Origin of the sequence: Vibrio sp. L5-1 (assembly GCF_021728315.1) — a bacterium.
Lineage (GTDB): Bacteria > Pseudomonadota > Gammaproteobacteria > Enterobacterales > Vibrionaceae > Vibrio > Vibrio splendidus_K.
In genome coordinates this window covers 42,283-157,625 of the sequence record NZ_JAKKCQ010000006.1, presented here as the reverse complement: position 1 = coordinate 157,625, position 115,343 = coordinate 42,283, and the positions used below count along the sequence as shown (strand labels likewise).

At 41.9% G+C, this 115,343-nt stretch carries 110 protein-coding genes, 1 tRNA gene and 3 pseudogenes (1 of these 114 running past the window's edge); 68 read left to right on the top strand and 46 right to left on the bottom strand.

Annotation, left to right across the window (positions count from 1 at the left end):
- From L3V35_RS19700 to L3V35_RS19680, 5 genes are all read left to right on the top strand, one after another.
- A protein-coding gene (locus L3V35_RS19700) for a winged helix-turn-helix domain-containing protein (RefSeq protein ID WP_171328762.1) crosses the window boundary here: on the top strand, positions 1-41 show its 3' end. Its footprint begins 784 nt before the window's first position; only the last 41 of its 825 coding nucleotides appear in the window; the start codon falls outside the window, past its left edge; it ends in the stop codon at positions 39-41.
- Complete coding sequence (locus L3V35_RS19695; protein ID WP_237300523.1) at positions 32-526, top strand: hypothetical protein; 495 nt, start codon at positions 32-34, stop codon at positions 524-526. Before L3V35_RS19700 ends, L3V35_RS19695 begins: the two co-directional genes overlap by 10 nt.
- Positions 527-905: 379 nt before the next feature.
- Entirely contained in the window at positions 906-1,331 is a 426-nt protein-coding gene (locus L3V35_RS19690) for a phosphate-starvation-inducible PsiE family protein (RefSeq protein ID WP_017079068.1), read from the top strand.
- A gap of 212 nt (positions 1,332-1,543) precedes the next feature.
- The gene (locus L3V35_RS19685; RefSeq protein WP_237300522.1) at positions 1,544-2,176 is read left to right on the top strand and encodes an alternative oxidase; all 633 of its coding nucleotides are present in this window, start codon (positions 1,544-1,546) and stop codon (positions 2,174-2,176) included.
- Between the two features lie 470 nt (positions 2,177-2,646).
- Positions 2,647-2,859, top strand: a complete 213-nt coding sequence (locus L3V35_RS19680; RefSeq protein ID WP_004735656.1) for a cold-shock protein — start codon at positions 2,647-2,649, stop codon at positions 2,857-2,859.
- 319 nt (positions 2,860-3,178) lie between these two features.
- Here the strand turns inward: L3V35_RS19680 and L3V35_RS19675 are convergent, their stop codons facing one another.
- The gene (locus L3V35_RS19675) at positions 3,179-4,045 is read right to left on the bottom strand and encodes a YicC/YloC family endoribonuclease (RefSeq protein WP_004735725.1); all 867 of its coding nucleotides are present in this window, start codon (positions 4,043-4,045) and stop codon (positions 3,179-3,181) included.
- Positions 4,046-4,328: 283 nt separating this feature from the next.
- Between L3V35_RS19675 and rph the strand changes: the two genes are divergently transcribed.
- Together rph and pyrE are read left to right on the top strand one after the other, a co-directional pair.
- Positions 4,329-5,045, top strand: coding sequence for a ribonuclease PH (gene rph / locus L3V35_RS19670; protein ID WP_004735726.1), 717 nt, complete (start codon positions 4,329-4,331; stop codon positions 5,043-5,045).
- Positions 5,046-5,260: 215 nt separating this feature from the next.
- Entirely contained in the window at positions 5,261-5,902 is a 642-nt protein-coding gene (pyrE, locus tag L3V35_RS19665) for an orotate phosphoribosyltransferase (protein WP_004735727.1), read from the top strand.
- A 129-nt stretch (positions 5,903-6,031) separates the two neighbouring features.
- Here pyrE and lpxL read toward each other — a convergent pair whose 3' ends face one another.
- The 3 genes from lpxL to coaBC all read right to left on the bottom strand — a co-directional run bounded on the left by lpxL (position 6,032) and on the right by coaBC (position 9,023).
- Positions 6,032-7,012: an LpxL/LpxP family Kdo(2)-lipid IV(A) lauroyl/palmitoleoyl acyltransferase gene (gene lpxL / locus L3V35_RS19660; protein ID WP_237300521.1), complete on the bottom strand. Its 981-nt coding sequence runs from the start codon at positions 7,010-7,012 to the stop codon at positions 6,032-6,034.
- 39 nt (positions 7,013-7,051) lie between these two features.
- Entirely contained in the window at positions 7,052-7,642 is a 591-nt protein-coding gene (gene slmA, locus L3V35_RS19655; RefSeq protein ID WP_016768952.1) for a nucleoid occlusion factor SlmA, read from the bottom strand.
- A gap of 139 nt (positions 7,643-7,781) precedes the next feature.
- Complete coding sequence (gene coaBC, locus L3V35_RS19650) at positions 7,782-9,023, bottom strand: bifunctional phosphopantothenoylcysteine decarboxylase/phosphopantothenate--cysteine ligase CoaBC (RefSeq protein WP_237300520.1); 1,242 nt, start codon at positions 9,021-9,023, stop codon at positions 7,782-7,784.
- Between the two features lie 223 nt (positions 9,024-9,246).
- Between coaBC and radC the strand changes: the two are divergent.
- The 6 genes and pseudogenes from radC (at position 9,247) to L3V35_RS19620 (ending at position 13,413) form a co-directional block, all read left to right on the top strand.
- Positions 9,247-9,899 (top strand): annotated as a pseudogene (gene radC, locus L3V35_RS19645) (DNA repair protein RadC).
- A 292-nt stretch (positions 9,900-10,191) separates the two neighbouring features.
- Entirely contained in the window at positions 10,192-10,428 is a 237-nt protein-coding gene (rpmB, locus tag L3V35_RS19640; protein WP_004728407.1) for a 50S ribosomal protein L28, read from the top strand.
- Between the two features lie 13 nt (positions 10,429-10,441).
- Positions 10,442-10,609: a 50S ribosomal protein L33 gene (rpmG, locus tag L3V35_RS19635; RefSeq protein WP_002535344.1), complete on the top strand. Its 168-nt coding sequence runs from the start codon at positions 10,442-10,444 to the stop codon at positions 10,607-10,609.
- A 347-nt stretch (positions 10,610-10,956) separates the two neighbouring features.
- The gene (locus L3V35_RS19630; RefSeq protein WP_237300519.1) at positions 10,957-11,505 is read left to right on the top strand and encodes a hypothetical protein; all 549 of its coding nucleotides are present in this window, start codon (positions 10,957-10,959) and stop codon (positions 11,503-11,505) included.
- A 2-nt stretch (positions 11,506-11,507) separates the two neighbouring features.
- Positions 11,508-12,317 (top strand): bifunctional DNA-formamidopyrimidine glycosylase/DNA-(apurinic or apyrimidinic site) lyase, encoded by an 810-nt coding sequence (mutM, locus tag L3V35_RS19625; RefSeq protein WP_237300518.1) that lies wholly within the window; start codon positions 11,508-11,510, stop codon positions 12,315-12,317.
- A 91-nt stretch (positions 12,318-12,408) separates the two neighbouring features.
- Positions 12,409-13,413, top strand: coding sequence for an NAD-dependent epimerase (locus L3V35_RS19620; protein ID WP_237300517.1), 1,005 nt, complete (start codon positions 12,409-12,411; stop codon positions 13,411-13,413).
- Positions 13,414-13,482: 69 nt separating this feature from the next.
- Here the strand turns inward: L3V35_RS19620 and coaD are convergent, their stop codons facing one another.
- Positions 13,483-13,965, bottom strand: a complete 483-nt coding sequence (gene coaD, locus L3V35_RS19615; RefSeq protein WP_010433787.1) for a pantetheine-phosphate adenylyltransferase — start codon at positions 13,963-13,965, stop codon at positions 13,483-13,485.
- 1 nt (position 13,966) lies between these two features.
- Positions 13,967-15,049: a glycosyltransferase family 9 protein gene (locus L3V35_RS19610; protein ID WP_054547968.1), complete on the bottom strand. Its 1,083-nt coding sequence runs from the start codon at positions 15,047-15,049 to the stop codon at positions 13,967-13,969.
- A 96-nt stretch (positions 15,050-15,145) separates the two neighbouring features.
- Here L3V35_RS19610 and L3V35_RS19605 point away from each other — a divergent pair, with 96 nt between their 5' ends.
- Positions 15,146-15,865, top strand: coding sequence for a 3-deoxy-D-manno-octulosonic acid kinase (locus tag L3V35_RS19605; protein ID WP_054547967.1), 720 nt, complete (start codon positions 15,146-15,148; stop codon positions 15,863-15,865).
- Positions 15,866-15,867: 2 nt separating this feature from the next.
- On the opposite strand, the gene L3V35_RS19600 is transcribed toward L3V35_RS19605, so the two are convergent.
- Positions 15,868-16,347, bottom strand: coding sequence for an acyltransferase (locus L3V35_RS19600; protein WP_235451175.1), 480 nt, complete (start codon positions 16,345-16,347; stop codon positions 15,868-15,870).
- Between the two features lie 65 nt (positions 16,348-16,412).
- Positions 16,413-17,690, bottom strand: a complete 1,278-nt coding sequence (gene waaA / locus L3V35_RS19595; RefSeq protein ID WP_237300516.1) for a lipid IV(A) 3-deoxy-D-manno-octulosonic acid transferase — start codon at positions 17,688-17,690, stop codon at positions 16,413-16,415.
- A 132-nt stretch (positions 17,691-17,822) separates the two neighbouring features.
- Here waaA and L3V35_RS19590 point away from each other — a divergent pair, with 132 nt between their 5' ends.
- From L3V35_RS19590 to L3V35_RS19580, 3 genes are read left to right on the top strand one after another with little or no spacing between them, the layout of a single operon-like run.
- Positions 17,823-18,854: a UDP-N-acetylglucosamine 2-epimerase gene (locus L3V35_RS19590; RefSeq protein ID WP_237300515.1), complete on the top strand. Its 1,032-nt coding sequence runs from the start codon at positions 17,823-17,825 to the stop codon at positions 18,852-18,854.
- Positions 18,855-18,863: 9 nt separating this feature from the next.
- Complete coding sequence (locus L3V35_RS19585; RefSeq protein ID WP_054547963.1) at positions 18,864-19,655, top strand: glycosyltransferase family 2 protein; 792 nt, start codon at positions 18,864-18,866, stop codon at positions 19,653-19,655.
- Positions 19,656-19,665: 10 nt separating this feature from the next.
- Positions 19,666-20,742: a glycosyltransferase family 4 protein gene (locus L3V35_RS19580; protein WP_054547962.1), complete on the top strand. Its 1,077-nt coding sequence runs from the start codon at positions 19,666-19,668 to the stop codon at positions 20,740-20,742.
- A gap of 23 nt (positions 20,743-20,765) precedes the next feature.
- On the opposite strand, the gene L3V35_RS19575 is transcribed toward L3V35_RS19580, so the two are convergent.
- The 12 genes from L3V35_RS19575 to rfaD all read right to left on the bottom strand — a co-directional run bounded on the left by L3V35_RS19575 (position 20,766) and on the right by rfaD (position 33,030).
- A complete protein-coding gene (locus L3V35_RS19575; RefSeq protein WP_054547961.1) occupies positions 20,766-21,458 on the bottom strand; it encodes an acylneuraminate cytidylyltransferase family protein in 693 nt (230 codons plus the stop codon).
- Positions 21,458-22,519 (bottom strand): nucleotidyltransferase family protein, encoded by a 1,062-nt coding sequence (locus L3V35_RS19570; RefSeq protein ID WP_054547960.1) that lies wholly within the window; start codon positions 22,517-22,519, stop codon positions 21,458-21,460. The genes L3V35_RS19575 and L3V35_RS19570 overlap by 1 nt, the downstream gene beginning before the upstream one ends.
- Positions 22,512-23,171, bottom strand: coding sequence for an acetyltransferase (locus L3V35_RS19565; RefSeq protein WP_054547959.1), 660 nt, complete (start codon positions 23,169-23,171; stop codon positions 22,512-22,514). The genes L3V35_RS19570 and L3V35_RS19565 overlap by 8 nt, the downstream gene beginning before the upstream one ends.
- Positions 23,164-24,237 (bottom strand): N-acetylneuraminate synthase, encoded by a 1,074-nt coding sequence (gene neuB / locus L3V35_RS19560; RefSeq protein WP_054547958.1) that lies wholly within the window; start codon positions 24,235-24,237, stop codon positions 23,164-23,166. Before neuB ends, L3V35_RS19565 begins: the two co-directional genes overlap by 8 nt.
- 39 nt (positions 24,238-24,276) lie before the next feature.
- On the bottom strand, positions 24,277-25,449 hold the full coding sequence (neuC, locus tag L3V35_RS19555; protein WP_054547957.1) for a UDP-N-acetylglucosamine 2-epimerase: 1,173 nt from the start codon (positions 25,447-25,449) through the stop codon (positions 24,277-24,279).
- Positions 25,450-25,465: 16 nt separating this feature from the next.
- Positions 25,466-26,617: a LegC family aminotransferase gene (locus tag L3V35_RS19550; protein WP_054547956.1), complete on the bottom strand. Its 1,152-nt coding sequence runs from the start codon at positions 26,615-26,617 to the stop codon at positions 25,466-25,468.
- 12 nt (positions 26,618-26,629) lie between these two features.
- Positions 26,630-27,820, bottom strand: a complete 1,191-nt coding sequence (locus L3V35_RS19545) for a UDP-N-acetylglucosamine 4,6-dehydratase (RefSeq protein ID WP_054547955.1) — start codon at positions 27,818-27,820, stop codon at positions 26,630-26,632.
- A 46-nt stretch (positions 27,821-27,866) separates the two neighbouring features.
- Entirely contained in the window at positions 27,867-28,967 is a 1,101-nt protein-coding gene (locus tag L3V35_RS19540) for a glycosyltransferase family 52 (protein WP_054547954.1), read from the bottom strand.
- A 61-nt stretch (positions 28,968-29,028) separates the two neighbouring features.
- Positions 29,029-29,781, bottom strand: coding sequence for a glycosyltransferase family 25 protein (locus L3V35_RS19535; protein WP_054547953.1), 753 nt, complete (start codon positions 29,779-29,781; stop codon positions 29,029-29,031).
- Positions 29,774-30,973, bottom strand: a complete 1,200-nt coding sequence (locus tag L3V35_RS19530; RefSeq protein ID WP_054547952.1) for an O-antigen ligase family protein — start codon at positions 30,971-30,973, stop codon at positions 29,774-29,776. Before L3V35_RS19530 ends, L3V35_RS19535 begins: the two co-directional genes overlap by 8 nt.
- Before the next feature lie 16 nt (positions 30,974-30,989).
- Positions 30,990-31,946 (bottom strand): lauroyl-Kdo(2)-lipid IV(A) myristoyltransferase, encoded by a 957-nt coding sequence (gene lpxM, locus L3V35_RS19525; protein WP_054547951.1) that lies wholly within the window; start codon positions 31,944-31,946, stop codon positions 30,990-30,992.
- 142 nt (positions 31,947-32,088) lie between these two features.
- The gene (gene rfaD, locus L3V35_RS19520) at positions 32,089-33,030 is read right to left on the bottom strand and encodes an ADP-glyceromanno-heptose 6-epimerase (RefSeq protein ID WP_237300514.1); all 942 of its coding nucleotides are present in this window, start codon (positions 33,028-33,030) and stop codon (positions 32,089-32,091) included.
- A gap of 152 nt (positions 33,031-33,182) precedes the next feature.
- On the opposite strand from rfaD, the gene L3V35_RS19515 reads away from it, so the two are divergent.
- Entirely contained in the window at positions 33,183-34,346 is a 1,164-nt protein-coding gene (locus L3V35_RS19515; protein WP_054547949.1) for a nucleotide sugar dehydrogenase, read from the top strand.
- Positions 34,347-34,487: 141 nt separating this feature from the next.
- Complete coding sequence (locus tag L3V35_RS19510) at positions 34,488-35,126, top strand: TetR/AcrR family transcriptional regulator (protein ID WP_050644515.1); 639 nt, start codon at positions 34,488-34,490, stop codon at positions 35,124-35,126.
- 243 nt (positions 35,127-35,369) lie between these two features.
- Here L3V35_RS19510 and L3V35_RS19505 read toward each other — a convergent pair whose 3' ends face one another.
- The 5 genes from L3V35_RS19505 to L3V35_RS19485 all read right to left on the bottom strand — a co-directional run bounded on the left by L3V35_RS19505 (position 35,370) and on the right by L3V35_RS19485 (position 40,253).
- A complete protein-coding gene (locus L3V35_RS19505) occupies positions 35,370-36,521 on the bottom strand; it encodes a murein hydrolase activator EnvC (protein ID WP_237300513.1) in 1,152 nt (383 codons plus the stop codon).
- 362 nt (positions 36,522-36,883) lie between these two features.
- Entirely contained in the window at positions 36,884-37,705 is an 822-nt protein-coding gene (gene cysE, locus L3V35_RS19500; RefSeq protein WP_009847961.1) for a serine O-acetyltransferase, read from the bottom strand.
- A 223-nt stretch (positions 37,706-37,928) separates the two neighbouring features.
- A complete protein-coding gene (gene gpsA / locus L3V35_RS19495; protein WP_054547947.1) occupies positions 37,929-38,993 on the bottom strand; it encodes an NAD(P)H-dependent glycerol-3-phosphate dehydrogenase in 1,065 nt (354 codons plus the stop codon).
- Positions 38,994-39,242: 249 nt separating this feature from the next.
- On the bottom strand, positions 39,243-39,719 hold the full coding sequence (gene secB / locus L3V35_RS19490) for a protein-export chaperone SecB (protein ID WP_004733234.1): 477 nt from the start codon (positions 39,717-39,719) through the stop codon (positions 39,243-39,245).
- Positions 39,720-39,818: 99 nt separating this feature from the next.
- Complete coding sequence (locus L3V35_RS19485; protein ID WP_012603060.1) at positions 39,819-40,253, bottom strand: rhodanese-like domain-containing protein; 435 nt, start codon at positions 40,251-40,253, stop codon at positions 39,819-39,821.
- 594 nt (positions 40,254-40,847) lie between these two features.
- On the opposite strand from L3V35_RS19485, the gene L3V35_RS19480 reads away from it, so the two are divergent.
- The 25 genes from L3V35_RS19480 (at position 40,848) to L3V35_RS19360 (ending at position 69,616) form a co-directional block, all read left to right on the top strand.
- Entirely contained in the window at positions 40,848-42,143 is a 1,296-nt protein-coding gene (locus L3V35_RS19480; protein ID WP_160317340.1) for a flippase, read from the top strand.
- Entirely contained in the window at positions 42,136-43,155 is a 1,020-nt protein-coding gene (locus L3V35_RS19475) for a polysaccharide biosynthesis protein (RefSeq protein ID WP_054547945.1), read from the top strand. Before L3V35_RS19480 ends, L3V35_RS19475 begins: the two co-directional genes overlap by 8 nt.
- A 41-nt stretch (positions 43,156-43,196) precedes the next feature.
- Entirely contained in the window at positions 43,197-44,240 is a 1,044-nt protein-coding gene (locus L3V35_RS19470; protein WP_200909011.1) for a DegT/DnrJ/EryC1/StrS family aminotransferase, read from the top strand.
- A gap of 13 nt (positions 44,241-44,253) precedes the next feature.
- Positions 44,254-45,318, top strand: a complete 1,065-nt coding sequence (locus L3V35_RS19465) for an aminotransferase class V-fold PLP-dependent enzyme (RefSeq protein WP_237300512.1) — start codon at positions 44,254-44,256, stop codon at positions 45,316-45,318.
- Positions 45,319-45,456: 138 nt separating this feature from the next.
- Positions 45,457-45,693, top strand: coding sequence for a hypothetical protein (locus L3V35_RS19460; RefSeq protein ID WP_054547942.1), 237 nt, complete (start codon positions 45,457-45,459; stop codon positions 45,691-45,693).
- Positions 45,683-47,044 (top strand): class I adenylate-forming enzyme family protein, encoded by a 1,362-nt coding sequence (locus L3V35_RS19455; protein ID WP_237300511.1) that lies wholly within the window; start codon positions 45,683-45,685, stop codon positions 47,042-47,044. Before L3V35_RS19460 ends, L3V35_RS19455 begins: the two co-directional genes overlap by 11 nt.
- The gene (locus tag L3V35_RS19450; RefSeq protein WP_054547940.1) at positions 47,041-47,763 is read left to right on the top strand and encodes an SDR family oxidoreductase; all 723 of its coding nucleotides are present in this window, start codon (positions 47,041-47,043) and stop codon (positions 47,761-47,763) included. Before L3V35_RS19455 ends, L3V35_RS19450 begins: the two co-directional genes overlap by 4 nt.
- A 58-nt stretch (positions 47,764-47,821) precedes the next feature.
- On the top strand, positions 47,822-48,703 hold the full coding sequence (locus tag L3V35_RS19445) for a DapH/DapD/GlmU-related protein (protein WP_054547939.1): 882 nt from the start codon (positions 47,822-47,824) through the stop codon (positions 48,701-48,703).
- A gap of 113 nt (positions 48,704-48,816) precedes the next feature.
- Complete coding sequence (locus L3V35_RS19440; RefSeq protein ID WP_054547938.1) at positions 48,817-50,001, top strand: glycosyltransferase family 2 protein; 1,185 nt, start codon at positions 48,817-48,819, stop codon at positions 49,999-50,001.
- Between the two features lie 154 nt (positions 50,002-50,155).
- On the top strand, positions 50,156-51,064 hold the full coding sequence (locus L3V35_RS19435) for an ATP-grasp fold amidoligase family protein (protein ID WP_054547937.1): 909 nt from the start codon (positions 50,156-50,158) through the stop codon (positions 51,062-51,064).
- A gap of 54 nt (positions 51,065-51,118) precedes the next feature.
- Positions 51,119-52,354, top strand: a complete 1,236-nt coding sequence (locus L3V35_RS19430) for an EpsG family protein (protein WP_054547936.1) — start codon at positions 51,119-51,121, stop codon at positions 52,352-52,354.
- A complete protein-coding gene (locus L3V35_RS19425; protein ID WP_235451174.1) occupies positions 52,347-53,216 on the top strand; it encodes a glycosyltransferase family 2 protein in 870 nt (289 codons plus the stop codon). The genes L3V35_RS19430 and L3V35_RS19425 overlap by 8 nt, the downstream gene beginning before the upstream one ends.
- Positions 53,213-54,304, top strand: coding sequence for a glycosyltransferase family 4 protein (locus L3V35_RS19420; protein WP_054547935.1), 1,092 nt, complete (start codon positions 53,213-53,215; stop codon positions 54,302-54,304). Before L3V35_RS19425 ends, L3V35_RS19420 begins: the two co-directional genes overlap by 4 nt.
- The gene (gene pssD / locus L3V35_RS19415; RefSeq protein ID WP_054547934.1) at positions 54,301-54,768 is read left to right on the top strand and encodes a PssD/Cps14F family polysaccharide biosynthesis glycosyltransferase; all 468 of its coding nucleotides are present in this window, start codon (positions 54,301-54,303) and stop codon (positions 54,766-54,768) included. The genes L3V35_RS19420 and pssD overlap by 4 nt, the downstream gene beginning before the upstream one ends.
- A gap of 2 nt (positions 54,769-54,770) precedes the next feature.
- Complete coding sequence (gene pssE / locus L3V35_RS19410; RefSeq protein ID WP_054547933.1) at positions 54,771-55,223, top strand: PssE/Cps14G family polysaccharide biosynthesis glycosyltransferase; 453 nt, start codon at positions 54,771-54,773, stop codon at positions 55,221-55,223.
- Positions 55,220-56,170, top strand: coding sequence for an SDR family oxidoreductase (locus L3V35_RS19405; RefSeq protein WP_054547932.1), 951 nt, complete (start codon positions 55,220-55,222; stop codon positions 56,168-56,170). Before pssE ends, L3V35_RS19405 begins: the two co-directional genes overlap by 4 nt.
- Positions 56,171-56,175: 5 nt before the next feature.
- Complete coding sequence (locus tag L3V35_RS19400; RefSeq protein WP_054547931.1) at positions 56,176-56,730, top strand: sugar transferase; 555 nt, start codon at positions 56,176-56,178, stop codon at positions 56,728-56,730.
- A 506-nt stretch (positions 56,731-57,236) separates the two neighbouring features.
- Complete coding sequence (locus L3V35_RS19395; protein WP_054547930.1) at positions 57,237-59,153, top strand: nucleoside-diphosphate sugar epimerase/dehydratase; 1,917 nt, start codon at positions 57,237-57,239, stop codon at positions 59,151-59,153.
- A 196-nt stretch (positions 59,154-59,349) separates the two neighbouring features.
- Entirely contained in the window at positions 59,350-60,474 is a 1,125-nt protein-coding gene (locus L3V35_RS19390) for a Wzz/FepE/Etk N-terminal domain-containing protein (protein ID WP_054547929.1), read from the top strand.
- A 777-nt stretch (positions 60,475-61,251) separates the two neighbouring features.
- A complete protein-coding gene (locus L3V35_RS19385; RefSeq protein ID WP_237300510.1) occupies positions 61,252-61,794 on the top strand; it encodes an outer membrane beta-barrel protein in 543 nt (180 codons plus the stop codon).
- A gap of 19 nt (positions 61,795-61,813) precedes the next feature.
- Complete coding sequence (locus L3V35_RS19380) at positions 61,814-62,710, top strand: serine/threonine protein kinase (protein WP_237300509.1); 897 nt, start codon at positions 61,814-61,816, stop codon at positions 62,708-62,710.
- A gap of 165 nt (positions 62,711-62,875) precedes the next feature.
- Positions 62,876-64,993, top strand: coding sequence for a YjbH domain-containing protein (locus tag L3V35_RS19375; RefSeq protein WP_237300508.1), 2,118 nt, complete (start codon positions 62,876-62,878; stop codon positions 64,991-64,993).
- Positions 64,994-65,630: 637 nt separating this feature from the next.
- Positions 65,631-66,764 carry a polysaccharide export protein gene (locus tag L3V35_RS19370; protein ID WP_237300507.1) on the top strand — a complete coding sequence of 378 codons (1,134 nt, stop codon included), beginning with the start codon at positions 65,631-65,633 and terminating at the stop codon, positions 66,762-66,764.
- A gap of 83 nt (positions 66,765-66,847) precedes the next feature.
- Positions 66,848-67,288 carry a low molecular weight protein-tyrosine-phosphatase gene (locus L3V35_RS19365; RefSeq protein ID WP_237300506.1) on the top strand — a complete coding sequence of 147 codons (441 nt, stop codon included), beginning with the start codon at positions 66,848-66,850 and terminating at the stop codon, positions 67,286-67,288.
- A 156-nt stretch (positions 67,289-67,444) separates the two neighbouring features.
- Entirely contained in the window at positions 67,445-69,616 is a 2,172-nt protein-coding gene (locus L3V35_RS19360) for a polysaccharide biosynthesis tyrosine autokinase (protein WP_237300505.1), read from the top strand.
- A gap of 655 nt (positions 69,617-70,271) precedes the next feature.
- On the opposite strand, the gene L3V35_RS19355 is transcribed toward L3V35_RS19360, so the two are convergent.
- The 3 genes from L3V35_RS19355 to L3V35_RS19345 form a co-directional block, all read right to left on the bottom strand.
- On the bottom strand, positions 70,272-70,607 hold the full coding sequence (locus tag L3V35_RS19355) for a hypothetical protein (RefSeq protein ID WP_237300504.1): 336 nt from the start codon (positions 70,605-70,607) through the stop codon (positions 70,272-70,274).
- A gap of 213 nt (positions 70,608-70,820) precedes the next feature.
- Positions 70,821-71,411 (bottom strand): N-acetylmuramoyl-L-alanine amidase, encoded by a 591-nt coding sequence (locus L3V35_RS19350; protein ID WP_237300503.1) that lies wholly within the window; start codon positions 71,409-71,411, stop codon positions 70,821-70,823.
- Positions 71,363-71,836: a hypothetical protein gene (locus tag L3V35_RS19345; protein WP_237300502.1), complete on the bottom strand. Its 474-nt coding sequence runs from the start codon at positions 71,834-71,836 to the stop codon at positions 71,363-71,365. Before L3V35_RS19345 ends, L3V35_RS19350 begins: the two co-directional genes overlap by 49 nt.
- A gap of 286 nt (positions 71,837-72,122) precedes the next feature.
- Here L3V35_RS19345 and L3V35_RS19340 point away from each other — a divergent pair.
- The 15 genes and pseudogenes from L3V35_RS19340 (at position 72,123) to wecA (L3V35_RS19270) (ending at position 88,059) form a co-directional block, all read left to right on the top strand.
- A pseudogene (locus tag L3V35_RS19340) lies at positions 72,123-73,232 on the top strand (helix-turn-helix domain-containing protein).
- 83 nt (positions 73,233-73,315) lie between these two features.
- Positions 73,316-73,636 carry a hypothetical protein gene (locus L3V35_RS19335; RefSeq protein WP_237300501.1) on the top strand — a complete coding sequence of 107 codons (321 nt, stop codon included), beginning with the start codon at positions 73,316-73,318 and terminating at the stop codon, positions 73,634-73,636.
- A 390-nt stretch (positions 73,637-74,026) separates the two neighbouring features.
- A pseudogene (locus tag L3V35_RS19330) lies at positions 74,027-74,475 on the top strand (ISAs1 family transposase); the annotation flags it as partial.
- A 106-nt stretch (positions 74,476-74,581) separates the two neighbouring features.
- Positions 74,582-75,832 carry an oligosaccharide flippase family protein gene (locus L3V35_RS19325; RefSeq protein WP_237300500.1) on the top strand — a complete coding sequence of 417 codons (1,251 nt, stop codon included), beginning with the start codon at positions 74,582-74,584 and terminating at the stop codon, positions 75,830-75,832.
- Positions 75,825-76,814, top strand: coding sequence for a nitroreductase family protein (locus tag L3V35_RS19320; protein ID WP_237300499.1), 990 nt, complete (start codon positions 75,825-75,827; stop codon positions 76,812-76,814). The genes L3V35_RS19325 and L3V35_RS19320 overlap by 8 nt, the downstream gene beginning before the upstream one ends.
- Before the next feature lie 2 nt (positions 76,815-76,816).
- A complete protein-coding gene (locus L3V35_RS19315) occupies positions 76,817-77,929 on the top strand; it encodes a polysaccharide pyruvyl transferase family protein (protein ID WP_237300498.1) in 1,113 nt (370 codons plus the stop codon).
- Entirely contained in the window at positions 77,922-79,013 is a 1,092-nt protein-coding gene (locus tag L3V35_RS19310) for a glycosyltransferase (RefSeq protein ID WP_237300497.1), read from the top strand. The genes L3V35_RS19315 and L3V35_RS19310 overlap by 8 nt, the downstream gene beginning before the upstream one ends.
- Entirely contained in the window at positions 79,006-80,181 is a 1,176-nt protein-coding gene (locus L3V35_RS19305; protein ID WP_237300496.1) for a hypothetical protein, read from the top strand. The genes L3V35_RS19310 and L3V35_RS19305 overlap by 8 nt, the downstream gene beginning before the upstream one ends.
- 18 nt (positions 80,182-80,199) lie before the next feature.
- A complete protein-coding gene (locus L3V35_RS19300; protein ID WP_237300495.1) occupies positions 80,200-81,285 on the top strand; it encodes a glycosyltransferase in 1,086 nt (361 codons plus the stop codon).
- On the top strand, positions 81,278-82,573 hold the full coding sequence (locus L3V35_RS19295) for a glycosyl transferase (protein ID WP_237300494.1): 1,296 nt from the start codon (positions 81,278-81,280) through the stop codon (positions 82,571-82,573). The genes L3V35_RS19300 and L3V35_RS19295 overlap by 8 nt, the downstream gene beginning before the upstream one ends.
- Positions 82,560-83,387 carry a glycosyltransferase gene (locus L3V35_RS19290; RefSeq protein ID WP_237300493.1) on the top strand — a complete coding sequence of 276 codons (828 nt, stop codon included), beginning with the start codon at positions 82,560-82,562 and terminating at the stop codon, positions 83,385-83,387. The genes L3V35_RS19295 and L3V35_RS19290 overlap by 14 nt, the downstream gene beginning before the upstream one ends.
- Before the next feature lie 232 nt (positions 83,388-83,619).
- Positions 83,620-84,786, top strand: coding sequence for a nucleotide sugar dehydrogenase (locus L3V35_RS19285; protein WP_237300492.1), 1,167 nt, complete (start codon positions 83,620-83,622; stop codon positions 84,784-84,786).
- Between the two features lie 10 nt (positions 84,787-84,796).
- Positions 84,797-85,801, top strand: a complete 1,005-nt coding sequence (locus tag L3V35_RS19280; RefSeq protein WP_237300491.1) for an NAD-dependent epimerase — start codon at positions 84,797-84,799, stop codon at positions 85,799-85,801.
- A 185-nt stretch (positions 85,802-85,986) separates the two neighbouring features.
- Positions 85,987-86,853 carry a UTP--glucose-1-phosphate uridylyltransferase GalU gene (gene galU / locus L3V35_RS19275; RefSeq protein ID WP_237300490.1) on the top strand — a complete coding sequence of 289 codons (867 nt, stop codon included), beginning with the start codon at positions 85,987-85,989 and terminating at the stop codon, positions 86,851-86,853.
- Positions 86,854-86,955: 102 nt separating this feature from the next.
- Entirely contained in the window at positions 86,956-88,059 is a 1,104-nt protein-coding gene (gene wecA, locus L3V35_RS19270) for a UDP-N-acetylglucosamine--undecaprenyl-phosphate N-acetylglucosaminephosphotransferase (RefSeq protein WP_102496994.1), read from the top strand.
- 51 nt (positions 88,060-88,110) lie between these two features.
- Here wecA (L3V35_RS19270) and L3V35_RS19265 read toward each other — a convergent pair whose 3' ends face one another.
- Both L3V35_RS19265 and wecA (L3V35_RS19260) read right to left on the bottom strand, forming a co-directional pair.
- Complete coding sequence (locus L3V35_RS19265) at positions 88,111-88,290, bottom strand: hypothetical protein (protein WP_237300489.1); 180 nt, start codon at positions 88,288-88,290, stop codon at positions 88,111-88,113.
- 109 nt (positions 88,291-88,399) lie between these two features.
- On the bottom strand, positions 88,400-89,464 hold the full coding sequence (wecA, locus tag L3V35_RS19260; RefSeq protein ID WP_237300488.1) for a UDP-N-acetylglucosamine--undecaprenyl-phosphate N-acetylglucosaminephosphotransferase: 1,065 nt from the start codon (positions 89,462-89,464) through the stop codon (positions 88,400-88,402).
- A gap of 351 nt (positions 89,465-89,815) precedes the next feature.
- Here wecA (L3V35_RS19260) and gpmM point away from each other — a divergent pair, with 351 nt between their 5' ends.
- Positions 89,816-91,348 (top strand): 2,3-bisphosphoglycerate-independent phosphoglycerate mutase, encoded by a 1,533-nt coding sequence (gene gpmM / locus L3V35_RS19255; protein WP_237300487.1) that lies wholly within the window; start codon positions 89,816-89,818, stop codon positions 91,346-91,348.
- A 201-nt stretch (positions 91,349-91,549) separates the two neighbouring features.
- On the opposite strand, the gene L3V35_RS19250 is transcribed toward gpmM, so the two are convergent.
- The 4 genes from L3V35_RS19250 to L3V35_RS19235 all read right to left on the bottom strand — a co-directional run bounded on the left by L3V35_RS19250 (position 91,550) and on the right by L3V35_RS19235 (position 94,225).
- The gene (locus L3V35_RS19250) at positions 91,550-91,897 is read right to left on the bottom strand and encodes a type II toxin-antitoxin system RelE/ParE family toxin (protein ID WP_171315648.1); all 348 of its coding nucleotides are present in this window, start codon (positions 91,895-91,897) and stop codon (positions 91,550-91,552) included.
- A 1-nt stretch (position 91,898) separates the two neighbouring features.
- The gene (locus L3V35_RS19245; protein ID WP_102554070.1) at positions 91,899-92,150 is read right to left on the bottom strand and encodes a type II toxin-antitoxin system Phd/YefM family antitoxin; all 252 of its coding nucleotides are present in this window, start codon (positions 92,148-92,150) and stop codon (positions 91,899-91,901) included.
- A 93-nt stretch (positions 92,151-92,243) separates the two neighbouring features.
- A complete protein-coding gene (locus tag L3V35_RS19240; protein ID WP_237300486.1) occupies positions 92,244-92,741 on the bottom strand; it encodes a methylated-DNA--[protein]-cysteine S-methyltransferase in 498 nt (165 codons plus the stop codon).
- Positions 92,742-92,881: 140 nt separating this feature from the next.
- Positions 92,882-94,225 (bottom strand): MATE family efflux transporter, encoded by a 1,344-nt coding sequence (locus L3V35_RS19235; RefSeq protein ID WP_237300485.1) that lies wholly within the window; start codon positions 94,223-94,225, stop codon positions 92,882-92,884.
- 366 nt (positions 94,226-94,591) lie between these two features.
- Between L3V35_RS19235 and L3V35_RS19230 the strand changes: the two genes are divergently transcribed.
- From L3V35_RS19230 to L3V35_RS19215, 4 genes are all read left to right on the top strand, one after another.
- Complete coding sequence (locus L3V35_RS19230) at positions 94,592-94,882, top strand: co-chaperone GroES (protein WP_076667770.1); 291 nt, start codon at positions 94,592-94,594, stop codon at positions 94,880-94,882.
- A 51-nt stretch (positions 94,883-94,933) separates the two neighbouring features.
- Positions 94,934-96,580, top strand: a complete 1,647-nt coding sequence (gene groL, locus L3V35_RS19225) for a chaperonin GroEL (protein ID WP_017079119.1) — start codon at positions 94,934-94,936, stop codon at positions 96,578-96,580.
- A gap of 261 nt (positions 96,581-96,841) precedes the next feature.
- Positions 96,842-97,399, top strand: a complete 558-nt coding sequence (locus L3V35_RS19220) for a hypothetical protein (protein WP_054542846.1) — start codon at positions 96,842-96,844, stop codon at positions 97,397-97,399.
- Between the two features lie 302 nt (positions 97,400-97,701).
- Positions 97,702-99,180: a sensor domain-containing diguanylate cyclase gene (locus L3V35_RS19215; protein ID WP_237300484.1), complete on the top strand. Its 1,479-nt coding sequence runs from the start codon at positions 97,702-97,704 to the stop codon at positions 99,178-99,180.
- Positions 99,181-99,307: 127 nt separating this feature from the next.
- Here L3V35_RS19215 and L3V35_RS19210 read toward each other — a convergent pair whose 3' ends face one another.
- From L3V35_RS19210 to epmB, 3 genes are all read right to left on the bottom strand, one after another.
- Complete coding sequence (locus tag L3V35_RS19210; RefSeq protein WP_102558466.1) at positions 99,308-99,796, bottom strand: MgtC/SapB family protein; 489 nt, start codon at positions 99,794-99,796, stop codon at positions 99,308-99,310.
- A gap of 104 nt (positions 99,797-99,900) precedes the next feature.
- Positions 99,901-100,416, bottom strand: a complete 516-nt coding sequence (locus tag L3V35_RS19205) for a prepilin-type N-terminal cleavage/methylation domain-containing protein (protein WP_237300483.1) — start codon at positions 100,414-100,416, stop codon at positions 99,901-99,903.
- A gap of 13 nt (positions 100,417-100,429) precedes the next feature.
- Positions 100,430-101,452, bottom strand: a complete 1,023-nt coding sequence (gene epmB / locus L3V35_RS19200) for an EF-P beta-lysylation protein EpmB (protein WP_171328874.1) — start codon at positions 101,450-101,452, stop codon at positions 100,430-100,432.
- 33 nt (positions 101,453-101,485) lie between these two features.
- Between epmB and efp the strand changes: the two genes are divergently transcribed.
- Positions 101,486-102,052, top strand: coding sequence for an elongation factor P (efp, locus tag L3V35_RS19195; RefSeq protein ID WP_004733338.1), 567 nt, complete (start codon positions 101,486-101,488; stop codon positions 102,050-102,052).
- A 283-nt stretch (positions 102,053-102,335) separates the two neighbouring features.
- Here the strand turns inward: efp and frdD are convergent, their stop codons facing one another.
- From frdD to frdA, 4 genes are read right to left on the bottom strand one after another with little or no spacing between them, the layout of a single operon-like run.
- On the bottom strand, positions 102,336-102,722 hold the full coding sequence (gene frdD / locus L3V35_RS19190) for a fumarate reductase subunit FrdD (RefSeq protein ID WP_054547900.1): 387 nt from the start codon (positions 102,720-102,722) through the stop codon (positions 102,336-102,338).
- Positions 102,723-102,733: 11 nt separating this feature from the next.
- Positions 102,734-103,117 carry a fumarate reductase subunit FrdC gene (gene frdC / locus L3V35_RS19185; protein WP_017076351.1) on the bottom strand — a complete coding sequence of 128 codons (384 nt, stop codon included), beginning with the start codon at positions 103,115-103,117 and terminating at the stop codon, positions 102,734-102,736.
- 1 nt (position 103,118) lies between these two features.
- Positions 103,119-103,883, bottom strand: a complete 765-nt coding sequence (locus tag L3V35_RS19180; RefSeq protein ID WP_054547899.1) for a succinate dehydrogenase/fumarate reductase iron-sulfur subunit — start codon at positions 103,881-103,883, stop codon at positions 103,119-103,121.
- Positions 103,883-105,706, bottom strand: coding sequence for a fumarate reductase (quinol) flavoprotein subunit (frdA, locus tag L3V35_RS19175; protein ID WP_004733344.1), 1,824 nt, complete (start codon positions 105,704-105,706; stop codon positions 103,883-103,885). Before frdA ends, L3V35_RS19180 begins: the two co-directional genes overlap by 1 nt.
- Positions 105,707-106,207: 501 nt before the next feature.
- Between frdA and epmA the strand changes: the two genes are divergently transcribed.
- Positions 106,208-107,179 (top strand): elongation factor P--(R)-beta-lysine ligase, encoded by a 972-nt coding sequence (gene epmA / locus L3V35_RS19170; RefSeq protein ID WP_054547898.1) that lies wholly within the window; start codon positions 106,208-106,210, stop codon positions 107,177-107,179.
- Between the two features lie 102 nt (positions 107,180-107,281).
- Here the strand turns inward: epmA and L3V35_RS19165 are convergent, their stop codons facing one another.
- From L3V35_RS19165 to rsgA, 5 genes are all read right to left on the bottom strand, one after another.
- Positions 107,282-108,169: a DMT family transporter gene (locus tag L3V35_RS19165; protein WP_054547897.1), complete on the bottom strand. Its 888-nt coding sequence runs from the start codon at positions 108,167-108,169 to the stop codon at positions 107,282-107,284.
- Between the two features lie 176 nt (positions 108,170-108,345).
- The gene (locus tag L3V35_RS19160; RefSeq protein WP_237300482.1) at positions 108,346-110,226 is read right to left on the bottom strand and encodes a methyl-accepting chemotaxis protein; all 1,881 of its coding nucleotides are present in this window, start codon (positions 110,224-110,226) and stop codon (positions 108,346-108,348) included.
- Between the two features lie 294 nt (positions 110,227-110,520).
- Positions 110,521-111,936, bottom strand: coding sequence for an SLC13 family permease (locus L3V35_RS19155; RefSeq protein ID WP_237300481.1), 1,416 nt, complete (start codon positions 111,934-111,936; stop codon positions 110,521-110,523).
- A gap of 297 nt (positions 111,937-112,233) precedes the next feature.
- Complete coding sequence (asd, locus tag L3V35_RS19150) at positions 112,234-113,145, bottom strand: archaetidylserine decarboxylase (RefSeq protein ID WP_065207274.1); 912 nt, start codon at positions 113,143-113,145, stop codon at positions 112,234-112,236.
- Between the two features lie 125 nt (positions 113,146-113,270).
- Entirely contained in the window at positions 113,271-114,326 is a 1,056-nt protein-coding gene (gene rsgA / locus L3V35_RS19145; RefSeq protein ID WP_004733350.1) for a small ribosomal subunit biogenesis GTPase RsgA, read from the bottom strand.
- Positions 114,327-114,475: 149 nt separating this feature from the next.
- Here rsgA and orn point away from each other — a divergent pair, with 149 nt between their 5' ends.
- Positions 114,476-115,021: an oligoribonuclease gene (orn, locus tag L3V35_RS19140; RefSeq protein WP_065682092.1), complete on the top strand. Its 546-nt coding sequence runs from the start codon at positions 114,476-114,478 to the stop codon at positions 115,019-115,021.
- Between the two features lie 179 nt (positions 115,022-115,200).
- Positions 115,201-115,276 (top strand) — tRNA-Gly (locus tag L3V35_RS19135).
- The last annotated feature ends 67 nt before the right edge of the window (positions 115,277-115,343 follow it).

Genomic DNA, 115,343 nt, shown 5'->3' with positions numbered 1-115,343 from the left:
TGGTGAAAGCAATTAGGAGGGCTCGATCAATATGCGGATAAAATCGGTCATCGTTTTCAATATTGCGCTTGCTACCTGTGTCATCGGTGTGGCGTTGTATCAGTGGAAGTTTGAGCAACAACAGTTAGCGGGTAGTCGTTGGGCATGTGTTCAGCTTGATGAGGGGTTTGTTTCGCAAGGGTATCGTCACTATCAAGAGATCGCTGATCGCTCTATTTTAGAGTTTACCTCAAATGACAGTTTGCTGATTTTTCAGAAAGGTTATGTTCAGACACTTGTCGGAGAAACCAAGCCCTACGAAGTCTATTATGAAGCAAACTACATTGCTGAGAATGGTCTCCTATCGGTTGCCTATCAACATATCGACTGGAATCTAAAGCCAACTGGCAATGAGATCTTTGTTCGTGATATGGACGCTCTGGTAAGAGCTAAAATTGAACTGATGTATAAAGTGAAAGGTGACCAGTTGTTTTTGTTCAGTAAAGGGCATGCAGAAGAGAGGAATCATATCTGCTATTCCAAATGACGATTTTGAATCATAGTAACTCCGATATCAGCGTGTACTATTATGATACTTTCAAACCTAGGTACTTAATTTAATTGAGTTTATTTTTAGTGGTTTTGGTTTGTATAAAGAAGTGTATCCACTTATCTACGGCCTGTGTGTGGTGTTCTTAACTTACCTGATTCTGCTTTAAGGCTAATTAGCCACTAAAAAGCCGCTAAGTAAAAGACAAACAGATGGCTCTGCAGTGCATGTGGGGCCATTGCTTTATCTGCTGTTTCTTACCTTTGCTTCTTACTGGTGGTTACCGGTGAATTGATGGCGATGCTTTGACAGTACGCGACTTATATTGATGCATGCTATTGTAGAGACTGGATTAATTATTTTTTGAAGAGTGACTATGCCTTCTAACTTGCCTAAATCTTTTAGTAAGCCGTTTTTAAAAGTATTCCACATTATGGAAGCGGTATTGCTGGTGGCGATCACACTGGCGACCTTGTTTGCGATGGTCGAAGAGTTCATGCATGTCTTCGCTGAACGCCGAGTGCAATTGACCGACATTCTGCTGATGTTTATCTATTTAGAAGTGTTGGCGATGGTTCAGCAGTTTGTGATGAACGGTAAGATCCCAGTGCGATACCCCATCTACATCGCGATGATGGCAATTGCTCGTTATATCACTTTAGGCATGAAAGAACTCGATGCGGTATTGATCGTTTGGTTATCTTTAGCGGCATTTATCTTGGCCGCAGCAACACTCTTGATTCGTGTTGGGCATCATTATTGGCCATATGTCGATCTAAGAACCAAGCAGCCGGATGAGTAAATCAAGCAGGTTATAAGCTAATAAGAGCCCAGCCATGTTGCTGGGTTTTTTATTGCCCTCGACGTGTCTAAAAGACATAAAGATGTCTTTTTAATTACGGTAATTTTGCTGTCAATAAGACTCTAATTGTTTTTTTTACCTTGATGTACAAGGGTTTGTGTCTTGGCATGAATGTTGATTAGTAAGTAATAGACTCATATAAGGAACACGCTATGCATTTTGAAAGCACTCATTATAAACCTGAAATCTTCTCCGAAAAGGTTGCACTTCTTGTTACTCGACTTCTCAAAAAGACACTTAACTTGTTTTATGGAAAACACTTAGCTAAACGAGCCATGCTGTTAGAAACCATAGCGGCGGTGCCGGGCATGGTGGCGGGAGTGTTCAATCACCTCAAAGCTCTGCGCCGCATGAAAGACGATGGTGGTTGGATCAAAGAGCTACTGGACGAAGCGGATAATGAACGGATGCATTTGATGATTTTCCATACCGTTACCAACCCGTCCATTATAGAGCGCATTTTAGTGATGCTATTACAGTTCATCTTTCTACTCATCTATGGATTGATTTACTTAGTCTCATCTAAAACGGCACATAGGATTGTTGGGTATTTTGAAGAGGAAGCTTGTAATAGTTACTCCGAATATATCTCGAAAATTCAAGATGGCACGTTGCCCAATCATCCCGCGCCTGAAATTGCGATTAAATATTATCGCTTACCCGAGAATGCTACGTTTTTGGATGTGCTCTTCTGCATAAGGGAAGATGAAGCTAAACATAGAGATAAGAATCACGACATTGCCGATCTCTATAAAACCCAAGACTTACCCGATCATCAGTGCTAATCATCAAAAAGACATAATGATGACAAATAAAGCTCAACAACCAGAAAATAAGGTCGTCTTAATTACTGGTTCAAACCTGGGATGGGGTTGAGCTTTTCTATGCATACTAGAAATACGGACTTACCTGAGGGGGAGTGCTTAGAGAGTCGTACTATGAGTAAATTTCTTAAGATCAAAGCGTTATAAATGAGCTTAATGGCGTAGTAGGGCTGTAATTTAAGCCAACCGAACAAAAAAACATCAATTATTTTCAAATAAAGCTTTACAACCCGACCCAGATCACCAAGAATGGCCTCGCTCTGTTTTCAGAGTTATTAAATGAAACATCAGTTGTAAAGTAAAACCCTTAGTATTGCTTCATTGTTATTCTCAGTGTTTCCCTTGGCTTCATAGATACATTAAATAATTCAAGCTTTCAGCGCATCGCACTTTTGGCGATTAATTTTTTATTTTTATATAAGGGACACATCATGTCTAACAAAACAAACGGCGTAGTAAAATGGTTTAACGAAGAGAAAGGTTTCGGTTTCCTAACTCAAGACAACGGCGGCGCTGACGTATTCGTTCACTTCCGTGCTATCGCATCTGAAGGTTTCAAGACTCTTAAAGAAGGCCAACAAGTGTCTTTCGAAGTAGAGCAAGGCCAAAAAGGTCTTCAAGCTGCAAACGTTGTAGCTCTATAAGATTTTAAGTCGGCGCAGGTTGCATTAGCAACTTGCGTCACTTTCTCCCTTAAATCTTTCCCCTCTAGTTCCACCTGTAATACCCCCCTCAAAATATTCTAAAATCCTTTGCTACATCCGCTTCTCTGTTCTATCTGTAGCTGTGTCTATCTTTATCTCTTGCTCCAAACAAATCTCCTGCGTAACAACCTGCTCACTTACTCATCCTGATTGGCATTATTGTATCCATAAAAAAAGCCCCTAAAACTAGGAGCTTATCTTGATCTAATCAACACTGATTCAGCTAATGGCTTATTCACAGCGTGTTACTGACAAACTGTTATTCAATATTCTGGATCTGCTCACGCATCTGTTCGATAAGAACCTTAAGCTCTACGCCTGATGCTGTGATGTCTGTGCTGATAGACTTAGACGCTAGCGTGTTTGACTCACGGTTGAACTCTTGCATCATGAAGTCAAGCTTACGGCCACAAGCACCCCCCTTCTTCAAGACGACATTTGCTTCTTTCACGTGAGAGTCTAAACGGTCTAGCTCTTCTGCTACGTCTGACTTCTGAGCCAGTAGGATAAGCTCTTGCTCAACGCGAGAACCTTCAAGTTCAATTTTTGCATCTTCAAACTTGGTAAGAAGACGTTCACGTTGCCATTCTAGGATTTCAGGCATGCGTGCACGAACTTTAACAACTTCTTCAGTGATAGCATCTAAGCGCTGTACGATGAGCGCTTTCATGTTTTCGCCTTCACGAGCACGAGCGTCAATGAACTCTGCGATGGCATCGTTGAATGCTTCCAGTAGATCTTTGTTGATGGCATCCATGTCTTGCTCTGGCGTTTCCATCACGCCAGGCCAGTTCATAACTTGGAATGGGTTCAGACGGCTGTCTTCACCTGTCATGGTCATTACTTGGTTAGCAGCATTGATTACTTGCTGAGCCAAACCTTCGTTAATGCTTAGCTCGCCTTTCGCTGCTGGGTTAGCTTCAAAACGTAGGTTACATTCAACCTTGCCGCGCGCTAGACGCTTACGGAAACGCTCACGCAAGATCGGCTCTAAACCACGGAACTGTTCAGGCATACGGAAGTAAGTTTCAAGGTAGCGTTGGTTTACACTACGGATTTCCCATACTGCTGTACCCCAATCGCCTTTTACTTCTTTGCGTGCATACGCGGTCATACTATAAATCATCGAATTTTCCTGTCTTTTATCATTCTGAAAATAACGCGCACGCATAGTATCACGATACGGGGTGCACCCGAAGCTTGTCTCTTTTCCGCGATAAATAGCCTTTCACGGTAAGTACCTTTGAGTCGTAAGTCTCCTTAAGTCGCAAGTCGCTTTGAATGGTAAATAGATTTGAAAGATAAACTGCTATATAATCTTGCCCCAATCAAAACTGTCTCACCCCTTTCTTAGGTGATGCACTCTTTCGATAGTAAATCACTTCAGACTGTTAATAAGGTAGATACCAATGCGTCCAAATGACCGCGCTGTAGATCAAATTCGTCCAATTAAAATTACTCGTAACTACACAGCTTATGCTGAAGGTTCTGTATTAGTTGAGTTCGGCAACACTAAAGTTCTATGTAATGCGACGGTAGAAGAAAACGTGCCGCGTTGGTTAAAAGGCCAAGGAAAGGGTTGGGTAACCGCTGAATACGGTATGCTTCCACGAGCAACACACACTCGTAACCGTCGTGAAGCGGCGAGCGGTAAGCAAGGTGGTCGTACGATGGAAATCCAACGTCTGATCGCGCGTAGCCTACGTGCTGTTGTTGACCTGAAAGTAATGGGTGAAATCATGATCACTGTCGATTGTGATGTTATCCAAGCAGACGGCGGTACTCGTACTGCTTCTATCTCAGGTGCAAGCGTTGCAATGGCTGATGCTATCAACAGCCTACTAGCAAGCGGCAAACTGAAAAAGAACCCAATGAAAGGCCACGTAGCGGCAGTTTCAGTGGGCATCGTTGGTGCACAAGCACTGTGTGACCTTGAGTACGTTGAAGACTCAGCAGCTGATACCGACATGAACGTTGTAATGACGGAAGACGGTAAGATGATTGAGATTCAAGGCACCGCAGAAGGCGAACCGTTCAGCCACGAAGAGCTGATGCAGCTTTTAGCCCTGGCGAATAAGGGTATTACCGATATCGTCGAAGCGCAGAAAGCTGCGTTGGCCGACTAGTTTTTAGATAGCTCCCACATCGGGGGCTATTTTTTTATCTTCGTCGTATTCGCGCCCTCCGCGTTGTTAACTGCGCTTGCTCACCCGAATCACTTACTACTCGTAAGCTCACGAGGTTCGCAAGCTTGTTGCCTAGCGGAAAGCACGACTACTTAGAAGATACTAAGAAGAGTTTAAGTTAATTAAGTTTTATTGAATAAACGTAGAGGAAAAACATGAAAGCATATCAACGTGAATTTATTGAATTTGCACTAGAGAAAGAAGTACTTAAGTTTGGTGAGTTTACTTTAAAGTCTGGCCGTAAGAGCCCTTACTTCTTCAATGCTGGATTGTTTAATACAGGTCGTGACCTAGCACGCTTAGGTCGCTTCTACGCAGCAGCATTGGCAGATTCAGGTATTGAGTTCGACGTACTATTTGGCCCTGCGTACAAAGGTATCCCAATTGCAACGACAACAGCGGTTGCACTTGCTGATCACCACGATGTGGACACGCCTTACTGTTTCAACCGTAAAGAAGCGAAGAACCACGGTGAAGGTGGCAACCTAGTGGGTAGCGAACTTGAAGGTCGTATCATGCTAGTGGATGACGTGATCACTGCAGGTACAGCGATTCGTGAGTCGATGGAAATCATCCAAGCAAACGGCGCTGACTTAGCGGGTGTGCTTGTTGCTATCGACCGTCAAGAGAAAGGCAAAGGTGAGTTGTCTGCGATTCAAGAAGTAGAGCGTGACTTCGGTTGTGCGATTATCTCAATCGTTAGCCTGACTGACCTTGTGACTTTCCTTGAAGAGAAAGGCACAGACGCAGCACATCTAGAATCAGTAAAAGCGTACCGCGCTCAATATGGTATCTAATTCGTAAACTGAAGAAGTTGAACCTGATGGTTTAGCGCTCTAGGTTAAGAATCGAAAAAGCAAAAAGGCCCGAGAGAGATAACTCTTTCGGGCCTTTTACTTTTCTATTGAGATGAGCTGCTTTCTTATCTATTTATAACGAATGCCGCGCTCAATTTCTGGGTCTTCCATGGTTTTGAAGCGTTTGTGTAGCCACATCCATTGCTCTGGCGCTCGTAAGATAATTTTCTCAAGATAGCGGTTTAGATAAGCGGCCGCGGCTTTTTCATCTTTGCGTGGATAGTCATCTTCGATGGACTCATCCGCCATGATTTCATACTTACCATCGGCATTTCTAAAACCTGAACCTGGAACAAGTGCGCATCGGCTAGTGTAAGCTAGAATACTGGTGCCTGTAGTGGTACACGCATCTTCTACTGCGAAGAAAGGCACAAACACAGACTTGTTACGGCCGTAGTCATGATCCGGCAGATAGAAAAGGATCTCACCCTGACGCAGGATTCGAATCATACGCTTAACGTCTTTACGATGGATAAGGCGGTTGCCGTTCTGAGTACGACCACGGTATTGAATGAATTCGTAAGCTGGGTTGTTGTGCGGGCGATAAACACCTAAACCAGAAATACCAAGAACGGCCATTGCTCGCGCAGTGATCTCTAGGTTCAATGCATGCACACAGCACAACAAAACACCTTTACCGTTGGCTTTGTGAGTTCGTAGTGTTTGGGTGTCTTTATCTACTAGGATTCTTTTGAAGCGCCACGTCGGCCAAAACCAAGTAATGCCGGTTTCGATCAGCGCCATACCAGTATTCTTAAAATTCTCACTGACCATGGCAGCGACTTCGTCTGCTGGCTTATCTGGGAAGGCGAGTTCCAAGTTACGTGTTGCGACCGCTACACGCTTTTTACCATAGCGAGCCCCAAGAGAACCCAATGAACGACCTAGCAGTAATAATATACGGTAAGGGAGAACATTAACGATAAGCGCCAATAGCCCAAAACCGAACCACACTCCCCAATATTTAGGGTGGAGCAGTGCCAGAGTAAAAGGTGGCTTAGTAATAACGTGTTGTGCAGTGCTGTTTGTCGGAGAAGTTTTCGTCATCATAACCATCACTTAAGATTTGATTGCTACTTAATTTGATTGCTACTTAATCTGAGCGCTTAACAGAGCCCAGTAAGCATCAAAATTTTCGGTTGGTTGATATTTGAAGTCAGAACGTACAAATCGATTCAGACTGCCTTCAACCTGACCGAGCAGTTGAGCCGCTAAGATCTTCTCATCAACAGGGAACGATTTCCCTTCACGAAGCTTCCTTTCACGTAAGATCTGGCGAAGTTGAGTCTCAATACGCTCAAAAAGCTGATTGATGCGTTCACGCAGGCGCTCATTCTCAAACATTAGGGCATGGCCCGACAAAATACGAGTCAAACCAGGGTTGCGCTCAGAAAAGACTAAGATAAGTTGCATCACGAGGCGGATACGCTCAAGAGTGTCTTTTTCTTCATCGAGAATACGGTTGATTCGAGACATCAACGCTTCTTCAATGAACTCTATTAGGCCTTCAAACATGCGAGCTTTGCTTGGGAAGTGGCGGTAGAGCGCAGCTTCAGATACGCCGACTTGCTTGGCCAACTTTACCGTTGTGATACGAGAAGCACCTTCGGTCGATTCCAACATTTGTGCGAGAGCTTGTAGGATTTCTTCACGACGGTTTGATTTTCGAGTACCAGCCATCTATTTACTTCCTTTCCTAAAGATGAGGATTGAGTGAAGCAGGATTATAAACACCATTCAATTCTGTTTCCTAGTTTTGTGAGCCCTAGGTCAACAGAATCGAGAGGTGTCAGCAGATTGTCAGAGCAAATTTGTGCGTTTATGCACCAATAAGCTGTTGGATCTGATCGAGGATCTGGAAACCAAGTGTGTCTTTACTATCCAGTGGCAGAGATTTATCACCGTCTTTCCAATAAAGGTGCAATTCATTACTGCTGCTATTGAAGCCTTGGCCTTCGACAGAGACATCGTTAGCACAAATCATATCGAGGTTCTTTCTTTCCAGTTTGCCGCGCGCGTACTTCTCAACGTCTTGAGTTTCTGCAGCGAAGCCGACAGTAAATGGACGGCCTTCTGTCATTGAGGCAACAGAAGCGACAATGTCTGGGTTCTTAACCATTTGAATGGTCATGTCGTCTTTACCATCGACCTTTTTAAGCTTTTGGTCTGCAATGGACTGTGGACGATAGTCGGCTACTGCAGCGCAGCTAATGAATATATCGTGTTGAGCTGCATTGGTACTCACAGCATCAAACATCTGTTGTGCGCTGTCGACATCAATGCGATTAACCTTGTTTGGCGTCGCAAGTGAAACAGGGCCACTGATTAGAGTCACTGTTGCACCTTGTTTAGCGGCCGCTTCAGCCAGTGCATAGCCCATCTTGCCCGAACTGTGGTTAGTAATGTAACGCACAGGATCGATAGCTTCGCGAGTTGGACCTGCAGTAATCAACACAGAACGGCCAGCAAGAGGCTTAGGTTGGAAGAAGTCTTCGCAACGGTGCACGAGCTGCATTGGCTCTAGCATGCGCCCCATGCCGACATCGCCACACGCTTGTTCGCCTGCAGCAGGGCCCCAGATTTCACAGCCACGACGTTTTAGCGTCGCGATGTTTTCTTGAGTTGCAGGGTGGCTGTACATCTGTTGGTTCATTGCCGGAGATACCGCAACTGGCGCATCGGTTGCTAAAACCAAAGTGGTCAGTAGGTCGTTACCCATGCCTGCGGTCATGCGTGCAATAAGATCAGCGGTTGCGGGTGCTAATAAGACTAGGTCAGCCCATTTCGCCAGTTCGATGTGCCCCATGGAAGCTTCAGCAGCAGGATCAAGCAAACTATCAGACACTGGCCTTCCAGAGACGGCTTGCATGGTGAGAGGAGTGATGAACTCCTTGGCTGCATTCGTCATCACGACTTGTACTTGCGCCCCACGTTCAATTAAGCGTCGAGTCAGTTCGGCACATTTATACGCAGCGATACCACCACTAATGCCAAGTAGGATTTTTTTCCCAGCTAGGCCTTGTAGGTCAGCGTTATCCAGTTGATTAACCAATGTTTGCATGATTCTGTTCCTTAATTTCTCTGGGACTTACGATATCAGAACAAAGGATTAGTGCCTAGAAGCAGAATTGGAACAGATTTGATGCTCATCAAATTGGTGTTATCAAACTTATCAATTACACGGTTTTGCTAGCGACTCGTTTCCTTTTTTCTTTATCAAAGGATCTCTGGTGGCAAGCTCATTAAGCTGATGGATCGTATTCATGACCCTAAATAGCCTTTATATGCCTATAAGTAAGATGCCTGTTGAGTCGATGCCAAGAGAAAAGTTACTGAGTCGAGGGCCAGATTCTTTAAGTGATGCGGAGTTGTTAGCGATATTTCTTCGAACGGGCACACAAGGAATGAACGTTTTAGAGCTTTCTGACAAGTTGATCAAAGATTTTGGTTCGTTGCGCCAACTTTTTTCTGCAACCGAGACTGAGTTTTGTGCTCATAAAGGGATGGGGCAGGCGAAATATGTCCAGTTGCAGGCCGTTTTAGAGATGACGCAACGTTATTTGGGCGAAACTTTATCTCGAGGCGATGCACTCACTAGCCCAAGCCATACCAAGTTGTATCTTTCGAGTATATTTTCTATATCTTGTTCCTAGATAATCAAAACAGGGTAATAAAGGATGAAGTGATGTTTGAAGGAACCATCGATGCCGCATCAGTTTACCCTAGAGAAGTAGTGAAACGGGCACTTCATCATAATGCAGCAGCATTAATCCTAGCGCACAACCATCCTTCTGGTGTCGCGGAGCCAAGCCAAGCAGATAGGCGAATTACACGCAGATTAACCGACGCATTGGCGCTGGTGGACATCCGAATTCTCGACCATTTTGTGGTTGGAGATGGCGAAGTTATCTCTTTTGCAGAACGCGGATGGATTTGAATCACATTTTAGGTTGTTAGTTGCGTTAAATCTGCTATCATTCCGCCCACATTTTAGAACCTTAAATCAGCTCTGATTACTCAAATAGCTGCCCTGTTCAAAAAAAGATCACGAAATCCTTAAAAAGGATCTGTTCGGGTCTTGAGCAATGCATGTCAAGTTAGTATAATACGCGACCTTTGATAGCCTTGAATGGATTTTCCATTATGGTTTTTACCTCTATTTTCAGAATTGATAGAGAGGTTCGGCCACCAAGGTTGATATCGAGCTGAAACGATTTGGAGAGACATTCATGTCCCGAGTATGTCAAGTAACTGGTAAGCGTCCAGTAACGGGTAATAACCGTTCACACGCACGCAATGCTACCAAGCGTCGTTTTCTGCCGAACCTACAAACTCACCGTTTCTGGGTAGAGAGCGAAAAACGTTTTGTTAAACTACGTCTAACTGCTAAAGGCATGCGTATTATTGATAAGAAAGGCATCGATGCTGTTCTTGTTGATATCCGTGCACGTGGCGAAAACGTTTAAGAGGAATTAAGCAATGGCTAAAGGCATTCGTGAGAAAATCCGTCTAGTATCTTCTGCTGGAACTGGTCACTTCTACACAACTGACAAGAACAAGCGTAACATGCCAGGCAAATTTGAGATCAAAAAGTTTGATCCAGTAGTTCGCCAGCACGTTATGTACAAAGAAGCTAAAATCAAGTAATTGATAGCCCCTTTGTCTCTTCTTTTATAGAAGAATAAATTAAAAACCCAGCTTATAGCTGGGTTTTTTTATGCCCAAAATTTGGGAAGCCTTATTGTTTTGAGAGGTCTAAGGTTTTTTGAGAAGCTTAAGCTTTTTCGAGAAGACTAAGTGTTTTTGATAGACGTAAGTTTCATTGGCTCAATTTGGCACCTACCGCACAGACGTTACACTTGCCGATGGGCTTATGTGATAGAAAATAGCGCAACATAGAAAGTATCGCCTTTTTCACGATATACTGAACACTCAATAGGTTAGATGAGCAGAATCAGATGAGATATCGTGGACGCCGATGGAACAACATACTCATGTTCAGTGTGATTGCTTTTATTGGGGTGTTAAACCTTCCAACATTGATCAAAGCTTATTTGATCGAGCCCGAACCTGAAGTTACGGTCAGCAGTCCTTATCCTTCTCTTTTAAATCCAGCTGCTGAGCTTCAAGCTTTGCACTTTGCTAATTGGTCCGTTGTGCTGGAAGACGATCATTGGGTTTATCAATTTAAAGATATAGCACTTCCTCAAACTACCAATGCGCAAGAGTTGTCGCAGCGATGGCAGGAACTTGTGGGCACCGAAGTCGATTCTCAAACCTATACCGACCTCTCACCACAACTGAATACCCCGCACACCATCGAGGTGTGGTATCAAGATCAAGAAGAACCACAACGCATTACCTATTATCAACTGCCTCAGTTCTGGCTGCTAAAAAACTGGAATGATCAGTGGTTGGCGGTGTCTATTGAAGAGAGCTACTTGTTTCCAAGCTTTAGCTCAGAAGATTCATTTAAATCAGACCATATCTTTAACGCAGACAAGCTACCTATATCAGACAAACCACCTAAATCGGACGACTAACTATGCCTGAATTACCCGAAGTTGAAGTAAGCCGCATGGGGATCTCGCCTCATTTAGTCGGTGAGATGATTAAAACTCTTACTTTTCGCACGCCTAAGCTACGTTGGGATATCCCACAAGAACTTAAGCGATTAGAAGGGCAGGTGATTCGCTCAATCTCGCGTCGCGCAAAGTACTTATTGATTGAGACAGATACAGGCACAGCAATTGTTCACCTTGGTATGTCTGGCTCACTGCGCGTGTTAGACGCAGATTTCCCGCCAGCAAAACACGATCATGTTGATCTGAAGCTCACCAATGGCAAGATATTGCGTTACAACGATCCGCGTCGTTTTGGTGCTTGGCTATGGTCGGCGCCTGATGAGATACATACTGTACTACTTGGCTCTGGTCCTGAGCCGCTAACTGACGACTTCAACGCAGACTACATCGCTGAAAAAGCTGCAAAGCGAAAAGTGGCCGTCAAACAGTTCATCATGGACAACAAAGTAGTGGTCGGTGTGGGTAACATCTACGCCAACGAAGCATTATTTTCTTCACGAATTCATCCACTTCGCCCTGCTAACAAGATAACTCAAGCCGAGTGGATCTTGTTAACTCAAGAGATTAAAGAGGTACTTGCCACTGCTATCAAACAAGGTGGCACCACTTTAAAAGATTTCGCGCAAGCAGATGGTAAGCCGGGATATTTCGCCCAAGAGCTACAAGTCTATGGGAAAGCCGGTGAAAAGTGCCCTAACTGCGAAGCTCTAATCCAAGAGTTAAAAATAGGGCAGAGGAATACGTTCTTTTGTGAAGAGTGCCAAGTTTAAAAAAACTGAACTTACGTTCACTTTTTACTGCTAGTAGATATGCGGGCTAGTCGCTACAATTACATTAATGATACGAATTGAGAATAGTAGAATGAAATATTTAGTAACTGGCGTTGCCGGTTTTATCGGCTCCGCAGTGTCAGAGCGACTATGTGCGGCAGGACATGAGGTTATCGGTATTGATAACTTAAATGATTACTACGAAGTCTCTTTAAAACATGACCGACTAAAACGCATTGAACATGAAAACCTGACCTTTATCGAGTTAGATCTTGCTGATAGAGAAGGAATGGCTTCGCTGTTTGCTGAGCAAAAATTTGACCGTGTGATTCATTTAGCAGCGCAAGCTGGCGTTCGTTACTCAATTGATAACCCAATGGCATATGCTGACAGCAACCTTGTTGGCCACTTGGCAATTTTGGAAGGCTGTCGTCACAACAAGGTTGAACACCTAGTTTACGCTTCATCGAGCTCTGTTTATGGCCTGAACCAAAAAATGCCATTCCATACAGCAGACAGTGTTGATCACCCTATCTCACTATACGCCGCGACTAAGAAGTCGAATGAGTTGATGGCACATACCTATTCTCATTTATATGACGTACCAACGACAGGCCTTCGCTTCTTTACGGTTTACGGCCCCTGGAGCCGCCCTGATATGGCGATGTTTAAGTTTGCGAACTTAATCGTAGCGGGCAAACAGATCGACATCTACAACAATGGCGACATGATGCGTGATTTCACTTATATCGATGATATTGTTGAAGGCATTATTCGTGTTCAAGATCGTATTCCGGCTAAGCAGCCAGATTGGACTGTGGAGCAAGGCTCGCCAGCGACCAGTTCTGCTCCGTATCGCGTGTTTAACATCGGCCATGGCAGCCCAGTTAAACTAATGGACTACATCGAAGCATTAGAAAGTGCTCTAGGTATTGAAGCGAAAAAGAACTTCATGCCAATGCAACCGGGTGATGTGTACGCGACTTATGCTGATACGGAAGATCTGTTTGAAGCCGTTGGCTACAAGCCTCAAGTGAAGATCCAAGAAGGGGCGAAAGCTTTCGCGGATTGGTATAAGGCCTATCACTCGCTGTAGTAATTGATAAACTTTGAATAAAAAATAGCGCTCACTGAGCGCTATTTTTTTCGGTGTAGGTAAAGAGAATTACTTGGCAGTCTTCAGCTTTATCTCGGCTGCCACCTTTTGTGGCACAAACTGGCTAATGTCCCCACCATGAATGGCCACTTCTCGAACTATTGTCGAAGAGAGGAATGCATACTCCTCTGAAGGTGTTAAAAATACACTTTCAAGGCCTGGAAGTAGCTTTCTGTACATGCTGGTGAGTCCAAACTCGTACTCAAAATCCATAGTTGTTCTTAGTCCTCGCACCAACACATTCGCTTGCTGCTGTTTAGCAAAATCGACCAGTAACCCCGAAAATCCTTCGACAGACACGTTAGGCAAGTGAGATACCGCATCACGTAACAACTCTACACGTTCATCTAACTCAAACATGGTTTTTTTACTTGGGCTCGCTGCTACTCCAACAGTGATATGGTCAAACATGCTAGCGGCACGAACAATGATATCAAGGTGGCCATTGGTCACCGGATCAAAAGTTCCTGGATAAATAACGTGTGTGCTCATTTTAGCGGTCCTTGCTTAATGTAGTGTTCGAATTCGGTGCTTTACTAGAGTTTAAGGCCTTATCGAGTTGCTGCTTTACCATATCGAGAGTGATGTCTTTCATCAGGTCATCGCCTTTAGCACGGGTTCCCCATGGAAGGTCTGCGACTGGTTTACCTTGTTGTGCTTCTACGTGCTGTTGATAAACACTCACTACGATATCGAGATCGTTGTAAGGTCCTGTTCTACGAGGATCGCTGTGCGCGTACAAGCCGATTACAGGCGTTGACTGCGTAGTTGCCAAGTGGGCTGGGCCAGTATCAGGTGCCAATACCACCGTTGCATGTTTCAGTACGGCAGTCAGTTGCTTCAAATTCGTTTTGCCAATCAAGTTGATAACTGGCGACTGGCATAATTTTTCGATGTCGCTACCTAGGTTAACTTCTCTTGGTGCTGGAGAACCACATAACACAACTTGCATGCCTTGTTCGACAGCATAATCAGCAATAGCTGCATATCGCTCAGTTAACCAATTGCGTGAATCTTTGCTTGCAGCTGGGGAGATAACCAAGGTCGGTTTGTCTGCTATGGTACTGATTGCTAGTTGTTCATCTTCAGGTGTTAAAGGGATATCCCATTGAGGTTTGTCGAAGGGTACACCAATGTAGCGAGCAAATTCGGCAAAGTTATCCAATACATGAAACTTGTCCGAGATAGGTAGGTGGCGGTTGGTAAAGAGTGACTGCATTTCACGAGTACGGTTTTTGCCAAATCCCACTTTGCACTTCGCCTTGATCCCCCAAGATAGCACGCTGGCTCTGAGTGCGGCTTGCATATGCAGAAGTGCATCAAATTTACGATCAGATAGCTGACGCCATAATTCACGCATTCCTTTGAAGCCTTGTTTCTTATCGAAAACAATCACCTCAATACCGGGTAGATCGCCGATCAACATGGCTTCTATTTTGCCCGTTATCCAAGTGATTTTCGTTTCAGGCCACTGCTTCTGGATGGCTTGAACCACAGAGATAGCATGACAAACATCGCCAATCGCGGAGAGGCGAAGTATGCAAAGAGATTGAGGTGCAGTTGAGAACAGTGACATAAAGTGCCCGAAAAAAGTGAATAACATCAGAATTATGCAGATACTCGCATTAGTTGTAAAATAGCAATGACGAAAAGCGACCCAAAGGCCTCATAGATGGAAACGATTAGCACCAAGAACCAAACAATTTGGTACGACCCTGAACTTTTGGCTCAGGTACCAGAGGGCGATATCGCTCAGATTTTTGAGGCTGAATATTGGCAGCAACAAGACGCCATTTCCGGCAGTGCTCAAGGACGCGGTACCACATGGTTCATTCAGCTTGATGGAATACAGGCCGCATTGCGCCATTATCGCCGTGGCGGATTGTTTGGGAAGCTAGTCGAAGACCAATATCGTTTCTCTGATTGGGAAAGCACGCGCTGTGCGATGGAGCTTAATGTTCTCAAGGCATTGGCAAACGCAGGTGTGAATGTACCGAAGCCCGTTGCTGCTAGAGCCATTAAAAGCGGACTACTTTATCGAGCGGACTTAATGTCTGAACGAATTCCCAATGCTAAAGATCTGGTTGATGTCTTGGTCAATGGCCCGATAGATGCGGATATTTATCGTCGAATTGGCCAAGAGGTACGCAAGATGCACGATGCTGGGGTTAATCATACCGATCTCAACATTCATAATATCTTGCTTGATGACTCGCAAAACGTGTGGATTATTGATTTTGATAAGTGTGGTCATCAAGCGGGTGATGACTGGAAAGAAGGCAACTTGAATCGCTTAAAGCGCTCGTTCTTAAAAGAAGTGAACAAGCGCCAGATTCAATGGCAAGAGCCGGATTGGGAGGCCTTAGTTCAGGGCTACAAGGCAAATGAATAAAACTATTTATTCTTTATAAATCTTGCAGGTACACCACCATAAACAGTATTTGAAGGTATATCTTTTGTAACCACACTATTGGCACCGATGGCAACATTGCTGCCTATTGTTACGCCAGGGAGGATTACAGTATTAGCACCAATCCAGACCCCCTCGCCAATATCAATATTGCCAAAATAGCTTTTTAGAGGACGTTGCGTGAAATCTTGTTGAGTCTCTGTTGATGATGTGTACATTCTAACATTATGGCTAATACGAGTTCTTCTACCTATTTTAACGGTATACCCGAGCATTGCTTGTATAGCCGCGTTGTGACCAACATAGGACTCAGCACCACCAATAATGTCGCCTTTTCCATAAAACCTAACGTGGCTTCGTTTCAAATCAAAGGTACTATCAATAGAGTAGCGTCTTTTATATTTCGCTTCCTTCTCTTTTATATGTGCCTTCTCCAGTGCTCGAAATAGAGCTGAACCAATCATATAGAACATATAACCTCAGAATTTTAAAAACCCGCCCAAACTATAATCATTTTTTCCTTTAGGTGCTACTTAGTAACTTGGTTGATGGTTGTAATTTCCAAGGTTTTATCCAACGCCCCTCGGTTCTGCTCAACAACTTGATAAGCCGCTAAACCTTTAGTTTTACGCAGTTCTGATTGTTTGAACAGTTGTTGGAGTTGGCCTGCGATATCTTGGCTATCTTGACAAATAGTGACGGCTTGAGCTTCTAGTAGTTTGTCTGTGATCTCGCTGAAGTTAAAATAGCTAGGGCCATTGAGTAAAGGTAACTGCAGGGCCGCCGGTTCTAGAAGATTGTGGCCACCTACATTATCGCCCACAAGGCTTCCTCCCATAAAGCACACATCAGATCCGCCGAGTAATACCAACATTTCTCCCATCGTATCCGCAATATACACTTCAACATTAGAGGTGATTGGTTGCTGACTCGTTCGAGTGATGGTGTTGAATTGGTGTTGTTTAGCCAGTTCCGTCACTTGATTAAATCGCTCAGGATGACGAGGCACAATCATCAGTAAGGTATTCGGATTGTCTTTAAGGAGCTGTTTATGAGTGTCTAAGACAATTTCATCTTCGCCTTGATGAGTGCTGGCTGCTATCCACACACAGCGTTCAAAGCCAATTTGTTCACGTAACGCTTTGCCTTTTGATATTTGTTCCGCTGAAACTTCAATATCAAACTTGATCGACCCAGTCACATGCACAGATGTTTTATCTAACCCTAATCGTATAAAACGCTCAGCATCACTTGGGTATTGGCAAAGTACTTGAGAGAGATTTTTGGCTAAGAGATCAAAAACGGCTTGGAATTTAGCATAACGCTGGCACGAGCGTTCAGATAGGCGAGCGTTGAGTACCGAAATGGGGATTCCAGCTTTCGCGACGCAGTACAGTGTGTTTGGCCATAACTCGGTTTCCATGATTAACATCTGTTTAGGCTGAACAGTCTTCAAAAAACCTCGAATACACCAAGAAAAATCAATCGGCATGTAGCGATGCTCGACTAAATCACCGAGTTTTCCTATCTGCTCTGCACCCGTGCTGGTTGTCGTGGTAACGATAATGGCTTGGTTTGGATTGCGTCGCTTCAGTTGCTTGATGATCGGTACGGCGGCAATCGATTCACCAACCGATACTGCGTGAATCCAGATAGGATTCTTACCTTGAGTTTGCGGTGTGATCCCGAAATGTTCTTTCCAACGCTGACCAAAACTTGGCTTTCCAGGTTTGCTCTTATAAAGCCCATACAGCAGTAGCGGAGAAGCTAATGACAATATGAGAGTATAGATAAGTCGTATAAGCATAAGAACAGTGACACCAGAAGGTAAAATCAATATTCAGAAGAGTATTTTCTTCAATCTCGAAAGTAAAGAGCGTTATAATTAAATGCTTAGTTGCGCTTTCAAACGGACATGGTGAATTTTATCTCATCGCTTATGCAAACCGATCAAACCTATCGTTTCTTGCTCTACGTCGAGCAAAATTATTCATTTGCTATTCTTCGCCCATTCTATGATTACGCGAAGCAACTCGGCCATGAGGTTAAGTGGTTGCTTGTTGGTGAAGACGCTTCTGAACATCTTTTACTGGATCAAGAGCAGAACGTCTCTTTGACAGAAGCTATTGCCTTTAATCCTTCTGCCGTTCTAGTGCCCGGTGATCGTGTTCCAGCGTTTATTCCAGGGTTGAAGGTACAAGTATTTCATGGTTTGAACGAGAGTAAACGTGGGAACTTATACCCTGAACGTGGTCTATTTGATTTGTATTGCACCGAAGGCCATGAAAGAACAAGCTCGCTTGAGCCGCTAGCTAAGCAGCGCGGCTATTTTCAAGTTAAAGAGACCGGGTGGCTGAAGCTCGATAGCTTGTTTAATTATCAAGCTAGTGAGAATCGTCATGAGAGACCTCAAATTCTGTTCGCTTCCACTTTTTCGCCAAGCTTATCGTGTGCAGAGTTGGTTTATGAAGAGCTTAAGCGCCTCAGTCAACTGAGTCAGTGGCGATGGTTAGTGACTCTTCATCCGAAAATGAATCAAGAGACGAGAGCGAAATATCAAGCACTGGAAGGGGATAACCTTCTCTTTTTCGATAATGACCGAGTGATTGAAATGCAACATCGTGCTGATGTTATGGTGTGTGACAACTCATCGATATTTCAGGAATTCTTGTTGCTCAATAAGCCTGTTGTCACGGTAAATAATCGAGACCCTCAAGCAAGCTTTATTAACATTACTCAAGCCGAGCAATTAGAGTCAGCAATTAAGCAAGCAATGCTACCTGATGAAGAAAGAGATAACGCTATCGCTCATTACGGCCCGTCAATAACGCCATATTTAGATGGGCAATCCTCAGCGAGAGTTCTGAGTGCTATTACTGATGTGCTAGAAAGCGGCTGGCAAGATAACAAGCCAAAAAATTGGATTCGTAACTTTAAAATCCGTAAATCATTAAACTATTGGAAATTCTAGGGCTGAATAATGAGAAAACATACCCTGTCTGTCATTGTTATTACCAAGAATGAAGAAGACCGAATTGAAACTTGCCTTAAATCTGTTGTTGATATTGCCGATGAACTGATTGTTTTAGACAGTGGCTCAACAGATGCAACCGTTGAAATATGCCAAAAATATACAGATAACGTGACAATCACTGATTGGCCTGGCTTTGGTAAGCAAAAGCAGCGAGCGCTAGATAAAGCGACATGTGATTGGGTGCTATCAATCGATGCTGATGAAGCATTAGATGAAGAGATGAGCAAGGCTCTTGTTGAACTATTAAAACAAGATCAAATCAAACACACAGCGTATAAACTTCCTTGGGGAGTGACTTTGTATGGTACGACTCTAAAACATGGCCGCAGTGCTCGTGCAGTATTAAGACTGTTTAAGAGAGAAGGCTCTCGATATACGTTAGACGAGGTTCACGAGACCGTCGTTCCTGAGCAAGGCTCTACAGGAGTACTGAAGGGGTTTCTTCTTCATTACACTCATCGTGATTATGGCCACGGCCTAGATAAAGCAGCGCAGTACGCTTGGCTTGGCTCGCAAAAGTACCATCGCAAAGGTAAGAAATCACACGGCTTATTTTTAGCTTTGTTACGTGCAATATGGACGTTCTTCCTTGTGTATATCATTCGCCGTGGCTTTATGGATGGCAGTGTCGGCTTCATTATGGCGATGACTTACGCTCAAGTGAATTTCAATAAATACGTCGGTTTGTGGATTCTTGAAAACCGCTCAGATGACAGCTCAAACGACCAAGCCAAATAGGAACCGAGAGATGAAGATTTTAGTTTGTGCATCTTACTTACATGCATGGAATAGTTTGCGTCCAGAAGCTGCGATTTTTATAGAGCTTGCGCGTCAAGGTCACCAAGTCACTATCATGACCCAAGGTGAGTCTGAGCATGTATCAAAGCTAGAAGAGTGCGGTATTCGAGTCGTTGATGGTTACCCAAAGCGTAAAGTTTGTTTTGACACCATTAAAAAGATCCGCCACGAGCTGAAAACGCATGATTACGACATCTGCTATGCTTTCAACTCAAAAACGATACCTAATGCGGCGTTTGCCTGTATTGGCTTCAAGGTTAAATTAGTCGTTTATCGAGGCACTACTGGAGGTTTATATCGACATGACCCAAGTGCTTATCTAACACAGCTACATCCTCGTGTGGATGGCATAGTTTGTGTTTCTGAAGCGGTTCGACAAGATGTGGTGAAGCGTGTTTGGAAGAACAAAGATAACGTTGTTACCATATACAAAGGGCATGAATTGGATTGGTATAAAGTACCACCAACCGAGCGTTCTGAGTTTGGTTTGAATGAAGATGATGTCGTCGCGATTACTGCAGCGCACGTAAGGCCAAGTAAGGGCATCTCTGTCTTACTTGAGGCGACCAAATACATTACTGCACCGAACTTCCATTTGATCTTAGCGGGCAGCGGCTACGAGCCTCATTTTGATGAAATGAAAGCAAGTCCTATGAGTGAGCGCATTCACTACATTGGTCATCGTACTGACATCCCTTCAATCATGTGTATGGCTGACTTTCAAGTTCAGCCATCGATTAGCGGAGAAGGGCTACCACGCACGATTGTCGAAGCGATGGCAAATGGCACAACCTCAGTAGTGACAACTACCGGTGGAGCTCCTGAACTCGTTGTAGATGGCGAGACTGGTTATATTGTCCCGACTGGTGACGCCAAGGCGTTAGGGGAGGCTATGGACAAGCTCGCACAAGATAAGGCAAAGTGCACAACAATGAGTGAAGCGGCTAAGAAGCGCCTAGATGAAAGCTTTAGTTCACGAGTGACAGTGAAGAAGCATTTGGAGTTTTTTGAGAAGTTGCTTAAGTAGTAATATAAAGTGAAAAGGGCTGTTTAGCCCTTTTTGTTCATAAAAAACTCGGCAAGCTCAAAATCTAATTGTTGGTCAATATCAAAAGAAACTCGATTTTCCATCACGTAGGCAAAGGATTTTTCCGTGTATTTAATTTCACCATACTCCATAAGCTTTCGAGCATCGAAGATATAAATAGCCCCATTGAATCGGTAAAAATCACCGCAATCTTGAGAGCGCTTTAATGCTTCAGGGCGAATAAAGTCTCCCATTGTGCCATCTTCTGGAAGCGTGTTAGCCCAAAGTGGTGGGTGTTCACATGGTGTAACGGAAACTACGGAGAAAGCCTGTTTTTCAATGAACAGATCCAATGCTTCATCGATATGTTGAGCCGTTCGCAATGGAGATGTTGGTTGAAGCAGTACAATTATATCTATGTCACGTCCAAATTTTTCTAACGTATAAGTTAGAACACTCTCTGTCGTTGCTGTATCCGATGCTAAGTGGTCTGGTCTTAGTTCTGGAACGTCGACACCAAATAGGGAGGAGGCATCCGCTATCTCCTGATCATCTGTGCTAACGAATACTTGATCAACATACTTACTCTTTTTGGCTGCATCAATTGACCACCCAATTAATGGTTTTCCAGCTAAAGGCAGCACGTTCTTTCTTGGTAGTCGTTTGCTGCCACCGCGGGCAGGGATAATCGCCAATACTCTTTTAGTGTCAATCATTAGAACATCTCTAAGCTATGGATATCAGCCTGCGCTCGATTGAAATCGTCCATGCGGCCAATATCTAACCAATACTCGTGGATTGGAAACATCAATACATTGTTGCGTTTATTCATATGTTGCTCTAACAACGTAGGCATATCTATACGGTGATTTTTTGGCACAGAATCAATGACTTGAGGTGAAACCACATAAATACCAGCATTCACGAAAAAACGTTGTATTGGTTTTTCGACCATACTCGTTATTTTGTTTCCTTCTCCATTTATTACACCGTAAGGGATTTGATAGTCGTATTCACGGACACACATTGTTGCATCAGCATTATTGTCTATATGAAATTCTAACAAGCGTTGAAAATCTACCTTTGTTAGAACATCTCCATTAATCATAATGAGAGGTAAATCTTTAGGTAGGTCGTCAGGTAATAAGCCTAATGCGCCACCTGTTCCTAGCGGTTCATTCTCATGGACGTAGGTGATGTTAATGCCTAAATCACTACCATCGCCAAAGTGGTTTTGAATTTGTTCAGGCATATAATGCGTAGAGATATAAAAGTTAACGAAACCCGCTTTAGTAAAGCTTCGTATCACCGTTTCAAGAATTGGTTTATCACCGATCTTTAGCATCGGTTTGGGGCAGCTATCTGTCAGAGGTTTCAAACGGGTACCAAAACCTCCAGCCATAATAAAGACTGGGTTTTGATAACTTGGTTTGTTTACTAGAGCGCGGTGAAGAGTTTCGAGGCCAACTAATTTCCCGTTATCAACGATAGGAATGAACAATATATCGAGCTTATTCATTTCCTCAATTAGGTGATCTCTTGAATTTAGTGATGTTGCTGTTACTGGTGACGAGTTCATTACATCAGATACAGGAGTATTAAGGCCCTTGCCCGATAATAGCCCTCGACGAATATCCCCATCTGTGACTACACCTAACAAGGTGTGCAAGCCATCAACGACCAATGCTCCACGGAGTGCTTCTGAATCTATAATTTGTAACGCATCTTTAAGTGTTGCTGACGGTGACAAGATGGCTTTTTTCCAACTATTAATCATTTCCAACCCACTTAGTTTCCTGATTTAGTTTAGCGAAAGTAATTGTGTGCGAGTCAACGTCTTTAACAATGGTGCTGCCCGCCCCTACAATACAGCCTTTACCCAACTCAATACCCTGAATTACTGTCGACCCGGCTCCAACATATACATTGTCATGGGTTTTAACGTGTCCACAAAGTGTTGCTCGAGGAGCAATATGATTGTGCTGACCAATAATACAATCATGCTCAACGAGAGCTGCTGTATTAATGATGCTATGGGCTCCTATCTCAACACCTGCCTGCACTACGGCTTGAGTTAGAATTTGAGAGCCTTCAGCTAGAGAAACAAAACTTGATACATGAGCTGTTGGCGCAATAACGGTCTCAAATCGATAACCCAACTGGCTAAAATAGATTCCAACTTTCTCTCGCAATGAAGACTTAGGCATCATGCCAATACCATTTACCAACATAACATCACTTGGTGAGTACTCCGTTATATCAGCGTCTTCTAAGAGTTGAGTAAGTCCCACGAAAACATCACGTTGAGTTATGTCATCTGGGCTAATAACTGCAATAATTTCTCGTCCTTTCTCCAACAAAATATCGGTTAACACGCTAGCATGCCCACCGCCACCAATCATTACAATGGGAAGTTCAAGGTTACTCAACGATTAGATCCCCTGCTTGATATGGCTTACTTGCTGTTTTTCCCAAAAGCTCCCACAACTTATAAGGAGACATACCTGAGCCCGGGCGCTTTATCACTAAATTTTCCATGTTAAAGGTTTCCCCAACAGAGATTGGTTTTGCTGCGACTAAGCTTTTACGAGCTACTGCCTTGTTTTTAACCTCAGAAACAGTGGGGCTCTTAACACTAGTACCAAGCGCGACTTCAACCTGGCGAATAGCATCGATCATAGCTTTGAGTTCATCTGGTTCCAAAGAAGCTTTGTGGTCTGGCCCTTCCATGGTTTTATCAAGGGTAAAATGTTTTTCGATTAATACTGCCCCACGCGCTACAGCAGCGATTGGAATAGTTATTCCCTCACTGTGATCTGAATAGCCTGACGCTAAATCAAATGCTAGGCCTAGTGTGTCCATTGCTTTCAGATTAATTTCTTCCATTGGCGCTGGATATTCAGTTGTACAATGTAAGATAGTCACTTTTTCTTTAAGCAACCTCTGCCCTTCATTCGAGGCATAAGCTTGTTGGAAAGCCAGAATACTGGGTTGTTTGTCATCGTCAGTAAGATAACCGAATGCTATAACCCCAAGTACTGACTCAACTTCTGCCAATGTAGCCATACCTGTAGAAACAATAAGATCACAACCAGTACGTGCATGCTCTAAAACAAGAGGCGCGTTTGTGATCTCACCTGAGGGGATCTTTAATCGCTTGAGACCGAGTTCGTTCACCAAAAAATTTAAGCTTTCAGAATCAAAAGCAGTAGAGAGGAATTCAATCCTAAGTTTATTGCAGTGGGCAACCAGTTGATGGTGTACTTCATACGATAATTCTAGGCGACTTAGCATCGCCAACTGAGATTCTTGCTTTTGTGTGTTCGCTACTTGATAGTCAGCTTGCTTTGCCGACTCTGTGACCAAGTTCTTCGCTTTAAAGGTTTGAAACTTAACAATGTCAGCACCTGCTTGATAAGCCGCTTCCACTAATTCAAAGGCGAGCTTATCATTCCCATTATGGTTAACACCTGCTTCAGCAATTATTAATGTCATAGAGTCTCTTTTTGTATTTGTTCTCGGTCTATAAAGGAATTATACATTATCTAGTGTGAGGTCATGGAACGCTTTGCTGCGTTCAAAACGCAAGGATTTAAGCATTTCTATAACCTGAGCACTCGTGTCACCTTGCCCATAAGGATTGATGATCGTTTCACCATCTAGCTTGTAATTTCGCTTCACAGCATCACTAATTGCCTCTGTGATAGACGCCAAACTGGGTTCGCAATTCAGCACACTTTTGGCCGCTAGGCGCCCTTTTTGTCTTGAACCAATATTGATCGTTGGAACATCAAAAGCTGGAACTTCAATAATACCACTCGACGAGTTTCCAATGACTGCAGCAGCGTGCTTGACTGAACTTAAATAGCGTATTTGCCCGAGAGAGGGGATTGCCAGCACGCGGCTTGGTTGTTTCGCTGCATAAGCCTCTAACATAGGAATGATTCGACGCCCGCCATCATCTGCATTGGGATAAGTCAGTATAATTTGGTGATTCGGGTATTCATCTAGTGCGTCTAACAGAGCTTGAAAGCTATCCTCTGGGGATTCATCTCCGAGAGTGACAGGATGGTAGGTGACTACAAAATAAGGACCTGTAAGATCAAAGTTCAGTGATTCACTCAACTCTGAAATCGTCATAAAAGAGCCTCTATTCAAGTGATCTAAGCCAATCGCACCAACGTTTTTTACTCGCTCTGGCGATTCACCTAATTGAATGACTCGATTTCGATATTCGTCTGTTGACGTGCCATGCAGGTAGCTCAATTTGGTAATAGCATGACGTATCGCATCATCGTAAGCGCCTTCGGTTATTTCCCCACCATGCAAATGTATAATTGGAATACGGAGTATCATGGCAGTTTGCGCTGCAGCTAGAGCTTCAAAACGATCTCCAAGAATGACAAGGACATCGGGTGCTAATCGTGACAATGCATCAGCAAAACCTAGAACGCCCAAACCCATACTTTTTGCCGTTCCAACCGGCGAGTCAGAAGACAGCAAAATCTCTATTTTCTCGTCGATCTGGAAGCCATCTTTTTCTATTTGCTTATAAGTATCACCAAATTCTGGAGATAGGTGCATACCAGAAACGAGCAACTGTAATGTTAGATCTGGGTCGCTTTGTATGTCTTTTAAAAGCCAAAAGAGCAGACCATACTCCGCTCTGGTACCTGTAAAGACCGCGACTTTTTTATGTGTCTGCATCGTGTATTAAACCTACTTAGCTTTTAATTTCCACCGGTGTACTTGGAAGGTTAATTAGGTGCGCTTCGATAAATTCAGAGTAAGTAAGATCACCGCGCATTGCATTTTCAAACATTGGTAACCTGTGCATGAGCTGCCAAATTGGGCGAGTCATCACACCTGCACTGTTTGTGCCCGCAAGGATCTCTTCTCTACTTTTTTTATCTGGGCAAATAATGGCATTTAACCAGTAATTCGACTCGGCATAATCTGGCTCAGTAACAAACTGAAAATCAGTCCCACTGAAAAGATTTTCGTAGCATTTTGCCAGTTGTCTTTTTTGCTTTAAGTACTGCTCAATAACTTCCATCTGTGCGCAACCCAATGCCGCGTTTAGATTAGGCATACGGTAGTTAAAGCCTGGTTCATCATGGAAAAACTCGTAGGGGTGAGGCACTTTCGCTGTCGTCGTGACATGCTTGGTTCGTGCTCCTAGCTCCTCGGTTTTACATAAGACCATACCGCCACCACCAGTGGTAATGATTTTGTTGCCATTGAAGCTGACTGCACTAACATCACCAATAGTACCGGTGTGCTTACCTTTATAGAAAGAACCTAGGCTTTCTGCAGCATCTTCTACTAAAACAAGATTCCATTTCAGGCAAACTGCAATCAGCTCATCAAGCTCTACAGGGTGGCCAAAGGTATGCATAGGGACAACCGCTTTAATTCGTTTGCCTGTATTCTTGTGAATACACCCCGTCTTGGTTACTTCAGCATGTTCACTTAAGAATGCATCCACGGCTTTTGGGCATAGACCCAAGCTTACTGGCGAGACATCCACAAAAATAGGCTCTGCACCCATATGATAAAGAGCGTTACAAGTTGCAACGAAAGTCAGAGCTTGTGTAATAACAAGGTCTCCTCGTTGAACATCAGCCATGTACAAGGCCGCATGTAGTGCTGCAGTACCATTGACTGTCGCTACCGCTTTAGCCGCACCTGTATACGCTTCAATCTTTCGCTCAAAGTCATCAACAAATTTACCAACGCTAGAAACAAAAGTACTTTCAATCGTTTCCATAACATAGGCTTTTTCGTTGCCATTAAACGTTGGTGCGTGCAACGGAATGAATTCATTAGTTTTATAAGTATCTCTAACAAATTCAACAATAGATGTCGCTTTCATTACTTACTCCGCTTACATCTTGCTATCGAGGTATTTACCGGTTTCTTTGTGCCCGAAATCAGGGATCATGGTAAAGAATAGTTTTACAATTTGATCCTTAGTCCAAGCTTTCTCGCCTTTCATCGCTAAAATGCTGTCTTCGAATAAGGTGAGTAATTCTTGGTCATAAAGTGGGTCGTTTTTAATGATTCCAAGATTTGCAAATCGAGACATGTCCAACTCTTCTTTATCCGTGAAAAACTCTTCAAAGTCTTTCTCACCCGTTGTATCGCTAGCAGTGAACAAACATGGCCACTTTCCTTGTTCAGGAAGTGTATGAGCCAATTGTCGAGCTTCTTCTTCTGTTTCACACAAGTGAGGCTCATAGCCAAGTTGCTCTAAATATTTCACGGCAATATCAGCAAACGAAATAAGATGAAGTGCTTCACTCAACTTAGGAAAGAAAATGTCACGATTTTCACCAAAGATACACGACATTAGACATAGCTCACCTGACTCTTGAGGAGTCACGAAGTAACGCTTGATATCGTTTGGAGCTACGATAGGTTGGCGCTTTTGAATACGCTGGTTGAAACCATGCAACAATGAACCATCCGAAAATGCAACATTGGCAAAGCGCGCTGTTGAGATAGCCATCTGCTCGCTTTTACGCATTAGGAACATCTCCATAATACGCTTTGATGCGCCCATCATATTGACTGGGTTCGCAGCTTTGTCTGTTGATACACAGAAATACTTCTTAGCACCAGCATCAATAGATTGTTGAATGGTTTTATCTGTATTAAATACGTTTACATCGATCATTCGCATCAATGTATAAGGATCTTTCTCGCTTCTAACATGCTTAAGTGCTGATAGGTTCAACACGTAATCAAACTTGCCATCTGCTTTGATAAACGCGTCATACTCTAGAGAACCAATATCTAAGGCAAATGTTTGGAAATCACCATCGATGTAGCCAAATGAGCTACGGATATCTCGAACTAGCTCCACCATGTTGTTTTCACTAATATCAACAACATGCAGTTTCTTAGGGTTACGTTTGAAGATTTCTTTGGTAACAGCTTGGCCAATTGAGCCTGCTCCACCTAAAACAAGAAAGCTAGATTCTGATATTATGTCTGCTAGTTCATTTTGATGCTGTTTTATATCAGAATTGAACAGCATCTCCGTACGACCGATTAGTGATAAGGAATTAGTCATCGATTTACTCTTTATGTTGAACTAAATGGGAAATTAATTTAGGTAATTATAATTCAATTTTTTGTAAAACTTGCTTAATCCTGAGATCTAACTCTGCAGGGTTTTGCTCAAAGCTTGCAATAGTATTGATTGTTTCGGCTATTTCTTCTTGTTTCAATATTTGGAAAACGTCACAGTATTCTTCCAATCCCATACCGACCGATGAAAATAACGACACAATTCCCATTTTCTTATTAGACAGCATCAGGAATAGTTCAACCGGAAGCTTAGGTGGCAATTGTTCAACGCCCTCAAAGAGTTTGTTGTAATCGTCTTTTGGCTCAGAAGGGTGGAGCTTTAAAACAACATTATAGCCTGCATTGATTGCCTGTTTATAAATGTCTTGATAGACCTTTTTGACAAAGTTGATATCTTTGAATCGTAGAGCGTTTTCTTTAGATGTTGGCTGAGTCGCAAGAATGATCGTTCTTTTTTCATTTGTGTAATTATCGACTTGGAATAGTTCTGATACTACCTCAACTGCGTGTCCTGATTTTGATAGAGTAAGTTTTTTTACTTTGTCTTTTATTTTTGAGGGTGATTTCTCAGGTGAAAGAAGGTGAATTTCTAGACACTCTTTTTTTTCGCCCATGATCATTGTCTTTGAAGGGTAGCCCTTAAATCTTCTAAATATTTTTTTTACTGGACTATTAATAGGAATTTCAATGTAGTTCCTCATTCCATCTTCAATCATTTTATAGGTTGGAACCAGCAACCTAAATAATCTAGACATTTTATTGTCGTCATTGAAAACAAAAAGCTCATAGCTACCTAAATCTGGAAGTATTTTTTTATAATCATTAATATAGGAAATCAAAGAATTCTTTAAAAAATTAGGGATACGCAATCCGAGCATGGAAGATTTTATTATAAATTTACCAATTAGGCCTTTTCGCTTTATTCCGGAGGTTAGTTCATCTCTACTAGCCAATATAATGTTAATGTTGCTTGGTAGGTTAGATGTACTTATAAGTGTAGAAGGGATGTTTTGGTAGTCATTAAATAATACAATGGTGGAGTTTTTATTTGACTTAACAGCATGAAAAACACTTAGCATGACATGTCTTACCGTAGAGCAAATATAAATATTTGAATTTCCATCTATCATAATTCACCTCGATAAGACTGTGCTAATTTGTCAGTGTAAGAGCATTTTAACCACGTAAAGTTCATTGTTTTTTAATGCTAATTTTGAATTTGATATTATGTAGGTGACGTTGGATGGTTTCGTTTAAATTGAACCACTCACGCTTACATTTCTTGAATAAACTTCTGGTGCAGGTGCGTTTTTCATAGCCGATATCAGAATCAAACTTTGGGTCATTCGTTAAGCAGGGTACCGCAGTGCCGTAGCACTCGACTTCGTTTTGCCAGAATCGGTCCATATAAATATCGACGGCCATATACCATTCATTTGAATTATTAAGTAGTTTTTTTGCGCCTGAGGGCGTTAGAAAGTAGCCTGTTGCACTCATGTGACCTTTAGTGAATTTATGTATTTTGGTTGAACTACACTCAAAGATACAATATGAACTAAACTTTCGACGTTTGTTTTTAAATAACCGAATACATTCTATATAGTTAGGTAGCTCTGCTGTGTCCCGTATAAAATTAAGAAACGTCTCTTTAAATAGAAGAGCGTCATCCTCAATTACGATTATTGGTTGGTTGAGTTCGACACACTTCTGCCATAATAAGTAATGGCTTGCATAACACCCTAACTGACCAGCGCTTAGTGTTTTTGCCCTGTATGTTTGGCTCAAATCATCATTATAACGCTTAAGCAGCGGATGAGGGGGGGATGTTCTTCCATCTACAGCAGAAAATAGCTCAAAAGGAAGAGATAGTTCGCCTAATTGGCGGCTAATATTTTCTTTTCTCTCTGTGGAAGATTCTAAATTGATCACAAAGATTTTAGTCATTGGAAACTCTCTTACATCTTGAGCAAATAGGGACAAGGAACAATAAATATAACATCAGGGGTTGAGGGTGGTTCAAAGGGACATCAGTTAACCCTGCAATGAAAAATAGGCAGGTTGAACCAATAACTATAAACTTCTCATAGTCTTGCAAGTGCTTTAATCTAGTCAAAGGATAAATTAATATACTTATTACAAAGGCTAGGCCTATAATGCCGCTTTTGACCATCTTATCTAGGAACTGATTGTGATAATGACTTGAAGCATTAACGTAAATTGTTTTTGAAATTATATTTTCATTTAGCTTGTCTTTTAAGATTTTCTCATTATTTTGCCCATGCCCCAATAGTGGTTTTTGTTTAAATAAGTCTGGTGTTAGTTGCCATAATTTTAATCTTACGCCGATAGATGTATTATAATCATGATCTTGAATCATTTTAATTTCATACATTGTTTGATTATATCGAGCATTAATATTATCTTTAAATAAGTATATTCCAGTGGGCAATACTACCAGCGTGGCAATAATAGCAAGAATCAACTGGTTTTGGGTGGGTGTTTTTTTTATACACTTAGTAACTATAAGTATGAGAATGCTTATAGCTAATGCTAACCAAACACCTCGAGCTTCGCTTAACATTATGGGAGGTAAAGATAGAAAAAAGGCTAATAAAGGGATTATCTTTTCCTTTATCTTTGATTTTATCATTAACAACGAAAAAGCAATTATAGACAACATTGAACATGCCGTAGCATAAGGTATCGGGTTGATATATCCAGCATTACGAATAGAACCGATATATACGTTATAATATAAACTGTTGGCGCATACCGTAATACTACCAATTAAAACGATCCAACGTAGTGACCTTTGAGTGAGAAGCTCATAAGGAAATATTATGAGAAATAGTGTTGAACCGACAAGTGCTCTTATTTCTCTAGAGCTTGTACCATGGTAATAGTAGCTGAAAATAGTATAAGCACATAATGAAATTGTCAGCCAAATAAATGAATAGCATAAGTTCTTTGAAGCCACTTCTTTTTTATATGCAATAGAACCAACAATAATGCTAATAAGTAATAGTGGTATAATTTTCTTATCACCACTATCTAGTACCAACATGCCAGTAACTGCAAAAAAGTAAGGCAGCATTAATAGGGTTGTATATAAATTACTCTTCTTAAGAATGTTCATGTAAGTTAATATAATGCTAGTTATTATATGGATTAATATTGCTACCCGGACGAGTCTTAAGCAGTCTTAAGATCCACATATATTGCTCAGGATTTTTACTCACGTAGTCTTCAATACATTGATTCATCATACGTGCGTCTAGCTCTTCACTCCCCGTTGGGAATGGCAAAGCAGGGTAGAAATCCAGGGTGTATTGGCCAGTGTTGCTATCGTATTGAGCAAACAGAGGAACTATTTTAGCCTTGCTCAATTTTGATAGGCGACCGAGGCCTGAAATTGTTGCTTTTTGAGTCGCGAAGAAGTCAACGAAGACACTGTGCTCACGACCTAGATCTTCATCTGGCAGGTAGTAGCCAAGGTACCCATCACGTACTGATTTGATGAAAGGCTTTATACCACCACTACGGTCATAAACTCGACCGCCGTATTGGACGCGCTGTATATGCATCAGCCAATCACTTAGTTTGTTTTTTTGAGCTTTCGCCATTGCAGATACCGGAAGGTTACGTGATGCTAACAATACTGCAGGGATGTCGATGGCCCACGTATGTGGCACTAACAAGATAACATTCTCGCCACTGTCCGTAATATCGGTTAGGTTGCTCAGGCCGTTTATCGAGGTATTGTTCTCTAGCCAAGTTTTGCTTTTTAGTGTTAAAGAAGCAAACCCTATCAAAAACGATATAGATGTAACGTATGACTGATAGAGGGTTTCTTCGCGCTGTTCTATAGACTGTTCAGGAAAGCACATCTCAAGGTTGACGCGAGCTCGGCGGTTAGCCTTATTCTTGATTTTGACTGCTTGCTTAGCCATAAACTTAGCGAGTGCGAAACGAATGCTATTAGGTAAGAAGCAAACTAAAGAAGATAACAGAACAGCAATCCAGGTACCCCAGTATTTAGGTGCTAGAAACCCCCATTCAAACTTAGGATTGTAAGCTTTTGGATCAAAATCATTGCGTTGTGTGGTCATTCGTTCACTACATTATTTAAATCAGAGAGTTAACTTTATATCGGTCACTCAAGGAATGATTATGTTTACTAGATTGTTCAATAATGCACCCCAAAAAGTAGGGGGCACTATTAGTGTCTTAATCTGAAATATAAAACTATAACTATGCGTTTACGAGCTTCATGTACTCAGTGACGCCATCTGCCACTGTTCTAAACTCGATATCGCAACCTGTATTGCGAAGCTTAGTTAAGTCAGCTTGAGTGAATTCTTGGTAAGCGCCTTTTAAATGCTCAGGGAAAGGAATCGTTTCGATTTCACCTTTACCGTGGTGCTTAATTACCGCTTTGGCAACTTCGTCAAAAGACTCAGCATTGCCGGTGCCTAGGTTAAAGATGCCAGAAACACCATTTTCTAAGAACCACAGGTTTACTGCTGCAACATCACCGACATACACAAAATCACGCTGGAATGTTTCGCTACCTGCGAACAGTTTAGGGTTCTCACCGGCATTCATTTGGTTGTTTAGGTGGAAAGCAACAGAGGCCATGCTGCCTTTGTGATCTTCTCGTGGACCGTAAACATTGAAGTAACGGAAACCAGTAATTTGAGGTAACGTCTCGTTATGCGCTACAGCATCCGCGGTTAGGCGGCGAACATAGTTGTCAAATTGTTGTTTAGAGTAACCGTAGACATTTAATGCGCCTTCATACTCTTTCTCTTCGATGAAAGTATCGGTTTCACCGTAAATTGCAGCTGAAGAAGCATATAGGAATGGAATTTCACGCTCAACACAGTAGTGCAGTAACTCTTTTGAGTACTCATAGTTGTTAAGCATCATGTATTTACCATCCCACTCGGTCGTTGCCGAACAAGCACCTTCATGGAAAATAGCTTCAATCGGGCCGAAATCATCGCCAGCCATAACTTGAGTTAGGAAGTCGTCGCGATCCATGTAGTCAGTGATGTCTAGGTCTACAAGGTTCTTGAACTTTTTACCGTTCTTGAGGTTGTCGACAACTAGAATATCGTTGTGGCCTGCGTCATTGAGTGCTTTCACAATATTGCTGCCAATCATACCAGCACCACCCGTTACGATAATCATAATTTTCTAACTCTTTTGAATACAAAACTGTCACGAGTATAGCAAGGAATGGATAAAGCGGGCTAGTGGAATAATTCTCCAACCAGAGTATGATGTGGCCAGATAAATTATGAATTAAATTGAGTGAATAACTCAAAGCTATAGGTATTAGTATGAAAATTGCAGTAGCTGGGACAGGGTATGTTGGCTTATCAAATGCGATGTTATTGGCACAAAACCACGAAGTGGTAGCTGTAGATATTATTGAAGATAAAGTAGTGATGCTTAATAAAAAGCAATCTCCAATTGTTGATAGTGAGATTGAACACTTTTTATCGAGTAAGGAGCTTAACTTTAGAGCCACAACAGACAAAGCTGCATACAAAGATGCCGAGTTTGTTATCATCGCAACACCTACGGATTATGATCCTAAAAATAACTATTTCAACACTTCCTCCGTTGAATCTGTTATCAAAGATGTTATGAAAATGAACCCAGGTGCTGTCATGGTGATCAAATCAACAGTTCCTGTAGGTTATACCGCACAGATCAGAGAAGATCTAGGTTGCGAAAACGTTATATTCTCACCTGAGTTTTTGCGCGAAGGCAAAGCCCTATACGATAACCTACACCCATCACGAATTATCGTTGGTGAGTGTTCTGAACGCGCTAAAGTATTTGCGAATCTGCTGGTTGAAGGAGCAGAAAAAGAGAATATCGACGTACTATTTACTAACTCCACAGAAGCGGAAGCAGTAAAGCTCTTCTCAAATACCTACCTTGCGATGCGTGTTTCTTATTTCAATGAGCTCGATTCTTATGCCGAAGCTCACGGTTTGGATTCTCGCCAGATTATCGAAGGTGTGGGTTTAGACCCTCGAATTGGCAATCATTACAACAATCCTTCATTTGGTTACGGTGGTTACTGCTTACCGAAAGACACCAAGCAACTGTTGGCTAATTACCAAGATGTACCTAACAACATTGTGGGCGCTATTGTTGACGCTAACCGCACTCGTAAAGATTTTATTGCGGAGTCCATTATTAAGCGCTCGCCAAAAGTGGTGGGTATCTATCGCTTGATCATGAAGGCCGGTTCAGACAACTTCCGTGCGTCGTCGATTCAAGGCATCATGAAGCGTTTGAAAGCTAAAGGTATTGAAGTGGTCGTGTTCGAACCTGTGTTGGAAGAAGAACACTTCTTTAACTCTAAAGTTTATTCTGACCTTGAAGAGTTTAAAACCGTATCGGATGTGATTGTTTCTAACAGAATGGTAGAAGAAATCGCAGACGTTGCAGATAAGGTGTACACACGAGACCTCTTTGGCAGTGATTGATTCCAGCTGTGATTGATCATAGGTGTGATGGATTGAAGGTGAATTTTAGCGTTTGCTAATTCGACCAGATGTTATCAGCTCGATCTATCCGCTTAGTGGCGATATACTGAACCACTAAACGGATAGGGATACTAGTAACTAATGAAAACACGTGACAAGATTGTTTACGCTGCTCTAGAGCTTTTTAATGAGCACGGCGAGCGTAGTATTACGACCAATCATATTGCTGAGCATATCGAGATTAGCCCTGGTAACCTCTACTACCACTTCCGTAACAAACAAGAAATTGTACGTGATATCTTCACCCTCTATTCAACAGAGTTGCTTGAAAGGTTCACGCCGATTCAAGGCCAGCAAGAAAGCCTGACGCTACTAAAGACCTACTTAGATTCTATCTTCACGCTAATGTGGAAGTACCGATTCTTCTATGCGAACCTACCTGAAATACTGTCTCGTGATGAAAAGCTCCACCTTGATTACATGGCCGTGCAAGAAAGATTGCAAACCAACCTTGTCGATATTATGAGAGCCTTTGTTGAGTTGAACTTGCTTAAAGCAACGGATGCGGAAATGAAGTCGATGGTCACTTCTCTTCACTTGATCGCATCGGGTTGGTTGGCGTATCAGTCTGCAATGTCTCCAAAAGCTCAAATTACAGAGCAAGTGGTCCATCAAGGAATGCTACAGATGATCGCGACCGTTAAACCAATTGCGACAACTCAAGGCTTTGAGCAGCTGACACTGTTGGAAGATGGTGTAAGGGCTTTGAATTCAAAGTAGAAAGATACGAGTAATGAAGATCGGGAAAGAGCAGATTCGAGTAGCGAGATACGAGTAAACGAAAAGCAGGGTAGAGCGGCGACTAGGCTAGCATTTTTCATGTCATGTTTTACTCTGACCTTGTGTCGGCTTTAAGCTTTTCGTATTTAGGTGACTCGAACCCAGCGTCTCTTTAAGCTCTTCGAATCTCGTTTACTCGAATCCCGTATCTGTTTTTAAGATCTGCGCATCCCGTATCTGCTCTTACCTAACTAACCAACTCTTTGGATTCTGAGCTTGGCTGTTTCTGCGAATTTCAAAATACAGTGATGGGCGCGTTTGGCCGCCAGTGTCACCTGCAAGTGCAATCGCTTCACCCGCTTTCACTTTGTCACCTTCTTTCTTTAAAAGTGCTTGGTTAAAGCCGTAGAGCGTCATATCGCCTTTACCGTGGTCAAGTAGCACCACTAAGCCATAACCGCGTAGATACTCTGCAAAAACCACCGTGCCTGAATAAACAGACTTAACTTGCTGACCATATTTAGCGTTGATCACCATGCCTTTCCAGTTAATTTGCCCCGTTTGGCGTGAACCGTAGTTATGCAGAACTTTGTCTTTGATTGGCCAAGGCAGTTTGCCTTTACGTTTGGCTAACCCATCCATAGGGATTGCATTACGTCTCTCGCGAGCCGCTTTCTGTGCTTTCGCTATTTCAGCTTTTAGGCGAGTTTCATTGCGCTGAAGCTCCGCCAAGTAATTCTTATCACCCGAAATGTTCTTTTTAATACTGCCAACGGTTTTCTTACGCTGAGTTTGAGTTTTGGCTAACGTATCGCGCTTGGTGGTTTGCTGTTTTAATAGTGATGCTATCTGTTCTTGCTCAAGTTGACGCTGTTTGTGGCTTTCTTCTAACTCAAGTTGCGTCTGTTCAATCGTTTTGATTGTTGCGGAGCGAGCTTTGGCAAGGTGTTGGTAATAGTGACTGATACGATCTTCTTCCACACCAGTGTTGAGGATGTGAGAAGACGCTTTAGCTCGACTTGTCATGTAGTAAGTCTGAATCAGTTGTTCTAACTTGTCGGTATGGATTTTTTTCTGTGCCGTAAGCGCTTTAATCTTGGTGTCTAAGTTAGCAATATTAGCATTAGCGGTATTGAGTTGCTTTTTACTGTCTAGAATCGCCTTTTCAAGCGAAACAATGGATAGCTCTTGTTTCTTGAGGTTTGCCTGTAGGCTATCGAGTTTTTTCTGCTGTGAGGAAAGGTTTTTTTGTTGGCGAGATATTTCGCTTGATACGCCTTTTAGTTCCCCCTGAGAGGCGGCAAATGACGATGTAGATAACAGAGCAGCGCAAAGGCTGGCAGATATCAGAAGAGTCCGGCTAATGGCTCGAATTTGTTTCATCATTATCGTCATTTAGTTGTATTCATCTGCTCTTGATTTTTCGAATTTCGCTGAATCGAACCCACATCTGCTTTTAAGCTTTTCGCATTTCGGTTATTCGAATTCCGCATCTACTTTTAAGCTCTTCGCATCTCGGTTACTCGAATTCCGCATCTACTTTTAAGCTCTTCACATCTCGGTTACTCGAATTCCGCATTTGCTTTTAAGCTCTTCGCATCTCGGTTACTCGAACCCCGAATCTGCTTTTAAGCTCTTCGTATCTCGGTTACTCGAACCCCGAATCTGCTTTTAAGCTCTTCGTATCTCGGTTACTCGAATCCCGCATTTGCTTTTAAGCTCTTCGCATCTCGGTTACTCGAATTCCGTATCTGCTCTTAAATCCCATCACCATGGATGAAGTTCTGAGAGCGACCGTTAAACCCCTGATCCATATCCAAAGACGGCTTGTCAGTTTTCGGCTTTCCAACAATTTTTGCAGGAACGCCAGCGACTGTCGTATGAGGTGGAACTGCCTGAAGAACCACAGAGCAAGAACCAATCTTCGCGCCTTCACCCACTTCAATGTTACCGAGTATTTTAGCACCGGCACCGATCATTACACCTTCTCGGATTTTAGGGTGACGATCGCCACCTTCTTTACCCGTACCACCAAGGGTCACGTCTTGAAGGATAGATACATCATTTTCAACGACAGCGGTTTCACCAATCACAATGCCTGTCGCGTGGTCGAGCATGATCGCTTTACCGATACGAGCTGCTGGGTGAATATCCACTTGGCAAGCAACCGAAATTTGGTTCTGTAGGTAAGTGGCAAGTGCAATACGCCCTTGCTTCCACAGCCAGTTAGCCACTCGGTAACCTTGCAGAGCGTGGTAACCTTTCAGATAAAGCAGAGGCATCGAGTACATCTCGACCGCAGGATCTCGATTTACCGTCGCGCAGATATCACAAGCGGCAGCATCAATAATCGATTGGTCCTGCTTAAATGCTTGTTCAACCACTTCACGTACTGCCATTGCTGGCATTGAAGCCGTCTTTAGCTTGTTTGCTAGGATGTAGCTAAGGGCTGCGCCTAAACTTTCATGGTTGATGATCGTGGCATGATAAAAACTCGCAAGCATAGGCTCTTGCTCCGACTGCTGTCGAGCTTCCTTCACAATGCATTGCCAAACTTTTTGTTGTTCACAGTGTTTCATTTTACCATCCATTATTTTTTAAGGGGCAGATGCTAGATGCTAGATTCGAGATACGAAGAACGAGATGTAAAGAACAGATTAGAGTAGCGAGATGCGGATAACGAAAAGCAGCCTTCTTTAAGCGCTCAATCTGCTCTTACTCTCTTCGCATCTCGTTTACCCGAATCTCGTATCCGCTTTTACTCTTTTCGCATCTCGGTTACTCGAATCTCGTTACTGCTTTTTACCTTTCTGACTTCTTGTCTCGAGCAAGTAGATCTTGCGCCGCTAGGTGTGCATCTTTTCCTTGATACAACACTTGATAAATTTGTTCAACAATTGGCATCTCAACGCCCATGCGTTCTGATAATAACCAAACTTCTTTGGTGTTGCGATAACCTTCAACGACTTGGCCAATTTCTTCTTGTGCGGTATCGACATCTTTGCCTGCGCCAAGTGCCAAACCAAAGCGACGGTTGCGTGATTGGTTATCAGTACAGGTTAGTACTAAGTCACCCAACCCTGCCATGCCCATGAAGGTTTCTGGTTGCGCGCCAAGAGCTGCACCTAATCGGCTCATTTCCGCTAAGCCGCGAGTGATAAGTGCGGTACGTGCATTAGCACCAAAGCCAATACCATCCGACATGCCTGCGCCAATTGCGATAACATTTTTAACCGCGCCACCCAGTTGCATGCCGATGAAATCAGAGTTTGCGTATACGCGGAATGTTTTGCCGCAATGAATCTTCTCTTGCAGCTCTTCTAAGAAAACTTCATCAGGTGAAGCGACAGAGATAGCCGTTGGCATGCCCATCGCTAACTCTTTGGCAAAAGTAGGCCCTGATAGAACCGCTAACGAGTAGCCATCACCAAGCACATCGTGAGCGACATCTTTAAGTAGGCGGCCTGTTTCTGGCTCTAAGCCTTTGGTCGCCCAGCAGATACGAGAGTTCTCTGTTAAGTGAGGCTTAAGGCTATTTAAAACGATACCAAACACGTGGCTCGGGACGACAACCAAAAGGTCTCGGCTTGAAGTCACGGCTTTTTCTATATCTGACTCAATAATTAAGCTGTCTGGGAAAGCGATATTGGGTAGAAACTCATTGTTCGCACGCTCAGATTCGAGGCGAGCCATATGAACAGGGTCATGTCCCCAAAGAACAACATTGGCACCGTTACGCGCTAGAGAGATCGCTAAAGATGTCCCATAAGAACCTGCGCCAATCACTGTCATGGCGATGTCTTTACCGTAAGCGCTATCTTTACCGTAAGCGGCTTTCGCGTGAGTCGGGCGAGTTGTTTCTGTCATGCTTCCACCTAAAAATAATGAGGGAAATCGAAGAGTTCTTGAGATGTTTTCTAAAGTAAGAAGAAAACATCTCTCTATCAAAATACAGTGTAAATAAAAAATGCACATCGCAGAAGCTGCGATGTGCATTTAAAAGCTAACTATTTAACGAAAACTAGCTATCTAATAAAAGCCCAGCTTCTTAAAAATAAGCGATTTGAGCATTAGTCAGAGTAGTTCTATTTCGAAACTTAAGCTCTACTTGAAAACCTAAGCTTGCTCGCCTTCAGTTTGTTCAGCTTGTTGAGCTTGGTTTTGTAGGTAGTTCATGAACAAAGCATCAAAGTTTACTGGCGCTAGGTTCAGTTGTGGGAACGTACCTTTAACCACTAGGCTAGAAATCGTTTCACGAGCGTATGGGAACAGGATGTTAGGGCAGAATGCACCTAGGCAATGTGCTAGTTGGCCAGCTTCCATTTCGCTTGCAGAGAAGATGCCGCCTTGTTGAACTTCACAAAGGAATGCAGTGTCTTCTGCGTTCTTAACCGTAACCGTTAGACGTAGGATGACTTCGTAAACGCCTTCGCCAAGTTCACGGCTTTGAGTGTCTAGGTCCAGCTTTACATCTGGGTTCCACTCTTTTTGAAACATGTCTGGAGAGTTTGGCGCTTCGAAAGATACGTCTTTTAGGAAGATACGTTGGATTGCGAAGTTTTGTTGTGCGTCTTGTTGTGCTGCTTCAGCCATTTTCTTGTCCTTAAAAATTTTAAATTAGACTCTGTTCATTATATTTATCGAACAAAGCCTGAAAGTTAGTATATCGGTCAGCCGCTTCTTGCCTTTAAGCTATTTCTTACCTTTAACCAAAGGAAGATTAGCTTCGCTCCAAGCCACTAAGCCGCTTTTCAGTACGCTTACGTTTTCGAAACCAGCTTTAACCAGCAAGTTCGCGCTTTCTTGAGCGGTTTGACCTGTCTTGCATACTACGATGATTGGGTCTGCTTTGTGGCTTTCAAGGCTACCAAAGCTATTTGCTTTGATATCTGACGGCAAAATGTGAACTGCGTCCGTAATATGGCCCTTTTTGAACTCATCCTTAGTACGAATATCAACCACAATCCCATTTTCACGGTTAATCATGTGTGTGGTTTGCGCTGCCGTGATCTCTTTGTAGGCTGCGTTTGATGTCTTGATAACGTTCGCAATGATGGCAACAACCAAGCCGATCCATACGATGGCTAAAATCATATTCTCTTGAACAAATGGAACTAACTCTTGCATATCTTGAACTCTTATTCGTTATTGGGCGAAAAACTATAGGTCAGGAGTATAGCGATAAAGGATAGGAGAATACAGAGGCAGCATGCAGTTGTGATGAGTGGTATGGTTGAGTGTGAATGAAATTGACACTCATTGCCTTTGTGCCCTCATACTTAATGTATTTCTGAATCGACAGTTTGAATGACCTTTTTGTATGACACCCCTTCGCTCGGTGGTTAAAATGCAACCGATTTTGTAGGGGAATAGCATTACCTGCTATGAATGCAAGTCCCCACGTGGAACCCCATATAATACACACACTAACTGATGGCGATACTCATAAGGTAGAGTAAATAAAGAGTTTTAAGGATAAAGTTTAAACTGGTTAACATACACTTATTTTGCTAGCATTTGGTGCTCTGTAGGCCATTAAAAGCGAACTTACTATACACACTGACAATATTTTGCTTTTGGGAGCCAGACCTAGGGGCGGTAGCGTATCTTAGTGCGAGTGAACCCCCTTCGTAAATATTTAAACACAAATAGCATATTTGTAGGGTTTCTGGTGGGCAAGGAGAAGCTCAATCTAGTCTCATGCAATCAGAAATAAGTAGAATGAAAATAATAGAAAAAATAAACGCCTTGAAAAATAACGCTAGTGTGATGAAGTACTTAAAAAACACATCATGGCTACTAGCCGATAATGCGCTGAAACTAATCGTAGGGCTATTTATAGGAGCTTGGGTTGCTAGACACTTGGGGCCAAATGATTTCGGTATCTATTCCTATGCTATAAGTTTTGTAGCAATTTTTGGTGGTGTAGCAACACTTGGACTTGACAACATTGTTGTTCGCGAGTTGGTAAAAAGAGAGGACAGTAAAGGTGAGATATTAGCTACAACATTTGCTTTAAAGTTAATTGGTTCAGTTGTAGCGTTGTTGTTACTATTTGTTGGAATACTTATTTCCGACATGTCTGATGAGGTTAAGGCTATCGCATTCATCATGGGTTTTACTTTTCTGTTTCAAACGTCTAATGTTATAAAGTTACACTTTCAAAGTGTTGTGGAAAGTAAATACTTTGTGATGGCTAATATTATATCTATAACTATTAGTGCGATCGTAAAAATAGTATTAATAATATCTAACTCACCATTGATTGACTTTGCAAAAGTCTTTCTATTTGACTCTTTTACACTATCTTTATTCTTGATCTATTTCTATTTTAAAAAGACAACACTTCAGCGAACTGCGTATTTCGTTAACAAAACTTTAGCTAAAGAAATGCTGAAGGACAGCTGGCCGCTTATCTTTGCGGCGATTGCCTCCGTGATAAAGTTGAAGCTGGGGCAGGTGATGTTAGGTAATTTAGGAAGCTTTGAAGATGTAGGGTATTATGCTGCGGCGCTTAGAATATCAGAACTGTGGTTCCTAATCCCTGTTCTATTAGGTTCGTCAATCTACCCTGCACTTATAAGCGCAAGAAAAGAAGGGTCAGGTATTCTAAGAACTAGAGTATTAATGATTACGAAAGCGATGCTTGCGTTCGCCATTCCATTTGCAATGATAGTTTCACTTATATCTGAGTTTCTGATGACACTCCTTTTCGGCGATGAATTTAAGGAAGCAGGTCATTACTTATCACTTCAGATATGGTCAGGCCTGCCCTATGTCGTGTTATTTGCCTACTCTCAAATCACGTATATTGAAGGAAAGACCAAAATACACCTCTATCTGTCAATACTATCGATTGGCTCAATAGCTTATTTCAATTATTGGTTAATTCCACTATTTGGGGGAATTGGAGCAGTTTATGCCTCGTTAATTACAGCCTTATTAGGAACGGTATTGATGATAGTTTTAGTTGAGAAAGATATTAAAATTTTCACAAAAGGTACAAAATATGTTTAAAGGTAAGGTTTTAATGATCACTGGTGGAACAGGATCATTTGGTAATGCAGTATTAGATCGTTTTCTAAATTCAGATATTGAAGAAATTCGAATTTTTAGCCGAGATGAGAAAAAACAAGAAGACATGCGAATAAAGTACAAGAGTGACAAACTCAACTTTGTTATCGGTGATATTCGAGATTTTGACAGCATTAATAACGCGATGCGAGGCGTAGATTACCTTTTCCATGCGGCAGCTCTCAAGCAAGTGCCTTCGTGTGAATTCTATCCAATGGAAGCTATTAAAACAAACTTGCTTGGTGCAGAGAACGTTTTGGAAGCTGCAGCCGCTAATAATGTTAAAAAAGTGGTTGTACTAAGTACTGACAAAGCCGTTTACCCTATCAATAGTATGGGGATGACGAAAGCGTTGATGGAAAAGTTAGCGGTTTCAAAAGCTCGGGATAAGCGAGTGAAAGACAACAATAGTACTATCTGCGCAACGCGATACGGCAACGTAATGGCTTCGAGAGGTTCGATAATTCCTCTGTTTATCGAACAAATTAAGAGTGGTCTTCCACTTACAATTACAAACCCAGAGATGACTCGATTTATGATGTCTCTAGTGGATTCTGTGGACTTAGTGTTATTCGCTTTTGAGAATGCTAATCCCGGTGATGTTTTTGTTCAGAAATCACCGGCTGCTACGGTGGGTGATCTTGCTATTGCTTTAAAAGAGCTGTTTAACGCTGAGAACGAAATTAAAATTATTGGTGAGCGTCATGGAGAGAAATTATTTGAGTCCCTTTGTGGTCGTGAGGAAATGGCAAAAGCTACTGACATGGGGGACTTCTACCAAGTTCCTGCTGACTACCGAGATTTGAACTACACGAAATATGTTCAAGAGGAAGCGCAAAAGTTAGAGTTTGATGAGTATAATTCACACAATACGCAAAGATTGACAGTGGAAGAATTAAAAGCGTTACTTCTTACTCTAGATTACGTTCAACAAGAGTTGGGAATTAATAGATGATACCTCTAATTAAAACGTTTATGCCTCCCAAAGAGCAACTTATGCCTGAGTTAGAAAAAGTACTTTACTCGGGTTATATCGCTCAAGGTGAGGCAGTAGACGATTTTGAAAGACAATTAGCTCAGTACTTAGGTAACTCCAATTGTTTAACTGTAAACAGTGGTTCGTCGGCTCTTCATATTGCATTGATACTTGCAGGTGTAAAGGAGGGGGATGAAGTTATCTCGACTGCTTTGACTGCTGAGCCGACTAACACGGTGATTAAGCAAACGGGTGCAAAAATTGTCTGGGCAGATATCGATCCGAAAACAGGAAATCTGTGCCCAGAAGATGTAGAGAAAAAGATAACAGAGAATACCAAGGCAATCATGGTTGTAGACTATGCGGGTGTTCCTATGGATATTAAGAAGTTTCAAGAGATTGAAAATAAATATGGAATCCCTGTTATTGAAGATGGCGCCCATGCTTTTGGTGCTTCTTTTGAAGGCAAAAAAATTGGCAATCATTTCAAGTATACTATTTTTTCATTTCAGGCCATTAAGCACTTTACTACAATAGATGGTGGTGCTTTGTGTATCAAAGACAATGACGAGTTTGAAAAGGCTAAGCTTATTCGTTGGTTTGGTATCAGTAAAAAGGTGAGTCGACAAGAAAACGATATCAAAGCCCAAGGCTACAAGTATCACATGAATAATGTGAATGCGACTGTTGGTCTCGTTCAGCTAAAAAGTATCGATAAAGTGGTTGGTCGATATATCGAGAATGGTAAGTTCTTCGATAAAGCCTTGAAGAATACTCCTGGTTTAACACTTCTTGAGTATTACCCAAACTCCCAGCCATCCTATTGGCTTTACACCGTAAAAGTAACGAATAAACAAGACTTCATGAAAACGCTAGCAGACAAAGGTATCATGGCTTCTGACCTTCATAAACGAAATGATTCGCATACCATTTTCAACGAGAGCAAAACCACATTGCCGAATTTAGATGAGTTTGAAAAGGAGTGGGTTCATATTCCATGTGGATGGTGGGTTACTGATGAAGACCGAGAGCATATTGTCAATGTGATAAAAAAAGGTTGGTGAGGTGATGGTCCCTTTGTTTAAAGTATTCATGCCTGACGATACAACGGATGGTGTTAATGAAATACTCCGCTCTGGTCAACTCAGCTATGGCGTACATACGAAACGTTTTGAAAAAAAACTACGTGAATACGTTGGTAACGACAAGATACTGACCACGTCTGGGAACTCGATATTTTTTGCTCTAAAGCTTATAGATATCAAAGCTGGGGACGAGGTGATCGTTTCTCCTATGAGTTGCTTAATGACGACTCAACCAGTGATATACACCGGTGCAAAAGTCGTGTGGGCTGATATTGACCCTTTAACTGGCTCATTAGACCCAAAAGACGTGGAAAGGAAAATAACGAAGAATACAAAAGCAATCATTCATTATCATTGGGCAGGGTTCCCAGGATATATTGATGAAATCAATCAGGTTGCCAAAGACAATAAAATATTCGTTATTGAAGATGCTACGGAATCCTTTGGTGCAGAGTACAAAGGAAAAAAGCTAGGCAATACCAACACAGATATTGTTTGCTTCTCATTTACTCCAGTCCGATTGCCCAACGCCATAGACGGTGGAGGCTTAGCTGTCAATAACCGAGCATTGTTCGAGAAAGCTCTTTTAATGAGGGATCTTGGAATCCAGCGTGATAATTTTAGAGATGAATTGGGTGAAATATCAGAAGCTTGTGACATCGTATCTGTAGGAGACTCATCAGCGATGAACAACGTATCAGGTTATGTTGGTGCTTTACAGATGCCTCATTTAGACGAGCTTTTGAAACAACAGCGTGATAATGCAAAGCGTTGGGAGAAATACTTTGAAAATGACCCTAGTGTACGTATTTTGAAAAAGAGAGCAGAGACTAATCCGTCATATTGGGCATTTACCTTACTATCTGAAAATAGAGATACACTTCTGGCCGATATGAGAGATAGAAGTATATACGTGTCTAAAGTACACCTTAGAAATGATTTATATTCAGTTTTCGGCCATCACACAAATGGTTTAGAGGGCGTGAATGAATTCTCAAGCAAACAGTTGAACCTACCTTGTGGCTGGTGGGTTACAGAATCTGATTTGGATTTATAGAGTTTAATCCATAAATAACTATAGAACATATGAGCGACTTGTATGATTTACAGTCTGTCGAAGTGTACGCTAGTATCGCTAAACCTAACTGAGTTCAGAAATATGAACTTTTAATTGAGTATCTTGAGGTATAAAAGTATGAGAACAACAATATTAAAAAAATTCAATGAAGCTTTAGAGCAAACAGATATAGATAAACACTACGATAGTATCGCTGATGAGCAAATTTTATTGGAAAGTGGACTGGATTCGTTGGGCTTTGCTATCTTAGTAGCATTGCTCGAAGAAGAGTTGGATTTTGACCCATTTCAAGAAATGGAAAACGCGGTTTACCCTGCAACGTTTGGAGAGTTTGTAGCTGTTTATGAGAACTGAAACACATAATCAAATAGTTAGTTACTTACTTCGGATACCGAAAGAACGAATTTTCCTTCGCCTTGAAAAAAAGAGTTATACATTTGGCTGTATTTTGGAATTGTGCACAGAGTTTCAAAACAACCACCCGGAATTAATAGGGAAAAATTGCGCAATAGTATCTGAAGATAGAGAGTCTCTAGCGATATATTTACCAGCAATAGATAGTGTTTGCAACAGTGTTTTTTTGCAACCGAATGAGATTAATAACGATGAAAAGGCTTTCTATCAATCTGCGGGTGTTGACTATGTCATTAGATTAGGAAACGGCTCTGTTACCTCAATTGAATATGTAGAAAGTTTACGATGTGAAGGCAAACACAAAGAAACTACAGCAGGCTATATATTAGCGACGTCTGGAACGACAGGTGTGCCTAAACTTGCATCATATACGTTAAGTTCTTTGACTGCTAGAGCCCAAAAGAATATAGAACGTGGTCAGGAATTTAATTGGGGGCTCTCTTATGACATCAACAGATTTGCTGGCCTACAGGTTTATTTGCAAGCAATTGTTGCTGGCTCAATGTTGGTTATTCCATCTCAGGGGGGGGCTGTCGACTCGCAGGTCCAATTATATGCTAATAACCAAGTGAACTGTCTGTCGGCAACCCCTTCATTCTGGCGACAAGTTTTAATGGTTCCGTCACACAAGAGTATACCACTTAAGCGTATCACTTTAGGTGGTGAGATTAGTAATCAAAGCCTTTTAAACGCTTTATCCAATAACTTTCCAGACACAAATATTACCCACATTTATGCTTCTACAGAAGCAGGTGTTGGTTTTGCCGTAAAAGATAAAAAAGAAGGTTTTCCCACTCAGTACTTATCTGAAGAGAATGGTTTGGGATGCAAATTGAAAGTTAAAAATGGTTTATTATGGATCAAAAGTCAGCACGGCTGCTCTAATTTTGTAAAGGGTAAACTCGACCTAGATCATGAGGGGTTTATCAACACGGGTGACTTGGTTGACGTGAAAAATGAAAGAATCCTTTTTCTAGGACGAAAGAGTGGCTCGATAAATGTTGGTGGTAACAAGGTGATGCCAGAAAAAGTTGAATCGGTGCTGGAAGGCAGTCCTCTTATTTTAATGGCAAATGTATTTGCTATAAAGAATCCGGTGTTGGGATCTTTAGTCTCAACAGATGTTATTGCTACAGAGCAGGGTAAGACTCTTTCTGGAAAAGAACTAAAAGCAGAACTGATCGCATTTTGTCGAAATAAGCTTGAAGCATTTGAAATACCTGTAATGTTCAAACGAGTTGAGACGATAGAAACTAATGCTACAGGAAAGAAAATCAGGAACAAAAAATGAAAAACGTAATTGTTACAGGTTCAGCTAAAGGATTGGGTTTAGAGATATCAAAGCAATTGGCTGCATCTGGATATAAAGTCATTGGCATCAGTCGAACAGTAACAAAAGAATACGAAAGTCTTCAAACTGAATATCCTGAACAGGTCTATTTCTATCAATTTGACTTCTCGAATACTGAACAAATTTCTGCACTGGTCAAGCAAGTGACCAAAGATAATGGCCGAATTTATGGTTTGATCAATAATGCCGCGTTAGGCCATGACGGTGTTTTAGCGACAATGCATGAATCTGATATCACTGAAGTGATTAAAGTTAATGTAGAGGCTCCGGTGTTACTAACAAAGTACGTATCACGTTCTATGTTGTTGAATAAAGTTGGCCGAATTGTAAATGTTGGCTCAATTATAGGTTCAACTGGATTTAATGGTCTTAGTGTTTATGGCGCGACTAAATCGGCATTGGGTGGCTTTACTAAGTCGCTAGCGCGTGAGCTAGGTAAAGCTCAGATCACTGTAAATACACTTGCTCCAGGTTATATGGAAACCAATATGACCGATGGTTTAGGTGGAGATAAACTAGAAAAAATAAAAAGGCGTAGTTGTTTAGGAAGGCTCGCTAATGTGTCAGATGCTGCAAGCATGGTAAATTTTCTAATGTCTGAAAGTGCTTCTGGAGTCACTGGTGCAACATTTACCGTTGATGCTGGAAGTACAGCATAACTAAAAATTTAAATTAGTGAAAATAGAGGTTTTGATTTTGTCTTTTAGAGAAATTGATATGCAAAGCATATCGGACATACTTGGTGTTGATTTTGTAGGTGCTAATGTTTTAGTAAACTCTTTAAATTTAGCTAATAGACAACTTTATGGAAGTAATATTACTTACATAGGAAGTGAGGCTTACTTAGAACATTTAGATAAAAAGGAAATTGTAGCTTCTATACTGACTAAGGAATATTATGATGTACTTGATTCAGAAGTGAAAAACTCTAAATCATATATTATTTCAGACAACCCTGAAGAGTTGTTTTATAAGCTCCATGGTATTTTGTGTGAAAGTACAGACTTTTACACATCTCCCTCATTGTCGACATTTGGCGACAATCTTTCTATACATTCAACCGCCGTTGTTGAAGATGGTGTAGAGATTGGGAATAATGTCGTGATAGGAGCAAATGCAGTTATTAACAAGGGCTCTATCATTGGAAATAATGTTGTCATAGAGGCCGGAGCCATCATTGGTACACAAGGTTTTCAAGTTATCTACGGCAATGAAGTACCTTATTTGGTTAAACATGTTGGTGGTGTAAAAATCAACGATAATGTTTTTATTGGAGCAAACTCATGTATATCAAATAGCTTGTTTGATGGATATACAGAAATTGGAAAATCAACTAAAATAGATAGCTTAACATTTGTTGCTCACAATTGCAGAATTGGTGATAACTGTGTGCTTACTTCTGGTGTTGTTATGGCTGGTAGCTCAACACTTGATGATGGGGTTTGGTTAGCACCTAACTCTGTTATTCTGAATCGTATTAACGTTGGCCGAGAGTCTCTAGTCGGGTCCCATTCATTGGTAGCGAAGAACGTCCCAGACAATACTAAGGTAATTGGTATGCCTGCTAGAAGAGTTGGAAATACAGAATCAAAGTATTAGGGTCTTTTTCGTAAATATCCTTGAAAAGTCTATGTCCTCCAATAACATATGATATTTCCCTCTAGCTTAGGGATGTATCTTGATAACGCCCTGAAGTAGAGTTAAATTTTTTCATGAGAGATAAGGTAAAATATAGCATCATTCTCCCTGTGTTTAACGGGTTGGAATATTTGCAAACCTGTATTGATACAGTTACCAATCAAAACTACAATGATTATGAATTAATCATTGTAGATGATTGCTCGACAGACGGAACAAGAGAGTACCTGAGTGAAATAGACAATAAATGTATAAAGGTTGTCAACCAGGCAGAAAACTTAGGCGCAATTGGTAATTTTTCGGATGCAATTAATTATGCATCAGGTGAGTGGTTGATATTTTTGGGAGTTGATGATGGCTTGCAAAGTTACTTCTTCAAGCTTGCAGATATGCTCACCAATATATGTTCAAAAGAAAAATTACGTGTAATTGCTTCTAGCCGAGCTCACTTTTTTTGGGAAGGTGCAGCACAATTACATGGTGAAAAAGCACTCCAATATACCGCTAGAAAAGAATTTTCGATATTGGATTCTCAAAAGGAAGTATACTACGCTCTTATTGGAGCTCAGGCTTATTTTGAATTGCCTCAAATGTATTCTAACTCCTTGTTCCATCGCTCATTGGTAGAAGAAGCGATTGAAAAACAACGTGGAAAGTTATTTTCGACAGTTCCACCAGATGCTAACTTAGCAGCAATAGCATTATCATTAGAGAAAAAGTATCTAAAGTCATTCATTCCTCTCGGCTGGATTGGTACATCTTCGTCGAGAACTGGATATGCTGGAAAAAATAGCGATGGTGCTGGCGAGATTATGGAAGGAATTGAATTCAAATTAATGGCCGGTAAGCCAACCCTTGGTTCTTTGTGTATATACCTTTGGAATGCCTTGCTGAGCACAAGCTCTCTTCGAGAAGACTCAAAGAATGATTTGTTAGAAAGTCGTTTTTTTAAAGTTCTGTTGCTGTCATCTGCGTGCGCTGAATTACGTAAAAGAGGAGTGCTCAATAAGCGAAAAGAGCTTTTTGACAACGTTCTAGCTTACAATTCTATTTCACCGGCACTTATCAAAACTCTTTCCTTCCCAATAGGTTTGGTTGCTTCTTACTTATTCTTCCAAAGAAGAGTGGTAAATAAAGTTAAGAATATCATCATGCCATCTTATCAAATAAAACTAAATCGATTTGAAGGAATATCTATGCTTAAAGAATCAGAAAATATTAATAGAAATTTGTCAAATGTATTAGAAAGAGATAAGTGACACTTTTCCAAATTTTGCGTCTACGAATGATAGACTGAGCGTAGTATTTTTAAATAGAGAGTCGGGGGCTGTTTTAGTTAATTTAAAATATAGTTCTCGCTATTTAAAACGAAGCGTTTTAATACCTTTTAATTGAAAAGTTCTGGGTAGAGTAATGACGAAATATCTAAGAAAAATAACACCTAAACCTCTGCTTGATTTGTTGAGGAAATATAAGTACAGAATGTACAGAGAAAGAGACTTCTTAAAAAATCACGGTTATGAATTAAATATTAAAGACCCAAAGACGTTTAGTGAGAAATTATACTATCGTAAATATTATGGGAATTTTGATAATATGGCATTATTTGCAGATAAGTATAAAGTAAGAGAATATGTAGCAGGTAAAGTTGGCTCAGAATATTTAATTCCTCTTCTAGGTGCATATAAAAAATTTACACATGAGGATTGGTGCGCACTTCCAGAAAAATTTGTACTCAAGTCTAACCATGGTAGTGGCCCTAACCACTTGCAAATAGTTACAGATAAAGCGAATGAAGAAGTTAGTAGTGTTGTCAGGAAGTTTGAAGAAGCGCTAGAAGAGTCATTTGGCACAGTAAAACAAGAACCTTTCTATGCGAAGATTGATAAAATAATCATTGCAGAGCAGTACCTTGAATCTGACGCGTTAACACCTAATGATTATAAGTTTCATTGCTTCAACAACAAAATGTTTATCCAGGTTGACAGCGACCGCTATGAAGGACATAAACGCAGTATCTTTGATATCGAATGGAATCGCATGAACTTTCGCCTCGATTCAAGTTTTCCCGAGGTTGGAGATTGTTCACCTCCACAAAATTTAGGTCAAATGGTAGAGATAGCAAAAATACTATCAGAAGACTTCGACTATGTTCGTGTCGACTTATATAACATTAATGGAAAAATCTACTTTGGAGAACTTACACAAACGCATGGTAATGGCACCGAAGATTTTAAGCCCACAAGTGTTGATAGAGAGTGGGGCGACTATTGGAAATTAGACAAAGAGAATAAAAATCTTTATCAAACAGGCATAAAGTAGACTAGGTGGTATTTTGGTGGTTAGTAAATTGATTTACTCGGTGGAACAGTTGAGATGAGTAGTTCTGACTTTGAGACACCTGAAGCACAACGCGTTACAGTCTTAGTAAGTATTTTGTTGTTCTTTAGCTACTTTGTACTACCAGGCCCCGCATATGTGGCTTTTTTGACATTTGTAATAGCGGTGATTCCTAGTTTAAAAAGCCATACAATATCAATATTAACGATATTTTATTTTTCTTTTCTGATTGCTAGTCGATACAGTGGAGATATTTGGGGGGGATCTGATGATTTACCATCATATTTTTTAGCGTATGACGCAATTTCGAGTGGAGAGAGAGGGGCTATTGATGCATCTTTTTACTATGCGAAACATTTGGATATTGGATTTATCGGTTTAACTAAGTTAGTTAATTATGTTTCTGAAGGTAATCGCTTTGTATATTATTTTACGGTGGTATATCTATCTCTTTTTACATACTATGTCTTTTTATGTAAGGCATTGAAAGGACGTTATGCATTATTTGCTTTAGTTATATTTCTTTTGTATTTTAAGAATATACACCTTTCCATGCATATTCTTAGGAGTAGTTTTGCGATTCCAATAATATTACTTGCTCTGGCTTGCTCATCCTATGTGAGATATGTTGTATTCTTTCTGGCTGGCACTGTTCAAGCATCGTCTACTGTTTTAGCATCATTAACATTAGTGTCCAGGGAGTTTATTGACCGATTTTCTCTTATTCAAAAAATTACAGTTGCAATATTAACCTTAGCAATGTTCTTTTTTATCGGAGAAATTTATTTGTTTGGGAAAATAACTCATGCAAAGTTATCTGTAGGGTTAGGTAATTATCCTGTAATTCTATGTAATGTGGTTATGGGTATTGCATTTATTGTAACTTCAAATAAGAGGTTGATGAATGATCAGGGTAATGTCCGTTGGATTTACCTATACGGATATTTTATTTTTGTCAGTCTATTAAGTCTTGCTTTTAGTCAACATACATATAGATTTAGCCAGTTTGTTTTATACCTAACACCATTTATAATGGCGCTTTCTATTTCTGAAGGAAGAAATTTTGATTACTTACAATATGTTTTTGCTTTGATTTATATTGCGGGTGCATATTTTACATATTACTATATCGTTGATTTAAATGAATCGAGTTTTTATTACAGAAGCTCTGGTGATGTATTCATAAATGGGTTTTCACAGTTGTTGCTGTTTTTTGATTACTTAGATATGGATGTGGATTACTATAAGTTTTGGAGGCTAAAAGATGGATGATATTAAAGTTTCTGTGGTTATACCTGTATATAATCGTTCTAGTATAATTTCGTCTACACTTGATAGTATCGTTGCGCAGACACATACAGACATCGAAGTCATTATAGTAGATGATTGTTCAAGTGATAGTGATGAGTTACAATTAAAATTAAGTCAATATGAATTAAATATTAAATATATTAGACATGCTACTAATATGCATGGTGGGGCCGCTAGGAACACAGGTATTGATGCTGCTAGAGGCGAGTATATTGCATTTTTAGATTCAGATGATACTTGGTCGCCAAATAAAATTGAAATGTGTTTAAGTCGGGTTGTTTCTAAAAATGAAATATTATACTCAAAGATAGCTGATAGAGGTTCAGTAAAGCCCACGTTTGCATTTGATAATAAAAAAGATGTTGATGAATACTTAATTGTCGAAAGGCAAACAATGCAAACCTCCTCCCTCTTTATGAAATCGAGTCTTGCTAAAACCGTAAGGTTTGATCCTAGTTTAAAACGATTCCAAGATACAGACTTTATAATCCGAGCCCAAAAACTATTTAACGTAAAGTTTTCGCTAATCGATTCTGTTTTAGTGTATATGAGCGACGAGGACAAAGAAGGAAGGATTTCTTCTTCGGTTGACCCAAAACCTGCGGAAGTTTGGTTGAAAAAAAATAGGTCGTTATTAACGAAGCGAACCATCGCTGTTTTTACTTTTAATCGTATTATTAACTATTCATCAAACTCTTTATCTAGAGTGTCGCTCTTCTACCTTTTTATTAATGAAAGATGTTATAGATATCTTTGTAAGTTGGATGGTAAGGTTTTTATTAAATGTGTCTTGGGCCCATATCAGAGAAGATTTAGACGATGAATATTAAATTCTTATCTAACCTATATCCATCTGAGAGCAAACCGTTTAAAGGTACTTTTGTTCGAAATGTTCTTGAAGGGTTTGAGAAAAGAGGGGGACAGGTCTCTCTAATTAGTTTACACGATAGTAGTAATAGTAAATTTGGCAAGTTAATTGATTATATACAGTTTATTTGGCGTTCTTTTATATCTGGTTTGAAATCGCGTGAAGGTGAAATACATTATGTTCATTATACATCTCACTCTTCTTTAGGGTTGATACTCGCATCATTTTTTAAGTCAAAAGACAAATTGATTATTGTATCCAATGTTCACGGAAGTGATATTTTGCCAGAGAAAATGGGCGTCTTCTCTAAGGTCAAGATATGGATTTCCCAAAAAATATTGAACATTTCAACATTAGTAGTTTCGCCATCTGGCTATTTCAAAAATGTCTTGATGACAGAATATGGCGTTTGCAATGGGGATGTTATTGTTAGTCCTTCTGGTGGAGTCGATGCTTCAGTATTTCGGCCTTCTTCAGAAGTTAATAAAGAATTTACTTTTGGGTATGTGGGTAGACTAGAGGAAGACAAAGGTATTTTTGATCTTTTGGATGCATTTCGTTTGAATCAATTGGAAAACCCTCAATCAACACTGATATTAGTGGGCACTGGCAGTTGCGAAGCTCGACTAAAAGAGGTGATTAACTCTATGAGCGGTGTCACAATGCTTAAAGGGATGAGTCAGCGTGATCTGGTCAATGTTTATCAGTCACTCAAGTTCTTAGTTTTTCCTTCAAAACGAGTATCAGAAAGTTTAGGACTAATACCTATTGAAGCGATGATGTGTGGAGTACCAGTTTTATCGTCAACCATTGGTGCAACCAAAGATTATATTATTGAAGATATGTGTAAACTGGCTTTCGAACCGGGTCGAGTAGAAGAGTTAGAGGTGGCGTTGAAGGTTGCTACTGACATGTCAGTAAATGATTACTTGCGTCTTAGTGATTTAGCTTTAGAAACAGCTAGTAATTATTCTTCGAGTAAAGTTATTGATGATCTTTATCGAACATTAAAGTCCCGATTAGATACAAGGCTAAGTAAATGAAAAATATCGCTATAGTGTTTGGCTGTGGTGGGCATAGAGCCCAAGCAAATAGGTTTCACCAAACTTTTTCTCAAGATGAAGACGTTGGCTTTTTCGGTATTACTGATGAAGGAAGTAGACCATATTGGTGCAAAGACTTTCTCGTTTTAGAACCATTTAGAGATAAGTATTCGGGGGAAAAAGTTTCGTTTTTTAAGTTCATTTCTAATGTAGCGAAGGCCTATAAGTTTTTACACGATAATAATGTATCTACGTTGGTTTCGTTTGGGCCTGGAGTTGCTATTTTTGTGGCAGTAGCAGCCAAATTAAAGGGCTGCACTATAATCCATTTTGAAACTTGGTCAAAGTTCTACTCCCCGACAATGACGACGAAGGTGATGAAGTATCTGACCAAAAACATTTTTGTCCAGAATGTCGAATTGAAAAGCTCAATACCTTATGGAAAGTATGTAGGTAGGTTTTAACTATGAATATATTGGTTACAGTTGGTACAACCGCCTTTGATGAACTGATCACCGTCATCGACGAAAAGTTCGAACAGGATAAATCTGTAAAGATTGTTGCTCAGACTTCATCAAGCTCTAGCTACACACCGAAAAATTTTGAGTCGTTCCAGTTTAGTGACAATTTTCAGTCATATGTAGATTCAGCTGACTTGATTATCACCCATGCAGGAGCTGGTTCAGTTTATTCTATGCTTGAAAATAGAAAAAAATTAGTAGTCGTACCTAACTTAACCCGCGCTGACAATCATCAAATTGAATTAGCTAAGTACGTCCAAGATAATAATTTTGCTCTTTCGTGCTTCGATTTAGCTGAGGTGCAATCTTGTATCAATAAAGCAAAAGGTGCGGAGTTCACACCTTATCATTGTGAGAAGTTTTTCGGTCACAGTATTATCCGGGAATTATTGAAATGAACATATTAGTGACAGGGGCTTCTGGTTTTGTCGGGGCGAAGCTACTTGAAAGGCTAGACTCATCATTGGTTAAGGTGTTAGGAAGAGGTCTACCTGTAAACTTTCCTCAGTCGCATTTTTATCAACTAGATATTGGTAAAAGCACTGATTATACTGAAGCCTTGTGTGATGTTGATACGGTAGTTCATTTGGCTGCCCGTGTCCATGTTATGAAAGATACAGCTGTAATGCCTTTGGAAGAATATCGTGAGGTAAATACTCATGGAACCATTAATTTAGCCCAGCAAGCTGTTAGAGCGGGAGTCAAAAGATTTATTTTTGTTAGTAGTATTAAGGTACTCGGTGAGTCGACTCGTTTGAACTCGCCTTTTACACACGATGATGACCATTCTCCTGAAGATGATTATGGGTTATCGAAGTCAGAAGCTGAAATCAAACTATTTAAGCTATCTGAAGATACCGATATGGAAATTGTCGTGATCAGGCCTACGTTAGTTTACGGTCCAGGGGTAAAAGCAAACTTTGCCTCCTTATTGAACTTAGTATCCAAAGGTATTCCATTACCATTCGGTTGTATTACAGATAACCGACGCAGCTTGGTATCAGTTGCAAACTTAGTTGATCTTATTATTACTTGCATCGATCACCCTAAGGCTGCTAATCAAACATTCTTGGTTTCAGATGACAATGATGTTGCTACTTCTGATATGGTTGCATTGATGGCAAAGGCCCTTGATAAGTCTCAATGGCAGCCTCCTGTCCCTAAGTGGTGTTACAGACTAATGGGTAAATTGATAGGTAAACAAGCTATGGTCGATAGACTGCTCGGCTCATTGCAGGTGGATATAAGCCACACAAAAGAAACGTTAGATTGGATACCGCCACAAAGTCTAGAAGAAGGCGTCAAAGAAGCCGCGCAAGCGTTTTATAACTCAAAACGGAAGTAAACCTCATGATCCGATTACTCGACTTTTTTGCCGCATTTTTCGGTTTGCTATTTCTTTGGCCGATTTTATGTTTTGTTACTATTGTTGGCCTTTTTGATACTGGTTCTCCGATCTTCGTGCAGGTGCGTGTTGGTCGTAATAAGAAGCCATTCAAGCTAATCAAGTTTCGTACTATGTCTGTAGAGACTAAGTCTGTGGCTAGCCACTTAGCCAGCAATTCTGCCATTACCAAGTTCGGTCATTTTTTGCGTAAAACTAAAGTGGATGAGTTACCGCAACTGATTAATGTTTTAAAAGGTGAAATGAGCTTAGTTGGTCCACGGCCGAACTTGTTCAATCAAGAACAGTTGATCGAAGAGCGTGAGGCCCTAGGTGTATATGATGTTAAGCCTGGTATTACTGGTCTTGCCCAAGTTCAAAATATCGATATGTCCACCCCGCAACTTCTAGCTAAAATCGATAAGAAAATGATCGATACGCTTACCTTAAAAAATTATTTTAAGTATATCTTGCTAACAGCTACAGGTAGCGGAGCTGGCGACGCCGTGAAGCCTAAATAAATCATCATAATTGAGACGTGAAAAACTCTATTGCGAGAGCGTGTTATATGGATTTATAAAGTGCGTGTTACTAGACGGATTAATTTGTTACGGGTGTTAATTGTTTCTGCTAATCCATAATTCGTTTGGATTGTTTTTGAGCATTTTTAGTATAAGACATTATGAAGATATGAAGATATGAAGATATGAAGATATGAAGATATGAAGATATGAAGATATCAAAGGTCAAAGGTGTTGAAGTCGTTGCTTGAGACGTTGCTTGAGACGTTGCTTAGGAGGGCTAGATTGGCCCTCATGGTAATTTAATTTCTATGCCAACGTTTTAAGTGGGCATGTTGCGTGATTGTATCTAACCGTATGGTTGAGGGAGTCTGTGGTGTATGAGGGTAAAGATTATGCAGTGGATCTGTTTTGCAGTGACTAATGTTACAATCTTTGTCTGAGTAGAAGACAATATTTGATCACGCCAGTACAATACTGGCGTTAGTTTTATTTAGAGAAACATAATGGCTAGGCTTAATTTTTTCTGGAATTTATCTCGTTTTCATAAGCGAATAATCAGTATATGTATTGATGTTTTTTTTATTGTTGTATCTTTTTACGGAGCATATTGGACTCGTATAGGACACATACAGCCTCTTGGTGAGATATCTATCCAATATGTATTATTGGGTACCTTGTTAGTTACAGTGCTAGCTTATACTAAGCTCGGTTTATATCGCGCTGTCTTACGTTACCTAACATTTCATGTTTTGGCTGTCGTTAGTATTGGCGCCGTGATATCAGCCGCTACCATTGCTATATTGGCTTTTTACTTTGATGTTTTCATACCGCGTTCAATCCCAGTCATTTACGGTTCTTTCCTTTGTATTCTCAGTGGAGGTTCTAGACTATTAATTAGAGCTATGCTTTGGCAGGTAGGAAGCAGAGATAAAAAGAAAGTTCTAATCTATGGAGCGGGATCTGCTGGTAGGCAACTTGCTCTTGCTCTTCGATCATCTGATAGTCATAGGGTTATGGGCTTTGTTGATGAAGATAGTACGCTTGGCAATACAATTATTATGGGCCTTAAGGTTCACGGTATTGGTTCAGCACAAGCACTAGTTGGTAGATTTAATATTAACCAGATTTTACTCGCAGTTCCCAGCGCTTCAAGAGCTCGACGCAAAGAGATTTTAAATGCTTTGGTGCATCTTTCCGCTGAAGTTCTCACTATCCCAGATATGAAAGATATTGTTGAAGGGAAGTCGAAGATTGATGAATTGAAAGATGTCGCCATTGATGACTTGTTGGGACGAGATCCAGTGGTACCTCAGCAAGCTCTTATGGAAGCAAATATTAAGGCTAAAGTTGTAATGGTGACTGGTTCCGGGGGGTCTATCGGTTCAGAATTATGTCGCCAAATTATACGTAATAAGCCTAAAGCTCTCGTTTTATTTGAACTCTCGGAGTTTGCTTTGTATCAGATAGAACGTGAAATATCTTTGTTGAATGAAAATGAACGTCTAGACGTTGAAGTAATTCCGTTGTTAGGCTCAGTACAACGCATAAATCGCTTATCTACTGTAATGAGAAGTTTTAGTGTTGATACTGTTTACCATGCGGCAGCTTATAAGCATGTCCCTTTAGTTGAGTATAATGTTGTTGAAGGAGTCCGTAATAACGTTTTTGGTACTTATTACACAGCAAGTGCAGCCATTGAAGCTAACGTCGAGTCATTTGTTCTCATCTCAACAGATAAGGCGGTCCGCCCTACTAACATAATGGGTACTACCAAGCGTTTAGCTGAGCTAGGTTTACAAGCTTTAGCAGAGCAAGAGAATGCTAAAAAGAATGGCACTCGATTTTGTATGGTCCGTTTTGGCAATGTGCTTGGATCTTCTGGCTCGGTTATCCCACTATTCAAGCGTCAAATTGCCAATGGTGGACCAATTACTGTTACCCATCCTGATATTATCCGTTATTTCATGACTATTCCTGAAGCGGCGCAGTTAGTGATTCAAGCTGGAGCTATGGGAAAAGGAGGTGATGTATTTGTTTTAGATATGGGAGAGCCTGTTAAAATTACGGACTTAGCTGAGAACCTAATCAAGCTTTCTGGTCTTGATGTGAAGAATGATGAGAACCCGTACGGGGATATTTCGATTGAGTTTTCAGGACTTCGACCTGGAGAGAAGTTATTTGAAGAGCTGCTTATTGGTGATAATGTCGCCCCCACTGCTCATGAGAGGATTATGACAGCAAATGAACAATTTCTTGTGATAAGTGAATATCAAGAGTTGATTTCAGAACTAGATGAAGCATGCCATAACTTTGAACATGAAAAAATTCGCCAGCTATTGTTAGATGCTCCGACTGATTTTTCTCCAACCGATGGGATTGGAGATCTGGTTTGGAAGCAAAGTAATTTGCAAAATACTTGATATTTTCCTTTATTAAGTAAAAAGGTTTCGTTAGTTGGATTATTCGAAAGTCGTTGGAGTTGACATTTTTGAATACGTCGAGCTTGAAGCTAAGTTGCTAAATAGGTAAGTCATATGGTTTATAAAGTAAGCCATAAAAATAACGTACGGTGTGGTGCATGATACCGTTTTTACATAGAGGTTTGAGAGATTTTCAGTGAAACAACAGACACAGTCAAAGTTATATTCCCAACAAAACCCAACTATGCCCATATCAAATCACGACTTTGATCTTCGAGAGCTTTTTAGAGTTTTGTGGAATGGTAAGTTTATAATAATTCCTATTACTGCTTTGTTTACGGTGGTTAGTATTTATCTTGCATTGTCGGCTCAGGAGTTGTGGTCATCTAAGGCCAAAATCGAAGAGTCTCAACCTCAAGATGTGGCAGCATATGAGCAACAGGTCAAACAATTTCAACCTATTTTCAATGTATATCAAGATGATGGGACTGTGTTGATAAGTAAGGAGTTAAACAAATTGGTTGATCCCGAGTTGTTGTTTGAACGTTTCGTGAGTACTTATAGTTCAGCTAATAACAAACGAGCTTTCTTGGATAGTAGTGCAGAATTTCAAGAATTCAAAGGTGCAACTTTGGTCGATAAAGCTGAAATGACAGAAGATATTACTCGCAGGTTGTATTCTGAATGGTTTGATAGAATTTCCGAATCCAGTTCAAATGAAAAAGGACAGAGTTTATCTTATGCTGTTAGTTTTCAGACACCTACACGAAAAAGTAGCTTTGATTTGTTAACAGCATATATTTTGTTTACTGAAACAAAAGTTCATCAAGATGCTTTTAATAATTTAAATGCAGTAGTTAATGCTAAACGTAATGAGTTAATGCAACAAAAGAGAATACTCGAGAATCAAGCAAAAAATCAATTACTTACTGAAATTGAGCGAACTAAATACGCGATGGAAATAGCTCGTGCAGCAGGTGTGGAAACTCCTATTCTGACTGGTAATTACAATGAACTGTTTGGTATAGAGCTTGGCTCAAAAGGGCTGAAAGCAAAAATTCGAGCTCTCGAGTCGATAAAGAGTTTGGGTGTTATCGAGCCTCGATTGCAACAAATTAATGCAAAGCTAGACATGTTGCATGATCTTAAGATTGACCGTAGTGTTGAGTTTAATACCTTTCGTTTTATCGAGAGTGTCGAACAACCAATTACTCGTGATAAGCCTAAACGTGCTCTTCTTGTGGTTTTAGGGACATTATTAGGTGGGCTGTTTGGTTTAGCAATTGTATTGATAAGATTTGTGTTTAGGAAAAAGGATTAACTCTTCTAATGGCGGGTGGTTAATCACTCGCCATTTTTACTCATCTTACATACTACTCCTTGAGCCAAGACTGCGTAATGAATGGCTATCGTAACTCCAACCAAATACCGATACCTAAAGTTTGGGCGAATTAGGGTGCTTCTCCTTAACACATAGAATGCCAGAGCAACCTCCGTACATCATTCAAACTGTATTAAGCAAAAATGCGGGCGACCGTGTTCAATTTTTCCCCATTCATCTTTTCACCCCTTCCTGACGCAATCCTGACGTTTTTTTTGAATCGCTGTGGTGCGTTTACTAATTATACATTTACTTGATAGCGGTTATTACCTATCATGTTGTTCAATTAGTTGTTTAATCAGAGTAATTCCTTTTTAGGCTATCTATCATTGAGTAGATGGTTTTGGTTGGATATTGAAAGCAAAGCAGCAATCTTCTTGTGTTGGTATCTTCTTGAGTACCATTTTTGTAGTGTCATACGAAAAGATTATGCTAGCTGCTCGCTTGCAACATAGTAAGCAAGCTACTCTCAAGTTCTTTGTACTTGTTAAACAACATTGAGAAATCTGGCGAAATTCAAAAGTACAGTATTGAGCTATTTTTAGCTTCTAGCTTCTAGCACTCAATATTGTGCAATTACGTCAGTGATTTTGGTACGGAATGGCGTGTATGAGTGTCTGCTTTTTGGGCTTTCATACAAAAACTGATTAGACTATCGCTTAGATTTGCTAGGAAAATCAGCCTCAGTTCAGTTTGAAATATGGAAGATATAATTATATGAAAATGCAGTGGTTAGCTAGGGTTTCACCTTTGTTGTTACTATCAACAGCAGCTGTTGGAGCTGATAATTTATACGTAGGCGCTAAAGTTGGTAATGTAACTGCCGATAACTTTGCACCATTAGTAGAGAGCCGCACGGCTATTGATGACTCAGACACATCTTACGGTCTGTTTGTTGGTTATCATATCGTAGATACACTAGCCATCGAAGGTGGTTATAACTACCTTGGTGAGTATGATCTTAAAGACATTGCAGGTGGCAGCTACGAAGCAAGCAGCTTTGATGTGGTGCTTAAAGCCTCTGGAAATGTAACTGATAGCTTAGCGCTATACGCAAAAGGTGGCATCGCCATTTATGACTGGAAAGCAAACGGTGCAGGTGTTGAGTCTGATGATTCTGGTGTGACTCCAACGATTGCTTTTGGTACTGAATACTCGATTACGTCGGCAATGAAAGTCGGTATTGAATACCAGCTATATCAAGATATTGGTGGCGTCGATATCGACTCGTTTAATGTTGCTTTGTCGCACAGCTTTTAATCATTTTTAGGGATAAATTGTGAAATATAAAATTTTAGCGTTATCAGTCGTTGGTGCAATCCTTGGTGGTTGTGGCAGTGACAACAACAACAGCGTGCCACCGGAACAAGCGTACCGTAACATCATGGCTTTCGATCCTGCAGTTATGGGTATGAAAGGCACATTCAGCTGTGATGATGGAACAACGGGCACTTTAAAGGCAACTAACTTTTATGGTGTTTCTGAAGTAACCGAGCTTACCGTTTTTAACAAGCCTGAAACTTGTGCGTTTACATATAACGCAACACCAGGCGCCAAAGATGTTTCTAACGGCAAAGACATGAGCAAGGTGAGCTACAAGTTCCCTAAAGGCTTAGCAAATCTCGATGACCTCGTGACGTCTTCTCCAATCTCTACCCTAATTGAGAAAGAGCTAGATGGTGCACCTTATGACGAAGCAACGGGTATTCAAGTTCTAACGGCTCTTGGCCTTGGTGACTTGTTGAACAATGGTAGCATCAGCAGTGTGGCTGACTTCTTGCGTCGTACCGACGAAGTTATTGCAGACCTTCCTGCATCTGAAGCTAGCCTTGTATCAGCTACAAACGCAGTACTATCAGATGTGCTTGTAGTAAGCCCTGATGCATCAGTAAGCGAAGTGTCTGATGCGACTGTTGCGATCGCAGACAAAGTCATTGAAGAGAACCCTGCTTACCCTGAAAACCCGGATGGTGACACAATTTTCTTGGATCTAACTGAAGACCCAACGTTAATTGAAGATGTTGTGGCTGATCCAAATACTCCTGTGGATCTTCCTCCTGCAAAAGACGCGGAACCTGTTCCAAACCCAGATGATGGTACTAAGCCACCAACTGGTGGTACTGGTGGTACTGGTGGTACTGGCGGTGGCGGTAACGGCGGTGGTACTGGCGGCTAATTTAAGCATCAATAATAAAAGGCACCACACGGTGCCTTTTTTACATGCTGTTACTATCAACATAGTCACAATTAAGCATAGTCACTATCAAACTCTTTCACCATTAAACGTAGTCACTAACAAAAATAGTCACTGTCAAATACGGTTAAAACCTATTGTATCCCAATGAAAATACTCAGTTATTCTAAAAATACATCTCTCATAGCATCTCTTGGCGCATTAGCTATCGCTTCTAATGTCTACGCCGTCGATAACTTGATGTCGTCCCAAAGTTATACCGGCGCAATTATTGTGCCTAATGCTCAAGTGATGGACACTGGCGACATCTCTTACCTCTATGGTCAAGGCGTACCATACAAGGGGAAAACCAGTGAGTTAGATAACATATTATTTAGCGTTGGTTTATTCGATGGGTTTGAAGCGGCAGGTCGAATTGTCACAAAAACTTATGACTGTCACCTTTACGCAAATGTACCCAACTACAATCCTAATTGTGGTAACGGTATTCGTGATTTATCGGCATCGTTTAAATACCAGCTTCCTTTCGTTAAAGATTGGACAGGGTTTGATTTTGCCATCGGTGTTCAAGATTTAGGTGGCGCGGCCAGTAACTTTGAAACCTACTATGCCGTAGCCGATTTTGAACCTGACTTTGTTCCAGCAAGGTTTAGTGCCGGTTATGGTAAATCAGAAGTGAGCCATGGCGTTCTGAACGGGCCTTTTGCCAGCCTAGAATATCAGCCGTTGGATTTTGTTCAGCTTATTGCAGAGCACGACTCTCACCAATTTAACGCTGGCTTGAAGGTGTTCACACCAGAAAACTATTTACCACTGGATACGCAGTTATCTTTTCAATACCAGTTTTACACCAGTGGTAATGCCGATATAGACATTTGGTCGGTAGCAGCATCTACTCCTTTAATGGGCTTCTCTGAGTCTCGCCGAGTGAATGAGTTAACCCTAGAAGACAAGATCGCAGTAGAGCAAGCGCATCATAAATTTGCTGGTATGGTTCAACTTAAAAAAGCACTGGTTGATGAAGGCTTTCTTAACGTTAGAATATCTGCGGATGATATTGGTTTAAACGTAGCACTGGAAAACCGACGTTATAACCGTAACCAAGTGGATGGCGTTGGTGTTGCTCTGGGTATCATATCTTCCTACGTGGGTGAAGGGATGCTGCAAGACCTCGGGGTTAAAAATTACCAACAACAAAACATTCGCTTGTTTAACTTGGTGAATGACATTCCGATGATGGAAATGATCACCAGTGCGCCATGTTACCGTGAATTTGTAAAAACGGGTGAACCTTGCAAAACCCTTCTTGTGCGTACTTCTGATGTGAAAAAGAGTTATGCAAAAGCGAACTTTGATAAAGAGGTGGCTCGTTCTGGCTTTGGTCGTACGCAGGTGATTGTTTCTCCAGCCTTGTATCACAATACCGCCACAGAATACGGTGTATTTGACTACTCTTTAGCGCTTGCCACTAACCTGTATACACCTCTTTGGAAGGGCGCTGCGTTGGATGTTCGACATGTAATGCCATTGGCAGAGAGTGACGACTTCGAAGACGGCGAAATTTGGGGTGACAATGCCTTTGAAAATGAAGTTGACAGAATTCTATTCCACCAGGCATTCCAACTGCCTTACAACCTCACGACTCAGTTCTCATTCGGTCAGGTTTACGGAAACTTCTTAGGCTTTGTGAACGAAACACAGTATGCGAGCAACAGTGGCCGCCATATTCTAGGGTCTGAATTCGCCAACTTTTCTGCTCAAGACGAGTACGACTCAAAAGGGAATGCGATCTTAGATGCGACCCCGATGATTGGCCACTACACCTACTCAAGGCCTGATTGGAATTGGCAAGGTAAAGTGCAAGCCGGTCAATTCTGGAAAGGCGATGAAGGGGTACGCGTGACCACCAGTCATTGGCTGGGTGATGTGAGAGTTGATGCTTCATACCAAACCACAAAAGCGGTAGGCAGCAATGAAGCCGAAGATTTTGTGACACTTTCTATCGCAATCCCGCTGACACTATGGCGAGATATGAGCCCTGACTACGTTCAATTACGTGGTATCGACCAGTTTGTATACGCACTTCAAACTCGCGTTGGTGATACTCACAATAATTTAGGTACAGGCTTAGGTGTCGATACTGGCTTACAGCACAATATTGAAAGGCAGTACTTCAACCGTAACCGCATCGGTGCGAGTTACTACTATGAAAACAGACAGCGCTTACGCAATGCTTACCTAAAATATTTAGAAGCAGTAAAATAATTTAGCGTAACATCTAAAATTAAGAGCCAGCACCTCATGTGTTGGCTCTTTTGCTTTTGTTCTTAGCTTTTGCTCTTAGCTTACTCGTATCTCGCTACTCTCATCTGCCCTTAAGCTTTTCGCATCTCGTTTACCCGCATCCTGAATCTGCTCTTTAGCTCTTCGCATCTCGTTCACTCGCATCCCGTATCTGCCCTTAAGCTCTTCGCATCTCGTTTACCCGCGTCTCGCATCTGCTCTTATCTTTTCGAATCTCGCTACTCGTATCTCGAATCTCTCGTCTGCTCTTGAGCTCTTCGATACTCGCTTACCCGCATCTCGATACTGCTCTTATCTGCTCCTAAACCATTCAACTAGGTTGATAATAAACACAAATTGTGGATAATGTTTACGGATTAAAATGACCGGATGCAAGCATAGTTTTTGCTGCGTTTGGTATTGACTACGCAGTGTGGTGTCGCGGACGATCAAAGGGCGGTAGCGTTTCGATTTTTCGATGCCAAATGAGAGCTGGATCTTGTTATTTCTCCACTTCAGCTCTATTTGAAGCTGTGTAGCTGATAAAATTACTCGCTTAACTTCCTTTGGGTGTCCTTTGGGGTATCACAACACATTCCGTTTCTATGACTTGGTAAACATGAAGATCAATAAAAATCGTCTCCTTTTCGCGCTTATACCTGCATTGCTTGTAGGGTGTACGACTCCAGGTACTCACCTGTCTACCGGTGGTAAGAATGTGATTCAGCCTTCTGAGGAACAACAAGAGTCTGATATTTCTGAAGTGGTGAATGTGTATCCGCTGACGGCACAGTTAGTATCGACTTACCAAACAAGTACATTGTCGGTGTCACAAGCCAACCCTGAACTCGACGTAGACATCGCAAAGTATGAATACCAAGTGGGTGTCGGTGATATCTTAAACATCACGATCTGGGATCACCCTGAACTGACCATACCGGCGGGTTCTTACCGTAGCAGCACAGAAGCGGGTAACTGGGTTCATGCCGACGGCACCATTTTCTATCCGTACATAGGTACCGTCGAAGTGGCAGGCAAAACCGTGCGTGAAGTGCGTACTGATATTGCAAATCGCTTAGCAAAGTACATCGAAAGCCCTCAAGTTGATGTTAACGTAGCGGCTTTCCGCTCTAAGAAAACTTATATTACTGGTGAAGTGTCTAAACCTGGCCAGCAGCCAATCACCAACATCCCTTTAACGTTACTGGATGCCGTGAACCGTTCGGGCGGTTTATCTGAAGATGCGGATTGGCGTAATGTTTCTTTAACCCGCAATGGCGTGGAAGAAAGCCTGTCTTTGTACGGCTTGATGCAACGTGGTGACCTAACCCAAAACCGCTTACTGCAAGCGGGTGATATTGTTCACGTGCCTCGTAACGACAACCAAAAAGTGTTCGTGATGGGTGAGGTGAACGATCCTCAACTACTCAAGATTGATAGAGTAGGGATGAGCCTAACCGAAGCACTCAGCAACGTAGGTGGCATCAACCAACTGACTGCAGATGCGACAGGTGTGTTTGTGATTCGTACTTCGGATGATAAATCAGAACGTATGGCGGATATCTACCAACTGAATATGGAAGACGCCTCAGCCCTAGTCATTGGCACCGAGTTTGATTTAAAACCTTACGATATTGTTTACGTTACCGCCGCGCCAATCAGCCGCTGGAACCGTGTCATTGGTCAGCTTGTACCGACCATTTCTGGCTTCAACGACCTAACCGAAGGCATGTTGCGCGTTCGTAATTGGTAATTAGTCAGATTGATAATCAGGTTGCATGTTGCGTGTGACCTGATTTTTTTATGCTTGTAGGCCCAATACAATTAGAGACAATTATGTTTAATAAAATTTTAGTGGTCTGTGTAGGTAACATTTGTCGTTCCCCGACTGGAGAGCGCGTTCTTCAAAAATTGCTACCGAACAAAGAGGTAGCCTCTGCTGGCATCGCTGCTGAGAAAAGCCGTTTAATTGGTAAGCCAGCGGACGACATGGCGATTTTAATTGCCGTTGAAAATGGTGTCGATGTTGAAAACCATCAGTCTCAGCAAGTTACACCACAGCTTTGTGCTCAGTATGATTTGATATTGGTGATGGAGAAGGGCCATATGGAGGCGCTCACTCAAATTTCACCGGAAGCGCGTGGTAAAACCATGCTGTTTGGTCAGTGGATTGGACAAAAAGACATTCCCGACCCGCACCGTCAAAGCCGTGAAGCGTTTGAATATGCTTATAAGCTGATTGATGAAGCCGCACAGGCTTGGGTAAAAAAACTGTAGGTATTAAAAATACAGTAGGTTTAAATAGACAGCTTTTTAAATGTCATACTCTACACGTAGGCGTGGCTAAGCCAGCAACAGAATCATATAAAAGAGAAGTACGCGGAGCGTATATATCATCTCTTAAATAGCAATAATTTAGGAAGTAGCAATCTGATGACAACACAACCATCTCAGCAATCACACACAGATAACTCTGATGAGATAGATTTAGGAAAACTGCTTGGCATCTTATTAGATGCTAAATGGCTAATCATGCTCACCACATTTGCTTTTGCTGTGTTTGGTATTGCGTTTGCCCTGCTTTCAACACCGATATACAAAGCCGATGCACTGATCCAAATTGAAGAGAAAAGCTCTGGCGGTATTTCATCAATGGTTGGTGACATGGGGGAGTTGTTCTCTCAGGAGTCTTCTGCAACGACAGAAGTGGAGATCATCAAATCGCGTATGATCTTGGGCGAAACCGTTGATAAATTCAATTTAACCACCGTAACCTCTCCAAACTATGCACCCATCGTAGGTAAAGGCTTTGCTCGTTTAACTGGTGACATCAACCACATTGTGGTGAGCCGTTTTACCTTGCCAAGCTATGCGAGCGAATACGCACATACGATTCAGATTGTTGATGCCGAGCAAGGCACTTACCAACTGGTGCGTGACGATGAGCGCGTTATCTTGCAAGGCAAAGTGGGCGAGCTAGCAACTTCTGATGACTACAGCTTGTTTGTGGCAGGTTTTGAATCACACAATGGTTTCGAATTCTCTATTGGTAAACAAAGTCGACTAGAAGCGATCGAATGGCTGAAAAAATCTTTGTCTTTGTCTGAGCAAGGTAAGCAGACCGGTATTCTGAAGTTGAGCTTTGAAGGCGAAAACAAACAGCAGATTTCTGCAATCCTCAACCACATTAGCCAGATCTACTTCTTACAAAACGTGAAGCGTAACTCAGCAGAAGCAGAAAAGAGCCTAGAGTTCTTAGAGAGTCACCTTCCGGGTATCAAATCTGAGCTAACTGGCTATGAAGACGTACTAAACAATTACCGCCAAAAGAACGAATCGATCGACTTGGGCTTAGAAGCACAATCAACCTTGAAGGTAATGGTAGAGCTTGAAGCGCAATTGAATGAGCTGACGTTTAAAGAGAGCGAAATCAGCCAACGCTTTACTAAAGATCACCCAGCATACAAAGCCCTGCTTGATAAACGTAAAACGCTATTAGGTGAAAAAGAGCGCCTAAACAAGCAAGTACAAAAACTACCGAAAACCCAACGTGAAGTACTGCGTATGACACGTGATGTTGAAGTAAACCAACAAATCTACATCCAGTTATTAAACAAGGTTCAAGAGCTAAGCATTATTAAAGCGGGCACGGTCGGTAACGTTCGTATCTTAGATGACGCTCAAGCTTATGCTCGCGCCGTTAAACCTAAGAAGCCACTGATTGTTGTGTTAGCAACGCTATTGGGTGGCATGTTAAGTGTCGCGTTTGTATTGGTTAAAGCGGCGTTCCACCGTGGCGTTGAAAGCCCAGATCAAATTGAACAAATCGGCCTGCCTGTTTACGCAGCGGTACCAAAATCTGATTTACAGATTGAGCTAACCAACCGCTTTAAATCGAAAAAAGTACAAACCAAAGGTGTTCAGGCACTGCTTGCCGAATCGAACCCTGCCGATCTTTCAGTTGAAGCACTGCGTGGCCTTCGTACCAGCTTACACTTTGCGATGTTAGAAGCGAAAAACAACGTCTTGATGATCTCTGGCCCTGCACCGGGTATCGGTAAATCATTCATCTCGACCAACTTTGCCGCAGTAGCCGCAAAAACTGGCCAAAAAGTGCTGTTGATTGATGCCGATATGCGTAAAGGTTACTTACAACAAAGCTTTGGTGTGAACTGGGATAACGGCCTTTCTGATGTATTGAGCAGCAAGCAAGAGTTCGCTCAATCAGTGAAGTCGACGCCAGTTGAAAACCTCGACATTATTACTCGCGGCCAAGTGCCACCTAACCCATCTGAGTTGCTGATGCACCCACGCTTTGCAGAGCTAATGGAATGGGCATCAAAAGAGTATGACTTGGTGATTGTCGATACCCCGCCAGTACTCGCTGTAACCGACCCAAGCATTGTGGGTGCCTTTGCGGGTACCACATTAATGGTTGCTCGTTACGGCCAAAACACCATTAAAGAGATCGACGTCGCTCGTAACCGCTTCGAACAATCTGGCATCGAAGTGAAAGGCGTTATCTTCAACGCCATCGAGAAGAAAGCATCAAGCTCATATGGCTACGGTTACTACAACTACGCATATTCGAGCGACAAGAAATAAAAGCTAAAGAGCAGTAACGGGATACGAGTAACCGGGGAAACGAAGAGCAGAAAGGCAGATGCGGGATACGAGTTATCGAGTATTGAGTATCGAAAAGCGCCACTCGAATCCGCTCTTCATCTCTTCGTTACTCGTTTACCCGCTACCCGCATCTATTATTTTAAGCTCTTCGCATTTCGTTTACTCGTCATTCGTATCTATTATTTATCCACTCGCATCTGCACTTTAAATTATTCGAGGACTTAGCTTTTGGTTCTCCCCCTTGAACACCGGACTATTGTGAGTGATGGTGTTAATAGAAGGGGGAGTTAGAGGGGGTTGTTAGCGATGCCTAACCAACCCCTCCCAGCCTCCCCTTATATTGAAATTTTCTGCCAAGTAACAGTCGTGATAAAGGGGAGGAGCTAAAAGCACCACTCGCATCTGCTCTTTTAGCTCTTCGCATCCCGTTTACCCGCTACTCGCATCTGCTCTTTTAGCTCTTCGCATCCCGTTTACCCGTCACCCGCATTTGCTTTTCAAGCCTTTCGAATCTCGTTTACTCGTTACCCGAATCTGCTTTTAAGCTCTTCGTATCCCGCTTACCCGTCACTCGCATCTGCACTTCTAGCTCTTCGTATCCCGTTTACTCGTATCTGCTCTTGATCACCCGCATCTACTTCTTCACCACCCCTCCCGTTAAATACAATCCAATCGCCGCTAATACCGGATAACCAAACGCTTCATTGGTCATTTCCCCTAGTGGTTTCCAATTGTAGCCGTGCATGCAGCCTAGAATCACCATCACATGCAGTGCCACATAAGGAATGGTGAACAACAACACAATGTAGCGCTGTACTAACTTAAAAGGTTCATACGCCTTAAGCAGTGCCAGCTTGTGCTTCGCTTTTTCTTCATCAGTAAAAAACATCGCATCTCCTGTGTTGGTGAGTGCATCTAACCCTTTGCTAATTGAAGACTGGCTCCCGAATATTCTCCCGAACAATGTCATACTGCTCCTTGGTTTATTGATGGTTATATACCGCCTTTCTCGTCACTCCCGCTCTTAATCTCTTCGAATCTCGCTACCCGCATCCCGCAACTGCTCTTCCTGCTCTTCGCATCTCGTTTACCCGTCACCCTAATCTGCTCTTCCTGCTCTTCGCATCTCGCTTACTCGAATCCCGCAACTGCTCTTCCTGCTCTTCGCATCCCGCATCTGCTTTCAAGCTCTTAAAGCCACAACCGGACACGCCTTATTTACCCCCCAATCTTTATGCCCCTTCACATTCTCATCTGGAATCAAGAACTGCTCTTGCAGTGCTGCCATCAAACCAAACAGCGCCTTGCGCTGCGCAAGTGTGAAGTTATCTTTTGGTTGCAGTTCGGCATTACAGCCACCGACCAAACAAATCCCAATATTGCCCTTGTTGTGTCCTTTTACATGCGCGCCGGTTTGCGATAGTGGCCTGCCAAGTTCGACATCCCCATTGCGACAAATAACAAAGTGATACCCCACATCGCGCCAGCCTTTCTTTTTATGCCATCGGCGAATCTCGGCTACGTCTACATCTTGCTGTGGTGGCGTGGCGCTGCAATGCACCGTAATAAATGAGAATGCCGGGCAATGAGGCAAACGGAGTAAAACCGAAACCAGACTGAAGGAGTAGGGCGCGAGTGAAAAACAAGGCTCTAACGAAGGACTTCGCTCTTCCGTGCTAGCCCGCTCTTTCGAGTCAGCCAGTTCTTGTGAATCAGTAGACGCTTTTAACGGCTGGTGTGGAACTCGATCAGTTGCTGGTGGAGTGTTTGACAAAATAAATCCTCGTGTTGTTGTAAATAGGTGATTAAAGACGTTGATAACGATTCTTTTAAATCAGTGTGCAGTGCGATGTGTTGTCGCAAACTGGCGGCGACGGTTTTTGCATAACTGGGGTGGTGACTGACATAACGTAAATACATCACGCAATAACCCAGTGGCTGCCTACGCCGTGCTCGGCTGATCATCCAACAAATATCCTCATAGCTGGGGACGTCACCGCATTCATCCTCATTAAAATCACAACCTTCCATTTGGCTTTCTTTATAACCGCCGGCTTCATAGCTCAGTACTTGGCCAGACCCATCACTATCACTAAAAAATAACGGCTGGCGTGATTGATTCAGGGAATTAATGCGGCACTCGAGGCTCGCCATTCCGGGTTGGTACGCTGAAATAAAAAGAGAAACTATCGCCTTCATTAAGCACCTTATTGCTGCATGGGGAGGGCAATGTACTTCAACATTCTTGATTGGGGTTGGCGGTAATAGCACGAAAATGGAGGGACACAGAAAAGTGAGAAGTGTTTCGAAAAATTACAGATTAATAAGGTTGGTGTTGCATATCTATCCGAGGCATTTAACCAAACATCTTTTCTTACAACTTATCTCATGGGCGTTTCGCCCCTAAAGCGCCAAAAAGTGTTGTTAATGCTCTTTATATCAATGGATTTCTGTACGAATGATCATTTAACAAGGAGCGTTAACCATGTGTGTTTCTCTTATTCTTTCTTTTATCCCATTAAAAACCGGTTCGCCTATCAGCAAGTTGGTGCTATTGAAATTGGCCGATAACGCAGACGCGCGCGGCGTGTGTTTTCCTTCCTTAAATTACTTAGCGCAATATTGCGAAGTGTCGGTAAGAACCGTTAAGCGACACGTTAACGAACTCGAGAAACAAGGGTTTGTGAAGCGGATAAAGCGGTTTGATGATTCAGGACGCCAGCGCAGCAATATATATCAGCTACGCCTTCCTAGCGACAGCCACATTCAGCAGGCCGATTTAGACCAAGCAGCCAGAGCTCTAGATCAAGAAGACAGAGATCTAGAGCTAAATGATCAAATCGACCTAGATAACGCCAAGGTAGAACGAACAGACATACCGCCGGCCTCGCCAGAAACTGCACAGAAGACAGAACGCACAAAGAAAACAGAACATGCGCAGAAAATAGATCATTCAGACACCCACCTGGGTGACTCAAGATCCAACACGGAGAGTGATCACCTGGCACACATAATCTTTCATAAAGAACATAAAACAGAGTTGAGCTTGAAAAATGGCATCTTAGATGACGCCGATGTACTTGATCCCCCAAGCGGTTCTGAACAACATGAGCTATCGACATCTAAAACCAAAAATGAAGCCGTGATTCATCTGCTCACTAAAGAGGGCAGCGCGCCGATTTATCATGAGTTCACCACCATACTAGAGCGCACCTACCCAAAGTTAGATGTGCTGCAAGAACTGCATGCCATGCAAGCGTGGTTGTACATCAACCCCGATAAGCGCAAAACCTTTGAGCACATTGGCCACTTTGTGAATGGCTGACTAAGAAGAAGTGCCCAAGCCAAAGCGAAGCGAGACTCATCGCCAGTCTTTAAGCAAACAAGAGCGGCTAAACCCGCAAGGGCTTCTGCTTCTACATCGACCAAGGAAGCTAAACCCCAACCGGCAGCCAAACCCATGGAACCCAAACAACCCACGCCCGTCTCTCAGGCCCTCGCGGACTACCAAGCCAAAAGCACCACCAACCCGTTCGAAGCACGTATCAAGGCCCTAGTTCAATCCAAATCGCCAGGCACGGATTCTAAGCTGTGACCATTCGATTATTCACCGACTAAGCGCTTGTTCACACAGCCAAAAAACGTCAAGAAAAAAAAGCAGAATGAGGGATAGGGCAAATGGACGATACCAGCCTAAGAAAACTGACAACGGAAGAAAAAACAACCATTTTAGAGAAAGAGATAGCACGAGTTGAAGGGCGCATTGGCGAGTTCTTAGCTTTGTTGGTAAACCACTACCCACAAGGGCTAACACGCACCGAGATTAAAGCGTTATTGGCGGTAAACAATAACCCGAGCTTCGTCTCGCTGTACAGAAACGGCAATATTTTCATTGATATAGAAAAGCGCTACTGCGACGCAGCACAAGAAAACAGGTACCACATAGGGACTCAGTATCTGCAAGACGTACAATGCTCCCGCTGGGTCAATGCTTTGTGAGGCACTTGTCAAAATAAGGTAAATTGCAAACTGGTCAATATGCACTTGATTTGCTAGACTACGCAGCAAATTAAAACCGTATGAAAAACGCATAAACCTGAAGCACAGTGATAAATTTTGATTCATTGCCTGTAGGAGCCAAACCTAAGGGCGGTAGCGTACCCAAATGCGAGTGACTAGCAAGCTAAAAATGCGGCAAGCCTAAAAGTTGAAAGCCGTTTTGGTGGCCTATTGGGGCGGTTTTAAGAAAGTAAGAAGAATCTAAGTTTTATATGGGATTGTCTAAAATAGACCGTCTCAAAATGAATAAAAGTGTCTCAATGTCTTAAAATTGACTGAGACATTTTTATGAAGAAACTCAGGAAAACCCACGTAAAAACTTACTTTAAAGCGATCTCTGAATTGCTTGAGATACTTCGCTTGCGAGATTGTTTAGTGACGATTGATGCATCTGGGATGCCAAAGGTTATAGCTGAAAAGATCGTCACTCAAAAGAAAGGGCATGGTCGTTTCAATTCGCCAAGAAGGCGATAAGCCAGCAGAAAAAATGCAAATCAAGCACTACATAAGCTCAGAAAAACTGACGGCTAAAGCTTTACTAGAGAGTACGTGAGCACATTGGAGCATTGAAAATCAGATTCACTGGCGACTAGACTTTGGCTTTAAAGAAGATGAGTGTCTAATACGCTGAGAGCAAGCTGGTGAGAACTTAGCTGTTATAAGGTATATTGCTTTAAACCTGCTAACGGAAGAAACCAGCTTCAAGGCTGGGGAAAAAGAACGCAGAAAAAGCGAACCATAGCAACAGCTACCTTTCGCAAGTCCTTGTAGGACAGGGGGGCTTTATAATCTTGCCTTGGACTTGTGAGCCTTATGTGATCGTGATATTCATACGATTCGGTGCCCTAAAGTAGGCTTATATATAATATTTAATAAGAGAAAATATTGAGTAAACTAAAAAAAGACCTATCAATAACTTTTTTAGGGTCCATAGTTAGTGCCGTATGTAACATAATATGGTTAGCTTTGATATCAAGAGAATATGGGGTGGAAAAATACGGTATATATATAATTTGTCAAAATTTAGGTGTGTTTATAGCAACATTTGCTAGTATAAGAACAGGTGATTTAATATATAAAAATCACAAAGAAAAATCACTTTATAATTTTATTAAACTATTCTCATTTATATTGACAATGGCTGTTTCAACATTTGTATTTGTTATTTGTTATTCAATCATTGATTATGTCAGTGGCAGTTTATATTCCGAAATACCAAGGGGTATGATTCTTTTATCATTTATCTACATATTGTTATTTAGTTTTAATAATTACTCTCTTGCTATTTTAAGATGTGAAGGTAAATTTAATACGCTAGTGAAAATTGAATCTACATTTAAAATTGTCCAGTTGTTAACGGGAGTGGTTTTACTTAATTTTACAAGCTTGCTCAGTAAGGTGGAGTTTATTTTCTATATATGGTTTGGTTTCAATAGTATATTGCAAATAGTATTGATTATCTTTGCAACTCGAGGGGTTTTTAAAAAGTCATCTTTTTACAACTTGAAAATAAATTATTTTGCACATAAAGATAAAATACTGAATATACTATTCCACTCTAACTTGTTAGGCTATTTCAAAATAGCAACTAGCCCTGGTGATACATTTTTGATTGGATTATTTGCGGGTGCACATCAAGTCGCTGTTTACAATGTAGCGCTTCAAGTGATTAATATCGGAGTGCTAGTGAAAAATAATCTAAGTAATGTTCTGACCGCAAAAGTAATACAATTATATAGTGATAGTATAAGCAATCTAAAGACATTTGTGTCCAAGTATATAGCTGTAACCTCAATGTTGTCTGTGCTTTTTATATTTTTTATATGGTTGTTAGGTAAGCCTATACTTGATCTTTTTTTTGGAACACAACCAAATGAAATATCATTACTTCTACTTATAATGTCATTAAATTATGTTGTTACTCTCGTTTCGCTTTGTTATTACCCTATAGCTCTATCTGTTGGAGATTTAAAGTCTCGAACAATATTACTTACTGTGAAAATATTATTCCTTGTTAGTTATATATTTTTGTTTGAATTGTCTGCAATAGCTTTCGTGATAATAGAGCTAGTCTTTTCAATTTTAATCAGATTAATTAATGACTATCCGTTACATAAAAAGGTTTTTCATGCTTAAAAAACTGTTAAAAAAAATATCTCTAATTGTTTATTCAAAGAGGTTGATTAGAGCGATTTTACAGATATCAGCAAACTATTTAGCTGATTGTAAAAGATATATTAAGTACTCTTCGTCAATTAAGTTTGATGATGATATAAGTAAACTTGAAGGAAGAATATGTGTTTTTTACCATGCTTTAGAAAAAGGATTGTCATTACCAAATCCACGTAAGGGATTTGGTGAGCAAAAAACATCTGATCTGATCGATTTTACAGTTAAGTACGCATCATTTAAAAAACATAACCCGGCACTTATTTCAACCGTTTCAGGTGTACTTGAACAATATTTTACATTCAACAGTGGTTTTGTGAGTGAAGAGCTAGAGATTAAATATAAAAAGCAATATCAAGAAAAGTTGAAATATAAACCAAGCTGTATAGCAGGGACAACAGTAGTTTATAAGCCAAAAATGTCTTTTGATAAATATAGTGAATTTTCAAAAGCTAGACGTAGTATTAGAGAATTTACAAACAAACCTATTGATCGTAAAGAGATTGAAGAGTGTATAGAATTAGCAATATTTACACCATCAGTATGTAACAGACAGCCTTGGAAAGCATATATATATCAAGGCAATGATGATGTACAAATGGCTTTATCTGTTCAGCATGGTAATAAAGGCTTCTGCGAGAAATTACAATCGCTAATTCTTGTAACATGCGATAGATCTAAGTTTTGGCATGCACTTGAAAGAAACCAAGCATATATAGATGGAGGTATGTTCTCTATGTCAATAGTAAATGCTTTGCACGCTAAAGGTTTTGGAAGTTGTTGTCTAAACCTTTCTTTAACTAGCTCTCAAGAAATTAAACTACAAAAGACATTAAACATTCCTTTTTCTGAAGTGCCAATAATGATGATTACAGTTTCACATTATGACAACGGAGCAAAAGTAGCTTCATCAGAAAGAATGCCACTTGATATGATTTTAGGTAACTAACAATGAAAATCGGAATTTTAACTTACCATGACACTTTTAATGCTGGTGCCTTTCTACAAACGTTTGCTACATATGAGTATTTGAAAAAAACAGGACTAGATGTAGAAGTTATTGATTATGTTCCTAAAACAGGTTTTATTAAAGAATATAAAACAAAAGTCATTACAAAACAGCCTTTAAGAGGGATAAGAGCAATTTTATCTCAAAGAAAATTTTTAAAGAATAATTTAAAGTTATCTTCTAAAAGAGTTATTAGTGACTCATTTGATACTTCTAAAAAACAACTGGCAGGGTTTGACATGTTAGTTGTGGGTTCAGATACTGTTTTTGAAGTAAGACCAAGAGAAAAAGCTTTTGCGCCCGAAATTCCTAATGTTTATTATTTACCTGCAGATCTAGAATGTAAAAAAGTGTCTTTTGCTGCTTCAGCAGATAAATCTGATTTCAATTTACTCAATGCCAGTCAAAGTAAATACTTAAAAGATTCTTTGCAGAACTTTTCTCATTTATCAGTTAGAGATAAGTTCACTCAGGATTCAATTTCAAAGATTGCTAGTGTTTCATCAGATTTGGTATTTGATCCAACCTTCTTAATCGAATTTCCTAGTACCGGTGTAAAGCAGAAATTGACAGAAATTGGGAAGTTCGCGATTTTAAATGTGGCAAATAAGAAGTTTGGAAAAATTGTTGCGAATGAATATATGAGAAGAGGATGGAAAGTAGTCTGTCCTACGAAGTGTGGTTTAGCTGATGTGAATTTAAATGGGTTAATAAATCCACTCGAATGGGCAGAGCTCTATAAGTTTGCACAATTTACGGTAACAGATCGTTTTCATGGTACTATTTTCAGTCTTAAAGCCAACTGTCCAGTACTTTCAATTGATGATGCGATAGAATATGTGAATCAAACAAGTAAAAAAGAAGATATGCTTGCAAGATTAGATTTGATTTCGCTTTTAGTTGATTATAAAACCGTAAACGAAATATCACAAAACGACGTTGGTAAATTGATTGAAAATACGATGAAGGATTGGGATTATTCTAAAATTATCAATAGTTTAGAGATGGCTGCTAATGTATCAAAGAACTATTGGTCAAAGGTTCTTTATGATTAATATAGGTTTTTACGTACCAAAGTTAAACGGTGGTGGAGCTGAGAGAGTCTTTGTTAACCTTGCTAATGAAATGTCAAAAAATGAAAATTATAATGTTTTTATTTTTGTTTCAAAAATGGGGGGGGAATACGATGATCTAGTTTCTAACTCTGTAACATTTGTATCATTAGGCAATGTTTCATTGCTAAAAAGCATTATTCCTTTAGCTAAAGTTTTAAAGCAATATTCTATTACTCATCTATTGTGTGGAATGCCATTTCCTAATTTTCTTGGCGTTATTCAGAAAATAGTGAACTCTAAGTTGCACTTAACTCTGGTCGAACATAATGACTTAAGTGTACAACTGCGTGAAGGAACCGGGGGATGGAGGAAAAAAATAACTCCTATCATTATTAAATATTCTTATTTTATTGCAAATAAAGTAATATGTGTTTCTGGAGGCGTCAAAGATTTCGTTCTATCTTGTGATTCAAGATTAATCAATAAAACAGAAGTAATATACAATCCAATATACTCTAATGAATTAGTTAACAAAAGTTTAGAACCATTAGATGATGATGATTTTGTGAAGTCGGATTTAACTCTGATTACAGTCGCAAGACTTAATAGGCAAAAAAACCTATCACTTTTTATTGATGTTTGTAATGAAATTAAATCTAGAGATAGCTCATTCAAAGCTTATGTTTTAGGGGAAGGTGAAGAAAGGCCTAAACTTGAGGAGAAAATCAAGTCAATGGGTTTGTGCGATCATGTCAAATTGGTTGGCTTCAAAAAAAATCCATATAATTACGTGCGAGAATCAGATGTGTTTTTACTTACTTCTAAATGGGAAGGTTTTGGAAACGTAATTGTTGAATCGGCAAGCTGCAATACACCAGTAGTGAGTGTAAATTGTCCAAGTGGTCCAGCAGAGGTTATAGAAAGTTTAAATTGCGGTATTATTGTTGATAGTTATTGTCCAATTTACTTAGCTGATAAAGTAGTTGAGTGTAACTTAAATGAATATTCTATATCAGTATCTGATCTTGAAATTTATTCAATTAAATCTATTTCAAATAAATATACTAATGTAATTTTTGGATAATATGTTATATTTTTTAGTAGCCTTGAATGTATTTAAAATTAAATTTGGAATGTTAGATTTAACTTTGTTAGCATTTCTTATTACTTTGCTTTATCATTATAAGGTTTTTGGAAGTAATAAATTACTATATATAAAGAAAAAGCCATTAATTTTTTCTGTGTATACATTTGTTATCTATGGTTATTTTTTCCTAGTTACTTTTTTTTCAGAAGCTCTACAATTTGATGAGATATTAAAGTTGATTAGGTTTTTTCTTTCTTTATTATCAATATGCTGGTGTGTGGATATAATTGTTAACAAGTCACGTAATCCACTCTTTATTATATCAAGGGTGATTAGCCTTCATCTTATCTTGTGTTTGGTTCAAATATCTTTCCCACCTGTTAATATCTTTTTCCAGCAACATTTTCTTAGTGTGGGTAATTTTCACTGGTATCGCGTAACCGGAATTATGAATGGAACATCATCCGCGGGATTATTCTTAGGGTTATGTTCAGTTTTTTGGTTTTATATTTATCAAGAATATAAATCCAAATTTGAATTGGCGTTAGTGCTTATATCTGTCATTGTTTTCCCATTTACTGCAATGACAGGTTTGGCTGTTTTTATTGTCGGTATAATAAGTTATATTTTAGTTAGAAAAGATTTTGGCTTATTGTTAAAGTTTACGGCTGGGTTTTTGATTACATCTATCTTATTCAGTTCTGTATACGTTTTTGCAGATAGAAATAATGAAACTTTAAATAGGGTAGGAGTTATCGAGGTATTGTATCGTATTGATGCGCTACTTGGAAAAGATAGCTCTACACGTGCTGATCCTCGACGATCAGCTGAAAAGTTAGCGGACACATACCGGTTACCAGATGATGGAACGCAAATTATTTTTGGAAATGGTTATCCTTCAAAGCACCATCTTGCAACTACAACAAGTGATGCTGGAGTGGTAGGTAGTATCCACACTTACGGCATAATTGGTCTTATACTACTTCTAATATCCCTGGTCCTACCCTCAATCCAATTCTTATCACCGCTATCGCTCGGATTAATGTCATCCTATTTGGTTATTTTTCTTAAAAATGATTTAACTTATTCAAGGATCGTTTTTGACTTTTACCTAATTTCAATTATGACGTTATACTTTTATCAGAGAAAATCCAAGTTATCATAAATTTAGTTTGAGAACCGTATGAAAAAGAAAATATTATTTGTAGTTAGCAATTTAAGACGAACTGGGCCAGTTAACCAATTGTCTTATATTATATCTCATTTAGATTTAGATAAATATGAATGCAGGGTGTTAACACTTTCTCCTGAACCTGTGGACTCAAAGTTTGAAAGCTATATTTCCCAAGGGATCATTGTCGATACTCTTTCTTTGACTCGGGTTCAAAGTGTCTTGTTTGGCAGCTCTAAGTTGTCTCAATATGTAAATAATTATTCTCCGGATATTATTCAGACACAAGGTGTTAGAGCAGATTCATTAGGTTGCGCTCTTAAAAATAAAATTCCTTGGGTTACTACTTCTCGAAATTTCCCAATTGAGGATTATCCATCAAAGTTTGGTAAATTTAAAGGTACGTTGATGGCCAAGAAGCATATTAAAGTGCTAGCTCAGTGCAAATATTTGGTTTCTTGTTCTAACGCGATAGCATCTAAATTGAAAAATGTTGGTATAACGTCAACTATTATTTCAAATGGTGTCCCTCCAAGTTGTTTACCTATAATTGAAAATATGGATACAGCTACAATAAAGCTGATTACAGTTGGTAGTCTTATTCCCAGAAAGAATATGGAGTACTTGGTAAGATTGAGTAATAAACTTGATGAGTTGAATTTACAACATGAATTTATAGTCTTAGGTGATGGTCCATTATTGAATGAATTAAAAATGCTCGCTAATGGCCGTATGAAATTTATTGGGAACGTTAATAATGTAGAGGATTATTTATCCAGTTCTAATGTTTTCTTGTCATCCTCCCTATCTGAAGGCTTGCCTAATACTGTCCTTGAAGCTATATCATTCGGAGTTCCTGTTTTTTTGTCTAATATTCCACCCCACCGTGAAATAGCAGATAAGTTGCCGGAAAATTCTAGTTATATTTTCTCTTTAAGTACTCCTCCTGAAACTTTAGCTATAGAGTTTATTAGTAATATTAATATGATTTGTAGTGTAGATAGAGGCGAGTTAGCTGATGTGGCTAATAGTAAATTCGGAGCTAAAGCTATGTCTGAAAAATATCAAAAAATATATGAGGCTTCTGTAAATGAGTGATGATTATAACCCTTTAGAAAAAATGATAGCACGAGTACTATCTAGTAGCCCAGGATTAAAGAAGGTCGTAAAACTTTCCTACTCTTATATTTTTTACCTCCTAAAAAAGAAAAATTATAAATATCACTCAGAAGAAATAGTTGAGGTTATAGAAGATAATAATAATGAAACTTTCTTTGGGTATTACGATAAAACTCCTGATAATGGGAAAGGGCATGTTTTGGTATTTAATACTACTGGATCAACAGATATCTTACCCAAAAATATAGATTCAATTGATCTTGATGTTTATTGTCTTAAATCTAAGAGGTTTATTCTTTCAGAAAGAATAAATATTTCGGCTTTTAATTGGCAGCAAGCTAGTAGAGCTCATTGGTTAGATGAAGATATATTTGTTTACAACAACTTCGATTCATTGACAAATACATATAAAACTTATAAGTATTCTGTTTCTGCTCAAAAAATTATTGATTCATATGAAAATGCTGTGCAAGATTCTTTCAAAAATGAATACATGCTGTCAATTTGTTATAAGTCTCTTGCATTGTTACGACCCGACTATGGTTATTTTAAACACGAAGGCAATACACTGCCAAATTACGATGAAACAGGTATCTTCAAATGTGATTATAATTCTCACGAAGAAAAAATGTTATTTTCTGTAAGCGATGTTTTTAATTTTAGGTTTGAAGGGAATAGAGATAGTTTTAGGCACAAATTGAACCATGTAATGATTTCGCCTAATGGTGAGCTCTTTATCTTCATGCACAGGTATTATAATGATAGTGGAAGAAGGCTCGATCGTTTGATCTTAGCCAATTCTAACGGAGAATTATTAAGAGTATTATCAGATTATCAAATGGTTAGTCATTGTTTTTGGTATGATGAAACTACTATACTGGGTTATTTACGCTCTCCTGAAGGTAAAGATGCATATTGGTTAATAAATATAGAATCTGGTGATTTTTCAGCGTTCCACGATAATGTATTTGCCAACCGTGGGGATGGGCACCCATCTGTTAATGGCGATTATATTATCACGGATACTTACCCTAATAAATCGAGAATGCAGTCTTTGTTTGTAACGAAGAAAAATTCTTCATTGGAAGTTCAAGTTGGTGAGTTTTTCCATGGTTTTAAGTTTTCTGGCGAAACTCGTTGCGACTTACACCCTCGATTCTCAAAAGATGGAAATACTATATTCTTTGATTCGATTTTTAGCGGTAAAAGACACTTATGTTATATAGATATTAACATGGCAAAAAAGAAGCTTGATGATGATATATAAAAAAGTTGCTATTGCAATGTCTGTGTATAAATCAGATGTCTCCCAAAACATTAAACTATCAGTAGATAGTATATTGATGCAAAGTTACTCGAATTTGGATGTTTTTATTGAAGTCGATGGTTATATATCTGAAGATTGTGTCGAACTGTTAGGTTTTTATTCTAAACTAGATAACGTATTTGTTAATTTTAACTCGGAAAATCGAGGGTTAGCAACGAGATTAAATAACATTCTTGAAAAGATAATAGAAATTGGTGAATATACTTATATCGCAAGAATGGATGCTGATGACATTGCGTTTTCAGAAAGAATTACTGAGCAAGTAAACTTTCTAGAAAATAATTCAGAAGTATCTGTTATCGGTACCGATTTGATTGAAATTTCTGATACTGGGGAGGAAATTTTCCATAAGAGGATGCATTATGATCATCATAGTATTTCTATGAATATTATTAAAAAGTGCCCTTTTAGCCATCCAACAGTAATGTTTAGAGAAAATGTGTTTAGTAAATCTTATATTCGATATAAACCAGAACTAATGAATACGCAAGATTATTACTTGTGGGTTGATTTGTTAAGTGCAGGTTATAAGTTTGCAAATATTTCTAAACCGCTACTTTATTATAGGGTGAATGGCGACTTTCATTCGAGAAGGGGTTGGAAAAAGGCTATGAACGATTTACGGTCTAGAATTTATGCCTTTAACAAATTGGATGCACTTTCTTTTTCAAATGTTCTTCATACATTGTTGCTTTTCTTATTGAGAGTTTCCCCATCATTTATTAAATCTACAGCGTATAAGTTTCTAAGGTAGTTAAAAAATTAATTTTAATTTTGGCTATCCATTAACTTAACTGTTAGATTTTTCTATGGATATGACTTTTATATTTGTTACCATTTTTCAATGGTCATTTTAGGTAAAGTCGATTTTATAGCTAAACAGCTTGACCCCTTTTATCTAACAAACAAACTACGAGTTCTATGCTATTTACAAGCATGGATTTTAATGTCTTTTTTAATCTATTAACTTACCAGTTGGCTAATATATGAAAATTGCAATTGCCGGTACAGGCTATGTAGGCTTATCAAATGCGATGCTATTGTCACAGCATCATGATGTTATCGCGGTCGATATTATCGAAGAGAAAGTACAACTACTGAACGATAAACGCTCTCCGATTGTCGATGCTGAAATTGAAGATTTCTTGGCGAATAAGCCATTAAACTTTACCGCGACACTTGATAAAGAGTTGGCGTATTCAAATGCCGATTATGTGGTTATTGCTACCCCTACTGATTATGACGTAGAGACGAACTACTTCAATACCTCATCGGTTGAAGCGGTCATTAAAGATGTGATGGCGATTAACCCAAATGCGGTGATGGTGATCAAATCTACCGTGCCTGTGGGTTATACCGCGCGTATTAAAGAGGAACTTGAATGTGAAAACCTTATGTTTTCACCTGAGTTCCTACGTGAAGGTAAAGCCTTATACGATAACCTGCACCCATCTCGTATTGTAGTCGGTGAGCGCTCTGAGCGCGCGACAGTATTCGCGAACTTGTTGTTAGAAGGTGCGGTTAAGAAAGACGTTGAGATCCTGTATACCGATTCAACCGAAGCCGAAGCCGTAAAGCTGTTCTCTAACACTTACTTGGCGCTTCGTGTTGCTTACTTTAATGAGCTAGATACCTATGCAGAATCGCACGGGTTAGATACGCGTCAAATTATCGATGGTGTGAGTTTAGACCCTCGCATTGGTTCTCATTACAACAACCCTTCATTTGGTTACGGTGGTTACTGCTTACCAAAAGATACTAAGCAACTGCGTGCTAACTACTCTGATGTGCCAAATAATATTATTGGAGCGATTGTGGATTCTAATACCACACGTAAAGATTTTATTGCCGACTCTATTATTAAAAGAAACCCAAGACGCGTTGGTATCTACCGATTAGTGATGAAGTCAGGCTCTGACAATTTCCGCGCTTCGAGCATTCAAGGCATTATGAAACGCCTTAAAGCAAAAGGCATTGAAGTGGTGGTGTTTGAACCAGAGCTTAAAGAAAAAGAGTTCTTCCACTCATTAGTATTAACGGATTTCGAGCAGTTTAAGTCAGGCTGTGATGTGATTGTTTCAAACCGCATGGCTCAAGAGTTAGCGGATGTAAAAGACAAAGTGTATACGCGCGATTTATTCGGTTCAGACTAAGGGATAAGAAATGAAGTATTTGGTAACGGGCGCTGCAGGGTTTATCGGTAGTGCAGTAGTAGAGCAGCTAACGGCGAAAGGTCATCAAGTGGTTGGCGTTGATAACCTGAATGATTATTACGATGTCGCTTTGAAAGAAGCGCGCCTAGCGCGTATTCAACATGCTAATTTTAAACTGGTTCAGTTAGACATTGCCGATCGAGATGGTGTCGCTAGCTTGTTTGAAACTGAGCAATTTGACCAAGTGATTCACCTGGCTGCACAAGCGGGAGTTCGCTACTCTATTGAAAACCCACATGCCTATGCCGATTCAAACTTAGTCGGCCATTTGAACATTCTGGAAGGGTGTCGTCACAATAAGGTGAAGCACTTGGTGTATGCCTCTTCAAGCTCTGTTTACGGCTTAAATGCTAAAACACCGTTTGCAACGTCAGATTCGGTGGATCACCCAGTTTCATTGTACGCTGCGACCAAGAAGTCGAATGAGCTGATGGCGCACAGCTATTCTCACTTATACGACATTCCAACCACAGGCTTACGCTTCTTTACTGTGTATGGTTCGTGGGGCCGCCCAGATATGGCACCGTTTATCTTCACTAAGAAGATCCTTGATGGCGATACTATTGATATCAACAACAATGGTGATATGTGGCGCGATTTTACCCACGTAAACGATATTGTTGAAGGTGTGGTACGCATCGCAGATGTTGTACCAACACGTGATAACGACTGGACGGTAGAAGCGGGTTCTCCAGCAACCAGCTCTGCACCTTATGCCGTATATAACATTGGTCACGGCTCGCCAATCAACCTGATGGATTTTGTTAAGGCCATTGAAGGTGAGCTGGGCATTGAAGCGAAGAAAAACTTCAGAGAAATGCAGCCTGGTGATGTATACCAAACTTATGCAGACACCCAAGACTTGTTTGCAGCAACGGGTTACACGCCTAAAGTTAGCGTTAAAGAAGGCGTCGCTGAGTTTATTCAGTGGTACCGCGAGTTTTACAACAAGTAGAGTTTCAAGTCTCCACTTGGAAACGACTCGCTTTGTTTCAAGTAATACCCAGTCTACCAATAACACCTTCTGATACCTAAAGTGCCTCATTCCATACTGGTTTGAGGCACTTTTCTTCGTTATATCTGTTTTATCCACAATATTTTTATATATACGTCAGTTAATAACACATAAGAATTTAAATAATGATCAAACACTGCTTATTCCCTGCAGCCGGTTATGGCACGCGTTTTTTACCTGCAACTAAATCCATGCCAAAAGAAATGATGCCTATCGTTAACAAGCCGCTTATTGAATATGGCGTTGACGAGGCGATCCAAGCGGGCATGACCAGCATGGCCGTTGTTACTGGCCGTGGCAAAAGCTCATTAATGGATCACTTTGATAAGAACTATGAGCTTGAGCATCAAATCCAAGGCACGAATAAAGAGCCTTTGCTGGATAATATTCGCTCTCTGATTGATTCGGCGCAGTTCACTTTTATTCGCCAGCGCGAAATGAAAGGGTTAGGCCATGCCATTTTAACAGGCAAAGAACTGGTGGGTGATAACCCATTTGCGGTTGTTTTAGCTGATGACCTTTGCATTAATGATGACAAAGGCGTGTTAGCACAAATGGCCGCGCTGTATCGCCAGTTCCGCTGCTCTATTGTCGCGGTTGAAGAGGTACCAGAATCTGAAACCCACAAGTACGGCGTGATTGCCGGAGAGCACCTAAGTGATGACTTGATTCGCATTACCGATATGGTCGAGAAGCCTGAGCAGGGCACAGCGCCAAGTAACCTCGCGATCATTGGGCGCTACATCTTAACCCCAGACATCTTCGATATTTTGGAAGACACATTGCCGGGCAAAGGCGGCGAAATCCAAATTACGGATGCGCTGTTAGAGCAAGCCCAAAAGGGTTGTGTGATTGCGTACAAGTTTAAAGGTAAGCGTTTTGATTGTGGTAGCGTCGATGGCTATATCGAAGCGACGAACTACTGTTATAAAAACGTCTATCTGAAAGGCAGCAAAGCAGAAATGGACCAAACGGCTACAGAAAAGGTGTAGCGCATATAAATTCGCTGAATTGCGATAGTTTTTATCTTTATTGCTGTCGCTTCATTGTTCCATGGAATCACCTTTTTCTAACAATCCCCAAGGCTTTAACCAATGTCACTGTTTGAATACTTTGTCGAACTTTCCCTGTTCTTCTTTCTTTCCTTTTCGGTGTTGTACTGTATGCGTAAAGTGGGCTACGCCATAGGTCTAGTCGATAAACCGAATGCCAGAAAACATCATGAAGGTGTGGTTCCTTTGGTCGGCGGGATCTCTCTCTGCATTACTGTGTTGTACTTCCTTTACGTGAATGCAGCTGAGTTCAAGAATGTAGAGATAGCCGCAGCGTGCTTAACGGCACTGGTATTGATTGGAGTGGCCGACGACCGTTTTGATATCAGCTTTAAGCTCCGAATGGGCGTGCAAGCCATCTTAGCTCTGATCATCATGCATTATTCTGGATTAACCCTCTCTCATGCTGGTGATGTGTTCGGATTAGGCGTGCTAGATTTCCCAATAGTGGTCGACAGTATTGTTACTGTAATTGCCGTGATTGCTGCCATTAACGCTTTTAACATGGTCGATGGTATTGATGGGCTGCTGGGTGGCTTAAGCATGGTGGTGTTTGCATCGTTAGGTGTGGTGTTCTTCGCTTATGAACTCGAGTTTTACGCCTTTTTTATGGCAGTGATGGTGGTGATCTTATTACCCTTTGTGCTGTTTAATTTAGGGTATTTTGGCAAACTGCGTAAAGTGTTTATGGGCGATGCCGGCAGCATGATGATCGGCTTCATTGTCATCTGGGTGTTAATTGGCGGAACGCAACACGAGGAGGCCAAGTATATGATTAGACCTGTGACCGCCTTGTGGTTAATCGCGGTGCCTTTGATTGATATGATGGCCATTATGATCCGTCGGATTCGTAAGGGGCATTCTCCGTTCCATCCTGACCGCGAGCATTTTCACCACATCATGCAGCGCATCGGTTTTACACCTCGAGAGTCTTTAGTGGTGATTTGCTTGGTGCAATTGGTGTACTCAACGCTCGGGTTACTAGGCGAATACTTCCAAGTACCAGAATACATTATGTTCTACACCATTGTTGCGTGTTTCTTATTGCACACTTACGCGATGACGCACTCGTTTAAAATGGCCAAGATTCTAAGAAAGTGGAAGAAGTTAGAGGAAAAGCCATCTGAGGAAGCTGCAGTATTATAAGGTGATGGAAGTGAAGAAATAACAACATTTTCATGTTTATAGCAGCGGCAGTTAGCTTCCCTTATCGTCTGTTTCATTCATCGTTGTCTGTTGTTGTTGTTGTTGTTGTTGTTGTTGTTGTTGTTGTTGTTGTTGTTGTTGTTGTTGTTGTTGTTGTTGATGATGATTGGTCCATTCAGTTTTCAGGTTGCCATAACTCAAGCTATAATGAGCAAAAGGGCCCAATCTCAAGATGAGGTTGGGCCCTTTTTACGTTTAACTTGAGAAGTTTTAGACTTGAGCGCTTTTGCTCTCAATCATCTTCAATTGAAAACCTAAGCCATTAATACACTTCTAATCACTAGTAGACTTTTTCTGGAAGGTTACGCCAACTTCTAATCCAGCTTGTGATGCGCCAAACATAGCTCATGGCTACAGTGTATGAAGCAAAACACATCATAAACAGGATGAACATAGTTGATTCTGCGATCTCTAGGAATTCACCGTAGATACCGAAGCCAGCAAAGCTACTTGCGATGGCACAAATGATGGCGAGCGTTTGACGCGATGTAAAACCAAGGCGTTGGAAAATATGGTGTAGGTGTTCACGGTCGGGCTTGAAAGGGGAGTCACCGCGTCGTACGCGTCTGAACATGATGGCAGCCATGTCCATCAGCGGGACAGCAATTAGCCATAATGCAGTAATCGGTCGCATCATAGCTTCTGATGGATCTTGGCTTGCGCCCAGCAGTAACCAAATCACAGTAAAGCCAATCATCATGCTGCCAGCATCACCCATGAAAACTCTACGCTCTCGTCCAAGAATACCGAGATTCATTAAGATATAGGGAATAGTCGCGGCAATGAATACAGCACACAAGTAAGCTAAGCCGTGTTGACTGTCGATTTTAAGCAAAATGGCGATACCCGCAAAGGTCACAATCGCAAGGCCACCTAACAGGCCATCAATGCCATCGACCATATTGAACGCATTGATAGCACCAATCACAGCAAGTACCGTGACTACAGGGCTAAGAAACCCTAAATGCAGTTCTCCGGTTCCAAAGAGGTTACCAATGTGCTCTAGTCGGATATCGGCGAAATACATCATGCAAATGGAGAGGATCGCTTGAACCACAAGGCGAATCTTGAAACTGATATCGAATTTATCATCAAGAGCGCCGATAAAAATCAGCGCGGCGATAGAGGCTAAAAAGAGCTGGCTATGGGGGATCACATCGGGGTGCGTGACGATAAACTGGCCTATCGATAAGCTGATAGCGATACCGCCTACAAGTGGGATCGCACCCTTGTGCAGCTTTCTTTCATTGGGTTTATCTACTAAGCCGATGACTTTTGCTACTTTTCGCATTAAAAAGAGTGAGGAAAAGGAGAAGAAACCAACAAATGATAGCTCTAATAACATGATGAACTCTAGCCAATTTTTTGTATGAAGTTTAATTGCGTGCATCTTACGTTAAAAGTATCAATATGTACACTCAGTTGAGTATGTTTTGTTCGTTGTTTTTTGAGTGTGACATTTGGTTTTAGTATGTAATTTAATGTTAACTAAGAATGGTGACTACGCTGCTTTAGTCAGTATTATTGCTTAGGCTTTGTAGGTGCCTTAAACACAAAATGACATTTTTTTTCATATCCGATCCGCCTACCTGAGCCCTTTCTTGATCTTCCACTACAGTTTTGACTGTAAACTGTAGTAAAATTACGCTAATTTGTTTTTATACCGATTTATTTTGAATTGAACGAGGTCAGTCCTATGTCAGCTAAGAAGCCAATGGCTCTAGTGATCCTTGACGGTTACGGTTACCGTGAAGACAACCAAGACAACGCTATCGCGAACGCTAATACGCCTGTATTAGACGGTCTTATTGCTAACCAACCTAACACGCTAATCTCGGCTTCTGGCTTAGATGTAGGCCTACCTGATGGCCAAATGGGTAACTCTGAAGTGGGTCACACCAACATCGGTGCGGGTCGCGTGGTATACCAAGATTTAACGCGTATTACTAAATCAATCGCAGACGGCGAGTTCGGTCAAACTGAAGCGCTAGTGAATGCTGTTGATAAAGCGGTTAAAGCAGACAAAGCCGTGCACATCATGGGCCTTATGTCTCCAGGTGGCGTTCACTCTCATGAAGACCACATCTACGCAGCTGTTGAAATGGCAGCAGAGCGCGGCGCAGAGAAAATCTACCTACACGCATTCCTAGACGGTCGTGATACGCCGCCACGTAGCGCAGAAAACACATTAGCGCGTTTCCAAGATCTATTCGCTAAACTAGGCAAAGGCCGTGTGGCTTCGCTTATTGGTCGTTACTACGCAATGGACCGTGATAACAACTGGGATCGCGTTCAAGAATCTTACGACCTGCTTACTCAAGCGAAAGGTGACTTCACGTTTGATACAGCCGTTGCTGGCCTAGAAGCGGCTTACGCTCGTGATGAAAACGATGAGTTTGTAAAAGCGACTGAAATCAAAGCGGAAGGCGAAGAATCAGCAGCTATCGTTGATGGTGATGCGGTTATCTTCATGAACTACCGTGCTGACCGTGCTCGTGAAATTACACGTGCGTTCGTGCCTAACTTCGACGGTTTTGAGCGTAATGTATTCCCAGCGATCGATTTCGTGATGCTGACTCAATACGCAGCCGACATCCCGCTTCTATGTGCATTCCCACCGGCTTCTCTAGAGAACACCTACGGTGAATGGCTATCGAAAGAAGGCAAAACGCAGCTACGTATCTCTGAAACAGAGAAATACGCGCACGTGACGTTTTTCTTCAACGGCGGTAAAGAAGACGAGTTTGAAGGCGAAGAGCGTCAGCTTGTTGCTTCTCCAAAAGTAGCGACTTACGACCTACAGCCAGAAATGAGCGCACCAGAGCTTACTGAAAAGCTTGTTGCAGCAATCAAAGGCGGCAAATACGACGCTATCGTTTGTAACTTCCCTAACTGTGACATGGTTGGCCACACTGGCGTTTACGATGCAGCGGTTAAAGCCGTAGAGTCGCTAGACGAATGTCTGGGTAAAGTGGTTGAAGCAATCAAAGAAGCCGATGGCCAACTGCTTATCACCGCTGACCACGGTAACGCGGAAATGATGGTAAACCCAGAAACGGGCGGCATTCACACAGCGCACACTAACCTACCAGTTCCACTTATCTACGTGGGCAGCAAAGACGTTGAGTTCAAAGAAGGCGGCAAGCTGTCTGACCTAGCACCAACGATGCTGTCTCTGTCTGGTATTGATATCCCAGCAGAAATGTCAGGTGAAGTGATCGTTAAATAGCTTTTAACTTTCATCGAATACTAGAACGGCTGCATGCGAGTGTGGCCGTTTTTTTGTATCTGGAATTTGAGTATAGATACGGGATGCGAGTAAACGAGATTCGAAGAGCTTAAGAGCAGATGGGTGGTATGGGTAAACGAGATGCGAAGAGCTTAAGGGCAGATACGGGATACGAGTAAACGAGATTCGCAGAGCTAAACGTTATTTGCAGAGTATGCAGTGTTGAATGAGTAGTTGTTCTAAGTTTTGTTTTTGCAATGCGATCACATCAACAATTACTCTCGTTTCTTTCGGATGAGCTGACGGTAACGTTCGGTAGATAATACGAAAACGATCGAGATGAAATTCGCGAAAGTTTTTCACTCCAAGCTCTAGTAAAGAAGGGGCAATGTTTGCAGCATGAGGGTTATCAGAAACTAAGGCTTCAAATCGGTCGAGAAGAGCTTCTATGCGTTCAATAACAGCCACTTCACTAGAATAATCACTTAAGTAATTAATTAAAGCATCAAGTAATTGCTCAAAGGTGTCTGTGTACTCGATGGTTGTCATATTATTGAACCGATTGTTTACGCTTTGCCAATTTATCTCGAATCTGAGAGCTGGAATTTACTCGGCCATGTTTTTCATCATCAATAGAAAACGACAATAGTTTCATTAGCGCTATAGCTTCATCTCTACGTTTTCGATCTTCATAAGATTCAATCGTATAAGCGGGCTTACCATTTTGAGTAATGGTCATAGGCTCAGATAAATCGAGGTTAGCCGCGTGCTTTTTTAAGTAACTTATCGTTTCAGTGGACATTATCATCATCTCTTAATGTGGAAGTTTAAATGTAGACTATATTTAGTCTGATGACAATGGCGCTTCTTGATGGTGAAACTTTATATTATTGATCTAGCGAGATAAGGTTTGCTTCTTTTTATTCAAAACCGAACGCTCAAAATCCAACAACCATTCTTTGCGGTTCATGCCGCCGGTGTAGCCCGTTAATGTGCCGTTCGCCCCAATCACTCGATGGCAGGGGACAACAATGCTAAATGGGTTCTTACCGTTCGCACCACCTACTGCTCTTACTGCTTTCGGGTTATCCATTCTTTTCGCTTGTTCACCGTAGCTGATGGTTTCCCCATAAGGGATACTGGTCAACGCGACCCATGCCTTGCGTTGAAAATCGGTGCCTTTAGGTTCTAAAGGTAAATCAAAGCTGGTGCGTTTTCCTGCAAAGTATTCGTCTAGTTGGCGAGATACTCTAAGGCATAACTCGTCGGGGTTTTCTGTAAGCTCTGGTTCGGTATTGATATGGTCAATTTCAATAAGCGACACACCATTACTCACAATGATCATCTTGCCAATCGGTGCGTCATACAGCATTTTGTAAGTGGTGTCTTCCATGTCATCTTCCTTCTTCTAGTCTTTTTTTGCTCTCAAGTTCTTAGAATCTCGATACCCGAATCTCTCATCTGCTTTTTTAGGCTCTTCGAATCTCGATACTCGAATCCCGTATCTGCTCTAAAAATCTCTTCGCATCCCGTTTACTCGCATCCCGCATCTGCTTTAACCCTTATACGAAGCGCAAACAAGTACCCGGATATTCCGCCCATGATGTTTCCTAGTGCTAAGCCAACAAACATCCCTTCGACACCATCGATTTGGCTACCTATCCACGCAAAGGGTAAGGTGAAGACAAACAGGCGCATGAAGCTCCATTGGAATGCTTTAAGTGGTTGATGCATCGCGTTCATGCCGCTGATCAACATCATCACAATGCCTTGAAATCCATAGCTAAAGGGTACAACTAACAGGTAATGCCACAATATGCCTCGCACCGATTCTTCTTGAGAGAAAAGGGCGGCTAAAGGAATGCTCAGTGGCACCATCATTAAGAAGACCAACCCTTGGAATAATATGGCAAAGCGCATGCTTAGAAACAGAGCCTTAAAGCTGCGTTGGGGGTTGTTTGCGCCAAAGTTCTGAGCCATGAAAGGCGTAAGAGCCGAAGTCAGAGACATCAACACAATGATAAGAATGGATTCAATACGTTGCGCTGCGCCATACGCCGCCACGGCTTCGGTACCTTGTTTGGCCAGCATCATCATGATGATGGCACCCGCTAATGGATTTAGTGCGTTAGACAGAGCGGCTGGTGTGCCTATTTTTAGGATCTGTCGCCAGTCATTGATGATGTTTTTCAGTTTTGGAGGAGCAAGCAGTTTTTCTCGTACGGTCAACACGTACAGTGATCCACACAAAGCACCAAACCAACTGAAACCACTGGCAATGGCTGCGCCTTGAATCCCCAGTTCAGGAAAAGGCCCATAACCGAAGATGAGTAGTGGATCTAAAACGCCATTGATAAGCCCTGCGAGCAGCATGATCTTGGCGGGCGTTTTCGTGTCACCGGTTGCTCGAATCGCGCTGTTGCCTGCCATGGGGATGACCAACAATGGGATCGCGAGATACCACACCGACATATATTCCGATATCAGCGGCAACAACTCTTGCTTTGCCCCTAACAGGGTAAACATAGGTTCTAAGAAAGTAATACCTAGCGTAGAAGCGCAGCCGACAAGAAGCAGAGCCAGTAATAAGCCATGACAGGTAAAGCGTGCTGCATTTTGTGCGCAACCTTGGCCAAGCAATCGCCCAATACATGTCGATAAGCCAATGCCGATTCCCATGGTGATGCAGTTGATGCCAAAGGTGACTGGAAAGGTAAAGCTCACCGCTGCTAAGGCTTGGGTGCCGAGCAATGAGATGAAGAAAGTATCGACGAGGTTAAACATCAAGATCGCCACCATACCGAATATGGTCGGTATGGTCATGGTACGCAATGTACTCTCAATTGGGGCAGTTAATAGCCCGTGCTTATCTTGCATGTAAAACGCCGATAGAAACCAAAAGCGTAGGATAAACAGATGCGGGCGGGAAGGGAATAGCTTAAAAGCAGATACGAGATGCGGGTAAACGAGTATCGAAGAGCTAAAAGCGGAGAAAAGAAAAGCAGCCTTCTTTTGCTTAACCCCCTGACATTTACACAAGATTATTCGCAGGGGCGTTTTTGCTTTTCGTATCTCGCATCCCGTTTACTCGCATCTGCTCTTATCTGCTCTTATCTGCTCTTTGGATCACAATTTTTATCTTTTCCCCCTTGGGTTCTCCCACATCGCCCCAACATATTGGGTAACCCCATGCCAATCGTGGCAACTATCAAATTAAATGGAAATTATCAGGAGATCTGACCGATGAATATCCGTCCTCTACACGACCGAGTTATCGTTGAGCGCCAAGAAGTTGAATCTAAATCTGCTGGTGGCATCGTTCTAACTGGTTCTGCCGCTGAAAAATCAACGCGCGGTATTATTCTAGCTGTTGGCAAAGGCCGCATTTTAGAAAATGGTTCAGTACAACCATTGGACGTTAAAGTTGGCGATACTGTTATCTTTTCTGAAGGCTACGGCACTAAAACTGAAAAGATCGACGGCAAAGAAGTTCTGATCATGTCTGAAAACGACATCATGGCGATCGTTGAGTAATCCGCGCCACACATTGAACTGATTTAATAAAGAATTTTAAAGGAAATTAAGATGGCTGCTAAAGACGTTAAATTTGGTAACGACGCACGTATTAAAATGCTAGAAGGTGTAAACGTTCTGGCTGACGCAGTAAAAGTAACGCTAGGTCCTAAAGGCCGTAACGTTGTTCTAGACAAATCATTTGGCGCACCGACTATCACTAAAGATGGTGTTTCAGTTGCACGTGAAATCGAACTTGAAGACAAGTTCCAAAACATGGGCGCACAAATGGTTAAAGAAGTGGCTTCGCAAGCGAATGACGCGGCGGGCGACGGAACAACTACAGCAACAGTATTGGCTCAGTCTATTATCGCTGAAGGCCTAAAAGCGGTTGCTGCTGGCATGAACCCAATGGATCTTAAGCGCGGCATCGACAAAGCGGTTATCGCGGCAGTTGAAGAGCTGAAGAACCTTTCTGTTCCTTGTTCAGACACGAAAGCTATTGCTCAAGTAGGTACTATCTCTGCGAACTCTGATTCGACAGTAGGTAACATCATTGCTGAAGCGATGGAAAAAGTAGGTCGTGATGGCGTAATCACGGTTGAAGAAGGTCAGGCTCTACAAGATGAGCTAGACGTAGTTGAAGGTATGCAGTTCGACCGCGGTTACCTGTCTCCTTACTTCATCAACAACCAAGAAGCCGGTTCTGTTGACCTAGATAGCCCGTTCATTCTTCTTATCGACAAGAAAGTGTCGAACATCCGTGAACTTCTTCCGACTCTAGAAGCGGTTGCTAAGGCATCTCGTCCACTTCTTATCATCGCTGAAGATGTAGAAGGCGAAGCGCTGGCAACTCTTGTTGTGAACAACATGCGTGGCATCGTTAAAGTGGCTGCGGTTAAAGCACCTGGTTTCGGCGACCGTCGTAAATCTATGCTGCAAGACATCGCTATCCTAACGGGCGGCACGGTTATCTCTGAAGAGATCGGCCTAGACCTTGAGAAAGTAACGCTAGAAGACCTAGGTCAAGCTAAGCGCATTACGATCACTAAAGAAAACTCAACCATCATCGATGGTGCGGGTAATGAAGAGATGATCAAAGGTCGCGTTTCTCAAATTCGTCAACAAATCGAAGATGCGACGTCTGACTACGATAAAGAAAAACTTCAAGAGCGCGTAGCTAAGCTAGCTGGCGGTGTTGCAGTAATCAAAGTTGGCGCTGCGACTGAAGTTGAGATGAAAGAGAAGAAAGACCGCGTTGAAGATGCACTTCACGCAACTCGCGCTGCTGTTGAAGAAGGTGTGGTTGCTGGTGGTGGTGTTGCACTTATCCGCGCTGCATCTAAAGTTGCTGGCCTTGAGGGCGACAACGAAGAGCAAAACGTAGGTATCCGCGTTGCACTACGTGCAATGGAAGCGCCTATCCGTCAAATCACGACGAATGCTGGTGATGAAGAATCTGTTGTTGCTAACAACGTTCGTGCTGGCGAAGGTAACTACGGTTACAACGCGGCTACTGGCGAATACGGCGACATGATTGCAATGGGTATCCTAGATCCAACTAAGGTAACGCGTTCTGCACTTCAGTTCGCAGCATCAGTAGCAGGTCTTATGATCACAACAGAAGCGATGATCACTGACAAGCCACAAGATTCTGGCCCTGCAATGCCAGATATGGGTGGCATGGGCGGTATGGGTGGCATGGGCGGCATGATGTAATCATCCCCCTTTCTCGTAACAGAGAAAGTCATACATAAGCTTTGAAAACGGAGACTTCGGTCTCCGTTTTTATTCTTTTCGCATCTCGTTACTCGCATCCCGCATCTGCTCTTAACCATTGCTCTTTATGATTTTGCGTCTTATATTCAACAGTACAGTTATGACATTGGTCTAACATGGATAGCTGTTGAATAAAGGATAATAAATGCTTGATTGAAAATGGATTAATCAAGTCAACAATAAGTCAGTGGAGACTCCCCAATGAAAAAATTACTTTCAGTACTTGCTGTGTCTGCAGCAGTAATGGCACCGGCAGCATTTGCTTCTTCGCCTGTTATGTTTTCAACGATCAACGGCTTCAATGCTCCGGATTCAGATGCGGTTGGTGGTGTACGTTTGGCTCTGCTTCACGGACAAGTGAACGACCTTAAAGGTGTCGATCTTGCGGTTGTGGGTATGTCAGAAACACAAACCACGACGGGTGTGAACCTGGGTATCTTCGGTGCATCAAAAGTGAACCAAGAAATGACAGGTGCATCGCTTGGTTTCTTCAACTGGAATACCGGTAAAACAACGGGTCTTAACCTAGGTGCAGTGAACATCACTAATGATGTGAAAGGCGCGAACGTGAGCTTCGTCAACTACTCTGAAGGCAACACTATGGTTGATGTTGGTGCGGCGAACCTTTCAGAAGTGTCGACGGTTCAGGTTGGTATCTTCAACAAAACCAACAAAATCGAAGGCGTACAAATTGGCTTGATCAACTGTGCTGATAACGGCTTCTTCCCGTGCTTCCCGATTGTCAATTTCGCTAAATAGAATATGAATTTTACGAAATAGAACGCGGTTGAGCCTCTAGATTCACTATTGGTGAGTTAAGTGATTTATTAGTGCTCAAGCCTATCAATGCCTAAATTCTTTTGTTTAGGCATTATTCTTTTGTTTAAGCATTGTTCTTTTGTTTAGACACTGTTCTTTTGTTGAAATACTGTTGTTTCAATCCCCTTTCCGATTTACCTACCTCAAATTAGTTAATAAGCACTTGGTTTTATACTTTCTATTGCAGTATTTTTACTTATAAGTACAATGTGCGCTAAAATCACAACGTCGACTTATATGCTTTGATAAAACACCATACCATCGATTTTAAAAAGGCTTTCTTAAGCCTTACCGCCAGTTTTTTAGTCGTTTTGGGCTTATTGCTCGTTGATTCAGCGGAAGAATCAGATAAACAGTATGGAATCGAAAACCAAGGTGTCACGCGCTCTCTTGCTGAGCTCACAAAGATCATTAATGCCCTTGAATACAACATCACGGCACTTTACCCACTGCATGGCGATACTTATGTGTTCTCGCATGAAAAAAAGGTAGAGGGTGAGACGTGCTATTTCATCAGTGAGGAGCAACAAGCCCCTCGTTTTGACTTTATGTTCTCAGGCCCTAGCGAAATGTGCGATCCGAAGTCAGAGCTTAACTCTGAAGCCGGTAAGCGCTTATTCATCGCTCCAACCATGGCTTATTTTGCCAATACTATTGATACCATCTCTGCGATTTACTTTATCTCGAAAGAGAAGTTTATTATCTCTTCGCCTTCTGATTTTGCTCGCACGATTAAGGGCGATACCTTTGACTCTGTGGTGAACAGTCGTCCGTACTGGGTGAATACGATTCGTTTTGGCTTAGCGCAAGGTCAAGACCAAGTTGTCTATACGGGCCAATATGATGATTACCTGACGGGTAAAAAAGTCGTGACGTTAACCAAAGGCATTTACGTTAATGGTGAGTTTAAAGGGGTATTGGGTGTCGATGGCTATGTCTCTAACCTCGTATCGAACCCTACTCATGGTTATAAAGTCACCAGTACTCGAGGCGCAAACAAGTACGGGGTTATGGACTTTACCTATTCCAAGCCTTTGTATGTTGATGACATTAACACCCAGTTATATCTAAGTATTGAAGAAGAGAAGAGCGAGCACTTTCTGCATGTATTGGAGATGGAGAAGATTCAGCTTTCGATACTGTTTGTTTTGTATTTGCTCTCGGTTTTATGGCTATGGCGTTTTTATACAAGACAAGAACACCAGCGTTTGAATGACCTAGCAATGTGCGACCCATTAACTGGTTTACTGAATCGACGTGGCTTTGAAGCGAGATTACTGGCTCAGGACGAACAGCCGATTATTGGTGTTGGCGTGTTTGATATCGATGATTTTAAAGTGGTTAATGATCAGTATGGCCACAAAACGGGGGACGAGGTGATTTGCCATGTTGCTCAGTTGATGCTGAACAGCGTTAGGCAGCAAGATATCGTGGCACGGTTTGGTGGTGAAGAGTTTGTTGTCGCGATTACGGGTGAATCTTCTGAGTTGCTTTCGTCGATCTTTGAGCGAATTCAAAACGATATTAGCCTGCAAAGTTATCGATGCCCAACGGGTGACAAGGTGAATATTTCTGTTTCTGGTGGGGCGACGCTCTACTCTCTGTACAAGTTCGACAGCGTTGGTCACTTGTGGGAAAACCAGAGTATTCGTTCTTCGGATGAGCAGCTTTATAAGGCGAAAGCCGCGGGTAAGAATCAAGTGTGTATTCACGTGCATTAAGCGCTTGTCTAAAAACTCAAAGCCTAGTCGTTTGACTAGGCTTCTTTTTCGTTTCTAAGAATTTTCCTCTAAGAAATCGAATCTAAGGACAAAATGTCTTTAAGATAAACGCATCTAAAATTAGAGGTTACTTCTTCACGCGACCTTTATTCATCCACTTCTGATGCACACCACGACGCAGGCTTTGGAAACTGTTTTCTACTTTGTCGACACCAAGCAGTATCACAAGTGCCATTAGAGTGATGATGACTGATTGAGAAAGGTGTCCTAACGCAATCATCATCCCCAACGCAGCCAACACCCAAATAATGGCCGCAGACGTGACTCCATGAATCTTGCCATCCAATGTCATCATTACCCCGGCCCCAAGAAATCCCACCCCCGTTATTATCTGACCAAGCACACGGGCTTGATCGAGTGTGTTGGGAGATAAGCTAATCGCCATGGTGAGAAAGAAATAAGTACCGCTGATAATCAAAATGGAGGTTCGTATTCCAACGGGTTTACCGCGGGTTTGCCTTTCGATTCCGATTAATGATCCACACAGCATACATGCTGCGAGGCCTGCCCAGCTAAAGGGGGCAAGGTTGAGAGTTTGTTCTATAAATTGTGACATATCACCCCTCCTAAAGATTTAGAATAGAGCCGAGTATGCTAATAATAGACCGGACGATCGAACAAAAACTTTTTGTCTTAACGATTGGATTGTCTGCTTAAGGTTTAACAGCCGGTGGTGGTCAACGAGAAGGTAGGGGTTTCTGTCTCTGTCGCTTCTTGGTATTCAAGGTAGCAGTTATCAGATTGGTTTTTGCGGCTCGCGGGTGCATACAGAATAATGCCATCATTCGCATCTGTGTTGGTAAAGAACCAGTCAGCTCGACCCGTATCCCAAACTGCATCTAAGAAGGTGGACTCTATGAGCATTGACCAAGTTTGATCGTTCATCGCCGCCGGATAGCCGTACGCCACTAAGATGTTGTCACCCTCAACGTTGATGGAGGCGCTCGCAGCCTTATCTAAGCCTAGTGCTGATGTCTTGCCATAAAGCATGGTGCTTGCGCCTTCCATTCCACCTTTAAGGCCATTTAATGTCGAGATGCGAGCATCGGTTTGTAGGTTGAGAAACTTAGAAGCGGCAGTCACCGACACAATACCCAGAATGACAATTACGATAACCAATTCGATCATGGTAAAGCCTCGGTTAGAGGACCAGTTATTGTTCGGATGCGTCTTCATTTTGGTAACTTCTTTATTCAATGTGTAGGTCGAGTGGCGTCTTGCTGCTGCGGCCACCAATCTCACGAGTTAACTTAGGTACGAGGTAGCCTGAAACCTCAGAGATTAAACCCTTAAAGTGCATCTTTGCTTCTTCATCGGAGATATAGAAGTGAGCGGCGCCCTGAACTTTATCAAGTACATGCATATAGTAAGGTAAAACACCGGCATCGAATAGCTTTTCGCTTAATTCTTTCAAAGAGTTAGCGCTATTGTTAACGCCTTTTAGCATCACCCCCTGATTAAGCAGAGTCGCCCCAGTTAGCTTTAGCTTATGAAAGGCTTGTTTGAGCTCCACGTTGATTTCATTGGCATGGTTGATATGACTGACCATCACCACGTTGAGGCGAGTTTGAGCTAACAATTGGCACAGTTCATCTGTCACTCGAGCGGGGATCACAACCGGTAATCGGCTATGAATTCGAACGGTTTTTACATGCGGAATCTGTTCGATGGCATTGATCAGCCATTCGAGTTCGCTGTCTTTGGCCATCAAAGGGTCACCACCGGATAAGATAACCTCGTTGATCTCTGGATGAGTGGCCACATAGTCGAGGCTAGTTTGCCACACAGACTTAGAACCCTTGTTGTCTTGGTAAGGGAAATGACGGCGGAAGCAGTAGCGGCAGTTGATGGCGCAGCCCCCTTTTACAATCATTAGCGCGCGACTTTTGTATTTGTGCAGCAACCCTGGGATTGCGTTTTCTTGCTCTTCTAATGGGTCGGCTGAATAGCCTTGATGCACCTCGAACTCTTCGTTGAGTGGTAACACCTGACGCAATAGAGGGTCGTGTGGGTTGCCTTTTTCCATTCGCTCAACAAAGCTAAGAGGAACTCGAAGTGAAAACAGCTCACGTGCTGCGAATCCTTTTTGCCACGGTGTTGGGTCTATTTCCAATGCTTGAAGCAGTTTTGTCGGGTCAGAGATCGCATTCGATAGTTGTTTGAGCCAGTTTTGCTCAACAGATTCGACTTTTCGGGTTATGATATGCGGCATTGAAATTAACTCAAAGATGTGGAAGAGAAAATCATGGCGTCAGTAAGCACCAATGAATTCAAAGGCGGTTTAAAATTCATGTTAGATAATGAGCCTTGCGCAATTATCGACAATGAATACGTTAAGCCAGGTAAAGGCCAAGCGTTTAACCGTGTAAAACTTCGTAAACTGCTGTCAGGCAAAGTGTTAGAGAAAACATTCAAGTCAGGCGAAAGCTTCGAGCTTGCAGATGTTGTTGACGTTGAATTAGGCTACCTATACAACGATGGCGAATTCTACCACTTCATGAACAACGAAACATTTGAGCAAATCGCAGCAGACGTAAAAGCAGTCGCTGATTCAGCAAAATGGTTAGTTGAAAATGACGTTTGTACTCTAACGTTGTGGAATGATAACCCTATCACTGTTACTCCGCCAAACTTTGTTGAGATCCCAGTAACTGAAACTGATCCTGGCCTTAAAGGCGATACACAGGGTACGGGTGGTAAACCTGCAACTCTAGCAACAGGCGCGGTCGTTCGTGTACCTCTATTCATCGCTATCGGTGAAGTTGTTAAAGTTGATACTCGTACTGGCGAATACGTTGGTCGTGTAAAATAATTTGATTGTGTCCACCTTGTTTGAGGTGGCTCAGTGAAATAGAAAAGGTCGCTTATGAGCGGCCTTTTTTGTATCTAGCGATCAGGAGAAGCGGTAGGGGCAGATGCGAGTAACCGAGATGCGAGATACGAAGAGCGGGAAGATCAAGGGCGAGTGAGCTAGGTGTGTGAGATTCGACAAGCAACAAAAAAGCAGAACAAGAAATTCCTGTTCTGCTTTTAGTCTTTTCGCTCTTAAGCTTTTCGAATCTCGATTACTCGAATCCCGAATCTGCTCTTAACTGTTAGATCATGAAGATGAAGATAACAGACAGTGCGCTGATTAGGCCTGCAACGAAGTAGCAGCCAACTTTACCTGCAACGCCGACGTGGAACTTAAGGTCGTGCATGCCGTGGTGAAGACGGTGCATTGCGTGCCACATTGGCAGTGCTAGTGTACCGATGATGAATAGCGCACCGATAATGCTGGTGGCAAACTCAGACACACGTTCGTAGCTCATTGCATCCGCATCGATAATGCCCATTGGCACTAAGATACCCAGCACTAGAATCGTGATCGGAGTGATCATCGCGAACCAAGTACCGCCAGCGCCAAATAGGCCCCACCAGATTGGTTCATCAGAGCGTTTCGGATCGTGGTTAACAGGTTTCATTTTGTAATTTGTGTTCATAACGAAGCTCCTTACACCACCATAAGAACGATTAAAGAAATAAATGCCACCGCTGCCCACTGGGTCAGTACGATGATTCTTTTATCTACCAATTTGCCTTTAAGACGGATTGGCATTACTTGAGGCATCATGCTGAAGAAGGTCTGAGCGTGCAGTAAGCTGCCTAGCAGTGCCACGATATTAATACCGATAACGATAGGGTTAGCCATAAAGCTTAACCAACCTTCCCACGCTTCAGGACCTTTCACTAGCGAACCCAAACCGAAGGTTAGGAACAGAGTGAATAGAATCAAAGGCAGTACAGTCGCTTCACGTAGCATGTAGAAACGGTAGAACGGATGGTTGCTCCACCACGTTCTCTTCATCTCACGAACATAAGGTTTACGATTGCTCATATTACGCTTCCTCCTTCGCTTTAACCGGTTCGCCATCAGGTTTGAACATCGAGATAACGAAGTCCATTGAAGACTCAACTTTACCTTGGTTTACTGCAGCCGCTGGGTCTACTTTCTTCGGACAAACGTCAGAACAGTAACCTACAAACGTACAGCCCCAAGCGCCGTTGTCGCCATTGATAAGCTTCATACGTTCAGCTTTACCATTGTCACGGCTATCTAGGTTGTAGCGGTGAGCAAGAGCAAGTGCCGCAGGGCCGATGAACTCAGGGTTTAGACCAAACTGAGGACACGCGGCGTAACACAAACCACAGTTGATGCAGCCAGCGAACTGTTTGTACTTCGCCATTTGCTCTGGAGTTTGGATGTTAGTACCGTCTTCTGGCTTGCGGTCGTTACCAATGATGTAAGGCTTGATTGCTTCAAGGCGCTCGATGAACGGCGTCATGTCGACAATCAAATCTTTCTCGATTGGGAAGTTAGCCAATGGTTCAATCTTGAAGCCATTCGGGTAGTCACGTAAGAAGCTTTTACATGCCAGTTTTGGCACGCCATCAACCATGATGCCGCAAGAACCACAAATCGCCATACGACAAGACCAACGGTAAGACAGGTCTTTATCTAGGTTATCTTTGATGTAACCAATCGCATCAAGTACTGACATGGTTTCATCAAACGGAACTTCAAAGGTTTGAAAGTGAGGTTCTGCATCGTGCTCAGGGTCATAACGCAGGATTTCAATTTTTTGGATTCGATTCGCTGACATTATGCTTGCTCCTCTTCGCTCTTCTTCGCATTCTCTTCTGCTGCTTTTTCAGCGGCAGCGGCTTTCTCGGCTGCTTCACCGTATAGACGAGCTTTAGGTTGAGATTTAGTAATCTTAACGCCGCTGTAGTCGATAGTTGGTGCTGCATCTTCGTTGTAGAAAGACAGAGAGTGTTTCAGGAAGTTCACATCATCACGTTCTGTGCAGTTGTCGTCTAGACGTTGGTGTGCACCGCGAGACTCTTTGCGAAGAATCGCTGAGTGAACCATTGCTTCAGCAACTTCAAGACCGTAGCCCACTTCGATAGCGTAAAGTAGGTCAGTGTTGAACACTTTGCCTTTGTCTTTAATGCTGATCTTCTTATAGCGCGCTTTCAGTTCAGTGATTTTGTCGATGGTTTCTTGCATCAAGTCTTCTTGACGGTAGATACCACAACCCGCTTCCATGGTGTGACCCATTTCAGTACGGATATCAGCCCAGTTCTCATCGCCTTCTTGAGCTAAGATACCTGCGATGCGATCTTCAACCGCTTTAATTTGCTTAGTAATGGCTTCTTCATTCCAGCCTTTGAATTCAGCTGCACGTTTCACGGCTTGTTCACCGGCTACGCGGCCAAATACTACGAACTCAGCCAGAGAGTTAGAACCTAGGCGGTTTGCACCGTGCAGGCCAACTGAAGCACATTCACCAACGGCGAATAGGCCTTTAATGCGAGTCTCACACGTACCGTTAGTTTCAATACCACCCATGGTGTAGTGAACAGTTGGGCGAATTGGGATTGGCTCTTTTGCTGGATCAACGTTTACGTACGCTTTTGCAAGCTCACAGATGAACGGAAGACGCTCTTGCAGATACTCTTCACCAAGGTGGCGAAGGTCAAGGTGTACGACATCACCAAGCGGGTGCTTGATGGTGTTGCCTTTCTGCTGCTCGTGCCAGAATGCTTGAGAAACTTTGTCACGAGGACCCAGTTCCATGTATTTGTTCTTCGGCTCGCCCACTGGAGTTTCAGGGCCCATGCCGTAATCTTGTAGGTAACGGTAGCCGTTCTTGTTGACGATGATACCGCCTTCACCACGACAACCTTCAGTCATCAAGATGCCAGTACCCGGTAGGCCTGTTGGGTGGTATTGAACGAACTCCATATCACGCAGTGGTACACCGTGGCGATAAGCCATTGCCATACCGTCGCCAGTTACGATGCCGCCGTTAGTATTGCAGTGGTAAACACGACCTGCGCCACCGGTTGCTAATACAACAGATTTCGCTTTAATCGTAACAAGCTCACCTTCAGACATATGAATCGCGATTAGGCCTTGTACTTCGCCATCTTCAACGATCAAATCCACCACAAAGTACTCATCAAATCGTTTGATTGTGTCGTACTTCATCGAAGTCTGGAACAGAGTATGAAGCATGTGGAAGCCGGTTTTATCCGCTGCGAACCACGTTCTCTCTACTTTCATACCGCCGAATCGGCGTACGTTTACTTCACCGTTTTCTTTACGACTCCATGGGCAGCCCCATTGTTCCATTTGGATCATTTCGCGAGTCGAGTTTTCAACAAAGTATTCAACAACATCCTGTTCACATAGCCAGTCGCCACCGCCAACAGTATCGTTGAAGTGGTTATCTAGGCTATCTTCGTCTTTAATTACTGCTGCTGAACCGCCTTCTGCTGCTACCGTGTGCGAACGCATTGGGTAAACTTTAGAAATCAGTGCTACTTCCAATTCAGGATTAGCTTCAGCCGCAGCGATAGCTGTACGAAGACCAGCGCCGCCTGCGCCGATGACTGCGATATCTGTGGTAATTGTCTTCACAGTTATTCTCCAGTGTGATGCGGAGTATTCCGCTTGTAATTATAAAAAGCTTATTGGTGGCACTTACTAATTAATAGTACTTACTAATTGGCAGTACTTACTTATTGAGAGCACTTAAACGGCATCAACCGTTTATCACCCCTAAGCCTTAAGTGGTAGGTTCAGTGTACGAGAGGAAGGTATTTGAAAAGTTGATGTATTTGGGTTTTTAGGTCGGTAATGCATATGGAGGCATAGAAATTATAGGTTATGTGACTGCAATCACGGCAATGAATTGTTGATAACGATTAACCCACAGGACTGGTGTTAACGGCTTGTTGAGTATGATTTTCGTTATCAATGTTGATGTGGAAGCTGTATTGATAATTGTATTGTAGAACGTAATTTTCTGGCTTCATTAAAACAACATTTTGCTTTCATCAATAGACAGATAGAAGCTTACAAAAGAGACGAAAGGTGGTAATTTTCGTCGCCTAGAATTCAGTGATATGGAACTTAATAATGCACTCTACATGGCAACCGGCCGCAACCATTAAGCAGTTAAAGCAACGTGCTGATATCCTTAATCAAATTCGTCAGTTCTTTACAGAACGAAACGTGATGGAAGTGGATACGCCTGCGATGAGTCACGCTACGGTGACGGATGTGCATTTGCATACGTTCAAAACTGAATTCGTAGGGCCGGGTTATGCGCACGGCCAGCCATTGTTCTTTATGACCAGTCCAGAGTTTCATATGAAACGACTGTTAGCGGCGGGCAGTGGCTGTATCTACCAAATTTGTAAGTCTTTCCGTAACGAAGAAAATGGTCGTTACCATAATCCTGAGTTCACCATGTTGGAGTGGTATCGCGTTGGCTTTGATCATCATGACCTGATGGATGAAATGGATTTGCTGTTACAGCAGGTTCTAAAATCAGGTGTTGCGGAGCGAATGACTTACCAACAAGCCTTTATTGATGTACTGGGTGTGTGTCCATTAGAAGATTCGATGGATACCTTAAAGCAGGCTGCCGCGAAACTAGGGCTCAGCGACATTGCAGATCCAGAAGACGACCGCGACACCTTGTTGCAGCTGCTGTTTAGTATTGGGGTTGAAGCTAAGATAGGGCAACAAGTACCTGCGTTTGTTTATGACTTTCCGGCTTCACAAGCTGCACTAGCCAAGATTAACCCGAATGATTCACGAGTGGCGGATCGCTTTGAGGTGTATTTCAAAGGTATCGAGTTGGCCAACGGCTTCCATGAACTCGATAAACCACAAGAACAACTTCAGCGCTTTGAAGATGACAATGCAAAACGTATCGAGATGGGATTATCGCCTCAACCGATTGATCATCATTTGATTGAGGCATTAAAAGCGGGCTTGCCAGACTGTGCAGGTGTTGCTTTAGGTATTGATCGTCTGATCATGTTGGCTTTGGGCTACGACCATATCGATGACGTGACGGCTTTTCCGTTCCCGCGTTCTTAGCTTTTTGCTTTTGTTGTTATTGAGAGTTAATGGTCATTAGCTATTCACCATTAACTCTCAGCTTCCAACTCGCCTCACTCGCTGACCAGAATTCCGGTGCCATTAGCTGACCAAGATACCGGTGCCCACTACGGCAACAATGGCGCCGAACCAAGCGTAGGCATTCGGCCTCTGTTTGGTATACAACCAGAGTATTGGTAACAACATGATGGGTGTGGTCGAAGATAACAGCGCGACCATGCCGACATTACCTTCTTGCAGTGCATACAAGATCAGCGTCATTCCCACGGCCATCGCTAAAAAGCCATTAACCGCAGTAATTGCGAATATTTGTTTATTCATTGGATTGATCGCGCGCGAAAGCTTGGCGCCTGTTAAGCGAAACAGTGAGTGAGCAACAAAGGCGGTGATCATTCGAATGGCAGAGGCTGCAATTGGGTCGATACTGGTTTGCATCACGGGTTTGGCAATAATGCCGCCCAATGCTTGGCAGATCGCGGCGGTGATTCCCAGCGCCACACCAATCCACACCGTACCCTTAATGGTTTCGAGTTGGTTATTCGATTGCCCTCGACGACCAAAGAATATTGCGGTTAATACACCACTAAACACCAACGCCGAGCCAATAAGCTCCACCGAAGTCATGCTTTCGCTAAACAGGAAGTAACCAAGAATCGCCGAGAACACGGCGTGACAAGAGAACAGCAAACCCGCTTGGCGCGGCCCCATGCGGTTCAAACAGGCAAATAGGGCGGTATCACCAATGAAGATGCCAATTAGGCCAGATAGCATCATCGGCGTGACTAGGTCGGCTTCGACACTTGACCACCCACCTGTAAACCAAGCCATGCTTGATAAGATGATCGCGGTACAACCCATCCGCCAGCGGCTATAGGCGAAAGAACCTAAGTGTTGAGCAGGCTTTACTGACATTAGGCTCGCAATCGCCCAAAGAAAAGCGGCAGCTAGAGCTAACCATTCGAATCCCATCTGAATAACATCCTTGTGTCTGGGATAAATTAGCTCATCAATATGCATCAAACCGAACTGAGAACAAAGTGATTCTTATGAAAGAACGACTTTGTTTCAGTTATTAGTTTATGTCAGCTGTCGCTTGCTGGTGTGGTTCAACTTACTTTGCTTGAGGCGCGCTATACCTCAAAGCGCTATACCTTAAAGCGCTCTACGTCTTGGCGCATTGACTCCGCAGCGCTGCTCATTTCATTTGAGCTATTGCGACTGCTTTCCGCCTGTTGTGCCAAATCGTCAGAGGCATCTTTGATTCCTTGCGTATTACGGCTGATATCTTCGCTCACCGCGCGTTGCTCTTCCGCAGCACTCGCGATTTGCAGCGCCATGTCGTTGATTTCAGTGATCGCTTGCGTGATTTTAGTCAGGCTGCCATGGGCTTGTTCTGCGAAGCCAACACTGTTCTCTGCCAGTTGAGTGCTGGTGGTCATGCTTTCAACGGCATGTTCGGTATTCTTCTGCAGCGTATCAATCATCACGCGGATTTCTTCGGTCGAGCCATGCGTTCTCTGACTTAACACGCGCACTTCATCGGCGACAACCGCAAACCCACGACCTTGTTCACCAGCACGTGCTGCTTCAATGGCAGCATTCAATGCCAGTAGGTTGGTTTGCTCAGCAATGCCTTGAATGGTTGATAAGATCTGGTTGATGCTTTGAGCATTGCTCTCTAATTCACGAATTACATTGGCGGCGTCTTCAACTTGAGTCGCAAGGCCAGTAATCGCATCACGGTTTTGTTGGATTACCTCTTGGCCTTCATTACAAGCGGTAGCGGATGCCTGAGAAGCGGATGCCGTTAATTCGGCATGGCTAGCCACTTCGGCTGCGGTAGCCGACATTTCATGAATCGCGGTCGCAATTTGGTTGATATCGTTTTGTTGATTCTCAACGCTAATCGAAGATTGGGTCGCCAGTTGATTGGCTTTCTCTGCATGGTTGTTGAGATCGTGGCTGTGCTCTATCACGCCCTTCAACATGCTTTGCATTTGGCTTAAGAACTGGTTCACAAGCTCGGCAAGTTTACCAATCTCATCCATACGTGTGATATCAATACGCTGAGTGAGATCGCCTCTGCCTTGAGCGAGCTGAGTCAGCGCTTCTGACAAGGTTTGTAATGGAGAAAGTAGGCGGTTGATGACCATTGTGCTCGCTATTGAAATGATGATGTACAAAATCAAAGAGGTCAGCGTGATGAATTGAATGGCATCGGAGACTGCAGAAAACGCCATGTCTTTATCGATAACGATACCTAACGACCAATCGGTGTTCGGGACATTGGCAATATAAACCAGCTTATCGCCTTGACCAGGCCAAGTTAGAGTGGTGATCATTTGGTCTTGAAGTAGTTGTGACACCTTGTTGGTTGTTAGTTCTGGATTCAAACTGGTCAGTGGTTTTTGACTCAGTTCTTCATCACTGTAAGCCACAATGTTGTTGTTACCATCCACTAAAAAGGCAAAACCATCGTTCTCGAGTTTTACATTGAGCACGGTATCAATAATGCTGGTTACGGTTAGATCGGCCGCGAGAACACCTTGTCTATCGCCACTGAATGCTTTCGCAAAGCTGATGACAATGCTGCCGTCAAAATCTTGATAAGGTTCGGTTATGATGAGGTCTGATGTTGCGTTTGCATCTTTATACCAAGGGCGAGTGCGCGGGTCGTAGCCTGCTGGCCAATCTTCACCTTTGTCGCCATAGGCGATAGTGCCATCGCTGAACCCTGCATAAACAGACAAGAATTGTCCGGCTTGCTTGGTGATCAATAACTCGCGATCAGAGTTGCTACTACTTGAAATAGTCGATTCATTGGCAAGCATCATATCGCTGCGGATTGATAGCCAATCGGCAATGTAATTCGTCGTGCCAACGCTAACATTTTTCATTTCTTGGTTGATCGCGACTTCAGTCTCTTGATTGAGTTGAGTAACCGATATCCAAGCTTGAGCGCCACTTACGACGGCAATAATGACCGCAATGGCGATCTGAATTTTAAACTTAATAGTATGTCTCAAGGTCCATTCCTCTCTATTAGACAAAAACCTAATTACAGTGACGTACTTAATGGTGAACTGATGTGTCTCTGATAGGTGTCTAGTGTCGTCATATTTAAAATGCGAAACGTGTCTAAAATCATAATTTAAATATATATATGATTGTTTTTACTAAACAGTGAAGTGGAATCACAATAGGCTGTTGCTAAGGTGTTAATTATTATCGATTTTATCTTGTCGCTTACAGTTTAATAAACCCTCTAGCTAGCGACATCATGATTGCTATCTGGAGGGCTGTAGTGAGAAGTTAACGTGCTAGGTGATAATAAACAGTGCGAGGTAGACCATCAGCAAGCCGACGATCCCTAAGATGATACCCATCTTCGCCATGTCTTTACTTTCGATAAGCCCGGTCGAGTAGGCCAACGAGTTTGGTGGTGTCGATACGGGTAAAATCATACCTAGCGATGCAGAGAAGGCGACGACAACCAGTAGTCCTTGCAGGCCTCCTATCGCAACCAAGCTTTCCATTGATGCACCAATCGCAGCGGCGATCGGCATCAGTAAGTTGGCCGTAGCGGTGTTTGACATGAAGTTCGCCATTAACCAACATACGATTGATAACGTTAGCACTACCGCCGTTGGTGAGAGCGACTCATAATCAATCGCGTGTGCGAGTGCCACGGCTAAGCCTGTTTTATCTAGTCCTATACCAATCGCAATACCACCTGCTACTAGCCACAATACATCCCAGTTAATCAGCTTAAGCTCTTCTTTGCCCATGATGCCGGTGAGAGTAAAGACAGCCAGTGGAATGATAGACACCACATAGGTGTTCATGCCATGCAGTTTGGTGGTCATCCACAATAGGATGGTGGCGGCGAAGGTGACGTAAACGACAATCGCACGCCAGCTTTTTCTAAATTGGCCATCAAGCTTGAGCACCATATTTCTTTCTTTAGAAGGGAAGAGTTTTTGTAGGAGAAACCAAGCGATGGTCAGTTGGATGATCACAAAGGGTAAGCCCATCATCATCCAACTAAGGAAGTCGATACTGTTCTCGCCAGTTAGGTATTGCAGTGCGATGGCATTGGGTGGTGTACCTATGGGTGTCGCGATACCACCGGTGTTAGCAGCAATTGGAATACACAACACCAACGCCTTGACCCCCATGTCGCCTTTTGGTGCTGACGCCACGATTGGACCTAGCAGTGCGAGCATCATTACTGTGGTTGCGGTATTTGACATGAACATTGAGAACACGGCGGTGATCAGCATTAAGCCGAGCATAATGAAGCGCGGTTCGGTGCCGAATGGCTTAAGCAGCACTCGTGCTAAGTTGTTGTCGAGTTCGTACTTAGATGCCGATATCGCGAGAGCGAAACCACCCATGAAGAGGATGATGATTGGTGACGAAAATGCACCGAATATGTCGGTATATTTGATTAAATCACCGAGATCGTGTCCCGCTGGTGGATTTCTAAATAGGTGTAAGCCTTTGTCGGAAATCATCACCAGTTCAAGCGCAATGATCAAAATGGAAGTGGCGAATACCGGAACGGGTTCAAGCACCCACAGTAGAGCGGCCAACAAGAATATTGCCAACAAGCGGTGTTGAATCAGCGTGAGATCATCGATTGGTATTGAATCTATCGGCATGAATAACACGCCCAAGGGAATCGCAAAACAAATCAACAGCTTGGCCAGAACGCCAACATTGAGTTTAGGCATGTACAAAGACCCTATGAATAAAATATCTTCAAATAGAGTAAGTTATCTGGATTTTTGGTACTTGGAGACGGGTTGTAAAATCGGAAAGTTGTTTAAGGTTTCGACAGTTGTTTTGTTTTTGGTCAATCTTTTTATGAGGCAATTCGACGTACTGCTCGTTGGGAGCAAGGTTGTCGGTAGTTAGATTGGTTGAAGTCTTAAAGGGAAGTATCTCGAAATAGATAAGAAAAAGGCGCGTTCTTCTCTAAAAATAGAAAACTAACGCGCCCTTAAAGCTTATTAAGTTAACTCAGAGAGTTAGACTTGGTCTGTGTTCTCTGTTGAATCAACAGCTTCAGTCTCAGCGTCTTTGCCCGCGATATGCGCGAAAGGGGTGCCTAGAACTGTTTTCTCGCCATTTTGCATCGTTTCGTCAAACTTGATTGCGTCTTTAGCGAACAGGTTGATAACCGTTGAACCAAGCTTAAAGCGGCCCATCTCTTCGCCTTTCTTCAAGACGACGGCTGTATCACCTTGTGCAGGGTAATCCCATTTGTAAACTGAGTTACCACGAGGTGGAGTAATGGTGCCAGCCCATACTTGCTCGATGCTGCCAACGATAGTTGCGCCAACCAGCACTTGTGCCATTGGGCCAAACTCAGTATCAAAGATACAAACTACACGCTCGTTACGTGCGAATAGGTTTGGAACGTTCTCTGCCGTTAACGGGTTTACAGAGAAAAGGTCACCCGGAACGTAGATCATCTGACGCAGTGTGCCGTCACATGGCATGTGCACGCGATGGTAATCACTTGGCGACAAGTAAAGCGTTGCGAATTCGCCGTCTTTAAATTCATCCGCCAGAGCAGCATCACCACCCAATAGCTCACGAGCTGAGTAGTTGTGGTTCTTAGCTTGAATCAGTTGACCGTCAGTAATTGGGCCAAACTGACTTACGCGAGCATCAGCGGGGTGAACAATCACGGATTCGCCTTCAGCGACAGGGCGCATGCCTTCTTTCAATTCACGTACGAAGAATTCATTGAATGTTTTAAAGTGTTTTGGATCGCTATGCAGAGCTTCATCCATGTTTACTTTGTATTGCTTGATGAACCAGTTGATGATCGCTGTCGTTAAGCCACCCGCTTTAGCAGACGCCAGTTTGCCGACTAGGCGAGTTAGCCCATGCTGTGGGATCCAGTACTGCAATCCAACTTTAATCTTATCCATTGTATTAATTTTCCAATGCTAATTGTTTTTCAATTAAATCTGTCGATGACGGTTTAGGGCGCGAGATGTTACTTAAATTCGCGCCAATTGTCAGTAAATGCACACATTTGTTCACAAAAACGCGATTAGAGATCGGCTTTCTTGCTTCGTGAGTACTGACGGTTATCTTTGTTGTCAGCCATTGTTTCAATAATGCGATGGTAGCTAGCAAAACGTAAGCGGCTAATTTTACCGTCTTCAACGGCTTCACGTAGCAGGCATCCAGGATCGTCATTGTGTTTACAGTCACGGAATTTACAACCACCTAGGTATGGCTTGAATTCAATGAAAGCATCTGTGACTTCATCGGGTTCTAAATGCCATAGGCCGAATTCACGTACCCCTGGGGAATCGATAAGATCACCACCAGAAGGGAAGTGATACAAGCGCGCTGCTGTGGTGGTGTGTTGACCCAGACCTGAGTTTTCAGAAACTGCGCCTTCTTCAATGTCTAATGTTGGCATGAGTGCATTCACGACGCTGGATTTACCTACGCCAGATTGACCAACGAAAATGTTGATACGATCTTTCAGTTCGGCTTCCAACTCTTTGATGCCGTACCCCGACTCTTTACTGACGAACATGACTTTATAGCCGATTTTCTCGTATATTTTCAGCGTTTCGCGGTATTCGCTAATTTGTTGTTCTGTCAGCAAGTCGACTTTATTGAGCACAACTAACGGGGCAATATTCACCGTTTCAGAGGCGATCAAGTAACGGTCGATGATATTAAGTGATAGCTCTGGCAGTACAGCTGAAACGATAACCATTTGGTCAACGTTAGCAGCAACCGGTTTTAGGCCGTCGTAGTAATCAGGGCGAGTTAGCATTGACGTTCTTGGCTCAACGGCTTCTACAACACCAGAGATGCCGGCCATTGATTCAAGTCCTGCGCGCCAAATGACTTTGTCTCCAGAAACTAACGTTTCAATACTGCGGCGTAAGTTACAACGGTGAACTTCGTTGGTTTCAAGATCTTCGATATCGGCATGTTGGCCAAAGCGCGTAATTACGAGTCCGCTTTTTGTTCCGCCAAGCATGTTCTCATCCCACTGGATAGAATCTTCTTTCTTGAGTCGCTTGTTCTGGTTGCTACGTACACGACGCACTTGACCTTTGGTTAACTTCTTTTTTTTAGCCACAATTTTTCACTTAACACATCTAACTTGATGATTGAGGACTCAAACGGAATGTTGTTGGTACCATTGATTTCGATGGCCCTAAAGCTAGTTTGAGTATAGTTATTTGGGTATAGTACCTCTTTTATACATAAACAAATAGGCGACGCCTTATGTCCTTTAGCGATCAGAACCTTATTTGGGTTGATCTAGAGATGACAGGACTTGATCCTGAAACTCATAAAATCATTGAAATTGCTACTATCGTTACTGATAGTGAGCTTAACATCCTGGCTGAAGGACCTGTTTTGGCTATTCACCAACCTCAGAGTGAATTGGACAAGATGGACGAGTGGTGTACAACCACCCACACCGGTAGCGGCCTAGTGAAACGAATTCAAGAAAGCACGGTTTCAGAGCAAGAGGCTATTCAACAAACGATTCAGTTTCTTGAGAAGTGGGTACCAAAAGGTAAATCACCGATTTGTGGTAACAGCATTGGCCAAGATCGCCGTTTCTTATACAAACACATGCCAGAGCTGGAAGAGTACTTCCATTACCGTTATGTCGATGTAAGTACCCTGAAAGAGCTGACTCGTCGTTGGAAACCCGAAGTACTCGATGGTTTTTCAAAGTCGGGAAGTCACCTTGCATTGGATGATATTCGTGAGTCGATCGCTGAACTGCAGTACTACCGAAAAACGATTATTAACATCTAATCAGATCAAATGATCACGTTTATCTAACTTTTCAGGGACATAAGAGCTGATTTTTTTGCAAATCTGCGTGCTTTTACAGCAGTTGAGTAAAAACTTTCGTAATTTTGCATTAAGGACTTGCATCACAAAAAAATGCTCTTATAATTCGCAGCCCTGAACGACGAAAGACGTTTCAGATTGCGATACTAGCTCAGTTGGTAGAGCGCAACCTTGCCAAGGTTGAGGTCATCGGTTCGAACCCGATGTATCGCTCCAATTTCTTTCTTAGGATTGATGTTGGGAAATAGACTCATTGACTTAAACAATGCATCCGGACGCGGGA

Bases quoted from the DNA above. Each gene is read 5' to 3' on its own strand.
- L3V35_RS19695 (WP_237300523.1), top strand. From the start codon at position 32: ATGCGGATAAAATCGGTCATCGTTTTCAATATTGCGCTTGCTACCTGT.
- L3V35_RS19690 (WP_017079068.1), top strand. From the start codon at position 906: ATGCCTTCTAACTTGCCTAAATCTTTTAGTAAGCCGTTTTTAAAAGTA.
- L3V35_RS19685 (WP_237300522.1), top strand. From the start codon at position 1,544: ATGCATTTTGAAAGCACTCATTATAAACCTGAAATCTTCTCCGAAAAG.
- L3V35_RS19680 (WP_004735656.1), top strand. From the start codon at position 2,647: ATGTCTAACAAAACAAACGGCGTAGTAAAATGGTTTAACGAAGAGAAA.
- L3V35_RS19675 (WP_004735725.1), bottom strand. From the start codon at position 4,045: ATGATTTATAGTATGACCGCGTATGCACGCAAAGAAGTAAAAGGCGAT.
- rph (WP_004735726.1), top strand. From the start codon at position 4,329: ATGCGTCCAAATGACCGCGCTGTAGATCAAATTCGTCCAATTAAAATT.
- pyrE (WP_004735727.1), top strand. From the start codon at position 5,261: ATGAAAGCATATCAACGTGAATTTATTGAATTTGCACTAGAGAAAGAA.
- lpxL (WP_237300521.1), bottom strand. From the start codon at position 7,012: ATGATGACGAAAACTTCTCCGACAAACAGCACTGCACAACACGTTATT.
- slmA (WP_016768952.1), bottom strand. From the start codon at position 7,642: ATGGCTGGTACTCGAAAATCAAACCGTCGTGAAGAAATCCTACAAGCT.
- coaBC (WP_237300520.1), bottom strand. From the start codon at position 9,023: ATGCAAACATTGGTTAATCAACTGGATAACGCTGACCTACAAGGCCTA.
- rpmB (WP_004728407.1), top strand. From the start codon at position 10,192: ATGTCCCGAGTATGTCAAGTAACTGGTAAGCGTCCAGTAACGGGTAAT.
- rpmG (WP_002535344.1), top strand. From the start codon at position 10,442: ATGGCTAAAGGCATTCGTGAGAAAATCCGTCTAGTATCTTCTGCTGGA.
- L3V35_RS19630 (WP_237300519.1), top strand. From the start codon at position 10,957: ATGTTCAGTGTGATTGCTTTTATTGGGGTGTTAAACCTTCCAACATTG.
- mutM (WP_237300518.1), top strand. From the start codon at position 11,508: ATGCCTGAATTACCCGAAGTTGAAGTAAGCCGCATGGGGATCTCGCCT.
- L3V35_RS19620 (WP_237300517.1), top strand. From the start codon at position 12,409: ATGAAATATTTAGTAACTGGCGTTGCCGGTTTTATCGGCTCCGCAGTG.
- coaD (WP_010433787.1), bottom strand. From the start codon at position 13,965: ATGAGCACACACGTTATTTATCCAGGAACTTTTGATCCGGTGACCAAT.
- L3V35_RS19610 (WP_054547968.1), bottom strand. From the start codon at position 15,049: ATGTCACTGTTCTCAACTGCACCTCAATCTCTTTGCATACTTCGCCTC.
- L3V35_RS19605 (WP_054547967.1), top strand. From the start codon at position 15,146: ATGGAAACGATTAGCACCAAGAACCAAACAATTTGGTACGACCCTGAA.
- L3V35_RS19600 (WP_235451175.1), bottom strand. From the start codon at position 16,347: ATGATTGGTTCAGCTCTATTTCGAGCACTGGAGAAGGCACATATAAAA.
- waaA (WP_237300516.1), bottom strand. From the start codon at position 17,690: ATGCTTATACGACTTATCTATACTCTCATATTGTCATTAGCTTCTCCG.
- L3V35_RS19590 (WP_237300515.1), top strand. From the start codon at position 17,823: ATGCAAACCGATCAAACCTATCGTTTCTTGCTCTACGTCGAGCAAAAT.
- L3V35_RS19585 (WP_054547963.1), top strand. From the start codon at position 18,864: ATGAGAAAACATACCCTGTCTGTCATTGTTATTACCAAGAATGAAGAA.
- L3V35_RS19580 (WP_054547962.1), top strand. From the start codon at position 19,666: ATGAAGATTTTAGTTTGTGCATCTTACTTACATGCATGGAATAGTTTG.
- L3V35_RS19575 (WP_054547961.1), bottom strand. From the start codon at position 21,458: ATGATTGACACTAAAAGAGTATTGGCGATTATCCCTGCCCGCGGTGGC.
- L3V35_RS19570 (WP_054547960.1), bottom strand. From the start codon at position 22,519: ATGATTAATAGTTGGAAAAAAGCCATCTTGTCACCGTCAGCAACACTT.
- neuB (WP_054547958.1), bottom strand. From the start codon at position 24,237: ATGACATTAATAATTGCTGAAGCAGGTGTTAACCATAATGGGAATGAT.
- neuC (WP_054547957.1), bottom strand. From the start codon at position 25,449: ATGCAGACACATAAAAAAGTCGCGGTCTTTACAGGTACCAGAGCGGAG.
- L3V35_RS19550 (WP_054547956.1), bottom strand. From the start codon at position 26,617: ATGAAAGCGACATCTATTGTTGAATTTGTTAGAGATACTTATAAAACT.
- L3V35_RS19545 (WP_054547955.1), bottom strand. From the start codon at position 27,820: ATGACTAATTCCTTATCACTAATCGGTCGTACGGAGATGCTGTTCAAT.
- L3V35_RS19540 (WP_054547954.1), bottom strand. From the start codon at position 28,967: ATGATAGATGGAAATTCAAATATTTATATTTGCTCTACGGTAAGACAT.
- L3V35_RS19535 (WP_054547953.1), bottom strand. From the start codon at position 29,781: ATGACTAAAATCTTTGTGATCAATTTAGAATCTTCCACAGAGAGAAAA.
- L3V35_RS19530 (WP_054547952.1), bottom strand. From the start codon at position 30,973: ATGAACATTCTTAAGAAGAGTAATTTATATACAACCCTATTAATGCTG.
- lpxM (WP_054547951.1), bottom strand. From the start codon at position 31,946: ATGACCACACAACGCAATGATTTTGATCCAAAAGCTTACAATCCTAAG.
- rfaD (WP_237300514.1), bottom strand. From the start codon at position 33,030: ATGATTATCGTAACGGGTGGTGCTGGTATGATTGGCAGCAATATTGTG.
- L3V35_RS19515 (WP_054547949.1), top strand. From the start codon at position 33,183: ATGAAAATTGCAGTAGCTGGGACAGGGTATGTTGGCTTATCAAATGCG.
- L3V35_RS19510 (WP_050644515.1), top strand. From the start codon at position 34,488: ATGAAAACACGTGACAAGATTGTTTACGCTGCTCTAGAGCTTTTTAAT.
- L3V35_RS19505 (WP_237300513.1), bottom strand. From the start codon at position 36,521: ATGACGATAATGATGAAACAAATTCGAGCCATTAGCCGGACTCTTCTG.
- cysE (WP_009847961.1), bottom strand. From the start codon at position 37,705: ATGAAACACTGTGAACAACAAAAAGTTTGGCAATGCATTGTGAAGGAA.
- gpsA (WP_054547947.1), bottom strand. From the start codon at position 38,993: ATGACAGAAACAACTCGCCCGACTCACGCGAAAGCCGCTTACGGTAAA.
- secB (WP_004733234.1), bottom strand. From the start codon at position 39,719: ATGGCTGAAGCAGCACAACAAGACGCACAACAAAACTTCGCAATCCAA.
- L3V35_RS19485 (WP_012603060.1), bottom strand. From the start codon at position 40,253: ATGCAAGAGTTAGTTCCATTTGTTCAAGAGAATATGATTTTAGCCATC.
- L3V35_RS19480 (WP_160317340.1), top strand. From the start codon at position 40,848: ATGAAAATAATAGAAAAAATAAACGCCTTGAAAAATAACGCTAGTGTG.
- L3V35_RS19475 (WP_054547945.1), top strand. From the start codon at position 42,136: ATGTTTAAAGGTAAGGTTTTAATGATCACTGGTGGAACAGGATCATTT.
- L3V35_RS19470 (WP_200909011.1), top strand. From the start codon at position 43,197: ATGCCTGAGTTAGAAAAAGTACTTTACTCGGGTTATATCGCTCAAGGT.
- L3V35_RS19460 (WP_054547942.1), top strand. From the start codon at position 45,457: ATGAGAACAACAATATTAAAAAAATTCAATGAAGCTTTAGAGCAAACA.
- L3V35_RS19455 (WP_237300511.1), top strand. From the start codon at position 45,683: ATGAGAACTGAAACACATAATCAAATAGTTAGTTACTTACTTCGGATA.
- L3V35_RS19450 (WP_054547940.1), top strand. From the start codon at position 47,041: ATGAAAAACGTAATTGTTACAGGTTCAGCTAAAGGATTGGGTTTAGAG.
- L3V35_RS19445 (WP_054547939.1), top strand. From the start codon at position 47,822: ATGCAAAGCATATCGGACATACTTGGTGTTGATTTTGTAGGTGCTAAT.
- L3V35_RS19440 (WP_054547938.1), top strand. From the start codon at position 48,817: ATGAGAGATAAGGTAAAATATAGCATCATTCTCCCTGTGTTTAACGGG.
- L3V35_RS19435 (WP_054547937.1), top strand. From the start codon at position 50,156: ATGACGAAATATCTAAGAAAAATAACACCTAAACCTCTGCTTGATTTG.
- L3V35_RS19430 (WP_054547936.1), top strand. From the start codon at position 51,119: ATGAGTAGTTCTGACTTTGAGACACCTGAAGCACAACGCGTTACAGTC.
- L3V35_RS19425 (WP_235451174.1), top strand. From the start codon at position 52,347: ATGGATGATATTAAAGTTTCTGTGGTTATACCTGTATATAATCGTTCT.
- L3V35_RS19420 (WP_054547935.1), top strand. From the start codon at position 53,213: ATGAATATTAAATTCTTATCTAACCTATATCCATCTGAGAGCAAACCG.
- pssD (WP_054547934.1), top strand. From the start codon at position 54,301: ATGAAAAATATCGCTATAGTGTTTGGCTGTGGTGGGCATAGAGCCCAA.
- pssE (WP_054547933.1), top strand. From the start codon at position 54,771: ATGAATATATTGGTTACAGTTGGTACAACCGCCTTTGATGAACTGATC.
- L3V35_RS19405 (WP_054547932.1), top strand. From the start codon at position 55,220: ATGAACATATTAGTGACAGGGGCTTCTGGTTTTGTCGGGGCGAAGCTA.
- L3V35_RS19400 (WP_054547931.1), top strand. From the start codon at position 56,176: ATGATCCGATTACTCGACTTTTTTGCCGCATTTTTCGGTTTGCTATTT.
- L3V35_RS19395 (WP_054547930.1), top strand. From the start codon at position 57,237: ATGGCTAGGCTTAATTTTTTCTGGAATTTATCTCGTTTTCATAAGCGA.
- L3V35_RS19385 (WP_237300510.1), top strand. From the start codon at position 61,252: ATGAAAATGCAGTGGTTAGCTAGGGTTTCACCTTTGTTGTTACTATCA.
- L3V35_RS19375 (WP_237300508.1), top strand. From the start codon at position 62,876: ATGAAAATACTCAGTTATTCTAAAAATACATCTCTCATAGCATCTCTT.
- L3V35_RS19370 (WP_237300507.1), top strand. From the start codon at position 65,631: ATGAAGATCAATAAAAATCGTCTCCTTTTCGCGCTTATACCTGCATTG.
- L3V35_RS19365 (WP_237300506.1), top strand. From the start codon at position 66,848: ATGTTTAATAAAATTTTAGTGGTCTGTGTAGGTAACATTTGTCGTTCC.
- L3V35_RS19360 (WP_237300505.1), top strand. From the start codon at position 67,445: ATGACAACACAACCATCTCAGCAATCACACACAGATAACTCTGATGAG.
- L3V35_RS19355 (WP_237300504.1), bottom strand. From the start codon at position 70,607: ATGACATTGTTCGGGAGAATATTCGGGAGCCAGTCTTCAATTAGCAAA.
- L3V35_RS19345 (WP_237300502.1), bottom strand. From the start codon at position 71,836: ATGAAGGCGATAGTTTCTCTTTTTATTTCAGCGTACCAACCCGGAATG.
- L3V35_RS19335 (WP_237300501.1), top strand. From the start codon at position 73,316: ATGGACGATACCAGCCTAAGAAAACTGACAACGGAAGAAAAAACAACC.
- L3V35_RS19320 (WP_237300499.1), top strand. From the start codon at position 75,825: ATGCTTAAAAAACTGTTAAAAAAAATATCTCTAATTGTTTATTCAAAG.
- L3V35_RS19315 (WP_237300498.1), top strand. From the start codon at position 76,817: ATGAAAATCGGAATTTTAACTTACCATGACACTTTTAATGCTGGTGCC.
- L3V35_RS19310 (WP_237300497.1), top strand. From the start codon at position 77,922: ATGATTAATATAGGTTTTTACGTACCAAAGTTAAACGGTGGTGGAGCT.
- L3V35_RS19300 (WP_237300495.1), top strand. From the start codon at position 80,200: ATGAAAAAGAAAATATTATTTGTAGTTAGCAATTTAAGACGAACTGGG.
- L3V35_RS19295 (WP_237300494.1), top strand. From the start codon at position 81,278: ATGAGTGATGATTATAACCCTTTAGAAAAAATGATAGCACGAGTACTA.
- L3V35_RS19290 (WP_237300493.1), top strand. From the start codon at position 82,560: ATGATGATATATAAAAAAGTTGCTATTGCAATGTCTGTGTATAAATCA.
- L3V35_RS19285 (WP_237300492.1), top strand. From the start codon at position 83,620: ATGAAAATTGCAATTGCCGGTACAGGCTATGTAGGCTTATCAAATGCG.
- L3V35_RS19280 (WP_237300491.1), top strand. From the start codon at position 84,797: ATGAAGTATTTGGTAACGGGCGCTGCAGGGTTTATCGGTAGTGCAGTA.
- galU (WP_237300490.1), top strand. From the start codon at position 85,987: ATGATCAAACACTGCTTATTCCCTGCAGCCGGTTATGGCACGCGTTTT.
- wecA (WP_102496994.1), top strand. From the start codon at position 86,956: ATGTCACTGTTTGAATACTTTGTCGAACTTTCCCTGTTCTTCTTTCTT.
- wecA (WP_237300488.1), bottom strand. From the start codon at position 89,464: ATGTTATTAGAGCTATCATTTGTTGGTTTCTTCTCCTTTTCCTCACTC.
- gpmM (WP_237300487.1), top strand. From the start codon at position 89,816: ATGTCAGCTAAGAAGCCAATGGCTCTAGTGATCCTTGACGGTTACGGT.
- L3V35_RS19250 (WP_171315648.1), bottom strand. From the start codon at position 91,897: ATGACAACCATCGAGTACACAGACACCTTTGAGCAATTACTTGATGCT.
- L3V35_RS19245 (WP_102554070.1), bottom strand. From the start codon at position 92,150: ATGTCCACTGAAACGATAAGTTACTTAAAAAAGCACGCGGCTAACCTC.
- L3V35_RS19240 (WP_237300486.1), bottom strand. From the start codon at position 92,741: ATGGAAGACACCACTTACAAAATGCTGTATGACGCACCGATTGGCAAG.
- L3V35_RS19235 (WP_237300485.1), bottom strand. From the start codon at position 94,225: ATGCAAGATAAGCACGGGCTATTAACTGCCCCAATTGAGAGTACATTG.
- L3V35_RS19230 (WP_076667770.1), top strand. From the start codon at position 94,592: ATGAATATCCGTCCTCTACACGACCGAGTTATCGTTGAGCGCCAAGAA.
- groL (WP_017079119.1), top strand. From the start codon at position 94,934: ATGGCTGCTAAAGACGTTAAATTTGGTAACGACGCACGTATTAAAATG.
- L3V35_RS19220 (WP_054542846.1), top strand. From the start codon at position 96,842: ATGAAAAAATTACTTTCAGTACTTGCTGTGTCTGCAGCAGTAATGGCA.
- L3V35_RS19210 (WP_102558466.1), bottom strand. From the start codon at position 99,796: ATGTCACAATTTATAGAACAAACTCTCAACCTTGCCCCCTTTAGCTGG.
- L3V35_RS19205 (WP_237300483.1), bottom strand. From the start codon at position 100,416: ATGAAGACGCATCCGAACAATAACTGGTCCTCTAACCGAGGCTTTACC.
- epmB (WP_171328874.1), bottom strand. From the start codon at position 101,452: ATGCCGCATATCATAACCCGAAAAGTCGAATCTGTTGAGCAAAACTGG.
- efp (WP_004733338.1), top strand. From the start codon at position 101,486: ATGGCGTCAGTAAGCACCAATGAATTCAAAGGCGGTTTAAAATTCATG.
- frdD (WP_054547900.1), bottom strand. From the start codon at position 102,722: ATGAACACAAATTACAAAATGAAACCTGTTAACCACGATCCGAAACGC.
- frdC (WP_017076351.1), bottom strand. From the start codon at position 103,117: ATGAGCAATCGTAAACCTTATGTTCGTGAGATGAAGAGAACGTGGTGG.
- L3V35_RS19180 (WP_054547899.1), bottom strand. From the start codon at position 103,883: ATGTCAGCGAATCGAATCCAAAAAATTGAAATCCTGCGTTATGACCCT.
- epmA (WP_054547898.1), top strand. From the start codon at position 106,208: ATGCACTCTACATGGCAACCGGCCGCAACCATTAAGCAGTTAAAGCAA.
- L3V35_RS19165 (WP_054547897.1), bottom strand. From the start codon at position 108,169: ATGGGATTCGAATGGTTAGCTCTAGCTGCCGCTTTTCTTTGGGCGATT.
- L3V35_RS19155 (WP_237300481.1), bottom strand. From the start codon at position 111,936: ATGCCTAAACTCAATGTTGGCGTTCTGGCCAAGCTGTTGATTTGTTTT.
- asd (WP_065207274.1), bottom strand. From the start codon at position 113,145: ATGGATAAGATTAAAGTTGGATTGCAGTACTGGATCCCACAGCATGGG.
- orn (WP_065682092.1), top strand. From the start codon at position 114,476: ATGTCCTTTAGCGATCAGAACCTTATTTGGGTTGATCTAGAGATGACA.